The 112,454-nt window shown below is 72.3% G+C and carries 98 protein-coding genes, 1 other RNA gene and 3 pseudogenes (1 of these 102 running past the window's edge); 62 read left to right on the top strand and 40 right to left on the bottom strand.

Translation table 11 applies throughout. The features are described from left to right. Positions 1–484: the 3' portion of a LuxR C-terminal-related transcriptional regulator gene (locus IEY91_RS16140; protein ID WP_164325684.1), read on the top strand. It extends 167 nt beyond the left edge of the window; only the last 484 of its 651 coding nucleotides appear in the window; the start codon falls outside the window, past its left edge; it ends in the stop codon at positions 482–484. 75 nt (positions 485–559) lie between these two features. Then, a complete protein-coding gene (locus tag IEY91_RS16135; RefSeq protein WP_189174437.1) occupies positions 560–2,107 on the top strand; it encodes a DUF1996 domain-containing protein in 1,548 nt (515 codons plus the stop codon). Between the two features lie 88 nt (positions 2,108–2,195). Here IEY91_RS16135 and IEY91_RS16130 read toward each other — a convergent pair. Continuing rightward, positions 2,196–2,670 (bottom strand): annotated as a pseudogene (locus IEY91_RS16130) (hypothetical protein); the annotation flags it as partial. 113 nt (positions 2,671–2,783) lie between these two features. Here IEY91_RS16130 and IEY91_RS16125 point away from each other — a divergent pair. From IEY91_RS16125 to IEY91_RS16090, 8 genes and pseudogenes are all read left to right on the top strand, one after another. Then, entirely contained in the window at positions 2,784–5,921 is a 3,138-nt protein-coding gene (locus IEY91_RS16125; protein WP_189174435.1) for an alpha-N-acetylglucosaminidase, read from the top strand. 149 nt (positions 5,922–6,070) lie between these two features. After that, the gene (locus IEY91_RS16120; protein WP_164325680.1) at positions 6,071–6,442 is read left to right on the top strand and encodes a MerR family transcriptional regulator; all 372 of its coding nucleotides are present in this window, start codon (positions 6,071–6,073) and stop codon (positions 6,440–6,442) included. A 39-nt stretch (positions 6,443–6,481) separates the two neighbouring features. Continuing rightward, positions 6,482–7,021 carry a tetratricopeptide repeat protein gene (locus IEY91_RS16115; RefSeq protein WP_189174434.1) on the top strand — a complete coding sequence of 180 codons (540 nt, stop codon included), beginning with the start codon at positions 6,482–6,484 and terminating at the stop codon, positions 7,019–7,021. Between the two features lie 73 nt (positions 7,022–7,094). Next, a pseudogene (locus IEY91_RS16110) lies at positions 7,095–7,307 on the top strand (tetratricopeptide repeat protein); the annotation flags it as partial. Between the two features lie 30 nt (positions 7,308–7,337). After that, positions 7,338–9,305: a hypothetical protein gene (locus IEY91_RS16105; protein ID WP_189174433.1), complete on the top strand. Its 1,968-nt coding sequence runs from the start codon at positions 7,338–7,340 to the stop codon at positions 9,303–9,305. A gap of 290 nt (positions 9,306–9,595) precedes the next feature. Beyond that, a complete protein-coding gene (locus IEY91_RS16100; protein ID WP_189174432.1) occupies positions 9,596–10,516 on the top strand; it encodes a metal-dependent hydrolase in 921 nt (306 codons plus the stop codon). A gap of 1 nt (position 10,517) precedes the next feature. Then, positions 10,518–11,612: a PDR/VanB family oxidoreductase gene (locus IEY91_RS16095; protein WP_189174431.1), complete on the top strand. Its 1,095-nt coding sequence runs from the start codon at positions 10,518–10,520 to the stop codon at positions 11,610–11,612. 82 nt (positions 11,613–11,694) lie between these two features. After that, positions 11,695–12,399 carry a TetR/AcrR family transcriptional regulator gene (locus IEY91_RS16090; protein WP_189174430.1) on the top strand — a complete coding sequence of 235 codons (705 nt, stop codon included), beginning with the start codon at positions 11,695–11,697 and terminating at the stop codon, positions 12,397–12,399. Positions 12,400–12,403: 4 nt separating this feature from the next. Here the strand turns inward: IEY91_RS16090 and IEY91_RS16085 are convergent, their stop codons facing one another. Further along, entirely contained in the window at positions 12,404–12,763 is a 360-nt protein-coding gene (locus IEY91_RS16085) for a 5-carboxymethyl-2-hydroxymuconate Delta-isomerase (RefSeq protein WP_189174429.1), read from the bottom strand. A 119-nt stretch (positions 12,764–12,882) separates the two neighbouring features. Then, on the bottom strand, positions 12,883–14,541 hold the full coding sequence (locus IEY91_RS16080) for a fused response regulator/phosphatase (protein WP_229696988.1): 1,659 nt from the start codon (positions 14,539–14,541) through the stop codon (positions 12,883–12,885). Positions 14,542–14,946: 405 nt separating this feature from the next. Here IEY91_RS16080 and IEY91_RS16075 point away from each other — a divergent pair, with 405 nt between their 5' ends. The 3 genes from IEY91_RS16075 (at position 14,947) to IEY91_RS16065 (ending at position 18,772) form a co-directional block, all read left to right on the top strand. Further along, a complete protein-coding gene (locus IEY91_RS16075) occupies positions 14,947–16,686 on the top strand; it encodes a glycoside hydrolase family 13 protein (protein WP_189174427.1) in 1,740 nt (579 codons plus the stop codon). A 25-nt stretch (positions 16,687–16,711) separates the two neighbouring features. Continuing rightward, the gene (locus IEY91_RS16070) at positions 16,712–17,758 is read left to right on the top strand and encodes a LacI family DNA-binding transcriptional regulator (protein WP_268240878.1); all 1,047 of its coding nucleotides are present in this window, start codon (positions 16,712–16,714) and stop codon (positions 17,756–17,758) included. A 126-nt stretch (positions 17,759–17,884) separates the two neighbouring features. Beyond that, positions 17,885–18,772 carry a phosphatase PAP2 family protein gene (locus IEY91_RS16065; protein WP_189174426.1) on the top strand — a complete coding sequence of 296 codons (888 nt, stop codon included), beginning with the start codon at positions 17,885–17,887 and terminating at the stop codon, positions 18,770–18,772. Here the strand turns inward: IEY91_RS16065 and IEY91_RS16060 are convergent. Further along, positions 18,723–21,716, bottom strand: a complete 2,994-nt coding sequence (locus IEY91_RS16060; RefSeq protein ID WP_189174425.1) for a bifunctional [glutamine synthetase] adenylyltransferase/[glutamine synthetase]-adenylyl-L-tyrosine phosphorylase — start codon at positions 21,714–21,716, stop codon at positions 18,723–18,725. The two genes, IEY91_RS16065 and IEY91_RS16060, sit on opposite strands and share 50 nt — an antisense overlap. A 120-nt stretch (positions 21,717–21,836) precedes the next feature. Between IEY91_RS16060 and IEY91_RS16055 the strand changes: the two genes are divergently transcribed. Together IEY91_RS16055 and IEY91_RS16050 are read left to right on the top strand one after the other, a co-directional pair. Further along, positions 21,837–22,370, top strand: coding sequence for a pyridoxamine 5'-phosphate oxidase family protein (locus IEY91_RS16055; RefSeq protein ID WP_189174424.1), 534 nt, complete (start codon positions 21,837–21,839; stop codon positions 22,368–22,370). 87 nt (positions 22,371–22,457) lie between these two features. Further along, positions 22,458–22,895: a VOC family protein gene (locus tag IEY91_RS16050; RefSeq protein WP_189174423.1), complete on the top strand. Its 438-nt coding sequence runs from the start codon at positions 22,458–22,460 to the stop codon at positions 22,893–22,895. A gap of 52 nt (positions 22,896–22,947) precedes the next feature. Here the strand turns inward: IEY91_RS16050 and glnA2 are convergent, their stop codons facing one another. Further along, entirely contained in the window at positions 22,948–24,309 is a 1,362-nt protein-coding gene (gene glnA2, locus IEY91_RS16045) for a gamma-glutamylpolyamine synthetase GlnA2 (RefSeq protein ID WP_189174513.1), read from the bottom strand. A 241-nt stretch (positions 24,310–24,550) separates the two neighbouring features. Here glnA2 and IEY91_RS16040 point away from each other — a divergent pair, with 241 nt between their 5' ends. Then, positions 24,551–25,870 carry a globin domain-containing protein gene (locus IEY91_RS16040; RefSeq protein ID WP_189174422.1) on the top strand — a complete coding sequence of 440 codons (1,320 nt, stop codon included), beginning with the start codon at positions 24,551–24,553 and terminating at the stop codon, positions 25,868–25,870. Here the strand turns inward: IEY91_RS16040 and IEY91_RS16035 are convergent. Further along, entirely contained in the window at positions 25,765–26,235 is a 471-nt protein-coding gene (locus IEY91_RS16035) for an RrF2 family transcriptional regulator (RefSeq protein WP_164325666.1), read from the bottom strand. The two genes, IEY91_RS16040 and IEY91_RS16035, sit on opposite strands and share 106 nt — an antisense overlap. Positions 26,236–26,462: 227 nt before the next feature. Here IEY91_RS16035 and IEY91_RS16030 point away from each other — a divergent pair, with 227 nt between their 5' ends. Continuing rightward, positions 26,463–27,137, top strand: coding sequence for a thioredoxin-like domain-containing protein (locus IEY91_RS16030; RefSeq protein WP_164325665.1), 675 nt, complete (start codon positions 26,463–26,465; stop codon positions 27,135–27,137). 2 nt (positions 27,138–27,139) lie between these two features. Next, positions 27,140–27,778 carry a DUF305 domain-containing protein gene (locus IEY91_RS16025; RefSeq protein WP_189174421.1) on the top strand — a complete coding sequence of 213 codons (639 nt, stop codon included), beginning with the start codon at positions 27,140–27,142 and terminating at the stop codon, positions 27,776–27,778. 241 nt (positions 27,779–28,019) lie between these two features. On the opposite strand, the gene IEY91_RS16020 is transcribed toward IEY91_RS16025, so the two are convergent. Both IEY91_RS16020 and IEY91_RS16015 read right to left on the bottom strand, forming a co-directional pair. Next, a complete protein-coding gene (locus tag IEY91_RS16020; protein ID WP_229696987.1) occupies positions 28,020–28,448 on the bottom strand; it encodes a DUF5990 family protein in 429 nt (142 codons plus the stop codon). Between the two features lie 38 nt (positions 28,449–28,486). After that, the gene (locus IEY91_RS16015) at positions 28,487–29,458 is read right to left on the bottom strand and encodes a hydroxyacid dehydrogenase (protein WP_189174511.1); all 972 of its coding nucleotides are present in this window, start codon (positions 29,456–29,458) and stop codon (positions 28,487–28,489) included. Between the two features lie 434 nt (positions 29,459–29,892). Here IEY91_RS16015 and IEY91_RS16010 point away from each other — a divergent pair, with 434 nt between their 5' ends. The 4 genes from IEY91_RS16010 (at position 29,893) to IEY91_RS15995 (ending at position 34,564) form a co-directional block, all read left to right on the top strand. After that, the gene (locus IEY91_RS16010; RefSeq protein WP_164328595.1) at positions 29,893–30,747 is read left to right on the top strand and encodes an ABC transporter permease; all 855 of its coding nucleotides are present in this window, start codon (positions 29,893–29,895) and stop codon (positions 30,745–30,747) included. 92 nt (positions 30,748–30,839) lie between these two features. Then, positions 30,840–31,703 carry a carbohydrate ABC transporter permease gene (locus IEY91_RS16005; protein ID WP_164325663.1) on the top strand — a complete coding sequence of 288 codons (864 nt, stop codon included), beginning with the start codon at positions 30,840–30,842 and terminating at the stop codon, positions 31,701–31,703. Positions 31,704–31,784: 81 nt separating this feature from the next. After that, positions 31,785–33,428 (top strand): type 2 periplasmic-binding domain-containing protein, encoded by a 1,644-nt coding sequence (locus tag IEY91_RS16000; protein ID WP_189174420.1) that lies wholly within the window; start codon positions 31,785–31,787, stop codon positions 33,426–33,428. An 83-nt stretch (positions 33,429–33,511) separates the two neighbouring features. Further along, on the top strand, positions 33,512–34,564 hold the full coding sequence (locus IEY91_RS15995) for a LacI family DNA-binding transcriptional regulator (RefSeq protein WP_164325661.1): 1,053 nt from the start codon (positions 33,512–33,514) through the stop codon (positions 34,562–34,564). Between the two features lie 262 nt (positions 34,565–34,826). Here the strand turns inward: IEY91_RS15995 and IEY91_RS15990 are convergent, their stop codons facing one another. Together IEY91_RS15990 and IEY91_RS15985 are read right to left on the bottom strand one after the other, a co-directional pair. Then, positions 34,827–35,660 carry an alpha/beta fold hydrolase gene (locus IEY91_RS15990; protein ID WP_189174510.1) on the bottom strand — a complete coding sequence of 278 codons (834 nt, stop codon included), beginning with the start codon at positions 35,658–35,660 and terminating at the stop codon, positions 34,827–34,829. Next, a complete protein-coding gene (locus IEY91_RS15985) occupies positions 35,660–36,379 on the bottom strand; it encodes a DUF998 domain-containing protein (protein WP_229696985.1) in 720 nt (239 codons plus the stop codon). Before IEY91_RS15985 ends, IEY91_RS15990 begins: the two co-directional genes overlap by 1 nt. Positions 36,380–36,615: 236 nt before the next feature. Between IEY91_RS15985 and IEY91_RS15980 the strand changes: the two genes are divergently transcribed. The 3 genes from IEY91_RS15980 (at position 36,616) to IEY91_RS15970 (ending at position 41,003) form a co-directional block, all read left to right on the top strand. Beyond that, the gene (locus IEY91_RS15980; protein WP_229696984.1) at positions 36,616–37,167 is read left to right on the top strand and encodes a hypothetical protein; all 552 of its coding nucleotides are present in this window, start codon (positions 36,616–36,618) and stop codon (positions 37,165–37,167) included. Between the two features lie 120 nt (positions 37,168–37,287). After that, the gene (locus IEY91_RS15975) at positions 37,288–38,955 is read left to right on the top strand and encodes a multicopper oxidase family protein (protein ID WP_189174419.1); all 1,668 of its coding nucleotides are present in this window, start codon (positions 37,288–37,290) and stop codon (positions 38,953–38,955) included. A gap of 296 nt (positions 38,956–39,251) precedes the next feature. Continuing rightward, the gene (locus IEY91_RS15970; RefSeq protein WP_189174418.1) at positions 39,252–41,003 is read left to right on the top strand and encodes an NAD+ synthase; all 1,752 of its coding nucleotides are present in this window, start codon (positions 39,252–39,254) and stop codon (positions 41,001–41,003) included. 66 nt (positions 41,004–41,069) lie between these two features. On the opposite strand, the gene IEY91_RS15965 is transcribed toward IEY91_RS15970, so the two are convergent. From IEY91_RS15965 to IEY91_RS15950, 4 genes are all read right to left on the bottom strand, one after another. After that, entirely contained in the window at positions 41,070–42,290 is a 1,221-nt protein-coding gene (locus IEY91_RS15965; RefSeq protein WP_189174417.1) for an MFS transporter, read from the bottom strand. A gap of 138 nt (positions 42,291–42,428) precedes the next feature. Continuing rightward, positions 42,429–43,451, bottom strand: coding sequence for an endonuclease/exonuclease/phosphatase family protein (locus IEY91_RS15960; RefSeq protein WP_164325657.1), 1,023 nt, complete (start codon positions 43,449–43,451; stop codon positions 42,429–42,431). A 249-nt stretch (positions 43,452–43,700) separates the two neighbouring features. Beyond that, on the bottom strand, positions 43,701–44,252 hold the full coding sequence (locus tag IEY91_RS15955; RefSeq protein ID WP_373287957.1) for a TetR/AcrR family transcriptional regulator: 552 nt from the start codon (positions 44,250–44,252) through the stop codon (positions 43,701–43,703). Positions 44,253–44,419: 167 nt separating this feature from the next. Continuing rightward, the gene (locus IEY91_RS15950; RefSeq protein ID WP_189174416.1) at positions 44,420–46,018 is read right to left on the bottom strand and encodes an MFS transporter; all 1,599 of its coding nucleotides are present in this window, start codon (positions 46,016–46,018) and stop codon (positions 44,420–44,422) included. Positions 46,019–46,258: 240 nt separating this feature from the next. Between IEY91_RS15950 and panB the strand changes: the two genes are divergently transcribed. The 3 genes from panB (at position 46,259) to IEY91_RS15935 (ending at position 49,341) form a co-directional block, all read left to right on the top strand. Continuing rightward, complete coding sequence (gene panB, locus IEY91_RS15945; RefSeq protein WP_164325654.1) at positions 46,259–47,140, top strand: 3-methyl-2-oxobutanoate hydroxymethyltransferase; 882 nt, start codon at positions 46,259–46,261, stop codon at positions 47,138–47,140. A 312-nt stretch (positions 47,141–47,452) separates the two neighbouring features. Further along, a complete protein-coding gene (locus tag IEY91_RS15940) occupies positions 47,453–48,487 on the top strand; it encodes an ATP-binding cassette domain-containing protein (protein ID WP_164325652.1) in 1,035 nt (344 codons plus the stop codon). Then, positions 48,484–49,341 (top strand): ABC transporter permease, encoded by an 858-nt coding sequence (locus IEY91_RS15935; RefSeq protein ID WP_164325650.1) that lies wholly within the window; start codon positions 48,484–48,486, stop codon positions 49,339–49,341. Before IEY91_RS15940 ends, IEY91_RS15935 begins: the two co-directional genes overlap by 4 nt. 71 nt (positions 49,342–49,412) lie before the next feature. Here IEY91_RS15935 and IEY91_RS15930 read toward each other — a convergent pair whose 3' ends face one another. Next, on the bottom strand, positions 49,413–52,922 hold the full coding sequence (locus IEY91_RS15930) for an AfsR/SARP family transcriptional regulator (protein WP_189174415.1): 3,510 nt from the start codon (positions 52,920–52,922) through the stop codon (positions 49,413–49,415). A 258-nt stretch (positions 52,923–53,180) separates the two neighbouring features. Between IEY91_RS15930 and IEY91_RS15925 the strand changes: the two genes are divergently transcribed. Further along, entirely contained in the window at positions 53,181–53,978 is a 798-nt protein-coding gene (locus IEY91_RS15925; protein ID WP_189174414.1) for a site-2 protease family protein, read from the top strand. Positions 53,979–53,993: 15 nt separating this feature from the next. Here IEY91_RS15925 and IEY91_RS15920 read toward each other — a convergent pair whose 3' ends face one another. The 3 genes from IEY91_RS15920 to IEY91_RS15910 form a co-directional block, all read right to left on the bottom strand. Continuing rightward, positions 53,994–54,191 (bottom strand): hypothetical protein, encoded by a 198-nt coding sequence (locus tag IEY91_RS15920; protein WP_164325643.1) that lies wholly within the window; start codon positions 54,189–54,191, stop codon positions 53,994–53,996. Between the two features lie 119 nt (positions 54,192–54,310). After that, a complete protein-coding gene (npdG, locus tag IEY91_RS15915) occupies positions 54,311–55,024 on the bottom strand; it encodes an NADPH-dependent F420 reductase (protein WP_189174413.1) in 714 nt (237 codons plus the stop codon). A 70-nt stretch (positions 55,025–55,094) separates the two neighbouring features. Then, complete coding sequence (locus IEY91_RS15910; protein ID WP_189174412.1) at positions 55,095–56,207, bottom strand: sialidase family protein; 1,113 nt, start codon at positions 56,205–56,207, stop codon at positions 55,095–55,097. Positions 56,208–56,286: 79 nt separating this feature from the next. Here IEY91_RS15910 and IEY91_RS15905 point away from each other — a divergent pair, with 79 nt between their 5' ends. After that, positions 56,287–56,889: a hypothetical protein gene (locus IEY91_RS15905; protein ID WP_189174411.1), complete on the top strand. Its 603-nt coding sequence runs from the start codon at positions 56,287–56,289 to the stop codon at positions 56,887–56,889. 51 nt (positions 56,890–56,940) lie between these two features. After that, complete coding sequence (locus IEY91_RS15900; protein WP_189174410.1) at positions 56,941–58,215, top strand: MFS transporter; 1,275 nt, start codon at positions 56,941–56,943, stop codon at positions 58,213–58,215. A 96-nt stretch (positions 58,216–58,311) separates the two neighbouring features. On the opposite strand, the gene IEY91_RS15895 is transcribed toward IEY91_RS15900, so the two are convergent. Continuing rightward, entirely contained in the window at positions 58,312–58,539 is a 228-nt protein-coding gene (locus tag IEY91_RS15895) for a hypothetical protein (protein ID WP_189174409.1), read from the bottom strand. Between the two features lie 81 nt (positions 58,540–58,620). Here IEY91_RS15895 and map point away from each other — a divergent pair, with 81 nt between their 5' ends. Together map and IEY91_RS15885 are read left to right on the top strand one after the other, a co-directional pair. Next, positions 58,621–59,478, top strand: a complete 858-nt coding sequence (map, locus tag IEY91_RS15890) for a type I methionyl aminopeptidase (protein ID WP_164325630.1) — start codon at positions 58,621–58,623, stop codon at positions 59,476–59,478. A 232-nt stretch (positions 59,479–59,710) separates the two neighbouring features. Then, positions 59,711–60,388 carry a biliverdin-producing heme oxygenase gene (locus tag IEY91_RS15885; protein WP_189174408.1) on the top strand — a complete coding sequence of 226 codons (678 nt, stop codon included), beginning with the start codon at positions 59,711–59,713 and terminating at the stop codon, positions 60,386–60,388. Between the two features lie 94 nt (positions 60,389–60,482). Here IEY91_RS15885 and IEY91_RS15880 read toward each other — a convergent pair whose 3' ends face one another. From IEY91_RS15880 to IEY91_RS15870, 3 genes are all read right to left on the bottom strand, one after another. After that, a complete protein-coding gene (locus IEY91_RS15880; RefSeq protein ID WP_189174407.1) occupies positions 60,483–61,187 on the bottom strand; it encodes a PhzF family phenazine biosynthesis protein in 705 nt (234 codons plus the stop codon). Positions 61,188–61,317: 130 nt separating this feature from the next. Beyond that, positions 61,318–62,886: an HtaA domain-containing protein gene (locus tag IEY91_RS15875; RefSeq protein WP_189174406.1), complete on the bottom strand. Its 1,569-nt coding sequence runs from the start codon at positions 62,884–62,886 to the stop codon at positions 61,318–61,320. Positions 62,887–62,971: 85 nt separating this feature from the next. Beyond that, positions 62,972–64,546, bottom strand: coding sequence for an HtaA domain-containing protein (locus tag IEY91_RS15870; protein ID WP_189174405.1), 1,575 nt, complete (start codon positions 64,544–64,546; stop codon positions 62,972–62,974). Between the two features lie 51 nt (positions 64,547–64,597). Here IEY91_RS15870 and IEY91_RS15865 point away from each other — a divergent pair, with 51 nt between their 5' ends. The 5 genes from IEY91_RS15865 (at position 64,598) to IEY91_RS15845 (ending at position 69,601) form a co-directional block, all read left to right on the top strand. Further along, a complete protein-coding gene (locus IEY91_RS15865) occupies positions 64,598–65,677 on the top strand; it encodes a heme/hemin ABC transporter substrate-binding protein (RefSeq protein WP_229696983.1) in 1,080 nt (359 codons plus the stop codon). A 2-nt stretch (positions 65,678–65,679) separates the two neighbouring features. Continuing rightward, positions 65,680–66,768, top strand: coding sequence for a FecCD family ABC transporter permease (locus IEY91_RS15860; RefSeq protein WP_189174404.1), 1,089 nt, complete (start codon positions 65,680–65,682; stop codon positions 66,766–66,768). Then, positions 66,765–67,610 (top strand): heme ABC transporter ATP-binding protein, encoded by an 846-nt coding sequence (locus IEY91_RS15855; RefSeq protein ID WP_189174403.1) that lies wholly within the window; start codon positions 66,765–66,767, stop codon positions 67,608–67,610. Before IEY91_RS15860 ends, IEY91_RS15855 begins: the two co-directional genes overlap by 4 nt. A 137-nt stretch (positions 67,611–67,747) precedes the next feature. Continuing rightward, entirely contained in the window at positions 67,748–68,590 is an 843-nt protein-coding gene (locus IEY91_RS15850) for an FTR1 family iron permease (protein WP_189174402.1), read from the top strand. A gap of 36 nt (positions 68,591–68,626) precedes the next feature. Continuing rightward, complete coding sequence (locus IEY91_RS15845) at positions 68,627–69,601, top strand: SCO2278 family lipoprotein (RefSeq protein WP_189174401.1); 975 nt, start codon at positions 68,627–68,629, stop codon at positions 69,599–69,601. Positions 69,602–69,653: 52 nt separating this feature from the next. Here the strand turns inward: IEY91_RS15845 and IEY91_RS15840 are convergent, their stop codons facing one another. After that, the gene (locus IEY91_RS15840; protein ID WP_189174400.1) at positions 69,654–70,439 is read right to left on the bottom strand and encodes a bifunctional DNA primase/polymerase; all 786 of its coding nucleotides are present in this window, start codon (positions 70,437–70,439) and stop codon (positions 69,654–69,656) included. A gap of 170 nt (positions 70,440–70,609) precedes the next feature. Here IEY91_RS15840 and IEY91_RS15835 point away from each other — a divergent pair, with 170 nt between their 5' ends. Continuing rightward, positions 70,610–71,461 carry a glycerophosphodiester phosphodiesterase gene (locus IEY91_RS15835; protein WP_189174399.1) on the top strand — a complete coding sequence of 284 codons (852 nt, stop codon included), beginning with the start codon at positions 70,610–70,612 and terminating at the stop codon, positions 71,459–71,461. Here IEY91_RS15835 and IEY91_RS15830 read toward each other — a convergent pair. After that, positions 71,440–72,072 carry a TetR/AcrR family transcriptional regulator gene (locus IEY91_RS15830; RefSeq protein ID WP_189174398.1) on the bottom strand — a complete coding sequence of 211 codons (633 nt, stop codon included), beginning with the start codon at positions 72,070–72,072 and terminating at the stop codon, positions 71,440–71,442. The genes IEY91_RS15835 and IEY91_RS15830 overlap by 22 nt on opposite strands. A 166-nt stretch (positions 72,073–72,238) precedes the next feature. On the opposite strand from IEY91_RS15830, the gene IEY91_RS15825 reads away from it, so the two are divergent. Together IEY91_RS15825 and ddaH are read left to right on the top strand one after the other, a co-directional pair. Then, entirely contained in the window at positions 72,239–72,490 is a 252-nt protein-coding gene (locus tag IEY91_RS15825; protein ID WP_229696982.1) for a DUF6243 family protein, read from the top strand. 153 nt (positions 72,491–72,643) lie between these two features. After that, the gene (gene ddaH / locus IEY91_RS15820) at positions 72,644–73,471 is read left to right on the top strand and encodes a dimethylargininase (RefSeq protein ID WP_373287951.1); all 828 of its coding nucleotides are present in this window, start codon (positions 72,644–72,646) and stop codon (positions 73,469–73,471) included. Between the two features lie 87 nt (positions 73,472–73,558). Here ddaH and IEY91_RS15815 read toward each other — a convergent pair whose 3' ends face one another. After that, the gene (locus IEY91_RS15815) at positions 73,559–75,517 is read right to left on the bottom strand and encodes a glycoside hydrolase (RefSeq protein ID WP_189174397.1); all 1,959 of its coding nucleotides are present in this window, start codon (positions 75,515–75,517) and stop codon (positions 73,559–73,561) included. Between the two features lie 357 nt (positions 75,518–75,874). Here IEY91_RS15815 and IEY91_RS15810 point away from each other — a divergent pair, with 357 nt between their 5' ends. Genes IEY91_RS15810 through IEY91_RS15800 form a run of 3 tightly spaced genes read left to right on the top strand, consistent with a single transcriptional unit; the run spans position 75,875 to position 79,581 of the window. After that, positions 75,875–77,239, top strand: coding sequence for a multidrug effflux MFS transporter (locus IEY91_RS15810; RefSeq protein ID WP_229696981.1), 1,365 nt, complete (start codon positions 75,875–75,877; stop codon positions 77,237–77,239). An 11-nt stretch (positions 77,240–77,250) separates the two neighbouring features. Continuing rightward, a complete protein-coding gene (locus IEY91_RS15805) occupies positions 77,251–78,504 on the top strand; it encodes a serine hydrolase domain-containing protein (RefSeq protein WP_229696980.1) in 1,254 nt (417 codons plus the stop codon). A gap of 45 nt (positions 78,505–78,549) precedes the next feature. Then, complete coding sequence (locus IEY91_RS15800) at positions 78,550–79,581, top strand: small ribosomal subunit Rsm22 family protein (protein ID WP_189174396.1); 1,032 nt, start codon at positions 78,550–78,552, stop codon at positions 79,579–79,581. Positions 79,582–79,815: 234 nt separating this feature from the next. Here the strand turns inward: IEY91_RS15800 and IEY91_RS15795 are convergent, their stop codons facing one another. Beyond that, positions 79,816–81,444 carry an alkaline phosphatase D family protein gene (locus IEY91_RS15795; RefSeq protein ID WP_189174395.1) on the bottom strand — a complete coding sequence of 543 codons (1,629 nt, stop codon included), beginning with the start codon at positions 81,442–81,444 and terminating at the stop codon, positions 79,816–79,818. Between the two features lie 133 nt (positions 81,445–81,577). Between IEY91_RS15795 and IEY91_RS15790 the strand changes: the two genes are divergently transcribed. The 3 genes from IEY91_RS15790 (at position 81,578) to IEY91_RS15780 (ending at position 84,059) form a co-directional block, all read left to right on the top strand. Then, on the top strand, positions 81,578–82,438 hold the full coding sequence (locus IEY91_RS15790) for an SDR family oxidoreductase (protein WP_189174394.1): 861 nt from the start codon (positions 81,578–81,580) through the stop codon (positions 82,436–82,438). A gap of 190 nt (positions 82,439–82,628) precedes the next feature. Further along, positions 82,629–83,093, top strand: a complete 465-nt coding sequence (locus IEY91_RS15785; protein ID WP_164325600.1) for a lamin tail domain-containing protein — start codon at positions 82,629–82,631, stop codon at positions 83,091–83,093. Between the two features lie 66 nt (positions 83,094–83,159). Beyond that, entirely contained in the window at positions 83,160–84,059 is a 900-nt protein-coding gene (locus tag IEY91_RS15780; RefSeq protein ID WP_189174393.1) for a PhzF family phenazine biosynthesis protein, read from the top strand. 85 nt (positions 84,060–84,144) lie between these two features. Here the strand turns inward: IEY91_RS15780 and IEY91_RS15775 are convergent, their stop codons facing one another. Then, entirely contained in the window at positions 84,145–84,468 is a 324-nt protein-coding gene (locus tag IEY91_RS15775; RefSeq protein WP_189174392.1) for a nuclear transport factor 2 family protein, read from the bottom strand. Between the two features lie 59 nt (positions 84,469–84,527). Here IEY91_RS15775 and IEY91_RS15770 point away from each other — a divergent pair, with 59 nt between their 5' ends. The 3 genes from IEY91_RS15770 to IEY91_RS15760 are packed head-to-tail and all read left to right on the top strand — an operon-like array spanning position 84,528 to position 86,221. Beyond that, positions 84,528–84,947, top strand: a complete 420-nt coding sequence (locus tag IEY91_RS15770) for a MazG-like family protein (protein ID WP_189174391.1) — start codon at positions 84,528–84,530, stop codon at positions 84,945–84,947. Positions 84,948–84,989: 42 nt separating this feature from the next. After that, on the top strand, positions 84,990–85,856 hold the full coding sequence (locus tag IEY91_RS15765; protein WP_189174390.1) for an SAM-dependent methyltransferase: 867 nt from the start codon (positions 84,990–84,992) through the stop codon (positions 85,854–85,856). Between the two features lie 2 nt (positions 85,857–85,858). Beyond that, entirely contained in the window at positions 85,859–86,221 is a 363-nt protein-coding gene (locus tag IEY91_RS15760) for a DUF4180 domain-containing protein (RefSeq protein WP_189174389.1), read from the top strand. Positions 86,222–86,257: 36 nt separating this feature from the next. Here IEY91_RS15760 and IEY91_RS15755 read toward each other — a convergent pair whose 3' ends face one another. After that, positions 86,258–87,181, bottom strand: coding sequence for a phosphotransferase family protein (locus tag IEY91_RS15755; protein ID WP_189174388.1), 924 nt, complete (start codon positions 87,179–87,181; stop codon positions 86,258–86,260). A gap of 280 nt (positions 87,182–87,461) precedes the next feature. Then, the gene (locus IEY91_RS15750) at positions 87,462–87,929 is read right to left on the bottom strand and encodes a hypothetical protein (RefSeq protein ID WP_164325589.1); all 468 of its coding nucleotides are present in this window, start codon (positions 87,927–87,929) and stop codon (positions 87,462–87,464) included. A gap of 362 nt (positions 87,930–88,291) precedes the next feature. Here IEY91_RS15750 and IEY91_RS15745 point away from each other — a divergent pair, with 362 nt between their 5' ends. The 7 genes from IEY91_RS15745 to IEY91_RS15715 all read left to right on the top strand — a co-directional run bounded on the left by IEY91_RS15745 (position 88,292) and on the right by IEY91_RS15715 (position 95,570). Beyond that, positions 88,292–89,176 carry a glycosyltransferase family 2 protein gene (locus tag IEY91_RS15745; RefSeq protein WP_164325587.1) on the top strand — a complete coding sequence of 295 codons (885 nt, stop codon included), beginning with the start codon at positions 88,292–88,294 and terminating at the stop codon, positions 89,174–89,176. A gap of 200 nt (positions 89,177–89,376) precedes the next feature. Beyond that, positions 89,377–89,703 (top strand): hypothetical protein, encoded by a 327-nt coding sequence (locus IEY91_RS15740; protein WP_189174387.1) that lies wholly within the window; start codon positions 89,377–89,379, stop codon positions 89,701–89,703. 216 nt (positions 89,704–89,919) lie between these two features. Further along, on the top strand, positions 89,920–91,014 hold the full coding sequence (locus IEY91_RS15735; protein WP_189174386.1) for a polyprenyl synthetase family protein: 1,095 nt from the start codon (positions 89,920–89,922) through the stop codon (positions 91,012–91,014). A gap of 42 nt (positions 91,015–91,056) precedes the next feature. Next, complete coding sequence (locus IEY91_RS15730; RefSeq protein WP_189174385.1) at positions 91,057–91,728, top strand: ABC transporter ATP-binding protein; 672 nt, start codon at positions 91,057–91,059, stop codon at positions 91,726–91,728. After that, positions 91,725–92,525, top strand: a complete 801-nt coding sequence (locus tag IEY91_RS15725) for an ABC transporter permease (RefSeq protein ID WP_164325578.1) — start codon at positions 91,725–91,727, stop codon at positions 92,523–92,525. The genes IEY91_RS15730 and IEY91_RS15725 overlap by 4 nt, the downstream gene beginning before the upstream one ends. 307 nt (positions 92,526–92,832) lie before the next feature. Beyond that, positions 92,833–95,307, top strand: coding sequence for a DNRLRE domain-containing protein (locus IEY91_RS15720; protein WP_229696979.1), 2,475 nt, complete (start codon positions 92,833–92,835; stop codon positions 95,305–95,307). Continuing rightward, complete coding sequence (locus IEY91_RS15715; RefSeq protein ID WP_189174383.1) at positions 95,304–95,570, top strand: hypothetical protein; 267 nt, start codon at positions 95,304–95,306, stop codon at positions 95,568–95,570. Before IEY91_RS15720 ends, IEY91_RS15715 begins: the two co-directional genes overlap by 4 nt. Positions 95,571–95,641: 71 nt before the next feature. Here the strand turns inward: IEY91_RS15715 and rnpB are convergent. The 3 genes and pseudogenes from rnpB to IEY91_RS15695 form a co-directional block, all read right to left on the bottom strand. Continuing rightward, positions 95,642–96,045: RNase P RNA component class A (gene rnpB, locus IEY91_RS15710), an RNA gene on the bottom strand. Positions 96,046–96,163: 118 nt separating this feature from the next. Continuing rightward, positions 96,164–96,946, bottom strand: a pseudogene (locus IEY91_RS42630) (DMT family transporter); the annotation flags it as partial. 27 nt (positions 96,947–96,973) lie between these two features. Beyond that, positions 96,974–97,945 carry an AraC family transcriptional regulator gene (locus tag IEY91_RS15695; protein WP_189174381.1) on the bottom strand — a complete coding sequence of 324 codons (972 nt, stop codon included), beginning with the start codon at positions 97,943–97,945 and terminating at the stop codon, positions 96,974–96,976. Between the two features lie 294 nt (positions 97,946–98,239). Here IEY91_RS15695 and IEY91_RS15690 point away from each other — a divergent pair, with 294 nt between their 5' ends. Both IEY91_RS15690 and IEY91_RS15685 read left to right on the top strand, forming a co-directional pair. Further along, on the top strand, positions 98,240–99,034 hold the full coding sequence (locus IEY91_RS15690; RefSeq protein WP_189174380.1) for a MerR family transcriptional regulator: 795 nt from the start codon (positions 98,240–98,242) through the stop codon (positions 99,032–99,034). Continuing rightward, complete coding sequence (locus IEY91_RS15685) at positions 99,022–99,663, top strand: hypothetical protein (protein WP_306309900.1); 642 nt, start codon at positions 99,022–99,024, stop codon at positions 99,661–99,663. Before IEY91_RS15690 ends, IEY91_RS15685 begins: the two co-directional genes overlap by 13 nt. Here the strand turns inward: IEY91_RS15685 and IEY91_RS15680 are convergent. Next, the gene (locus IEY91_RS15680; protein WP_189174379.1) at positions 99,614–101,086 is read right to left on the bottom strand and encodes an RNB domain-containing ribonuclease; all 1,473 of its coding nucleotides are present in this window, start codon (positions 101,084–101,086) and stop codon (positions 99,614–99,616) included. The two genes, IEY91_RS15685 and IEY91_RS15680, sit on opposite strands and share 50 nt — an antisense overlap. Positions 101,087–101,222: 136 nt before the next feature. On the opposite strand from IEY91_RS15680, the gene yaaA reads away from it, so the two are divergent. Together yaaA and eda are read left to right on the top strand one after the other, a co-directional pair. Further along, positions 101,223–102,023 (top strand): peroxide stress protein YaaA, encoded by an 801-nt coding sequence (gene yaaA / locus IEY91_RS15675; protein ID WP_164325564.1) that lies wholly within the window; start codon positions 101,223–101,225, stop codon positions 102,021–102,023. A gap of 347 nt (positions 102,024–102,370) precedes the next feature. Then, positions 102,371–103,006, top strand: coding sequence for a bifunctional 4-hydroxy-2-oxoglutarate aldolase/2-dehydro-3-deoxy-phosphogluconate aldolase (eda, locus tag IEY91_RS15670; RefSeq protein WP_189174378.1), 636 nt, complete (start codon positions 102,371–102,373; stop codon positions 103,004–103,006). 29 nt (positions 103,007–103,035) lie between these two features. On the opposite strand, the gene IEY91_RS15665 is transcribed toward eda, so the two are convergent. The 4 genes from IEY91_RS15665 to IEY91_RS15650 all read right to left on the bottom strand — a co-directional run bounded on the left by IEY91_RS15665 (position 103,036) and on the right by IEY91_RS15650 (position 107,145). Further along, positions 103,036–104,400: a bifunctional RNase H/acid phosphatase gene (locus IEY91_RS15665; RefSeq protein WP_189174377.1), complete on the bottom strand. Its 1,365-nt coding sequence runs from the start codon at positions 104,398–104,400 to the stop codon at positions 103,036–103,038. Between the two features lie 12 nt (positions 104,401–104,412). Further along, complete coding sequence (locus tag IEY91_RS15660) at positions 104,413–105,156, bottom strand: zinc ribbon domain-containing protein (protein ID WP_189174502.1); 744 nt, start codon at positions 105,154–105,156, stop codon at positions 104,413–104,415. Beyond that, positions 105,153–106,007: a Nif3-like dinuclear metal center hexameric protein gene (locus IEY91_RS15655; RefSeq protein WP_189174376.1), complete on the bottom strand. Its 855-nt coding sequence runs from the start codon at positions 106,005–106,007 to the stop codon at positions 105,153–105,155. Before IEY91_RS15655 ends, IEY91_RS15660 begins: the two co-directional genes overlap by 4 nt. Positions 106,008–106,110: 103 nt before the next feature. Then, on the bottom strand, positions 106,111–107,145 hold the full coding sequence (locus IEY91_RS15650) for an ABC transporter substrate-binding protein (RefSeq protein WP_189174375.1): 1,035 nt from the start codon (positions 107,143–107,145) through the stop codon (positions 106,111–106,113). A 215-nt stretch (positions 107,146–107,360) separates the two neighbouring features. Here IEY91_RS15650 and IEY91_RS15645 point away from each other — a divergent pair, with 215 nt between their 5' ends. Beyond that, entirely contained in the window at positions 107,361–108,668 is a 1,308-nt protein-coding gene (locus tag IEY91_RS15645) for a hypothetical protein (RefSeq protein ID WP_229696977.1), read from the top strand. A gap of 505 nt (positions 108,669–109,173) precedes the next feature. Here the strand turns inward: IEY91_RS15645 and IEY91_RS15640 are convergent. From IEY91_RS15640 to IEY91_RS15630, 3 genes are all read right to left on the bottom strand, one after another. Next, complete coding sequence (locus IEY91_RS15640; protein ID WP_164325552.1) at positions 109,174–110,115, bottom strand: 3-oxoacyl-ACP reductase; 942 nt, start codon at positions 110,113–110,115, stop codon at positions 109,174–109,176. Positions 110,116–110,189: 74 nt separating this feature from the next. After that, positions 110,190–111,272: a Zn-dependent alcohol dehydrogenase gene (locus tag IEY91_RS15635; protein ID WP_164325550.1), complete on the bottom strand. Its 1,083-nt coding sequence runs from the start codon at positions 111,270–111,272 to the stop codon at positions 110,190–110,192. A gap of 69 nt (positions 111,273–111,341) precedes the next feature. Then, a complete protein-coding gene (locus tag IEY91_RS15630; RefSeq protein WP_189174374.1) occupies positions 111,342–112,214 on the bottom strand; it encodes a MaoC/PaaZ C-terminal domain-containing protein in 873 nt (290 codons plus the stop codon). Positions 112,215–112,454: the final 240 nt, after the last annotated feature.

Here is a 112,454-nt window from a genome sequence, read left to right as displayed (position 1 = left end):
GCCGTCCCACACGGACGAGGGACTCCAGTGCGCGCTCGCCGCCCGGCGGGCCCGGCCCGGACTGCCGGTGCTCGTGCTCTCGCAGCACGTCGAGCAGTTGTACGCGCGCGAGCTGCTCGCCGACGGCAACGGCGGCGTCGGCTATCTCCTCAAGGACCGGGTCTTCGACGCGGAGCAGTTCATCGACGCGGTGCGCCGGGTCGCCGCGGGCGGCACCGCGATGGACCCGACGGTCATCCAGCAGCTCCTGTCGCGCCGGGCCGCCGACCAGCCGCTGGGCGCGCTCACCCCGCGCGAGCGCGAGGTCCTGGAGCTGATGGCGCAGGGGCGGTCCAACGCCGCGATCGCGGGGCAGCTCGTGGTGACGGAGCGGGCCATCGCCAAACACACCTCAAATATTTTCGCGAAGCTGGATCTGCCGGTGTCGGACGACGACAACCGCCGTGTCCTCGCGGTTCTCGCCTATCTCGATCAAGGGCGTTGATACGTACGGGAGTTCGCGGCGAGAATTTCCCGGGCGCCGTTGAACGACGCGAACGGCTGTTGCGTACGTAGTCCCATGGGACGCACCTCACGACGCACGTCACGAAAACGATCAAAGCTGGCCGGCCGGGCGATCGCCGCTTCGGCGGCACTCATCCTGGGCGGCGGCGGACTTGTCGCGGTGAATGTCTACGCGAACGCCGACGAAAGCAACGGTCCGCCGCCGAGCAGCCAGGAACAGATCCAGAATCAGAACGGCGGGCAGCAGGTCAGCACCATCAGCTGTCCCGACGTCGGCAATCAGCTCCCGGACGTTCCGGACGGGGCGCGCGCCGAGGTCGACCGCGAACTCGCCGCCCTCGACAGCCAGATCACCGACGCCTACGCGCGGTTCGCCGAGGCCGAGGACAAGAATTCCGTACTCGGCCCGCTGGAGGAGCAGCGGCGGCCGACCATCGAGAACATCCGGTCCGCGATCGACCAGGGCGGCCGGCCGCCCGAGAACCTGGACGGCATGGCGCCGTGCACCCTGCGCGCCGACGACGACGGCGGCGCCCAGCAGGGCGGTGACCAGGGGCAGAACGGCCAGGGCGGCCAGGACCAGGGCGGCGGTGAAGGCGACCAGGGACAGGACGGCGGCCAGGACCAAGGCCAGGATCAGGGCCAGGGTCAGGGTGACGGCGACCAGGGCCAGGGCGACGACCAAGGTCAAGGACAGGGCCAGGGCCAGGCGGGCAACGGGCCCGAGGCCGGTGACTTCGTCGACATCACGACCGTCCAGCCCAACGTCCAGAAACCGCGCAAACAACGCGGCGCCTCCCGCGGCACCTTCACCACGAATTGCGGAACGAACGAGAACGGAAAGTTCAATCCGGACAATGTCATCGTCGCGCCCGGTGTGAGCAATGGCGCCCACCATATGCACGATTACGTCGGAAATCAGGAGACGGATGCCTTCTCCAGTGACAACGACCTTGCGAACGGTGACACGAGCTGCCGCAATCAGGGCGACAAGTCCACGTATTACTGGCCCGTCCTGAGGCTGCAGAACGGAAACAACGAGAACGACGCGGACGCGGACGGCGGCGGCCGGGACAAGAACGTCGGCGAGATCCAGACGCCGGACCAGGTCACGCTGAAGTTCGTCGGAAGTCCGGTGAGCAAGGTGACCGCGATGCCGCGTTTCCTGCGCATCATCACCGGTGACGCCAAGGCGTTCACCAATGGTGACGCCAATGCCAACGCGCTCTGGAGCTGCACCGGTTTCGAGAACCGGCAGCTGAAGGACAAATACCCGATCTGCCCCGAAGGCAGCAAGGTCGTGCGCACCTTCAACTTCCAGAGCTGCTGGGACGGGCAGAACACCGACAGCGCCAACCACCGCACCCACGTCGCGTTCGCCGACCAGCGAAGCGGCCGCTGCCCGCAGGGCTTCCGCGCCATCCCGCAGCTCGTGCAGCGCATCGTGTACGACGTGCCGCCGGGCCCCGGCTTCGCCGTGGACTCCTTCCCCGAGCAACTGCACAAGCCCATCACCGACCACGGTGACTTCATCAACGTGTTCGACCAGAGGCTGATGAACCGCGTCGCCAAGTGCGTCAACGACGGGCGTCGCTGCACCTGACCTCTCCCCCCGCCCCGGCCCGCCCCGGCCGGGGCCCCCTCCCCCCACAGACTGCTGCGCGGTCGGCCCGCGCGGTGACGGTGGAGAAGTGCCCTACGTGCCCAGGGCCCGGACCTCGCTCCCCCCCACCACGCCACTCGTCAGGAGTGGTGCGAGGCCCGCTCCACCGTCCCGCCGAGCCGGCCGCGCAGCGCGCCCACCACGGCCGGATCGCCGACGGCGACCCACTTCCTGCCGACCAGATACGTGCCGCCGTAGTCCTTCGCCGAGTTCAGCCAGTCGCGTTCGCCGCGGTCGGTGGCGAAGGTCGCGAGCACGAAACGGCCGTCCTCGTTCTGGCAGTTGGCCTGCCGCAGCTCGTCGGCGTCCGTCTGGATGTCGGGCGCGCACTCGGCCTTCGCGGCGATCTGCTCCAGGGTGCCGGTGGCCGCCTTCGGCGCCCCTTTCGCCGTACGATCCGCGCCGCCGCCTTCAGAGTCGGAGCCGGCCGCGAGTCCCGCCGCGATCACCAACCCCAGCGTCGTGGCCGAAAGCGCTCCCGCGGCCCACACCATCTTCCTCATCGCTTCCTCCTGTCCCGTCCGGCGATGTGAACTCGCCTTCTCCGTACGCACCGTTGAGCGCTGAAGGCCGCCCGGATACCGTGCGCCGCAGTCATCGACGCAGGGGGGTACACATGTCCGGACCGTCGCGACGTTCCGTGCTCGGCACCGCCGGTGCCATCGGCCTCGCGGGGGTCGGGGGCCTGGGTGCCGTTGCCGGCACCCCGCTCCCGGCCCGCGCGGCCGAGGGGCCCGCCGAGGGCCCCGCCCTCGATACGGATTCCGCGCGCTCCGTGCTCAATCGGCAACTCCCGCACCACGCGGATCAGTTCAGACTGAGACTCGTCCCGGTGCAGGGAGGCCGGGACCGCTTCCGCGTGACCGGCACCTCGGGACGCATCGAGGTGTCGGGCACCACTCCCGCCGTGCTGCTCACGGGGGTCCACTGGTACCTGAAGTACGTGTGCGGCGCGCACATCGCGTGGAACGGCAGCCAGCTCGACCTGCCGCGCCGCCTGCCCGCGCCTTCGCGCCCGCTGGAGCGCTCGACCGCGCTCCCCCACCGGTTCGCCCTCAACGACACCAACGACGGCTACACCGCCCCGTACGCCGACTGGCCGTACTGGGAACGCATGATCGACGTCCTGGCGCTGCACGGCTGCAACGAGGTCCTGGTCATCGCGGGCACGGAGGCCGTCTACCACCGCGTCCTCAAGGACTTCCAGTACACCGACGCGGAGTCCCGCGCCTGGCTGCCCGCGCCCTCGCACCAGCCGTGGTGGCTCCTTCAGAACCTGTCCGGGTACGGCGGCCCGCTCTCGCCCGAGATCATCGCGCGGCGCGTGGAGCTGGGGCAGAAGATCACGGAGCGGCTGCGCGAGCTCGGCATCGCACCGGTCTTCCCCGGCTACTACGGCCACGTCCCTGACGGCTTCGTGGCGCGCAACGGCGGTGACGCGCGCGTCGTGCCGCAGGGCGTCTGGCACGGCTTCAAGCGCCCCGACTGGCTGGACCCGCGCACCGACGCCTTCGCGCAGGTCGCCGCGTCCTTCTACCGCCACCAGCGCGAACTCTTCGGCGTGGCACGGCACTTCAAGATGGACCTCCTGCACGAGGGCGGCACCGCGGGCGACGTGCCCGTGCCGGACGCCGCGCGCGGCGTGGAGAGCGCGCTGCGGAAGGCGCACGCGGGGGCGACCTGGGTGATCCTCGGCTGGCAGGAGAACCCGCTGCCCGCCCTCCTCGACGCCATCGACAAGAAGAAGATGCTGATCGTCGACGGCGTCTCCGACCGCTTCCAGAGCGTCACCGACCGCGAGAAGGACTGGGGCGGCACGCCCTACGCCTTCGGCACGATCCCCAACTTCGGCGGCCGCTCCACCATCGGCGCCCGCACCCACCTCTGGCAGGAGAAGTTCTTCGCCTGGCGCGACAAGGACGACAGCGCGCTCGCGGGCACGGCCTACCTGCCCGAGGCCACCGACCGCGACCCCGCCGCCTTCGAGCTGTTCTCCGAACTGGCCTGGCGGGACGACGAGGTGGACCGGGCCGACTGGTTCTCCACGTACGCCGACTTCCGCTACGGCGGCCGCGACCGGGACGCCCGCGCCGCCTGGCGGGCCCTGCACGACACCGCGTACCAGCACAAGGCCGTGGAGCGCAGCGACCCGCACGACTCCCTCTTCGCCGCGCGCCCCGACCTGGCCGCGAACCGCGCCGCCGAGTACGCGCCGCGCGCCCTCACCTACGACCCGGGCCGCTTCGACGCCGCCCTGACCGGCCTGCTCGGCGTCGCGGGTGGACTGCGGCGCAGCGCGGCCTACCGGCACGACCTCGTCGACGTCGCCCGCCAGGCCCTGGCCCACCGCAGCCGCCAGCTCCTGCCGCAGCTCAAGACGGCGTACGAACGCAAGGACCAGGACACCTTCCGCACCCTCTCCAACCTGTGGCTGCGCCTGATGCGGCTCTCCGACGACGTCACCGGCACACACCCGGCGTTCCTGCTCGGGCCGTGGATCGAGGACGCGCGGCGCCTCGCCACCAGTGACACCGAGCGCGCCGAGTTCGAGCGCACGTCGAAGGTCCTCATCACGGTGTGGGGCGACCGGCCCACGTCGGACCCCGGCAACCTGCACGACTACGGCAACCGCGAGTGGCACGGCCTGACCGCGGACTTCTATCTGCCGCGCTGGCAGAAGTGGCTCGACGAACTCGCCGACGCGCTCGCCGCCGGGCGCGCGCCCGCGCCCGTGGACTGGTTCGGGACGGTCGAGGAGCCGTGGACGCGCGAGCGCAAGGACTATCCGCTGCGGCCCGTCGGCGACGCCTACCGCACGGCGTCGCGCGTACGTGACGTGCTCGCCCGCGCCCCCTACCAGGGCTCACTGGAGGTCACCGCCGAGCCGCCCGCGTTCCCTCCCGGCGGGCACGCGCGCGTGGAGGCGCTGTTCCGCAACGTCAACGGGCTGCGCGCCACCGGCCGCGTCGACTTCACGCTCACCGGCGTCGACGCCGAACCCGAGGGCCCGACGTCGCTGCCCCGCGTCCCCGCGGCGGGCACCGGCACGGTGGCCTGGCGTGCGAACGCCCCCGACACACCGCTCGACCGGCCGCTGCGCCCGCTGCCGTACACGCTCGCCGTGCAGTACGGCCCGCAGGGCGAGAAGCGGGTGCGGGCCGTGCACGAGGGCACCCTGTTCGTGGCGGGTCCGGTCTCGGCGGCGTGGAAGTCGTACACCAATAACGCCGCCGTCTTCGGGGAGTGGGACGGGCGGTACGCCATCGACGGCGCGGGCGCGGACCTGTGGCGGGGCACGACGGAGTTCGGGACCCTCTACCGGCCGGGGGCGCTGCGGGACGGGGTGTCCGTCACGCTGCGCGTCGACACCCAGGCGAGCACCGGGCCCTGGGCCCGCGCGGGCATCATCGCCCGCAACTCCCTCGCCACACCCGGCTCCCCCGGCTTCCTCAACCTCGCCGTCACGCCCGCCAACGGCGTCGTCCTCTCGTACGACACGACCGGCGACGGCACGCTGGACACGTACAAACGGATCACCGGCGTGAAGGCGCCGGTGCTGCTGCGGCTCTCCCGGGCGGGCGGCACGTTCACCGGTGAGCTGTCCACCGACGGCGGGGGTACGTGGCGAACGGTGGCCGCGGTGCCCGTGCCGGGGGCGGCAGACGTCCAGGACGTCGGGCTGTTCATGACGGCGACGAACGGGGGTGGCGGGGCGCGGGGGACGGTGGAGTTCAGCGGGTGGGCTCTGGGCTGAGGGGGACCCTCTGCCGAGGCGGCCCCTCTGAGGGGATGACCCGGACCGGGCTTCGCGCGTTACGCTGAAACCCTGACGTGGACGTCAGAGGCAGGAAGCCCGGTCCGGGGGCGCCTTCGGGGCCCCCGGACCACCTCGGGGAGGACATCATGCGCATCGGCGAACTCGCCACCAAGACAGGCGTCAGCGTGCGGGCGCTGCGGTACTACGAGGAGCAGCACCTGCTCGCCTCCGAGCGCAGCGCCAGCGGCCAGCGGCACTACTCGGACAGGGCGGTCGACCGCGTCCAGTTGATCCAGCAGTTGTACGCCGCCGGGCTGCCGAGCCGGTCGATCCTGGAACTGATGCCGTGCGTCGTGACCGGCGAGGCGACGCCGGAGCTGCTCGCCAAGCTCGCGTCCGAGCGGGACCGCATCGACGGCCAGATCACCGACCTGGTGAGCACCCGCGACCGGCTCGACTCCGTCATCGCCTCCGCCACCGCGACCTACCTGACGGGCGAGCCCTGCCGGCCCCAATAATCAGCGCGGCCCCCTCAACCCTCGTGCGAGAGTACGCGGATGAACGGAACCGACGGAACCTTCGAACCCACCGACTGGGACCAGCGCATGGCCGCCGCGTGGGACACCTTCGACAGCTACGGCGACGAACGGGCCGACGAGTTCCGGGAACTCATCGGGAAGCTGGCCGACGAACTCCCCGACGGCAGCCCCGTCGCACCGTTCGAGCGCGCATGCGCCTACGACTCCACCGGCCACTCGGACAAGGCCGTCCCCCTGTACCGGGAGGCTCTCGACCGCGGCCTCGACGGCTACCGCAGACGCCGCACCGTCATCCAACTCGCCAGCTCCCTGCGGAACACGGGCCGCGTCGAGGAGGGCATCGCTCTGCTCACCCCCGAACTGGACGCGGAACACGACGAGTTGGACGACGCGGTGCGCGCCACGCTGGCCCTCTGCCTGGCAGACGCGGGCCGCGCCCGCGAAGGCGTGGGCCTCGCGGTCGGCGCCCTGGCCCGCCATCTCCCCCGCTACCAGCGCTCGATGACGAACTACGCCCGCCTGCTCGCCGAGCCCGAACCCGAACCCGAACCCGAGTGACCGGGACACGCGCCACGCCGCCCCTACCCCTGCGCCCGCCGACACCGGCCGCACCCGCGCCACGCCCGCGAAGGCAGTAGGCCCCGCCGTCGACGCCCTCGCCCACCATCTCCCGCGCCACCAACGCTCGATGACGAACTACGCACACCTCCTCGCCAAGCCCGAACCCGAGCCCGGCCGACCGGCCGGGGCGCGCGCCCGCCGGGCCCGAAGCGCCGCCGGGGCGCGCCCCGTTCGCGCCCGCCCGGTCCCGCCGGGAGCCCCCGCGCCCACCAGCGTGAAGTGACCGCCGGGGCATTCGCTCGTTCTGCTGAACGTGTCGTCATCGCAGTCCACGAAAGCCGCCGCGAAAGCCGCCGCGCCCCACGGCTCCGCCGCCACCGTCGTCGACGTCGAGCAGGCCGAGGCCGCCCTCGTCGAGCACTACCCCCGCCTGGTCCGCCTCGCCTACCTGGTGCTGCCGCCGGGCCTCGGCCGCAACCGCCGGGTCCTGAGCGCGCACGCCCTGGTCCAGCGGGCCCTGCCGCGCGGCCGCGCCACCGCCCCGGCCGTCCCCGACCAGCGCAGGCCCGCGGGCCGCGGCACCGACCCGGGCTACGCCTACGTACGCTGCCAAGTGCTGCGCGCCGCGCTCGACGCCGGGTTGCCGCTGCGCCGGGCCGCCTGGCCCAAGCGGGCCCAACTCCCGCCGGTCCTGCCGCAGGTGTGGGGCCTGCGCCTGTTCCCGCGCTCGGGCGGCGCCGACGAACTCGCCCTGGACCAGCGGCTCGCCGCGCTGTCCGGGCCCGCCCGCGCCGCGTTCGTGCTGCGCGGGCTCGAACGGCTCACGGACGACGAGGTGCGGCGCGTCCTCGACGCCGTCGGCGTCGACATCGAGGGCGAGGAGGCCGACGGCATCGACGCCGCGCTCGACGCCTTCGGCACCGGCGCCGCCGAGGCGGCGGCCGACGGCAGGACCGCGGCCGTCCTGCTCGAATCGCCCGAGTTCGACCCGTGTTCCCTCCAGGCCCGGCCCACCGACCTGATGCGGCGCCGCCAGCACCTGAAGGCCGCGGGCGTCGCCGCCGTCGCCGCGCTCGTGTGCGGGGCGCTGCTCGGCATGCCCGGCGACGGCTGGAGCCCGGACGGCGCCGCCGCGCCCCCTTACGCGAAGAACCCCGCCGCGGAGGCCGCCCTCGACCCCGGCAAGCTGACGAAGGCCGCGCCCGTCGCCTGGAAGCAGTCCGCGCGCACCGACTTCTCCGTGTGGCCCGCCCGCGGTGAACTCCTCGACGACCAGGCGCTGTTGCGGCGCGCGCTCGCCGTGTGGGCGCGGCCCGGCAAGTCCGTGCGGGTCTCCGCGACGCCGGGCACTCCCTCGGGGGCACCGCCCGGACCCGCGCAGCTCCTCTTCGCCGGGCCCGTCGACGGGGCGCGCGTGGTGGTTCTGTACGACGGCCTGCGCGTCGTGCGGTACGCCGAGCCGCGGGAAGGCACCGGCGGCGCCGCGCTCGACTTCGCGCGCGTCGACGGTGCGGACGCCGCCGACTCCGGGGCCGTCGTGGTCGGCCGCGCCGACGGGAACGTGCGCTATCTGACCGCCCCCTGGGTGCGGAACGCCTCCGTACGGGACCTGTTGAAGAGCGGCGACGCGACCGCGCTGCGGCGCACCGCCGACGGGGTCACCGACCCCTTCTCCAGCCCCGCCCTCGCCCAGGAGTGCCGCTCCTGGAACGCCCTCCAGCTGCGCGACCACGACGGCGCCGCGCGGCTCACCACCGACCTCGGCGAGCTCACGCCCGCACGTCTCACCGCCGGGCGGCCCGACGCTCCCCGCGACGCCGCGCCCAAGGACTGGTCGCGGACCGCGTGTTCGCTCGCGGCGGCCCGGTCGCACGGGGTGCGGGTCGTGAACTCCTGGGCGTACGCCCGTCAGGCCCTCCCCGACGGGAGCGGGAGCGCCGAGTGGGTGTGCACGCGGGCCGAGACGTGGCGTGGCGGTGGGGGGCGGGTGCTCGCCCAGTTCGTCGCGCCCGGGGCTCGGGCGGGGGCTGTTGCCGCCAAGGCGGAGGGGGGTGCGGTGTGTGGGGTGCGGGAGGCTCGCGTGCTTGCGGGGGTGTTGTGGAAGGCCCGTGCCGGGGGCTGGTATCTGCTTGCCGCGGGCAGCAAGGACGTCTCCTCGATCTCCGTGTCCGGCGGTGAGCGGGCCTCGGGGAACACCCTTGCGGTACGCAGTGAGCAGGGCTCTCGCCCGGAGGTGACGGGTCGCCTCGCCGACGGCACCAAGCTCCGGACGCTGCGCTGAGCCTTCTCCCCCACCCCGCCCCTTCCCGAAACCGGGGGCTCCGCCCCCGGACCCCCGTATCGGCCTGAACGGCCTCGTCCTCAAACGCCGGACGGGCTGAAACCCCCACGGTTTTAGCCCGTCCGGCGTTTGAGGACGAGCCGCGAAGCGGCGATAGCGGGGTCCAGGGACGGCAGCCCCTGCCCGCGGCGGAGCCGCTGATCGATGCAGCGGGAAGGGGCGGGGCTGGGGAGCAAAAACCCACCGCACACACCTGTACCACCCCACTTACCCGCCAGTACATTGACGCCATGTCTAATACGAAGGCCCGGCCCCCGCAGCCCGTTGCCGCCGAGCACACCGCTCTCAAGGCCCGCAACGTCTCCTTCTCCTGGGAGAGCACCCCGCTCCACTGGCTCCCGGGGGACCCCTTCACCACGCACACCATCAACGTCCTGCACCTCCTCCTCCCGGCAGGCGAACGCTGGTTCGTGCACGTGTACAAGCAGGTGCTGCCGCACATACACGACGACCGACTGCGCGAGGACGTCATCGGGTTCATCGGCCAGGAGGCCATACACTCCCAGGCCCACGACGAAGTCCTCCCGCACCTGCGCGAGCAGGGCCTGGACCCCACCCCGTACACCGCCCAGGTCGACTGGCTCTTCGAGAAGCTGCTCGGCGACCGCACCCTGCCGCCGGGCAAGCCCCGCCACTGGTGGCTGATGGAACGCGTCGCGATGATCGCGGCGATCGAGCACTACACCGCCTTCCTGGGCGACTGGGTGCTCAACGCGGAGGAGTTGGACCGCCGGGGCGCCGACCCGACGATGCTGGACCTGCTGCGCTGGCACGGCGCCGAGGAGGTCGAGCACCGCTCGGTCGCCTTCGACCTGTTCATGCACGTCGACGGGGGTTACCGCCGCCGCGTGCGGACCTGGGCCACCGCCTTCACCGCGCTGGTCTTCCTCTGGCAGCGCGGCGCCCGCTTCTTCATGGAGAACGACCCGACGCTCGTCGACGGCAAGGCGACGTTCCGGGACTTCCATCGCAGCACGCGCGCGGGCACCCTGCCGACGACGGGCGACATGATCCGCTCCATCCCGCGCTACCTCAGCCGCGCCTACCACCCCTCCCACGAGTGCAGTACCGCGCAGGCCGTCGCCTACCTCGCCTCCTCCCCCGCGGCCACCGCCGCCGACGCCCGCACGAATCCGAACGGGGCCGCCTGACATGCCACTGCCCCGCCTGCGCACCGCCGGCACCGCCCTTCTCGTCACCGGCGCCGCCCTCCTAACCCGCCGCGCCCTGCGCCGCCGCATCGACGCGTCGCCGCTGTGGCCGCTGCCCGCCCTGGAGCAGCCCGTCTCGGGGCAGCCGCGCTCACGCGCGCTCAAGCTGCGCGTCGCCCGGCACGAGCACGTCGCCGACGGTGTCGTACAACTGCGCCTGGAAGGTGGCCACTTGGCCGCCCTGCCCGGCTGGGAGCCCGGCGCGCATCTGGATCTCGTGCTGCCTTCGGGGCTCGTACGGCAGTACTCGCTGTGCGGGGACCCCGAGGACACGTCGTCGTACACCGTCGCGACCCGGCTCATCGGCCCGGACGAGGGCGGTCGCGGCGGGTCCCTCGAAGTGCACGAGGCGCTGCGCGAGGGCATGGAGGTGGAGGTGCGCGGGCCGCGCAACCGGTTCCCGCTGGTCGACGACGCCACCTCGTACGTCTTCATCGCGGGCGGCATCGGGATCACGCCGATCCTCGCCATGGTGCGGGCCGTGGACGCGGCGGGCGCCGACTGGCGGCTGCTGTACTGCGGGCGGTCCCGCGCCTCCATGCCCTTCCTGGAGGAACTGGAGAAGCCAGGAGGGCGGGTGACCTTCGTCGCCGAGGATGTGGACGGGCGGCCGGATGTCCGTGCCTTCCTCGGAGAGGGACAAGGGGCTGCCGCCGGAACCGCCGTGTACGTGTGCGGGCCCGAAGGGCTCATGGACGCCGTCGCCTCGGCGCTGCCCGAGGGGTGTACGCCGCATCTGGAACGGTTCGCGCCCGCCGCCTCCGCCGGGGGCGAGTCCCCCTTCGAGGTCGAACTGCGGCGCAGCGGCCGTACGGTGGCCGTCGGCGCGGACACCACGGTGCTCGCCGCCGTCCGGGCTGAGGTGCCCAACGTGGCGTACTCCTGTGAGCAGGGTTTCTGCGGGACCTGCCAACACCACGTCCTGGAGGGCGAGATCGACCATCGCGACGAGTTGCTGACCGACGGCGAGCGCGGCGATTCGATGCTGATCTGTGTGTCGCGGGCGCGGGGCACGCGGCTCGTCCTCGACCTGTAGAGGGGTGGGTACGGGAGGGTCGTGCGAACAGGCGGAGTGGGGGCGTCCGTTCACGGCCTGATCGCATCGGTAGAGTGTTCGCATGACTACCGGGATGCGCCGCAGGATGGGCGTCGAGGAGCGGCGGCAGCAGCTCATCGGGGTCGCGCTCGAGCTGTTCAGCCATCGCTCCCCCGACGACGTCTCGATCGACGAGATAGCGTCGGCCGCGGGCATCTCGCGCCCGCTCGTGTACCACTACTTCCCCGGCAAACTCAGCCTGTACGAGGCCGCGCTCAAACGGGCCGCCGACGAGCTGGCCGAGCGGTTCATGGAGCCGCACGAAGGGCCGCTCGGCGCCCGCCTGCTGCGCGTGACCGGGCGTTTCCTCGGCTTCGTCGACGAGCACGGGCCCGGTTTCTACGCGTTGATGCGCGGGGGTCCGGCGGTAGGTTCGTCGACGACCAACGCGCTCATCGACTCGGTGCGGCAGGCCGCGTACGTACAGATCCTCGCGCACCTGGGAGTCACGGACCCGCCCGCCCGGCTCGAACTCGTGGTGCGTTCCTGGATCTCGCTCGCCGAGTCCACGGCGCTCATCTGGCTGGACGGCCGCCGCATCCCGCGCGCCGAGCTGGAGCTCCAACTCGTCCACGACTTCGCCGCGTTGGCGGCAGTGAGCGCCGCCTACGACGAGGAGATGGCGCTCCTGCTCGGCGGCATCCTCGCGGACGAACCGTCCGACGGGCCGTTCGCGGACCTGCTCGGCCGCCTGTCCGCGCTGGCCCCGGCGGCCGTGCTGCCGTAGCGCGTCAGCCTTGCACGGCCTTGCGGTAGGAGGCGTCCAGGTCGCGCACCTCCGCCGAGAGGTGCACGGCGAGCCCTTCGGTGGGCTTCACATGGCGGTGTACGAGGTCGAGCACCGCGGCCGTCACCCGCGCCTTGGTGTCGTCCGGGCGGCCGGGCAGCAGACCGATCAGCACATGCACCACCGCGTGCCCGTCCTGGTCGCCGCCCACGACGGTCGCCTCCGTGCGGACGAAGCGGGTCTTGCAGGACTCCAGGGTCGCCGCCGCCTCCTCCACGAGCAGCGGGTGCAACGCGAGCGCGAAGCCGCGACGGTCGAAGGAGTCGGCGAGCGGCTCGGAGTAGTCGACGGTGATCTGCGGCATGGGGCGTCCTCTCCCGCGTACGGCCGGTTGGTCTTGATCACCTTGTCCCGGGGGCGGCGGGCCACGCAAGACGGCCACCGGTTCCCTGACAGTCCCTGACGTTGCTTGTCCGGGGCTCCCTACTGTTCCGTTTCCGCCTCCGCGGCCGTCAGGCGCAGCGCCAACAGTGCGATGTCGTCCTCCCGTTCGCGGCCGAAGCACTCCAGAAGCGTGTCGCACAGGGCCGTCAGGCCGGGCGGGGCGGCCGCCGCGGCGACGCGCAGGTGCTCCATCGACACCGCGAGGTCCGTGCCGCGCGTCTCGATCAGTCCGTCGGTGACCATCAGGAGGCGGTCCGTGCGGGCGAGGCGGGCCTCCACGGGCGGCGGCCGGTCCAGGCCGAGGCCGAGCAGCGGACCGCTCGCCCGGACATACTCGGCCGTGCCCGCGTCGCCGACGACGATCGGCGGGATGTGGCCCGCGTTGGCGACGCGGGCGCGGCCCGACGGCGGGTCGACGAGGGCCAGGCACATCGTGGCCGTGACGTCGGGGTGGTGGTGCTGGAGCATGCGGTCGAGGCGGGCGGCGAGGCGGCCGGGGTCGGGGTCCTCGATGCAGTACGCGCGCAGGGCGTGGCGCAGCTCCACCATCACCGTGGCCGCTTCGAGGGAGTGGCCCACGACGTCGCCGATGCCGGTGAGCACGCCCGCGGACGTGGACAGCGCCGCGTAGAAGTCGCCGCCGATCTCGGCCTGCCGGGACGCCGGTTCGTAGCGGACGACGATCTCCGCGCCCGACAGGTGCGGCAGGGCGCTCGGCCGCGGCAGGAAGCTGTGCTGGAGCGTCAGCGCGATGTGCCGCTCCTTCTCGTACATCAGGAGCCGCTCGGCGACGCGGGCGGTGGCGTGCGCCAGGCGGCCGAGGTCGGCGGCGCAGTCCTCCGCGTAGGCGGCGGTGGCCAGGCACACCGGCGCGAGGTCCTCGCGGGTGCGGGCCAGGGCGAGCAGGGCCCCCTCCCCCGGTCCGGGCAGCACGGCGGCCGCGTCCGCCGCGTCCGCCACGTCCGCCACGTCCGCCACGTCGGTCACGTCGACCACGTGCCGCGCCGTCCCCACGAACCCCGTGGGCCACAGCGGTCCCGGCACGGTCGTGGTGTGCACGCCGGACCTGCCCGACATCAGGCGCCACATGAGGCGGGCCACGCTCTCCAGCGCGTCCGGTCCCGGCAGCACCGCGGGCAGCCTGCGGTGGGAGCGGCCGCAGTGGATCTCGCCCTCCTCGCCGAGGACGAACGCCGCGGCGGGCGCGCCGCTGAGGCCCGCCGCGTCGGCCGCCGCGGCGTCGACCAGTTCGCGTACGCAGCCCGCCGACTGCACGTCGAGGACGGCCTCCGCGAGGCGGCTGAGGCGGCCCGCCCGGGTCTGCACGTCGCTGCGGTGCCGGGCGCCGCGCGCGGCGGCGCGGACCACAGCCGCGATCTCCTCGGGCTCGGCGGGCACGGTCAGATACGCCTCGCCGCCCGCGTCGAGGCCGCGGCAGCGGTCCACGGAGCCGTGCGCGGCGGCGGAGAAGTGGACGACGGGCAGGGCGGCGGTCGTCGGGGACTGCTTGAGGCGGCGGCACAGGTCGTAGCCGCTCATGTCGGGCAGGCCGACGTCGACGAGGGCCACGTCGGGCAGTTCGCCGGCGCGCAGCCGCACGTCCAGCTCGATCAGCGCCTCGCCCGCGCTCGCGGCGAGCACGACGCGGTGGCCGGCCCGGCGCAGCACGGCGCCCAGCGCGTACCTGTTCGCGGGCACGTCGTCGACGACCAGGACCGTGGTGGCACCCGGTCCGGCCTCTTCTGCCGAGTTCGCTGCGTTCGCTGCGTCTTCTGCGTCTTCTGCGTACGGCCTGCCGCTGACGCCCACGTGGACTGCCCCCAGGACCTGCGGACGGAAGCGAGCCCCCGCGGGCCCGCCCGTCCACGCTAGCGTCCTAACACACCACCTGGGAGTACGTGGCGGGGGTACGACCTGGAACGGTGGAGATCATCCAACCGCCCCCGGCCGCCGCGGTGTTGCCGCTAGGATCCGCTCCTCCCCCGCGGGCCCGGCCGGTCGTTCGTGACCTTCGTCGCGCACCGGACGTTCACTCCAGTGCCCGGCTCCCCCGGCGCGACACTGTGGGGACAGCAGGAAATCCCCGTACCGGCAAGGGACTTCATGACGCAGCACACCACCGACGTCACCACCACCGACCACGAGAACGACACAGCGGACACGGCCGACTCAGACGCCACCGCCGAGGCCGCCGCCGCGCGCGCCGACTGGTGGCGCGACGCGGTCATCTACCAGGTCTATCCGCGCAGCTTCGCCGACTCCGACGGCGACGGCATGGGCGATCTGCCGGGCATCACGGCCCGGCTGCCGTATCTGCGGCGCCTCGGCGTGGACGCCGTCTGGCTCTCGCCGTTCTACGCCTCGCCGCAGGCCGACGCCGGGTACGACGTGGCCGACTACCGCGTGGTCGACCCGGTCTTCGGCACCCTCGCCGACGCCGACGCCCTGGTGCGCCGGGCGCACGGTCTCGGCCTGCGGGTGATCGTCGACATCGTGCCGAACCACTGCTCGGACCAGCACGCCTGGTTCCGGCAGGCCCTGGCCGAGGGTCCGGGCTCGGCGATGCGGGAGCGCTTCCACTTCCACCCCGGCCGGGGCCCGCGCGGCGAACTGCCGCCCAACGACTGGGAGTCCGTCTTCGGCGGCCCGGCCTGGACCCGCACCACGGACCCGGACGGCACGCCCGGCGACTGGTACCTGCACCTGTTCGCGCGCGAGCAGCCCGACTTCGACTGGGAACACCCGGCGGTGCACGAGGAGTTCCGGTCCGTCCTGCGGTTCTGGCTCGACCTCGGCGTCGACGGCTTCCGCATCGACGTGGCGCACGGCCTGATCAAGGCGGCGGGGCTGCCGGACGTCGGCCACCCCGAGCAGGTCAAGCTGCTCGGCGCCGCGCCCGTGCCGTACTTCGACCAGGACGGCGTGCACGAGATCTACCGCGAGTGGCGCGTGCTGCTCGACTCCTACGAAGGCGAGCGCATCGCCGTCGCCGAGGCCTGGACCCCGACGGTGGAGCGCAGCGCGCTGTATCTGCGCCCGGACGAACTGCACCAGGCCTTCAACTTCACCTACCTGATGACGGGCTGGGACGCGGCGGCGCTGCGTGCCGTCATCGACCGCTCCCTGGACGCGATGAACACCGTGTCCGCGCCCGCGACCTGGGTCCTCTCCAACCACGACGTCGTACGTCACGCCACGCGCCTCGCCGCCGGGGACGCCGCCCTCGGCCTGCGCCGGGCGCGCGCGGCGACGCTCCTGATGCTGGCGCTGCCCGGCTCGGCCTACCTCTACCAGGGTGAGGAGCTGGGCCTGCCCGAGGTGACGGACCTGCCCGACGAGGTGCGCCAGGACCCGGCGTTCTTCCGGGGCTCGGACCAGGAAGGATCGGGTCAGGAGGGCACGCGGGACGGGTGCCGGGTGCCGCTGCCGTGGTCCGGCACGCGGCCGCCGTTCGGGTTCGGGCCCGCCGAGGACGGGCCGAGCTGGCTGCCGCAGCCGGATGCGTGGCGGGACCTCACGGTCGCGGCGCAGGAGGGCGATCCGGCCTCGACGCTGGAGCTGTACCGGGCCGCGCTCGAACTGCGCCGCGCGCATCCGGCGCTTGGCGCGGGCCGGGAGGTCGAGTGGCTTCCGGCACCGGAGGGGGTCCTCGTGTTCCGCAGGACAGCGGAAGGCCGCGCGCTCGTCGTCACCGTGAACCTCACCGGCCGTCCCGTCACCGTCCCCGCCCCCGGCACCCCGCTCCTGTGCAGCGTCAACTCGGGCGCTCCGGCCGCCGACTTGGGCGGTCCTGGCTCCGACGCCGTGCTGCCGCCGGATTCAACTGTCTGGTGGGCAGGGTGAGACACGACCGGTACAGTCCAATCCTGTGACCGCGCGACTGGCCGACATCGCAGCCCAGGCGGGGGTCAGCGAGGCGACCGTGAGCCGGGTCCTGAACGGCAAGCCCGGCGTCGCTGCGGCCACCCGTCAGTCCGTGCTCGCCGCACTCGACGTCCTCGGCTACGAACGGCCCGTACGGCTGCGCCGCCGCAGCGCGGGCCTGGTCGGCCTGATCACGCCGGAGCTGGAGAACCCGATATTCCCCGCCCTGGCGCAGGTGATCGGGCAAGCCCTGACCCGGCAGGGGTATACGCCGGTGCTCGCGACGCAGACGCCCGGCGGCTCCACGGAGGACGAGCTGACGGAGATGCTGGTGGACCGCGGCGTCGCGGGCATCATCTTCGTCTCGGGCCTGCACGCGGACACCACCGCCGACACCCGGCGCTATGAGAAGTTGCGCGCGCAGGGCGTCCCGTTCGTCCTCGTGGACGGCTTCTCGCCGAAGGTGCGGGCGCCCTTCATCTCGCCGGACGACCGCGCGGCGATGCGGCTCGCGGTCACGCATCTGACCTCCCTCGGGCACACCCGGATCGGTCTCGCGCTCGGGCCGCGGCGCTTCGTCCCCGTACAAAGGAAGATCGAGGGCTTCACGCGCACGATGCGCGAGCGCCTGGAACTGGGGCCCGAGGAGGTCGAGGCGGAGCTCGTCCAGCACTCTCTGTACACGCTCGAAGGCGGACAGGCAGCGGCGGCCGCGCTCATGGAGCGCGGCTGCACGGCGGTGGTGTGCGCCAGCGACATGATGGCGCTCGGCGCGATCCGGGCGGCGCGGGAGCGGGGCCTCGAAGTGCCGGACGACATCTCGGTCGTCGGCTTCGACGACTCGGTCCTCGTCGCCTTCACCGATCCCCCGCTGACGACGATCCGCAAGCCGGTCCCGGCGATGGGCCAGGCCGCGGTGCGCACGCTCCTGGAGGAGATCGGCGGGACCCCCGCCCCGCACAGCGAATTCGTCTTCATGCCGGAGCTGGTCGTCAGGGGCTCCACGGCCGCCCTGGGAGAACCCTTCAGAGCGCCTCGCACGGAGCCCTGAGAGAGCCCTGAGAGGCCCCTGAGGTGTCCGCTTCGAGTACCTCGTCCCTGAGGTGTAGGGAATGCGGCCGGAACCCAACCGGGGGATGATCTGAAGAGCGGTGGGCATCTGGCAGACTCTGTCCCTATGGGTGAGATGACTGTGACGACACTGGAAGGCCGCCAAGGGCCCACCACCACATCACCCATCGCGGGCGAGGCAGATGACCGCAATGGGCGGAATTTCCTGCGTCGGCTGCGCACCCCTCGGCGCCCCAGGCTGTGGTTCGAGATCCTGCTGATCGCGGTGAGTTACTGGACGTACTCACTGATCCGCAACGCCGTGCCGGAGCAGAAGGCCGAGGCGCTGCGCAACGCCGACTGGATCTGGGACGTCGAGCAGAGTCTCGGCCTCGCCTTCGAGCGCTCGGTCAACCACGCGGTCGACTCGGTGACATGGCTCATCGTCGGCATGAACTACTACTACGCGACGCTGCACTTCATCGTGACGCTCGGTGTCCTGGTGTGGCTCTACCGCTGCCATCCCGGCCGGTACGCGGCCACGCGTCTGGTGCTCTTCGCGACGACCGCCGTCGCCCTCCTCGGTTACTACCTGTATCCGCTGGCGCCGCCCCGTCTGGTGCCCGGCGGTGACTTCATCGACACGGTCGTCGTCCACAACACCTGGGGCTCGATGGCCTCCGGCGACCTGAAGAACATGTCGAACCAGTACGCGGCCATGCCGTCGATGCACATCGGCTGGTCCCTGTGGTGCGGCCTGACGATCTTCGCGCTCGCGTCGGTGCCCTGGGTGAAGGTCCTCGGCCTGCTCTACCCGACGCTCACGCTTGTCGTGATCGTGGCCACCGCCAACCACTTCTGGCTGGACGCGGTGGGCGGCATGATCTGCCTGGCGTTCGGCTTCACGGTGGCGCGGCTCTGGTACGGCAGGCTGCCGCACCAACTGCCGCAGCTGGTCGACGACCCTAAGCCCCGTAAAATCTCTCTTCGACGATCGCGCGAGCCCGCCGCGTGATCCGCCGGTAGTCGTCCAGCATCACGCCCACCGTCCCCGCGTCGTACCCCAGGTAACGCCCCACCGCGGCCAGCTCCCGGCCGTCCGACGGGAACGTGTCGCCCGCGCGGCCGCGCACCAGCATCACCGCGTTGCGCACCCGGGTGGCGAGGACCCAGGCGTCGTCGAGGATCGCCGCGTCCTCCCCCGAGATCAGCTCCGCCGCGCACGCCGCGTGCAGGGCCTCGCGGGTGCGGGTGGTGCGCAGGCCGGGCTCGGCCCAGCCGTGCTGGAGCTGGAGGAGCTGGACGGTCCACTCGACGTCGGAGAGGCCGCCGCGGCCGAGCTTCGTGTGCAGGGTGGGGTCGGCGCCGCGCGGAAGGCGCTCGGACTCCATGCGGGCCTTCAGCCGGCGGATCTCGCGGACCGCGTCCTCGCCGAGGCCCTCGGCGGGATAGCGCAGCGGGTCCACCAGCTCGATGAAGGCCCGGCCGAGGTCCATGTCGCCCGCGACCGGATCGGCCCGCAGCAGGGCCTGCGACTCCCAGACCAGGGACCAGCGGCGGTAGTACGCCTCGTAGGACTTCAGGGTGCGCACCAGCGGCCCCGACTTGCCCTCCGGGCGCAGATCCGCGTCGATCAGCAGGGGCGGATCGGCGCTCGGCAGCTGCAGCAGCCGCCGCATCTCTGCGACGACCTGGTTCGCGGCCTTCGCCGCCTCCTGGTCGTCGACGCCCTCGCGCGGCTCGTGCACGAACAGGACGTCCGCGTCCGAGCCGTAGCCCAGCTCCCGGCCGCCGAACCGGCCCATGCCGATCACCGCGAACCGGGTGGGCAGCTCGTCGCCCCAGCCCTCGCGGACGACGGCGCGCAGCGTGCCCGCGATGGCCGCGGCCGTCAGGTCGGACACGGCGAGGCCCACGCGGTCCACCAGCGCGCCCACGTCGGCCTCGACGGGGCTCTCCTCCGTGCCGTACGAGGAGATGATGTCGGCGGCCGAGGTGCGGAACAGCTCGCGCCGCCGCACCCCGCGGGCCGCGGCGACCGCCTGTTCGCCGCCGTCGGCGCGGCCGACCGCGGCGAGCACCTCCTGTTCCAGGTGGGCGCGGGCGCGCGGTTCCAGGCCGCGTTCGTCGCCGAGCAGCGCGACCGCCTCGGGGGCGCGCAGGAGCAGGTCGGGGGCGAGGCGGCCGGCCGAGAGGACGCGGGCCAGGTTCTCCGCGGCGGCGCCCTCGTCGCGAAGCAGGCGCAGGTACCAGGGTGTCTTGCCGAGCGCGTCGGACACCTTGCGGAAGCCGAGGAGGCCCGCGTCCGGGTCGGCGGAGTCGGCGAACCAGCCGAGCAGGACGGGCAGCAGGGTGCGCTGGATGGCGGCCTTGCGGGTCACGCCGGAGGCCAGCGCCTCCAGGTGGCGCAGGGCGGCGGCGGGGTCGGCGTACCCGAGGGCGACGAGGCGCTCGCGCGCCGCCTCCGTGCTCAACCGGCTCTCGCCCGGGGCGAGTTGGGCGACGGCGTCGAGCAGCGGGCGGTAGAAGAGCTTCTCGTGCAGGCGGCGGACGACGGACGTGTGCCGTTTCCAGGCGCGGGCGAGGTCGGTGAGCGGTTCGGTGCGCATGCCGAGCGAGCGGCCGATGCGGCGCAGGTCGGGGTCGTCGTCGGGCAGCAGGTGGGTGCGGCGCAGGCGGTAGAGCTGGATGCGGTGTTCCAGGGAGCGCAGGAAGCGGTAGGCGTCGTCGAGCTGGGCGGCGTCCACGCGGCCCACGTAACCGCCCGCGGCGAGGGCGGCCAGGGCGTCGAGCGTGGTGCCGCTGCGCAGCGAGGCGTCCGCACGACCGTGCACCAACTGCAGGAGCTGGACGGCGAATTCGACGTCGCGCAGGCCGCCGGGGCCGAGCTTCAGTTCGCGGTCGACCTCGCCCGCGGGGATGTTCTCGATGACGCGGCGGCGCATCTTCTGTACGTCGTCGATGAAGTTCTCGCGCTCGGCGGCGTGCCACACCAGCGGCGCGACGGCGGCGACGTACTCCTCGCCCAGCTCGGCGTCGCCGGCGACGGGCCGGGCCTTGAGCAGCGCCTGGAACTCCCAGGTCTTCGCCCATCGTTGGTAGTACGCGAGGTGGCTGGACAGCGTGCGCACCAGCGGGCCGTTCCTGCCCTCGGGCCGCAGGTTGGCGTCGACGGGCCAGATGGTGCCCTCGACGGTCGTCTCGGAGCAGATCCGCATGAGGTGCGAGGCGAGGCGGGTCGCGGCCCGTAGCGCCTTGTCCTCGTCGGCGCCCTCGACCGCCTCGCCCACGAAGATCACGTCGACGTCGGAGACGTAGTTCAGCTCGTGGCCGCCGCACTTGCCCATCGCGATCACCGCGAGGCGGCACTGCGCGGCGTCGGCGGGCTCGGCCCTGCGGGCCATGGCGAGCGCGGCGCGCAGCGTGGCCGTGGCCAGGTCGGCGAGTTCGGCGGCGGTCTCGGCGACGTCGGTGGTGCCGCACACGTCGCGGGCGGCGATGGACAGCAGGCAGCGGCGGTAGGCGACGCGCAGCGACACGGGGTCGGTGGCCTCGGCGAGGCCGCGCTCGAACTCCTCGACGCCCGGGTGCAGATCGGCGGCTTCGTACGTGACGAGGGCCCGCCAGTCGCCGGGGTGCCGGGCGAGGTGGTCGGCGAGGGCCTCGGAGGCGCCGAGGACGCCGAGCAGCCGGTCGCGCAGGGGCTTGGCGCTGATCAGGGTGTCGAGCAGCTCGCGGCGCGCGGTGTCGCCCGGCTGCGCCTCGACAAGGCGGACCAGGCCGAGCAGCGCCAGGTCCGGGTCGGCGGTGGCGCCGAGGGCGTCGAGGAGCACCGGGTCGGTGCGGACGGCGGCCAGCTCGGACGCGGCCAGGAGCCGTTCGGCGGCGGACGGGTCCGTGAACCCGTACCGCAGCAGCCGCGTGAACGTACTGCTCCTGCGCCCCTGCGGCACCGTCATTCCCCGCGCCCTTCGCTCGCCCGTTCCTGGCCACGAGCCTACCCAGGGCCCGGCCGATGAGTTCTGCCCGCGTGCGGGGTCACCACTGGGACAGGACCATGGAGAGCAGGAGGCGACGTCATGCCGAGCCAGGAACCCTCGGGAGCGCGCGAGCCCCGCACCACCGATGTCGATGCCCGCTACAGCAGCGAGGGGGCCGCCGCGACCCCCTGGTCACAGGCCCGGGAGGCGCTCGCGGCGGCCAGGCTGAGCTGGATCTCGACGGTACGTCCCGACGGGCGCCCGCACGTCACCCCGTTGTCCGCCCTGTGGCAGGGCGATGCCCTGTACTTCTCCACCGGCCCGGACGAGCGCAAGGCCCGCAACCTGGAGGCCAACCCCGAGGTGGTCCTGACGACGGGCACCAACCTCTGGGACAAGGGCCTCGACGTGGTCGTCGAGGGCACGGCGGTCCGGGTCACGGACGACGCCCGGCTGCGGGAGCTCGCGGCGGCCTGGGAGGAGAAGTACGGCGGCTTCTTCCACTACGAGGTGCGGGACGGCTGCTTCCAGCACGAGTCGGGGCAGGCGTACGTGTTCGCGGTGACGCCCCGCACGGCGTTCGGCTTCGGCAAGGGCGAGCCGTTCAGCCAGACGCGCTACCGCTTCGCGTGAGGCACCACCGCTCCGGCTGAGGCGCCCGCGCCGGGGCGCCCGCCCGTTCACCGGGACAGGGCACCCGATCGCTGCTGTACTCGTCGCATGGAATACACACTCGAAGTGATCGGCATCCCCGTCAGCGACCTCGACCGGTCCAAGGAGTTCTACGAGTCCAAGTGCGGCTTCCACGTCGACCTCGACGGGGACGTCATGCCGGGCGTACGCCTGATCCAGCTCACACCACCCGGATCGGGCTGTTCGATCATGCTCAGCACCGTCCTCTGGGAGACCACTCCGGGCCCCACCCCCCAGCCCGGCTCCTACCAGGGCCTCCAGCTCTGCGTCCCCGACATCAAGCAGGCCCACGCCGAACTGACCGCCCGCGGCCTGGAGGTCTCCGAGCCGGTCCAGTACGCGGAGCAGGACGGCGCCACATTCATGTACTTCACCGACCCGGACGGCAACGGCTGGGCGGTGCAGGAGTATCGGATCCGGGCGAAGACGCCGCTGCGCGAGGCGATCGTGCCCGCCGACGAGTAGGCCCCGTCCCGCCGCGGGCGGCGGCACTCACCGTCGCCGCCCGCCAACACGCCTACAGCACAGGCAAGTTCTTCCGGAGTTCGAAGGCCGTCACCTCTGACCTGTACTCCTCCCACTCCTGCTTCTTGTTGCGCAGGAAGAAGTCGTAGACGTGCTCGCCGAGCGTCTCGGCGACCAGCTCCGACCGTTCCATGAGGGCAATCGCCTCGCCGAGGTTCTGCGGCAGGGGCTCGATGCCCATCGCGCGGCGTTCGGCGTCGGAGAGGGCCCAGACGTCGTCGTCGGCACCCGGCGGGAGTTCGTAACCCTCCTCGATGCCCTTGAGGCCGGCGGCGACGAGGACCGCGTACGTCAGGTAGGGGTTGGCGCCGGAGTCGATGGAGCGGACCTCGACGCGGGCCGAGCCGGTCTTGCCTGGCTTGTACATGGGCACGCGGATGAGGGCCGAGCGGTTGTTGTGGCCCCAGCAGATGTACGAGGGGGCCTCGCCGCCCGCGCCCGCGGTGCGCTCGGAGCCGCCCCAGATGCGCTTGTAGGAGTTCACCCACTGGTTGGTGACCGCGGAGATCTCGGCGGCGTGCCGCAGCAGGCCCGCGATGAAGGAGCGGCCGACCTTGGAGAGCTGGTACTCCGAGCCGGACTCGTAGAAGGCGTTCCTGTCGCCCTCGAACAGCGACAGGTGCGTGTGCATGCCGGAGCCGGGGTGCTCGGAGAACGGCTTCGGCATGAACGTCGCCTGCACGCCCTGCTCCAACGCCACCTGCTTCATGACCAGGCGGAACGTCATGATGTTGTCGGCCGTGGAGAGCGCGTCCGCGTACCGCAGGTCGATCTCCTGCTGCCCCGGGGCGCCCTCGTGGTGGCTGAACTCCACGGAAATTCCCATGGATTCGAGCATCGTGATGGCCTGGCGGCGGAAGTCCATGCCGACGTTCTGCGGGGTGTGGTCGAAGTAGCCGGAGTTGTCGGCCGGGCTCGGCCGGGAGCCGTCGAGGGGCTTGTCCTTCAGCAGGAAGAACTCGATCTCGGGGTGGGTGTAGAAGGTGAACCCGAGGTCGGAGGTCTTGGCGAGCGCCCTCTTCAGTACGTAGCGCGGGTCCGCGAAGGACGGGGAGCCGTCGGGCATCAGGATGTCGCAGAACATCCGGGCCGTGCCGGGGGCCTCGGCGCGCCACGGCAGGACCTGGAAGGTGCCCGGGTCCGGCTTGGCGATCATGTCGGACTCGTAGACCCGGGCGAAGCCCTCGATCGCGGAGCCGTCGAAGCCGATGCCCTCGTCGAAGGCCTGCTCCAGCTCGGCGGGGGCGACCGCGACCGACTTCAGGAAGCCGAGTACGTCCGTGAACCACAGGCGCACGAACCGGATGTCGCGCTCCTCCAGAGTGCGGAGCACGAACTCCTGCTGCTTGTCCATCTCGACTTCCACCCATCCTTGCTGGTCGGAACCGGCTGCTCCCGAGCCACGGGACGTCGCCCCGGCACATGAGCATCCCACCACACGGTTTCGTGCGCGTTGCGGCCGCTCCTTGCCCATAGTGCACGCTCGCCCGACCTCGGTGACACCGGCGCCGACCCGCTGTTTTAAAGTGGTATCTCAGATGCAAGTTTTAAGCTTCGGGGCCGGCCCGGTCGCCGGCCCTCCGGGAGGAGCCACTTTGCTGTCCGAGCAGTCCGCCGCCACCGTCCGCGCGACCCTGCCCGCCGTCTGCAGGGCCATCGACACCATCGCCGAGCGCTTCTACGACCGCCTCTTCGCCGCCCACCCGGAGCTGCTCCGGGACCTCTTCAACCGCGGCAACCAGGCCGCGGGCACCCAGCGGCAGGCCCTCGCCGGGTCCGTCGCCGCCTTCGCCGCGTATCTCGTGGAGCACCCCGACGAGCGGCCCGACGCGATGCTGGCCCGCATCGCCCACAAGCACGCCTCGCTCGGGGTGGCCCCCGGCCAGTACGAGACGGTCCGCGAGCACCTCTTCGCGGCCATCGCGGAGGTTCTCGGCGACGCCGTCACACCCGAGGTCGCCGCCGCCTGGGACGAGGTGTACTGGCTCATGGCGAACGCCCTCATCGCGATCGAGGCCCGCCTTTACGCCGAGCGGGGCATCGCGGCGGGCGCGGCCGCCTGGCGGGAGTGGGAGGTGGTGGACCGCGTCGAGGAGACACCGGACGTCGCCACGTTCCGGCTCCGCCCGGCCGACGGCGACCGGGAGCCCGTACCGGCGTTCCGGCCGGGTCAGTACGTGTCCGTACAGGTCGGCCTTGAGGACGGGGCCCGGCAGATACGGCAGTACAGCTTGTCGGGGGCGCCGGGGGTGGGGGTTCGGCAGATCAGCGTGAAGCGGGTGCGGGGGGCTCGGGCCGCTGGGGCCGAGGCCGCATCGGCCGCGTACGCCCCCGACGGCGAAGTGTCGACATATCTGCACGCCCACATCCGCGAAGGCGACCGCCTGCGCCTCTCCGCGCCGTACGGCGACCTCGTCCTGGACGACCGGACGGGCGGCGCGGCGGACACCACGCCCCTGCTGCTCGCCTCCGCAGGCATCGGCGTCACGCCCATGATCGCGATGCTCGAACACCTCGCGGGCACCGGCCACCCCGCCCCCGTCACCGTCGTCCACGCCGACCGCTCCCCCGCCGACCATCCCCTGCGCGCCGACCACGTCACGTACACCGGCAAACTCCCGGACGCCGCCGCGCACTTCTGGTACGAGCGCCCGGAGCCGGGACATCCGGCCGACCGGACCGGGCGCGTCGACCTGACGGGGGTCGCGGTGGCGCCGGGCACGCGCGCGTACCTGTGCGGTCCGGTGCCGTTCATGAAGGCGGTACGTGGCCAGCTCATCGCCAAGGGCGTGGCGCCGGCCGACATCCACTACGAGGTGTTCGGCCCCGACCTGTGGCGGGCGAGCCCGATGAGCAGCGGTCCGGTCGGCGAGGCGACGATGTCCTCGACGGTCACGGGGTCGAGCGAGGCGTAGAACGCCTCCTGGGCGTGGCGCAGCGCGCCGCGCAGCCGGCACCCGGAATTGAGGGGGCAGGGCGTCGCGCCCTCGCACTCCACGACGTCCCCGTCGCCCTCGAAGTGCCGTACGAGCGCCCCGACGGAGGCGGTGCGTCCGGCCCCGGTCAGCGAGAGCCCGCCGCCCCTGCCGCGGCGGGCCTCCACGAGCCCGAGCCGCCGCAGCGTGGCCACGACCTTCGCGGCGTGCGTGTACTGCACGGCCATGTCGGCGGCGACCTCGCGGGTCGTGGGCGCGGCACCGCTCTCCCCGGCGGCCGCGTCCGCGACGGCGAGGCGCATGAGGACGCGCAGCGCGAGGTCGGTGGAGTGCAGGAGCCGCATGCCTGGGAGGTTAGGTAATGCGCATCCGAGGTTCAACTTATGCGAGCCCTCCGGGGCGGCCGCCGTGGCCGAGATCGGCCGATTGGCGACGGCCCCCGCCCTCCCGCACATGCTGTATTTGACAGAGGGGCCTCTCCGTCCCCAGGCGCGGAGGCTACGATCAACGCACCCGCACCGCCCCCATGTTCAACCCTCCACGTCCGTCCCTTTCCGCAGAAGGACACATCATGGGTTCCGCCAAGAAGACGAGCAGCGCCGAGCGCAAGGCCCGGATACAGGAGATGCAGCGCGCCGAGGCCGCGCGCGAGCGCCGCAATCGCGTGCTCACCATCACCCTGAGCACGGTCATCGTCGCTGCAGTCGGCGTCGGCGGCTTCTTCCTCATTTCCTCGGCCGACGACGACTCGGACTCCGGCGGCAAGGCGGGCGACGCGAAGGCGGTGGCCAAGTTCACGACGACCGGTGACGGCGAGCGGGTCTGGGACGCCAAGAAGCTGGGCCGCACCCACGTCGGCGGCAAGGTGAACTACCCGGTGACCCCGCCGGTGGGCGGCAACCACAACCAGGTGTGGATGAACTGCAACGGCGACGTCTACACCAAGGAACTCCCGAACGAGAACGCCGTGCACTCCCTCGAGCACGGCGCGGTCTGGGTGACGTACAACGACCAGGCGAAGCCCGCCGACTTGAAGAAGCTGGAAGCGAAGGTCAAGAAGACCCCGTATTCGCTGATGAGCCCGGTGAAGAAGCAGAAGGACCCGATCCTGCTCTCGGCGTGGGGCCACCAGCGGGTGGTGAAGGGCGCGGACGACGCGAAGGTCAACGCCTTCTTCTCCTCGTACGTCCAGGGCAAGCAGACCCCTGAGCCCGGTGCGGCGTGCACCAACGGCATGGGGCAGTAGTGATGAGGCGCAAGGACTGGCTGATCGGGGCGGCGCTGGGTGCGGTGCTCGCCGCGGGCGGGATCACGGCGGCCGTGGCGTCGGACGACTCCTCGGGCTCGTCCGGGTCGTCGGACTCCACGAAGGTCCCGTCGAGTTCGTCGGCCGACGCGGGCTTCGCCCGTGACATGGCCGTGCACCACCAGCAGGCCGTCGAGATGTCCTACATCGTGCGTGACCGCACCAAGAACACGGAGATCCGCCGTCTCGCGTACGACATCGCACAGACCCAGGCCAACCAGCGCGGCATGATGCTCGGCTGGCTGGACCTGTGGGAGCTGCCGAAGGTGCCGCCCGGCGAGCCCATGGAGTGGATGGACATGAGCGGCATGCCGTCCGCGGGCGACGGCTCCCTCATGCCCGGCATGGCGACCAACGCCCAGATGAAGCGCCTCGGCGAGCTGAACGGCAAGCAGGCGGAGGTCTTCTACCTGAAGCTGATGACCGCCCACCACAAGGGCGGGATCCACATGGCGCAGGGGTGCGTCGAGCGCTGCGAGGTCCCGGTGGAACGGCGCCTCGCCCAGGGGATGGTGGAGTCCCAGGAGTCCGAGGTCAAGCTGATGGCGGACTTGCTGAGCGCGCGGGGCGCGAAGCCGTAGGGGCGGGCCGGGCCCTGCCGGGGGCTCCGCCCCCGGACCCCCGTATCGGCCTGAACGGCCTCGTCCTCAAACGCCGGACGGGCTATTTCCCACCCACCCGCCCAAACCAGCACGACGGCACGCAGCCGGCACCACCAGCCCGTCCGGCGCTTGAGGACGAGCCGCGAAGCGGCGATACGGGGTCTGGGGCGGAGCCCCAGTTTCGGGAAGGGGCGGGATTGGGGAAAGCCCCGCAGGGCCCTCACCCCACCCCCCACGCAACCCCCGGCGGCCGCACCCCCGCGCACAACGGCATCCCCTTCTCATCCGTGAGCCCCACCTCACCCACCCCGACCCCCGCCGTCAGCACCGCCTCCGGCACATCCGCGAACCACAACTTCGCCCGCCGGAACATCGCGAACTCCCCGCCGGGCGGCAGCTCCCCCCACGTGAGGTAGAAGAACCGCTCCCCCCGCTTGCCCTGCACATAGGGCCCCTTGAAATCCGGCGTGCCATCCGCCGCGGCGACCACGGACACCTCGAACTCGAAGACCACCTCGGCCGCGTCGGCACGGACGGGCCGATCAGGCTCGGCCCCCCGCTGCACAGCCACATGCACGTCCCGATACCCCCCGCACTCCGCCCCCGGCAAATCCCGCCCCACGATCCGCAAAGTCAGTGTCTGAGTCATGCCCTCCAGTCCACCACGAGGCACTGACACTCACCCCCTCACGCCAACCGCCCCAGTTCCTCCCGCCGCAACTCCCCGAGCAGCGCCTCCCCCCGCACATACCGCTCCACCTCCGCCACCGCGTACTCCCCGAGCCTGCGCACCTCACTGCCCTGCGCCCCCGCGATGTGCGGGGTGACGAGGACGTTCGGGAGGGACAGCAGGGCGTGGCCGGGCGGCAGCGGCTCCGGGTCGGTGACGTCGAGGAAGGCGTCGAGGCGGCCCGCCGCGCACTCGCGGGCCAGCGCCTCCGTGTCGATGAGGGACCCGCGCGCGGTGTTGACGACGACCCCGCCGTCGGGGATCAGTTTCAGCATTTCCGCGCTCAACAGGCCCCGGGTCTCGGGCAGTTGGGGCGCGTGCACGGTGACGATGCTGCTGTCGCGGCAGAGGTCGGGCAGGTCCACGAGGTCGGCGCCGAGGGCAGCGGCCTCCGCGGGGGTGACGTAGGGGTCGGTGAGCAGGACGCGGTGTCCGGCGTCCGAGGCGTTGAGGGCGGCGATGACGCGGCGGCCGATGCGGGAGGCCCCGATGACGCCGATGGTGCGCGCGTCCGCGCCGGTGCGTTCGGTGAACGGCGGCCAGCGCTCGGCGTAGTGAGCGGCGGCGGACAGCGCGCCCTTCGCGGCGAAGGTGAGGGCGGCGAGGGTGTAGGCGACGACCGGGGCGGCGTTGGCGTCGGCCGCCGAGGAGACGAGGACGCCGCGTTCCCACAGGGCGTTCGTGACCACCGGCTTCACCGATCCCGCCGCGTGCACGACGACGCGCAGCCGGGGTGCGTGGGCGAGCACGCCGGCCGTGAGGCGCGGGCAGTCCCAGCCGGTGACGAGGACCTCGGCCCCGGCGAGCACCGCGCGGGCCTCGGCCCCGGTCAGCTCCCCCGTCAGCTCGCCGGGGGCCAACTCGACGCTGCGGGCGAGCCGTTGGCGCAGGTCCGGCGCGAGGACGCGGCCGACGACATCGGCCCCCATGGCCAACACGGCCACCGGCTTCCGCCGCGGCTCCCCCGACTGCCCCTGCTGATCCAGCACGCGTCGCCACCCCTCGTAGAAACCGGTTACTCCCAAGCGAGCAGGAGGCTAGGCCGTACCGAGGACAGCGGTCAAGAGAGTGCGGGTGCAGAACGGCAAACAGACCAGTCATGGGCCGGGAACCCTCAAAGCGCCGCGTTGCGAAGGGGGTTGACCGGCGACAGTAACCGCTTTAGATTCCCGGCACTTGTCCCGAACTTGTCCCGACAGCAGTGCTCAAGACTGGGGGTTCCGTGTCAGCGGTGACGAAGGAACGGACCGAATCCGAGGCGGTGACGCCACCCACAGAGAGCATCAATGGGGCAATCAACCGCAAAGCGCAGCGCGACAGCCTCTGGAAACGGTTTCAGCGCACCCGGCTCCTGGTGCTGCTCATGGTGCCGGGCCTCGCGTACTTCCTGGTCTTCCACTACGGCGCGTTCATCGCGAACGCCGTGGCCTTCAAGGAGTACGTCCCCTTCGACGGCCTGTGGGCGAGCCCCTGGGTCGGGACCGAGAACTTCAGCCGGATGTTCGGCGACCCTGAGTTCTGGCACGCGACGTGGAACACGCTGTTCATCGCGCTGCTCCAGCTCGTGTTCTTCTTCCCCGCGCCGCTCGCCCTCGCCCTTCTCCTGCACAGCCTCAGCTCGGACCTGCTGCGCCGCTTCACACAGTCCGTGATCTATCTGCCGCACTTCCTGTCGTGGGTCGTGGTGGTCGCGCTGTTCCAGCAAGTCCTCGGCGACACCGGCCTGTTGAACGCGACGCTGAGCGACGCGGGCCTGCACACCGTCGACATCATCGGCAACCCGGACGCGTACAAACCGCTGGTCGTCCTCGAAGTGATCTGGAAGGACGCGGGCTGGGGGACGATCATCTTCCTCGCCGCGCTGATGCAGGTGAACGAGCAGCTCTACGAGGCCGCCGCGATCGACGGGGCCGGGCCCTGGCGGCGCTTCTGGCACGTCACGCTGCCCAGCATCCGGCCCATCGTCATCCTGCTGCTGATCATGCGGCTCGGCGACATCCTCTCCGTCGGCTTCGAACAGATGCTGCTGCAGCGGCAGTCGGTGGGCCCGGAGGCCGGCGAGGTCCTGGACACCTTCGTCTTCTGGCAGGGCATCGTCGGCGGCGACACCGGCTACGCGGCCGCCGCCGGCCTTTTCAAGGGCGTCGTCGGCGCGGCGCTCGTCTTCACGGCCAACCGGGTCGCGCACCGGCTCGGCGAGCAGGGGGTCTACAAGTGAGCAGCACCATCAGCCACAAGGCGGCGGCCCTACGGAAGCCGCACACGCCCCGGCGGAGGCGGCGCACGCCCCAAGTCGTGCGCCCCACCTGGATGGAGCGGCCCCGGCCGCTCACCAAGGCCGCCAAGGGCGTCGCCGTCACCGTCGTCCTCGCGCTCGTCCTGATCCCCTTCCTGGTGATCGTCTCGACGTCGCTCGCCTCGAACCGGGAGGTCGTCGACAACGGCGGCTGGGTGCTCTGGCCGACCGACCCGACGCTGCGCGCGTACCGCACCATCCTCAGCGGCGGCATCGTCACCAAGGCCCTCGGCGTGAGCGTCGGCCTGACGCTCGCGGGCACGCTCTTCTCGCTCGCGTGCACCACCTTCCTCGCCTACGCCCTCGCCCGCCCCGGCGTCTTCGGCGGCAAGCCGGTGCTGCTCCTGATCCTGTTCACGTTCCTCTTCCCGCCCGGCATGATCCCGGCGTTCCTGCTGGTCAAGGGCATGGGAATGATGGATACGTACACGGCTCTGATCGCGCCCGTACTCATCAACGTCTTCAATCTGATCGTGCTCCGGGGCTTCTTCCAGGGGATCCCCGAGGAGCTGTACGAGGCGGCGCGTCTCGACGGCGCGAGCGACTGGCAGATCCTGTGGCGGGTCGTCCTGCCGCTGTCGAAGGCGGCGCTCGCGGTGGTCTCGCTGTTCTACGCGGTGAGCTACTGGAACGCCTGGTTCCATGCCTCGATCTACATGGAGTCGGGCCACTGGCCGCTGTCGCAGGTGCTTCGTACGTACGTCATCGGCGGCTCCCAGATCGCCGACACCGGCCTGAGCGAGGCGGGCCAGGTCTCCGCGCCGCAGACCACGCAGATGGCCGTCCTCGTGATCGCCACCGTGCCGATCCTGCTCGTCTACCCCTTCCTGCAGAAGTACTTCACCAAGGGCGTGCTCACCGGCGCCATCAAGAGCTGAGCATCCCCAGCCCTGCCAAGTCTCCGTACACGCCGAAAGGTTGACCCCGTGTCAGGTACCCAGGGTTCCTCCCGTTCCCCGATGGGGCGCCGCACCCTGCTGCGTTCGATCGCCGCCGGTGGCGCCGCCCTCGCCGCCCCGTCCGTCCTCACCGCCTGCTCGACCGGCTCGGGCAGCGGCGGCGACGTGTCCAACGCCGGGAAGAAATCGGCCCCTTGGCCGACGTACACGCCCACCGAGGGCCCGGCGCCCGATCTCGCGCCGAGCACCGCGGGCGTACAGGCGGGCTACACGACGTATCCGCAAAAGCTGGTCACGGCGACGGACGGCAAGCCGGGCACCGGCAAGGAGAAGATCCGCGTCCTGTCCATCACGTACGGAACTCCGCCGAAGCCCGCCGGGTCCAACAAGTACTGGCAGGCGATGAACGACGCCCTCGGCGTCGAGGTCGAGTTCACTGTCGTGCCGGACGCGGACTTCCGCGCGAAGATGGCCACGCTCATGGCGGGCGACAGCGACGATCTGCCGGACATCATCAGCATCGGCGGCGGATACGTCCTGCCGCGCGAGGCGCAGTTCGTGAAGACGCGCTGCGCCGACCTGTCGGAGCATCTGTCGGGCGACGCGGTGAAGGACTACCCGAACCTCGCGGGCATCCCCACCTACGCGTGGGAGGGCATGGGCCGCATCGGGGGCCGCGTCTACGGAGTGCCCGTCGAGCGGGCCAAGGTGCAGGGCGCGATGTTCATCAACCGCGAGGCCTTCGACAAGGCGGGCTACCGGCCGGGGATGACGGCGGACGCCTTCCGCGCCATGGCCAAGGAGGCGTCCGGCGACAAGAAGCACGCGCTCGGCGCCTCGACGGTCGGCTTCTACGGCTACCACTACCACGCGATGTGGCACGGCGCGCCCAACGAGTGGCGTATCAAGGGCGGCCGGGTCACGCCCATGTACGGCACCGACGAGTTCAAGGCCGCCCTGGAGTTCATGGCGAGGCTGCGGGCCGACGGCTCGTACAACTCCGACGCCACCTCGATCTCCCAGGTCGACCTGAAGACGCAGTTCTACAATGGCACCGTGCGCTCCATGACCGACGGCTGGGGCGCGGCGCTCTCCAACGCGCAGGGCATCAAGGACGCGTACACCCTGGACGTCGCCGAGCCGTACGCGGTCTCCGGGGCGACGCCCGTCTACCAGCAGAACCGCGGCTGTTTCGGCTACACCGTCATCAAGAAGGCGTCCAAGAACCGCGTGCAGCTGATGCTGCGGGTCCTGGACTGGCTGGCCTCGCCGTTCGGCTCCAAGGAGTACGAGCTGATGCACTACGGAGTGGAGGGCACGCACTTCGCGTACGACAAGGCAGGCGACCCCATCCCTACAGAGCGCGGCCTCGTGGAGTCGCGCACGAACCTGCCGTTCGCGTATCTGATGGACGCGCCGCAGCCGCTGTACTTCCCCGGCCACCCCGACCTCACGAAGCGGCTGCACGCCTGGGAGAAGAAGGTCGTGCCGCTGCTCGTGCCCAACGACCGCTGGGGGCTGCAGTCGGCGACCTTCAACCGGGTCGGCGCGTCCCTCCAGCAGATCGTCGAGGACGGCGTGACCGCCGTGGTGTCCGGCCGCAAGAGCCCGTCCTCCTGGGACGGCGTCGTCAAGAAGTGGCGGGCGCAGGGCGGCGACAAGTGCGTCGAGGAATTCGAGGAGGAGTACGAGGCCGCGCGCTGAGGCGGGGCGGCGGGCGGGGATGATGGTCGCGTCCGCCGCTGTTCAAGGGCGCTCGGAACCGGGTGAGTTGAGGAGAGACAACAGTGGGGGAACGGATCACCATCCGTGACGTGGCCGCACGGGCGGGGGTCTCCGTGGCGACCGTCTCGCGCGTCCTCGCGGGCAACTACCCGACGTCGGCGGCGTCGCGGGCGAAGGTGCAGCGGGCCGTGAAGGACCTCGACTACGTCGTCAACGCGCACGCGCGCGCGTTGGCGGGCGCAGGCCGCAAGACGATCGCCGTCCTCACCTACGACGTACTGAGCCCGTTCTACGCGCACGTCGCGCAGGGCGTGGAGATGGAGGCCGCGCAGCACGGCAGGCTCACCCTTGTCGCCTCCACCGGGAGCGATCCCGCCCGTGAGCTGGCGCTGGTGCAGATGATGCGGGAGCAGGCCGCGGAGGCGGTCGTCCTGGTCGGCGGGGTCATCGAGGACGACGAGTACCGCGAGCGGATGGCCCGGTACGCCGAGGCGCTCGCGGCGGCGGGCTCCCGGCTCGTGCTGTGCGGGCGGCCCGCGCCCGCGCCCGATGTGCCCGCGCTGGTCGTCGAGTACGACAACGAAGCGGGCGCGTACGCCGTGACGAGCCACCTCCTCGGCGCCGGGCACCGCCGCATCGCCCTCATCGGCTACCAGCCCGGCAACACCACCGGCGAGGCCCGGGTGCACGGCTATCTGCGCGCCCTCGACGACCACGGGGTGCCGCGGTCCGACGCGCTCGTCCACGGGGTCGGGTTCGGGCCGCACCACGGGGACGAGGCCATCCGCGATCTGCTCCGCGAGGCCGGCGGGAAGCCGGAGTTCACGGCCGTCTTCGCCGGGGACGACCGGGTGGCCGCGGCGACGATCGTCGCACTGCGGGAGTACGGGCTCGACGTCCCCGGGGACGTCTCGGTCGTCGGCTACAACGACGACCCCGTCGCCGCGGACATCACTCCCGGGCTCACCACGGTACGGATCCCCGCGGAGGAAATGGGCCGCACGGCGGTACGCCTCGCCCTGGCGGGGGCACCGCCGCGGTCGGGGCCCGAGCGGCATGTGCTGGGTACGCACATCGTGGTGCGGGAGAGTGTGGCCGCGGGCCCCGGTCGCTGAATTCCGGGCTTCCCCGCTGCGTCCATTGGCGCCCCTTCCCGAAACCGGGGCTCCGCCCCGGACCCCGTATCGCCGCTTCGCGGCTCGTCCTCAATCGCCGGACGGGCTTTCCCCACCCGCCCTTTTCAGCCCGTCCGGCGTTTGAGGACGAGGCCGTTCAGGCCGATTGCGGGGGTCCAGGGGGCGGCAGCCCCCTGGTTACGGGAAGGGGCGGGCCTGGGGCGCCCCGCGAGGGCCCCTACGGCACGGCCGGAGGGACGGCTCACCCCGTCGCGAGGATCGCCTCGGCCACCTCGTGGGGGCGGTCCCGCATCAGGAGGTGGCCCGCGGGGGCCAGGAGGCGGAACTCTGCGCCCAGGGTGTCCGCCAGAGACCGTTGGCGGGCGGTCCAGCGGTCCGCCGGGGACGGGGACGAGGACGGCGCCGCCGCCAGGACCCGTACCGGCGCCCCCGCGGGCAACCCCCGCTCACCCCGCAGCACCGCCAACTCACGCGCCACATCCCCGTACGTCGCGTACTCCACCAGCGCCGCCCGCCACACCCGCGCGGAGCCGTAGAGAGCCCGAAACTCCCGCGGCAGGGGAGCACGTCGCCCCACCAGCCTCCGCGCCGACGGACCCAACGCCCGCGGGATCCCGAGCGCCCCCAGCACCGCCCCACCAACCCGCGCGGCGCGCACCCGCAGCCCCCGCCCGCACGCCGTCCGCGCACGCGCCCCCTCCTCCGCACTGGAGTCGACCAGGACAAGCCCAGCCGTCCGCCCAGGGGAAAGCCGCGCGAACGCCTCCGCGTGGAACCCGGCCAGCGAATGCCCCACCACGGTCACGGCCTCCCCGCCGAGCCCCAGCGCGTCGAGCACGCCGCCGATCCGCCCCGCCTCCCCCGCCAGCGTCGGCGCACCCCGCGCAGGCGCGCTCAGCCCCAACCCTGGCCGGTCGAAGCGCACGACGGTACGGAACGGCGCGAGCAGCGCGACCACCGGATCCCACTCGCACCAGGCGAGCCCGAGCCCCGCGCTGAGCACGCACACCGGCCCGTCCCCCGTCACGTCCACGTGATGCGGCACCCCACCCACGCGTACGAACGAAGCCCTCATCAGCCCGGCGCCGCCCGGCGCGTTCGCACCAGCCACGCCATCACCACCAACCACACCGCGATCGCAAGCAACTGCAGCCGCTGCGCGACCCCGAGCCCCCACGTCCCGTGCCCGGCACCGAACGCGGCGACAGCGGCCAGCGTCCACACGGTGGCGGCCAGTTCGACGCCGACGAGCCCGAGCAGGACACCACCCGCCCGGCCCGCGGGCCACGCCCACCACTTCCGCACCACCACCGTCAGCAACACCATCCCCACCAGCGCCCCCGCCACCGCCGCACTACTGCTGAACGTGTGCGCCGCATGCGCCGTCGGCACAAGCCCCGCCCGCTCCCGCGCGGCACACGCGGCGTCCGCGGTGGGCGCGCAGCTCAACGGCAACCGCGAGTCGGCGGCGGTCGCCGCGCCAAAGAGGGCGATGCCCGCCCAACCGAGGGCGGAGAGGGCGCGCGCCCCCGCCGTCGGCCACCTCCGCAGCCACACCAACGCCCCCGCCGCCCCCGCACACACCAGCACCCCCGCCGCGAAGTCCAGCGCCCGGAAGAACGTCCCGTACGGCTGGTCCTCGGCGGCGAGTTCGCTCACGTACGTACTCAGCGGCGAAAGCCCGGTCGGCAGGAAGGCTTCGAGGGCCCAGGTGCTGTAGGCGAGCGCCCCGAGCGTGAGGAGGGCGGCGACGGCCGTGCGGGCGGTCCCGGCCGCCGGCGGCTCCATCGGCATACGCGGACGACGACTAGCCTGCGGCGTTCGCGCACTGGTGGTCAGGGTGAACCCCCTCCGCTCTGCACCACGTGAGGAAGAAGAGAGAAGAGAGGGAGGAGGGGGAGAAGACGAGGGAGGTGGCGGGTGGAATCCCGGTACGCCCCAATATGTCCGTAATGGCCATGAGCTCATGATCGACGGAGGGGCCGGGGCCCGCATGTCGCCCCATACCCAGGAGGGGTAGGCTCCGGCCCGTGACCACGAAGAGGAAGAGGCTGCCGGGCGCGGGACATTTCCTGCTGCTCGCCGCGCTTCTCCTCGGCATCGTGACGATGCATACGCTGGGTCATCCCCGGGAGCACGGGCCGAGCGCCGAACGGGCGACAGCCGCAGCGCACGCGCGCGTGGGGCCCGACGGCGGCCACGCGCGCGCAACAGCCGACAGCGGCCACGCAGGCGCGGCGACCGTCGGCGGGCACGCGCCCAAGGCGACCGTCGGCGGGCACGCCCAGGCGCGGGCGGATCAGAGGCAGCCGCACGGGACCGGCGGCGGCGAGCACACGACGAACCCCCCGAGCACCCCCACGGACAAAACACCGCACGACCCCGCCATGGACCCCCTCTCCCTCTGCCTGGCGGTCCTCGGCGCGGCCCTCACCCTCGCCCTCCTGTACGCGGCGGTCCACCGCGGCCCCTGGGGCACCCCCGTCCACGTACAGAGGCTCGCCCGCGTCCTCGACACCCTGCGGCCGAACCCTCCCCCACCCCGGACCCTCCTCGCCCACCTCTCCGTGCTGCGCGTATAGGCCGCCGTACCGGCTGCTTCGTACCGCGCGCGAACGGGAACCCCCGGACGCCGGGCGGTGTACCAGAAGCAGCAGACGCGCCCTTCTGCACGCACCACTCAGACGAGGTGTCGATCAACCATGCGCACGCGCACCACACCCACACCATCCACCACCCCCCTCGCGCGGACGTCACGCAGGGCCCTCCTCGCCACCGCGATCGCCGCGGCGGGCACGGGACTTGTGACGGCCTGTTCCGGCGACGGCGGCTCCCACTCCGGCCACTCGGGCGGCGGCAAGGGCGGGCCGTCCAAGGCGCCGGAGGGCTATGTGACGCCCACCGGCCGGGAGGTCACCGCCGCGGAGCGCGAACGCCGCGGAGGCGGCGCGGTCCGCACAGTGCGGCTCACAGCAGCCCCGGCCACGATCGACCTGGGCGGCGGCCCCCAGGTGAAGACATGGGCGTACGGAGAGGCCCTGCCCGGCAAGGAGATCCGCGTCACCGCGGGCGACACCCTGGCCCTCACACTCGCCAACCACCTCCCCCAGCCCACCACCCTGCACTGGCACGGCCTGGCCCTGCGCAACGACATGGACGGCGTGCCCGCCCTCACCCAGCGCGACATCAGGCCCGGCGCGGACTTCACGTACCGCTTCAAGGTCCCCCACCCGGGGACGTACTGGTTCCACCCGCACTCGGGCACCCAGCAGGACCGCGGCCTGTACGCCCCCTTGATCGTCGACGACCCCAAGGAGCCGTTGGCGTACGACAAGGAGTGGGTGGTCGTCCTGGACGACTGGGTGGACGGGGTGGACGGCTCGACCCCCGACGCGGTCCTGAAGGAGCTGCGGGCGGGCATGGACGGAGAAATGGACCACGGAGGCAACGAAGGAGACGGCGGCCACGACATGTCCAACATGTCGGCGCCCAAGGCCTCCGCACCCTCCCCAACCCCCTCCTCCCCCACCGGCCCCTCCCGCATGATGATGGGCGCGAAGAGCGACATCCTGGGGCCGGACGCGGGGGACGTGGCGTACCCCCACTACTTGATCAACGGCCGTACGCCCCAGTCCCCCACGACCTTCCGCGCCCGCCCCGGGGACCGCATCCGCCTGCGCCTGATCAACGCGGGCGGCGACACGGCGTTCCGAGTGGCCCTCGGGGACCACGAGCTGACGGTGACGCATACGGACGGCTTTCCGGTGCGGCACAAGAAGGCGGACGCGCTGCTGATCGGGATGGGTGAGCGGTACGACGTGGTGGTCACGGCCAAGGACGGGGTGTTCCCGCTGACGGCGGTGGCCGAGGGCAAGAAGGCGGCGGCCCAGGCGCTGCTCCGCACGGGCGGCGGGGCGGCACCATCGCCCTCCGCGCGCCCCAAGGAGCTGAGGGGCCGTGTCCTTCTGGCCGACGAACTCACGGCTGACGAGTCCGTGGCGCTGCCTCCCCGCGACCCGGACCGCACCATCAAGATCCGGCTGACCGGCGGCATGCGGAAGTACGACTGGGCGTTCGACGGCAAGCCCTACACGGCCGACCAGCGGCACCCGGTCCGCGCCGGGGAACGCGTCCGCCTGGAGTTCACCAACGGCACGACGATGTGGCACCCGCTCCACCTGCACGGCCACACGTTCGCCCTGGCGGGCGCCGCCGGCCGTCCCCGCAAGGACACGGCGGTGATCCTGCCGAACGGCACCCTGACGGCGGACTTCGACGCGGACAACCCCGGCCTGTGGATGATCCACTGCCACAACGTCTACCACGCGGAGGCGGGCATGATGACGACGCTGGGCTACCGAACCCGCTAACCGTCAGGGCACCCAGGTGCCGGTACAGACACCCCTGTACCGGCACACTGGCGGCCCAGCTGCCCACAGCAGGTGAGGCAGAACGGGCAGGCTGGGCCACCCCCACCGGACCGCCGGCCGAACGCGCAACCCCCACCGGAGGGAAAGCCGCCCCCGGACCGGGGGCGCACACCCGCCCCCGCGCACACCCCGCAGCACCCCGGCGCACAGAGCACCCCACCTCAGACGCCCCACGTGGGCCGCCCCACACCCGCCCGCCGGGGCATCGCGTCGCATTGACGATTACACTGGGCCGCGTGCCTCAACTACGCCTCGCCCTGAATCAGATCGACTCGACCGTCGGCGATCTCGCCAAGAACGCCGAGGCGATCGTCCACTGGACCCGGCACTCCGCCGAGCAGGGAGCGCACCTGGTCGCGTTCCCGGAGATGGCGCTGACGGGCTACCCCGTGGAGGACCTCGCCCTGCGGGCGTCCTTCGTCGAGGCCTCCCGCCGTACGCTGCGCGACCTCGCGGCGCGCCTCGGCGACGAGGGCTTCGGCGAACTCCCCGTGGTGGTCGGCTACTTGGACCGCACGGAGGAGGCGAAGCCGCGCTACGGCCAGCCCGCCGGAGCCCCCCGCAACGCGGCCGCGGTGCTGCACCGCGGCGAGGTGGCGCTGACGTTCTCCAAGCACCACCTCCCCAACTACGGCGTCTTCGACGAGTTCCGCTACTTCGTGCCGGGCGAGACGCTCCCGGTGGTGCGGGTGCACGGCGTGGACGTGGCGCTGGCGATCTGCGAGGACCTCTGGCAGGACGGCGGCCGCGTCCCGGCGACCCGCACGGCGGGGGCCGGGCTGCTCCTGTCCATCAACGCGTCGCCGTACGAGCAGAACAAGGACGACCAGCGCCTGGAGCTGGTGCGCAAGCGCGCGCAGGAGGCGGGCTGCACGACGGCGTACCTGGCGATGATGGGCGGCCAGGACGAGCTGGTCTTCGACGGGGACTCGATCGTCGTGGACAAGGACGGCGAGGTCGTCGCGCGGGCGCCGCAGTTCGCGGAGGGCTGTGTGGTCCTGGACCTGGAGCTGCCGGCGGCGGGCCCGGTGCCGGAGGGCGTGGTGGACGACGGCCTGCGGATCGAGCACGTGACACTGTCCGAGGAGTCGCTGCCGGCGTACGAGGCGGAGTTCCGCGGGGCGTACGCGGACCGCCTGGACGACGCCGAGGAGGTGTACTCGGCGCTGGTGGTGGGCCTGCGGGCGTACGCCGCGAAGAACGGCTTCCGCTCGGTCCTGATCGGCCTCTCCGGAGGCATCGACTCCGCGCTGACCGCGGCGATCGCGTGCGACGCGGTGGGGGCGGAGAACGTGTACGGGGTCGCGATGCCGTCGCGGTACTCGTCCGAGCACTCGGTGGGCGACGCGGAGGAGCTCGCGCGGCGTACGGGGCTGAACTTCCGCACCGTACCGATCGCGCCGATGTTCGACGCGTACATGGAATCCCTCGGGCTCACCGGGCTCGCGGAGGAGAACCTGCAGTCGCGGCTGCGCGGGACGATGCTGATGGCGATCTCCAACCAGGAGGGGCACATCGTGCTTGCGCCGGGCAACAAGTCCGAGCTGGCGGTGGGGTATTCGACGCTGTACGGCGACTCGGTGGGGGCGTACGGACCCATCAAGGACGTGTACAAGACGTCGATCTTCCGCCTTGCGCAATGGCGCAACGACGCGGCTGCCGAACGCGGGGAGACGCCGCCGATCCCGGAGAACTCCATCAGCAAGCCGCCGAGCGCGGAGCTGCGGCCGGACCAGGTGGACACGGACTCGCTGCCGGACTATCCCGTCCTGGACGGGATCCTGGAGCTGTACGTGGACCGGGACCAGGGGGCGGACGCGATCGTGGCCGCCGGGTACGACGCGGAGCTGGTCACGAAGACGCTCCGCATGGTGGACACCGCGGAGTACAAGCGGCGCCAGTACCCGCCGGGCACGAAGATCTCAGCCAAGGGCTTCGGCAAGGACCGCCGCCTCCCCATCACCAACCGCTGGCGCGAAACGGTCTGACGTCCCGGGGGCGTCCCGGGGGCTGCCGCCCCCGGACCCCCGCCATCGGCCTGAACGGCCTCGTCCTCAAACGCCGGACGGGCTTTCCACCCGCGCCTCCCGGTGCTCGGCCACCACCCGGCCCGAGCCACCAACATCCCCGCGCCCACGATCGACGGCGTACGCCACCGCCGCCACGCCCACGCCGAGGACGGCGAGCCCCGCTCCCGCCACCGCGGGTGACGTCACGCCGAAGCCCGCCGCGAGGGCGAGCCCGCCGATCCAGGCGCCGCCCGCGTTGGCGAGGTTGAAGGCGGCCTGGTTGGCGGAGGAGGCGAGGGACGGGGCGGCGGCGGCCTTCTCCATGACCATGAGCTGGAGGGGCGAGCCGGTCGTGAAGGCGGCCATGCCGAGCAGCGTCACGCCGACCGCCGCGCTCCATTCCGTGCGCATGAAGAGCGGGAAGAGGGCGAGCACGACGACGAGCGAGCCGAGGCCGCCGAAGAGGGTGCCCCTCAGGGAGTGGTCGGCGAGGCGCCCGCCGAGGAGGTTGCCGGCGGTGGCACCGACGCCGAAGAGGGCGAGCAGCAGCGTCACGCTGGCCTCGGCGAACCCGGCGGAGTCGGTGAGCATCGGCGTGACATAGCTGTACGCGGCGAAGAGCGCGCCGAAGCCCGCGACGGTCGTCCCCAGGGCGAGCCACACGGGCAGCGACCCGAGCGCGCGGAGCTCGCCGCGCAGCCCGGCGCCCTCGCCGTGGCCGTGGTCGGCGGGGACGAGGAGGGCGAGCGCGGCGATGGCGGCGAGCCCGATCGCGCTGACGGCTAGGAAGGTCGCCCGCCACCCGAGCTGCTGCCCCATGAGCGTGGCGACGGGCACGCCGACGACGTTGGCGACGGTGAGCCCCAGGAACATCAGGGAGACGGAGCGGGCCTTGCGCTCGGGCCCGACGAGCCCGGTGGCGACGACGGCGCCGACGCCGAAGAACGCGCCGTGCGGGAGGCCGCTGAGGAAGCGGGCCCCCATGAGCCAGTGGTAGTCGGGCGCGGCGGCCGACACGGCGTTGCCGACGACGAAGAGGGCCATCAGGCCGATGAGCACCCGCCGCCGGGGCAGCTTCGCGGTGACGGCGGCGAGCAGCGGGGCACCGATGACGACGCCGAGCGCGTACGCGGAGACGAGGTGTCCGGCGGTGGGGATGGATATGTGGAGGTCGTCCGCGACGTTGGGCAGCAGGCCCATCATCACGAACTCGGTGGTGCCGATGCCGAAGGCGCCCACGGCGAGGGCGAGCAGGGCCAGGGGCATGAAGACGTACCTTCCGAAGGGCGGGGAGGGGCGGGGCGGCGCGAGGGCGCGCGCGGGCACCACCCGGGTTCCATAAGTTTACGTACGGAACAAAGGCTCCCAGCCCGAGTATTCCGCGAGGTTAAGGACGGGTGACCGTCAGAGATCCATGCTCGCGGCCACCGGCAGGTGGTCGCTGCCCGTCTCCGGCAGCGTCCAGGAGGACACCGGCTCGACGCCCTTGACCATGATCTGGTCGATGCGGGCCATCGGGAACGAGGCGGGCCAGCTGAAGCCGAAGCCGTCGCCCGCGGCGCCCTGGGTGGAGCGCAGCTGGGAGGTGACGGCGTTGAGGGCGCGGTCGTTCATGGTGCCGTTCAGGTCGCCGAGCAGGACGACCTTGCCGAGCCGCTCGTCGGAGATGGCCTCGCCGAGCGCGTCGGCGCTGTCGTCGCGCTGCCCGGCGGTGAAGCCCGCGTCGAGCTTGACCCGCACCGACGGCAGGTGGGCGACGTACACCGCGACCTGCCCCTTGGGGGTGTCGACGGTGGTGCGCATCGCGCGCGTCCAGCCGAGCTTGATGTCGACGGGCTTGGTGCCCGTCATCGGGTACTTGCTCCACACACCGACGGTGCCCTGCACCGAGTGGTACTTGTACGTGTCCGCGAGGGCCTTCTCGTACGTCGGTACGGCCGAGGACGTGAGCTCCTCCAGGGCGACGACGTCCGCGCCGGAGGCGGCGACGTCGCGGGCGGTGCCTTCGGGGTCGGGGTTGTCGGCGTTGACGTTGTGGGTGGCGACGGTGAGGTCGCCGCCGCTGCCCGACTTGTCGGTGATGAGGCCGCCGAAGGCGTTCAGCCAGACGATCACCGGCAGCAGGAGGGCGATCAGGGCGGTCGCGGACTTGCGGACCACGGCGATGACGAGCAGGACCGGGACGAACACACCGAGCCAGGGCAGAAACGTCTCGGTGAGGCTGCCGAGGTTGCCCACGCCGTTGGGGATCTGGGCGTGGACCAGCATCACGAGACCGATGAGGACGGCGATCGCCGCCGTGACCAGCCCGCGTCGCCAGATGCCGGGGTCGCCCCGCCATCCGCCGACCAGGCGTCGCAGTCGCGAACCCTGGCGCTCGTGCTCCGAGCTGCCGCTGTCCGTCTCCGCCTTGTACGCCTGCGCCATATCTCTCGTCGCCTCACTGACTGCCGTGCACAACGTCTACCCGCCCCTGCACCCTAGGCGATGATCGCGTGTCGTCCCTGCCGTCCGGGGACGGCCGTACGGGCACGAGGACGAGCGGGGGCGGTCGCGAGGTTCCGGATGTGTGTGCGTGGCGGGATGTCTGTGACGAAACGCGCACATCGCCCGGGGGCAGCGCGTGGTGAACGCCACGCGCGCCGGGGGCGGTTCACCTCTGGGGCCGCGGACCCTTCACTCCTGGGGGCGCAGCCCCTGGAGGACGGTGTCGACGATGCGTTCCGCCAGGTCCTCGTCCAGGGGAGCGTCCGGGCGCAGGACGGTGCGTACGAGCATGGGGCCGACGAAGAGTTCGTTGGCGAGGACGATGTCGACGTCTTTGCGGAGTTCACCGTTCTCCGCGCCGCGGCGCAGGACGTCGTAGACGACGCGGCGCTGCGGGTCGATGACGGTGGTGTGGTACGCCTCCCACAGCTTGGGCAGGCTCTTCATCTGCGCGAAGACGTTGTGCAGGATCGCGGAGGAGCGCATGTTGAGGCCGCGGCGGCGGATGTGTTCGACGAGGACGACGAGGTCGTCGCGCATGGAGGTGCCGGGGAGTTCGGCGCGGGGCTCCTCCAGGCTGCGCAGGACGTCGACGAAGATCTCGTCCTTGCCGCTCCAGCGGCGGTAGATCGTGGCCTTGCCCACGCCGGCGGTGCGGGCGATGCGCTCGATGGAGAGCTCGGCGAGGGGGACTCCGTCCTCGACCAGCTTGATGACGCCCTCGATGATCGCCCGCTCCACCGCCTCGCTGCGGGGTCGTCCCCTGGCACCCGCGCCCTTGCCGCCCCGACCCTGCTCCACGATCCCGACTCCTCTGCGGTTGCGTTCCCCCGCATTCTCCCTGGTCCCCGGCCGGGGGCGGGGCGCCGCAGGCATGACGGCGGCGGCCCCGCGCCCGTGCGGCACCGTCAGTGTTCGGCGCCCACCCGGTCCGGCTCCGGGGCAGCGGTGTCCACCGGAGGCTTCGGCTGCTTGCCGGGCAGGTACAGGGACACGATGAGCACGCCCACGAGGGCGACCCCCGCGCCGCACAGGGCGGTGATGTGCATGGCGTGCAGGAACGAGTCGTTGGCGGAGGCGACCAGGGCCTCGCCCCGGGGACCGAGCCGCCCCGCCGCTCCGAGCGTCGCCTCGATGGACTCCCCCGCGGTGTGCCGCGCCCCCGCGGGCAGCACCTTGAGCTCGTCCTCGACACCCCCGCGATAGGCGGTGGAGAGCACGGACCCGAGCACGGCGATGCCGAGCGCCCCGCCGACCTGCCGGAAGGTGTTGCTGAGCGCCGAGGCGGAGCCGGCCTTCTCGCGCGGCAGCGCCTGCATGATGACGACGCTGGTCGGCGTCATGATGTGCGCCATCCCCGCGCCCATGAGGAAGAAGATGACCTCCATGATCCAGATGGGCGTGTCCGCGTCGAGGATCGTGAACGAGGCCAGCGTCAGGGCACACAGCGCGAGCCCGCCCGCGCAGGTGGCCTTGACCCCGATGCGCTCGACGACGAGCCGCGCCCGGGGCGCGAAGATCAGCTGCGCGGCCGCGAGCGGCAGCATGAGAAGACCGGTCTCCAGCGGCGAGTACCCGCGCACACTCTGCGTATAGAAGACCGCGAAGAACGTGACGCCCATCAGCGCGAAGAAGACGAGCGCGATGGCGGTGATCGCGGCGGAGAAGACGCGGTTCTTGAAGTACGAGATGTCGATGGACGGGTGGTCGCTGCGCTTCTCGTACCAGACGAAGCCGACGAGCACGGCGACGCCCGAGAGGATCGTCGCGAGGGCCGCGGGGTCGGTGAAGTCGGCGAGCTGGCCGCCCTTGATGATGCCGTAGACGAGCAGGACGAGGCCGATGACGGACAGCACGACGCCGACCAGGTCGATGCGGCCGGGCTTCGGGTCCCGCGAGTCGGGGACGAGCGCGATCATCAGGCCGATGGCGACGACGACGATCGGTACGTTGACGAGGAAGACCGAGCCCCACCAGAAGTGGTCGAGGAGCACGCCGCCCGTGATCGGACCGATCGCGACGGCGAGGCCGACGCCGCCGGCCCAGATGCCGATGGCCTTGGGCTGCTCCTCGCGCTCGAAGACGTTCATGAGGATGGCGAGCGTCGCGGGCATCACGAAGGCGGCGCCGAGCCCCATCACACCGCGGAACGCGATGAGTTCGACGGGCGAGCCGGACTGCGCGGCGAGCGCGGAGCCGATGCCGAAGACGGCGAGCCCGGCGAGCAGCACCTTCTTGCGGCCGAGCCGGTCGCCGAGCAGGCCCGCGGTGAACAGCAGGCCCGCGAAGACGAGCGTGTAGGAGTTGATGGCCCACTCGAGCTCGCTCTGGGTGGCGCCCAGGCCGGTGGGTTCGGGGGTCGAGATGGTCTTGATGGCGACGTTCAGGATCGAGTTGTCCAGGACGACGATGAGCAGGCTCAGCATCAGCACGCCGAGGATCGCCCAGCGGCGCCGGTGGACCGCCTCCGGTATGCGAGGCGCGTCGGGGACGGCAGGTGTGGTCATGCCTTCACGCTAGCCTTATTTCGATACGAGACCGTCTCGTATTGGAAAGGCTTTACCCCGGCTTTCCCCGTCCATCACGCGGAATCCCCGCCTCCATCTCACGCCGGCCGCCGCGTCCACCCCGCGGTCGGAATTGGCCGAAAAAACACCCTCTAGCCTCCGGGCGGCACGCGATGCCACCATGGAAGTGATCCGGGGACGCCGTCAGGGCGCCTCGAGACGACAGAAGGAGCCGTTGCGATGACGCAGCTTTCGGCTGCCCAGAGCCCCGCCCCCACGGAGCGGAAGTCCGACAGCAGCAAGACGCTGTACGGCGGCAAGGGCACACGCCGCATCACGGTCCGCGACATCAGCGCCGCCAAGGAGCGCGGCGAGAAGTGGCCCATGCTCACCGCGTACGACGCGATGACCGCGTCCGTCTTCGACGAGGCCGGGATCCCGGTCATGCTCGTCGGCGACTCGGCGGGCAACTGCCACCTGGGGTACGAGACCACCGTGCCCGTCACCCTCGACGAGATGGCGATCCTGTCCGCGGCCGTCGTGCGCGGCACGAGCCGCGCCCTGATCGTCGCCGACCTGCCCTTCGGTTCGTACCAGGAGGGTCCGGTCCAGGCGCTCAGGTCCGCGACGCGCCTGATCAAGGAGGCGGGCGTGGGCGCGGTCAAGCTGGAGGGCGGCGAGCGCTCGCTGGCCCAGACCGAGCTGCTCGTGCAGTCCGGCATCCCCGTCATGTCCCACCTGGGCCTGACCCCGCAGTCGGTGAACACCATGGGGTACCGCGTCCAGGGCCGCGGCGAGGAGGCCGCCCACCAGCTGCTGCGGGACGCCAAGTCGGCCGAGGCCGCGGGCGCCTTCGCGGTGGTGCTCGAACTCGTGCCGGCCGAGCTGGCCGCCGAGGTCACCAGGTCGCTGCACATCCCGACCGTCGGCATCGGCGCGGGCTCCGAGTGCGACGCCCAGGTCCTGGTGTGGACCGACATGCTCGGCCTGACCGGCGGCAAGATGCCGCGCTTCGTGAAGCAGTACGCGGACCTGCGGGGCGTCATGGGCGACGCCGCCAAGGCGTTCGCGCAGGACGTGGTGGGCGGGGCGTTCCCGGCCGCGGAGCACGCCGTCCATTAGGTCGCCGAGCCGCCCGACCATCCGGCTCACCACGGTCCGACACAAGATGCCCGACCCCAGGTAGATCACATTTCAGCCACTGCGGCACTAAGCGGCAGCCCGCCGACCGTCCCCCGTCGGCGGGCTGCCGCTCCCGTCGCGGGCGCCGGTTATGTTCCCCTTCACGGCGTATGCCCGGCCCACCCGCCCATGATGTCCCTCTTTGACCGCCCCCGGCCGTCCTCCTGCCCGTCGCCCGCTGTCGGCGGGACGTCGTACGCCTGTAGGAAATCTGTCGGTGGATTGTCGGTGGCACCTGCTCTCATGTACGGCATGACAGAAATCGACAACAGGCCCCAACGGGGAGCGGACGGCGCAGCGAGCGCCGTTTCGGTACGGGGGCTGGTCAAGCACTACGGCGAGACCAAGGCGCTGGACGGCGTCGATGTGGACGTCCGCGAGGGCACGGTCCTCGGCGTCCTCGGCCCCAACGGCGCCGGCAAGACCACGCTCGTACGCTGCCTCTCCACGCTCATCACCCCGGACTCCGGCACCGCCTTCGTCGCGGGGTACGACGTGCTGCGACAGCCGCGCCAACTCCGGCGCGTGATAGGCCTCACGGGTCAGTACGCCTCGGTGGACGAGAAGCTGACCGGCTGGGACAACCTCTACATGATCGGGCGCCTGCTCGACCTGCCCCGCAAGGAGGCCCGTTCGCGCGCGGACGGCCTCCTTGAGCGCTTCTCGCTCACGGAGGCGGCGCGGCGCCCCGCGAAGACGTACTCCGGAGGCATGCGCCGCCGTCTCGACCTCGCGGCGTCGATGATCGGCAGCCCGGCCGTGCTGTTCCTGGACGAGCCCACCACCGGCCTCGACCCCCGCACCCGCAACGAGGTCTGGGACGAGGTCAAGCGCATGGTCGGTGACGGCGTCACCGTCCTGCTCACCACGCAGTACATGGAAGAGGCCGAGCAGCTCGCGAGCGAGCTCACGGTCATCGACCGCGGCAAGGTCATCGCCAACGGCGGCATCGAGGAGCTGAAGGCCAAGGTCGGCGGCCGCACCCTGCGCATCCGCCCGGCGGACCGCGCGCAGCTGCACCCCACGGCCGCCGCGCTCGACGACTCGGGCCTCACGGGCCTCGCCACCACCACGGTGGACACCGAGACCGGCACGGTCCTGGTGCCGATCCTCAGCGACGAGCAGCTCACCGCGGTCGTGGGCACGCTCACCTCGCGCGGCATCACGCTGTCCGACATCGCCACCGAACTGCCCAGCCTGGACGAGGTGTTCCTGTCCCTCACCGGTCACAAGACCAGCGAGACGCAGGACTCCGTCAGCACCGAATTCAAGGAGGTCGCCGCATGAGCGCCGGCACGGTCACGGCGCCTTCGGCGCCACCCACCCAGCAACAGCCCGTCGACAAGTCGGCGGCCGACACCCGCATCGGCCTGCGCGCCCACGTCCGGCACACCGGCGCGCTCGTCCGCCGCAATCTGCTGTGGATCAAGCAGGACATGGAGTCGATGTTCGACGCCGTCCTGATGCCGATCGTCTTCACCCTGCTGTTCGTGTACGTCTTCGGCGGCTCCGTCGGCCAGGCTCTTGGCGGCGGCCGCGAGGAGTACGTGCAGTATGTGATCCCCGGCCTGATGGCCATGATGGGGATGAACATGGCCATGGGTGTGGGCACGGGCTTCAACCAGGACTTCCAGACCGGCGTGATGGACCGTTTCCGGTCGCTGCCGATCGGCCGCTCCTCGGTGATGATCGCCAAGATCGTGGTCGAGCTGCTCCGCATGCTCGTCGCCACGGCGATCCTGCTGATCGTCGCCCTGATCATCGGCTTCTCCGTGGAGAGCATCCCGGGTCTGATCGCGTCCATAGGCCTCGCCATGGCCTTCGGCGTGGGCCTGATGTGGATCTTCCTCACCATGGGTGTCGTGATGAAGAGCGCCCAGGCCATCCAGGGCATGGGCTTCCTGGTCCTGATGCCGCTGCAGTTCGGCTCGTCCATCTTCGCGCCGACGGCGTCCATGCCCGGCTGGCTCCAGGCGTTCACGGACTACAACCCGCTGTCGTCGCTCGCCGACGCCGCCCGCGGCCTGATGAACGGCGGCCTGCCCGTCGCGCACGACGTGTGGGTGACGCTGGCCTGGTCGGTGATCCTCACGGGCGTGATGGCGCCGATCGCGATCCACAAGTTCCGTACGAAGACGTGACGGGCGTCCGGGTCCGGTGAGCGTGAGCGCGCGTCACCGGACACGACACCAGTGCCCCGCCGCGGCGGGTGTCACAACCCCGCCGCGGCGACGGCCTCCTGCCACGTGAGGCCGCCGCCCGCGGCGTAGGCGGCGGCATAGTCCGCGTCGCCGAGCGCCTCGCGGGCCGCCCGCTCCGCGGAGGCGCGCAGCTCCCGCTCCAGGGCCACCGGGACATGGCCGGGCGGCAGCGAGCCGTCGGCCACGGCGAGCAGCCGCGCCGCGTGCGCCGCGCGCCCCGTGTCGTACGAGGCGAGGGCGCAGGCCATGGTCGCGAGGTGGCCGGCGAGCAGTTGCGGCGCGATCATCTGCGACAGCGGCTCGGCGGCCTTGTCCACGGCTTCGCGGGCGGCGGCGAGCGCCCGCTCGTGGTGGCCGTCGACGGTGTCGAGCCAGGCCTGCGAGCCGATCATGATGCCCTCGAAGACGGCGAAGCCGAGGACCTTGAACTCCGCGCGCAGCAGCTCCAGTTGCTCGCGGGCCTCGCCGGTGCGGCCGGTGCGGCCGAGCAGACTGATGAGGAAGAGGCGGGCCGCGGGCAGCGCCCCGCCGGCGCGGCTGCCGTTGTCGTCGGCCACCCGCCACAGCAGTTCCTCGCCGCGCTCGGTCTGGCCGGCCTCGACGAGCGCCGTGCCGAGCCGGGCCGTCAACAGGGCCACCTGCGCCTTCGCGCCGAGGTCCGTCGCGTACGGTATGGCGGCCTGGAAGTCGTCGGCCGCGCGCAGGTAGTCGCCGCGCCGCTCGTGCGCCTCACCGCGTGAGGACAGCGCTTCGGCCACGCCCCAGGCGTCGCCGAGCCCTGTGTAGATCTCCAGGGCCTCGTCCGCGTCCCGGCAGGCGTCGCCCGCCCATTCGCTGCGGTTGGCGAAGATGTTGGCGCGCTGGTGCAGGGCGCCCGCCAGCTCCCAGGTGAGGCCGAGGTCCCGGCAGGCGGTGACGGTCTCCTCGACGACGTGCCGCAACTGCTCGACGTCCCCCGTCATCAGGACGGCGAAGAACCAGAAGCTGCCCGGGGTCCAGCAGGTCTGCGGCAGGCCCGGACGGTAGGTGTCCCTGATCGTGGCCAGCTTCTGCCCGGCCTCCGGGGTCTGCCAGGCGGACGGGTCCAGGTCCATGCAGGACAGCTGGATGAGGTGCACTCCGCGCCGGGCCTCCCGGAGGAGTTCGCCCGACAGCGGGGGCGGGGTGTCCGTGCAGCGCGCGGTCAGCGGGGCGGCGGGGGTGACGGGCGGGGCGAACGGGTCCGGGCCGAGCGCCATCACGTCCCGCGACCAGTTCCGCGCCTCCACCCGCAGGTCCCGGATCAGCCAGAACCACCCCAGGGACAGCACGAGGAACAGCCCCTCCTGCTCGTCACGGGCGGCGACGGCGTGACGCAGCGCGGTACGCAGGTTCTCGTACTCCGTCTCGAACGCCGCGATGGCCGCGCGCTGCCCGTGGCCGCGCAGCTCCGGGTCGGTGACCCGCGCGAACTCCCGGAAGTACGTGAGGTGCGCCCGCTCGACCGCGTCCCGCTCCCCCGCCTCGTCGAGGCGCTCGGCGGCGTACTCGGAGACGGTCTCCAGGAGCCGGTAGCGCATCACGTCGCCGTGCGCGGCGGGCGCGGCGACGGCGAGCGACTTGTCGACGAGGGAGCCGAGGAGTTCGGGGACGTCGCGGGGGTCCACGTGAACGGTGTCCGGCCGGGGGCCTTGGGGGTGGTGGGTGCCGCCGTCCTCGACGCCCGCCTCGGCTTCGGGTCGCCCGCCGCAGACGGCCTCCGCGGCCGCGAGGTCGCAGCCGCCCGCGAAGACCGACAGGCGGCGCAGGACGGCGCGTTCGGCGGTGTCGAGGAGGTCCCAGGACCAGTCCACTACGGCGCGCAGGGTCTGCTGGCGCGGAAGGACGGTGCGGGCGCCGCTGGTCAGCAGCCGGAAGCGGTCGTCGAGCCGGTCGGCGATCTGGCGCGGGGTGAGCATCCGCAGCCGGGCCGCGGCCAGTTCGATGGCGAGCGGAAGGCCGTCCAGGCGGTGGCAGATCTCGGCGGCGGCGCGCGGATCGTCGTCCGTACGGAAGCCGGGGCGCGCGGCGGCGCCGCGGTCGGCGAGGAGGCGCAGCGCGAAGGGTTCCGGCAGGGGTTCGACGGGGCGCACCAACTCGCCCGGTACGCCGAGGGGTTCGCGGCTGGTGGCCAGCACGGTGAGCCCCGGGCAGTCGGCGAGCAGACGGTCCGCGAGGCGGGCCGCGGCGTCGATGACGTGCTCGCAGTTGTCCAGGACGAGCAGCATGCGGCGCGGGCCGCAGTGTTCGGCGAGCCGGACCATGGGATCGCCGGCGTTCCGCTCCGCGGCGACCCGCAGTTCCTCGGCGCCCGCGCCGCGCAGCACGGTCTCGCGGGCGCCGAGCGCGGTGAGGACGGCCTCCGGTACGTCGTCGGGGTCGTCCACCGGCGCGAGTTCGGCCAGCCACACCCCGTCCGCCAAGGCGTCGGCCACGGCCTCCCCGGCCTCCTGCGACAGCCGCGTCTTGCCCGCGCCGCCGGGCCCGGTCAGCGTGACGAGGCGCGCGCGGCGCAGGTCGTCGCGGATCGCGTCGATGTCGGTGCTGCGTCCGACGAAGGAGGTGAGGCGGGCGCGGAGGTTGCCGGGGGTGGGGGGTTTGGGGGCGGAGGCGGTGGCGGGCGGGGCTGCCGGGGCCCGGGTGCTCGCCCTCTCTTGCGCGGGGGCCGACGCGCCCGTCCGTGGGGCGGGGCGCGGCGTGTCCGGCACGTCCGTACCGGCGGGTGAGGTGTCTCCGGCCTTCGACGCCGTGTCCGTGCCCGCGGCACCCGGCCCCGCGCCCGCCGACGGGCCCAGCAACTCCTCGTACAGGGCGCGCAGTTCGGGACCCGGATCGGCGCCCAGGTCGTTCGCGAGGGTGTGGCGGACGCCGTCGTACGCGGCCAGGGCCTCCGCGGCTCGGCCGGCGTCCCGCAGGGCGCGTAGGCGGAGGACCTGGAGGGGCTCGTCCAACGGGTGGCTGTCGCACAGGGCGGTCAGTTCGGGGAGGACCGTCTCGGCCTGGCCGAGGGAAAGGGCCGCGGTGAAGCGTGCGCGCAGGGCCTCGGCGCGGCGGGCGGACCAGCGGGCCGCCTCCGCGGTGTGGTCCGGCAGGTCGGTGAACGCCTCGCCCTGCCAGAGGGCGAGGGCGTCGTCGAGGAGGACCGCGGCCTTCGCCGGGTCGCCGTCCGCCAGCGCCCGCGTGCCCTCGCCCACCAGGCGCTCGAAGCGGTGGGCGTCCACGTCGTCGCGGGTGGCCCGCAGGTGGTAGCCGCCTTCGGCGGAGGCCACGGCTTCGGCGCCGAGGGCGCGGCGCAGCCGTCCGACCAGGGCCTGCAGCGCGCCCGTCGCGTCGGCCGGTGGCTCTCCGCCCCACACCTGGTCCACCAGGACCCCGGCCGGGACCGTGCGGCCCGGTCGTAGCGCGAGGGCGGCCAGGAGCGCGCGGAGGCGGGCGCCGCCGACGGAAACGGGGGTGCCGTCGGGGCGCGAGGCCCGGGTGACGCCTAGAACGCGATAACGCACGCCCCCATTGTCACCGGTCCCCGGAAGCCGGGGCACCGGGCATCCGGCCGGGGGCGAGGCCTGGGGCCCTGCCGGGGGCTCCCCGCTGCGTCCAATAGCGCGCTCCGCGCGCGGGCACCCCTTCCCGAAACTGGGGGCTCTGCCCCCAGACCCCCGCTCCTCAAACGCCGGAGGGGCTACACCCAGCCAGATCCAGCCCGCACCCCGCGAGGGCCAACCCACCCCCACTCCACAGCCCACGCAGGTAGCCTCCCCCACATGACCACCGCCCCCACCCGCAGCGACCGCCGGATCAGCCCCGTCTTCCTCGGGATCGCCGCGGTCACCGCGGCCTCGGGCTGGGCGGCGTGGACGGGGTTCGCGGACAACCCGGGCTTCGCCGTCTTCCTCTTCGTCACGGCGGCGTGGATCGTCTCGCTGTGCCTGCACGAGTACGCGCACGCCCGCACGGCGCTGCACAGCGGTGACCTGTCCATCGGGGAGAAGGGCTATCTGACCCTCAACCCGCTGAAGTACACGCACGCGCTGCTCAGCATCATCCTTCCGGTGCTCTTCGTGATCATGGGCGGCATCGGCCTGCCCGGCGGCGCGGTGTTCATCGAGCGCGGCCGCATCCGGGGGCGTTGGCGGCACAGCCTGATCTCGGCCGCGGGCCCGCTGACGAACGTACTCTTCGCCGTCGTCTGCACCGCGCCGTTCTGGCTGGACGCCCTCGACGGCGTCCCGGACAACTTCCGCTACGCGCTCGCGTTCCTCGCCCTGCTCCAGGTGACGGCGGCGATCCTGAACTTCCTGCCCATCCCGGGCCTGGACGGCTACGGCGTGATCGAGCCGTGGCTGTCGCACAACATCCGCCGCCAGGTGGAGCCGTTCGCGCCGTTCGGTCTGCTCGCCGTCTTCGGCATCCTGTGGATCCCGGAGGTCAACGACGCGTTCTTCGACGCGGTGGACGCGCTCCTGCGCGGCCTCGGCGTCGAGGACTGGGACACATACTGGGGCCAGCGCCTCTACCGCTTCTGGCAGGGCACCCCGGACATCCCCGCGCTCAACGGCTAGCGGAGGCCGCCGCGGTCAGTGACCGGCGGACGCCGCCTCGTCGCGCTGCCGCAGCACCTTCGCGCGGCGCGCGTAGTACCAGGTCATGTTGGACGAGAGCCCCGCGAGCAGCACCCACACGATGCCGAGCCACATCCCCTGGGCGAAGGAGACCACGGCCGCGGCGACGGAGAGGACGCAGACGACGAGGGCGTAGAGGGCGAGGCGGGGCATGGGGTGCGCTCCTGCGATGCGGCATTCCTGACGGACGTACCGCACCAGTGTCCCCCATGCCCCGCGCGCGACGGCACCGCGGTGACGCGTGGTCCCGGGCGTCGCGATGCCCCGCGGGCTCAGACGTCCGTGACGCGCAGCCCCGCGTGCGCCTTGTACCGCCGGTTCACCGAGATCAGGTTGGCGACCAGGGACTCCACCTGGTGGGCGTTGCGCAGGCGTCCCGCGAAGACGCCGCGCATGCCGGGGATGCGGCCGGCGAGGGCCTGCACGACGTCCGTGTCGGCGCGGCTCTCGCCGAGGACCATCACGTCGGTGTCGATCTCCTCGATGGACTCGTCCTGGAGCAGCACCGCCGAGAGGTGGTGGAAGGCGGCGGTGACCCGCGAGTCGGGAAGGAGCGCGGCGGCCTGCTCGGCGGCGCTGCCCTCCTCGGGCTTCAGGGCGTACGCGCCCTTCTTGTCGAAGCCGAGCGGGTTGACGCAGTCGACGACGAGCTTGCCCGCGAGTTCCTCGCGCAGCGCTTCGAGGGTCTTGGCGTGCCCGTCCCACGGCACGGCGACGATGACGATGTCGCTGCGCCGCGCGCACTCGGCGTTGTCGGCGCCTTCAATGCCCTCGACGCTGCGGCCCAGTTCGGCAGCGGCCGACGCGGCGCGCTCCGCGGCGCGCGAGCCGATGATCACCTTCTGGCCCGCGCGGGCGAGGCGGTAGGCCAGCCCGCGGCCCTGGTCACCGGTGCCGCCGAGCACGCCCACGACGAGCCCGGACACGTCGGGCAGGTCCCAGGGATCCTTGGCGGGCGCCTTCTGCACACTTTCCGTGGAAGTCATGGTCAGACCTTACGTCCGCGCCGGACGCCCGCCCGGCCCGCCCGGCGCTCGGTCCAGCCGGTCCCGTCCCTCAGTCGAGCCAGTCCAGCGGGACCCGCCGGAGCGTGATCGTCTCGTACGCGCCGAAGTCCCCGGTCTCGTAGAGGAGTCCGACGGTGTCCTCGTCGAGGCGTACGAGATCGGAGTACGCGGCGGGCAGCCCGTCGACGGTGTGGACGACGCGCCAGGTGGTGCCGCCGTCATGGCTCTTGCGGATGCTCATCTGCGCGCGGAAGCCGGGGTCGGCGGGCCCGGAGTAGAGCAGCAGGTCGGGGTCGCGCAGTTGCAGCACGCTGGCCTCGACGACGGGTCCTGTGAGGCAGGACTGGGGCCGGAAGGGCTTGGCGAGGGTCTGGCCGCCGTCGTGGGAGTGGGCGTCGGCGCGGGTGCCGGGGGACGGCGAGTCGTTGCGGGTGTTGAAGTAGACGCGGCCGTCGGGGAGTTCGGCGGCGGTGGTCTCGTTGGCGTTGATGTAGCCGTTGGTGTTGTCGTCGACGTAGCCGATGCGCCAGGTCTGGCCGCGGTCGTCGCTCAGCAGGCAGTGCCCGCCGTTGTACTTGCCCTCGGTGCCGTTGTCGGTGCCGGTGGGCGGCAGGGAGTGATTGGCGGGAACAATGATCCGGCCGCTGCGGCCGCCGCTGCCGTCGGTGGCTCCCTCCAGCTGGATCGCGTGGCCGGGTGTGGTCGCGTACCACCGCCAGGCGGTCTTCTTCACCTGCTTGGTGATCTCGCGGGGCGACGACCAGGTGACGCCGTCGTCGTCACTGTGCTGCGTCCAGACGCGGCGGCCGTTCGCGGCGGACACCGTGCCGCGCCGGATGGCGTCCTCGGTGGCCGCGGCGGCGTTGCGGACCTGCACGAGCAGGATCCGGCCGGTGTCGAGGACGACGGGGGCGGGGTTCCCCGCGAGGTCGGTGCCGTTGCCGCCGACGACCCGGAGCGGGCCCCAGGTGCGGCCGCCGTCGTCGGACCGCTTGAGCACGACGTCGATGTTCCCGAAGTCCTCCTGGGAGCCGACCCGCCCCTCGCAGAAGGCGAGGACGGTACCGGCGTGGGTGACGACCACCGCCGGGATCCGGAAGCTTGCGTACCCCTCGCGACCCGCGCGGAAGGGAACAGACGTCTCAACTGTCTCCGTAGGCATCCGGGCCCCTTCCCCATCATGGGGGAATTCGCGGTGAACTCCCGCTGACGAATCTGTCGTTGAGGCAGTATGCGCCCCCATGGACGCCGTAAGGGTCGCGCTGCTGCGCGAAGTTCTCGCCGGGACCCAGTGGCCCGGCGCCACCCGCCGCTTCGCGGGGGCGCTGCGCTCCAGTGTGGTGCCGCACGGCGGCGGGCTACTGCTCGTGGGCACGCGGGAGTACGAGCCGTGGCATCTGGCCGCGCATCTGGTGGACGAGGCGGCGTGGTCGGGCACACCGGAGTTGACGCCCACCCTCGTACGCCACCGGCCGCGCCCCGACTCGCCCGCGCAGCTCTCGGTGGGCCTCGGCAGGATCGAGGCGGCGCGGCACGGCGAGACGCTGCTCGTGGTAGCACCCACGGCGCCCGAGGCGGGGCTGCTCTCGCGCGTGAACGACGCGCGGCGTGCGGGCGCGACGGTCTTCGCTCTCGGCGAGCGCGACGGCGACCTGGGCGCCCTCGCCCACGAGGCGCTCGTGCTCCCCGACGACGCGGGGCTCGACCTCGACACGGTGCAGCACCTGGTGAGCGCGGCGGCGGGCGAGAACAGCCTGCCCGCGCCGCGCGGCCCGCGCCGCGTCCGCGACCGCCTCTCCCGGCTCGCGGACCAGCTGACGGCGCCGCCGCCGGCGCGCTGGTGAGCCAACAAATCGTTTGCGCCCCGTCGTGCCCTCCGCTGAGCATGACCCCTTGTGAAACGCTTCGCCGCGCTGCTGCCCGACCTGTCCCCCTGGCGCTCCACCCGCGACTTCCGGTTGCTGTGGGTGCAGGGGCTCGTCACGTACTTCGGCAGCTTCATGGCGATGATCGCCCTGCCGCTGCAGATCAAGCACCTCACCGACTCGCCGCTCGCGGTCGGCGCGATGGGTGCCGTCGAGCTGGTGCCGCTGGTCGTCTGCGGTCTGTACGGCGGGGCGCTGGCCGACGCGGTGGACCGCCGCAAGGTGATCCTCCTTACCGAGGCGGCGCTGGGTCTGCTGGCCGTCGTCCTGTTCGTGAACGCGCTGCTTCCGCAGCCGATGCTGTGGCCGCTGTACGTCGTCGCGGCGGGCGTCTCGGGTCTCGCCGGTATCCAGCGGCCCGCGCTCGACTCGCTGATGGCCCGCATCGTGCCGCACGACCAGCTCACGGCCGCCGCGGCGCTCAACTCGCTGCGCTGGAACGTCGGGGCGATCGCCGGTCCCGCGCTCGCGGGTGTCGTCGTCGCCTACGCGGGGCACGCGTGGGCGTACGCGGTGACAGTCGTCGGCTTCGCCGTGTCAGTCGCGCTCTGCACCCGGCTCTCGCCCGCGCCCGCCGCGCACGACGCGGAGAAGCCGTCGCTGCGGGGGCTCGCGGAGGGGGCGCGGTACGCGTGGTCGCGGCCGGTCCTTCTCGGTACGTACGCGATCGACGGCGTGGCGATGCTGTTCGCCTTCCCGAACACGATCTTCCCGTTCCTGGCGGACGATCTGGACGCGGAGTGGGCGCTGGGCCTCATGTACGCGGCCGGGGCCGTGGGATCCCTGGCCCTCAGCCTCACCAGCGGGTGGACGTCGCGGGTGCGGCGGCACGGGGTGCTCGTGGTGTGCGGGGCGGCGGGCTGGGGTCTGGCCATCACGCTGGCCGGCGTCCTCTCCCACGTCTGGCTGGTCCTGGTCTGCCTGGCCCTGGCCGGGGCGGGCGACATGCTGAGCGGCCTGGCCCGCTCCACCATCTGGAACCAGACCATCCCCGAAGGCCTGCGCGGCCGCCTCGCCGGAATAGAGGTCCTCTCCTACAGCGTCGGCCCCCAACTGGGCCAGGTCCGCGCAGGCGCCGCGGCCGGCTGGTCCGGCACCCGCCCGGCGATCTGGTCCGGCGGCCTGGTCTGCGTAGGCGCCGTGGCCGCACTGGCGACGGCGATGCCGTCCCTCTTGCGGTACGACGCATCGACGGACCCCGACGCAAAACTCCGCCGCGAAGCAGCAACCGCAACGGCGACGTAGCCCGCCCACGTGTGCCCAGGCCACCTGAAACGCCCCGTCGGCCTGGGCCTACGCCCGGCAGCCCCCACCGGGCCGCAGGCGAGGTACAGCGCCAGGTCAATCGTCGTCGCCACGCGCAGACGCGTCGTGCCACCGCGGATCGGTCTCCCACTCAAGGTTCCGCTCCGCGGCGGTCTCCATCGCGTGGGTGGCTTCTTCGCGGGAGGCGTAGGGACCGAAGCGGTCCTTGCCCGGGCAGTCCGGCCCTTCCTCGACCTTCTTGTGCTCCAGGCAGTAGTACCACTCACCCGGCTTGCCGACGGTCCGCTTCTTGAACAGGGCCATGTCCGGCTCCTCTCTCTCCCGTAATGCTGCCCCACGGGCACTCGCCATGCTGCCCCACTGGCGCTCGTTAGACTCGCTGACATGTCTGGCCAGTCACTGCTCGTACCAGGGGAGCTCTCTCCCGCCCGCCCCGTGCCCGGAAACATCAGGCGCCCGGAGTACGTCGGCAAGCCCGCGCCGACGCCGTACACCGGACCGGAGGTGCAGACCCCGGAGACCATCGAGCTGATGCGGACCGCGGGCCGCATCGCCGCGCGCGCGATGGAGGAGGCCGCGAAGGCCATCGCGCCGGGGGTGACCACCGACGAGCTGGACCGCATCGCGCACGCGTACATGTGCGACCACGGCGCGTACCCCTCGACGCTCGGCTACCGCGGCTTCCCGAAGTCGCTGTGCAGCTCGGTCAACGAGGTCATCTGCCACGGCATCCCCGACTCCACCGTCCTGAAGGACGGCGACATCGTGAACCTGGACGTCACGGCGTACATCGGCGGCGTGCACGGCGACAACAACGCGACGTACCTCGTCGGAGACGTCGACGAGGAGTCCAGGCTCCTGGTGGAGCGCACCCGAGAGTCGCTCGACCGCGCCATCAAGGCGGTCAGGCCCGGCCGCCAGATCAACATCATCGGCCGTGTCATCGAGTCGTACGCCAAGCGCTTCGGCTACGGAGTGGTCCGGGACTTCACCGGCCACGGCATCAACACGTCCTTCCACTCCGGCCTGATCGTCCCGCACTACGACAGCCCGCACGCGACGACGGTCATCCAGCCGGGCATGACCTTCACGATCGAGCCGATGCTGACGCTCGGTACGCACGAGTACGACATGTGGGACGACGGGTGGACCGTCGTGACGAAGGACCGGCTGCGGACGGCGCAGTTCGAGCACACGCTGGTGGTCACGGACTCCGGCGCGGAGATCCTCACGCTGCCGTGAGCCGTGCCCCCGGACGGGGGCCGCACGCAAGGGAAGGGCCGGGTCCGGACGGACCCGGCCCTTTTGTTCGCTCAGGCAGCAGCTCGTACGACCACTTACGCATCCCTCATCGCATCCGGGGTACGTTTTTACCGACAGGATGTCGGGAACCAGTTGACTTAGGTAAGCCTAACCTTGGATGATCGGTCCTGGCCACCTTGGTTCCCGCCCTTCTTCGGCTTCGGAGGTCCCCATGGACTCGGCGCTCACCCAGCCCACCTCGTTCTCGACGCTCATCCGCACCGCGTCCCACGAACAGCACACCGAGGCGGAGACGTCCACGTTCATGGGCGACCTGCTCGGCGGCCGCCTCGGCGTGGACGCGTTCGCGAGGTACACGGAACAGCTGTGGTTCGTGTACCGCGCGCTGGAGGACGGCGCGCAGTCCCTGCGCGACGACCCGGTGGCGGGACCGTTCATACGGCCGGAGTTGCTGCGGGTCGCCGAGATCGAGCGGGACCTGGCGCACATGCGGGGCGAGGGCTGGCGCGCGGGCCTCACCGCCCTGCCGGCCACGGCGGCGTACGCGGCGCGGGTCGAGGAGTGCGCGCGGACGTGGCCCGGCGGGTATGTGGCCCACCACTACACGCGCTATCTCGGGGACCTGTCCGGCGGGCAGATCATCCGCGGCAAGGCCGAGAAGACGTGGGGCTTCGCGCGCAAGGGGGACGGCGTCCGGTTCTACGTCTTCGAGGGCATCGCCAACCCCGCCGAGTTCAAGCGGAGTTACCGGGAGCTGCTCGACGGCCTGGACCTGGTGGTCCCGGACGAGCTGGAGAAGCAGCGCATCGTGGACGAGTGCAAGCGCGCGTTCGCCCTGAACACGGCGCTCTTCCGGGAGCTCGGGGCCGAGTTCCCGCTATCCGCCTGAGCCGCCCCGCCTGTGGCCCCCAACCGGGGGTGCCGTAGGGGCATCGCGCTTCGCGCTCGTCCTCAATCGCCGGACGGGCTCCATTTCCCCGGCATCAGGTCCAGGCGAGACTGGGCGGGCGGGGAAACGTCACCCGGCCGCCCAGTTCGATGAGGTCGTCCGGGCCCGGTGCCGTGAGGAGTTGGGAGCCTCGGCCCTGGGTGATGTTCAGAGCCCGGCCCAGCTCATGGGTGAGCGCGAGCGCCGCCGCCCCCGTCGCCTCGTCCTCGACGATCCCGTCCCCGCGCCCGGGGAACCCCCGTGCCCGCACCCGCCCCGCGGCCTCGTCCTCCCACGCCCATGCGTAGACCCACTCCCCCGCCGGCGGCACGGCCAGGGCCTCCACCTCCGCCGCCGACGCGTACCGCCGCAGCGTCCGCCCCGACGCCCAGTCGGCCCGCGCCGCGATCCAGCTGAACTCCCCGTCCTGCCGGGCTTCGACGACCCCGGCGTCGGTCACCAGCTCGGGCACGTCAAGGAGCCACGCCGTACCGACGCACGGGTACCCGGCGAACGGCAGCCGTGCCGTGGGCGTGTAGATGTCGATGGCCCCGCGCTCGGGGTCGTCGACGAACACCGTCTCGCTGAAGCCGAGTTTCGCGGCGAGCGCCTGCCGGTCCGCCCGCGCGGCCACGCGCGACCCGTCCCGCACCACCCCGAGCTCGTTGCCGTACCGCCCATCCGGGGCGCAGAAGACCCGTACGACGTCGACACCGTGGTGCACGTCAGCCACACCGGTTTCGAATTCCTCTTCGTTCACCCGCGCATTCAAGCATCGTTGAAGCCTCATCCGCCCGGCGCGTCCCGAACGCCGGGCGGCGGGCGTCCGACACCTCAAGTGCCGTACGCCCGCCGCCCGTTCAAGCAGTCGTCAGGGGTTCAGGGGTTCCTCAGGCGTGCCCGCCCCGCACGACCGGCTGCCGCCGCCGCGCCGCGTACACCGCACCGGCACCGGCCACGACCACCGCGCCCGCGACCCCGAGCAGCGCCCCCGACGGCGTACTGGACCCCGTCTGGGCGAGCGACCCGGTGTCGCCGACCGAGCCACCGCCGCCCACACTGCCGCCGCCGACCGAACCGCTCCCGGCTCCCGCGCCGCCGCCCGCCGCGCCGGAGTCGGCGGAGTCGCCGGATCCGCCGCCCGAGGACGAGGGGACCTTGGCACCGGCGGAGAGGGTGAGCGCGACCGTCATCGGGTCGAGCTTCTCGCCCTTCTGGTACGGCGATCCGGCCGCCTCACTCTCGAACTGCTTGGCGCCCGCCGCCGTGAGCCGCGTGGGCACCTTGCTGAGCAGGACGACGTCGCCCTTCGCCTTGTAGGAGGCGCGGGCGAGGTCGAGGGTCGCGAACTTCACGTCGTTGCTGGTGCGGCCCTGGGCGTTCACGTCCACGGTCAGCGTGCCGGTCTTGCCGCGCGCCTTGACCTTGAAGTCGCTGAACTTCATGTCGATGCCGTGGCCCTTGTACAGGAACCGCACGCTGCCGCCGAAGGACGCGTCGATCTTCTTGGCCCCGGCGTTCCAGGCCGCCTTGGCGTGCGGGAAGTCGTACCCGGCCGAGGTCTTCTTCGCCCCGCCGGTCGCCTGCACGCTGCCGCCCGTGGAGATGTAGCGGCGGAAGGACTCCTTCAGGCCCCAGGACAGCTTGCCGCCGACGACCTTGTCGCCCACCGTCCCGCCGGCGGGGGACGACGGCTTCGAAGTCGGCTTCGTGGGCGTGGGCTTGGGCTTCGAGGTCGGCTTCGTCGGCTTGGGCGTCGGCTTCGTCGGCTTGTCCGTGGGGGTCGGCTGCGGGGCCGGGCCGCCGGTCTTCACCGTCAGCGTGGCCGGGTCGAGGACCTGGCCCTCCTGGTACATGCCGTTGAACGCCTTCGCGCCCTTCGCGGTGAGCGTCGTCGGGATGTCCTTGAACGTCATCGCGCCGCCCTGGCCCTGGCCGGGCCGGACGTCGGTGAGGTCCAGCTTCGCGAGGTCGATGTCGTTCTGCTTGGCGCCGTTGAGGCTGACGTCGGCCTGGATCGCGCCGGTCCTGCCCTTGGTGTGCACCTTGACGTCGGCGATCTTGATGTCGAACTTGTGCACCGTCGAGGTGAAGCGCACATCGCCCTTGAAGGCGGCCTTCAGGACGTGCCCGGTGAGTTCGTACGTTCCCTTGCCGCCGGAGAACGTGAACACCCCGTTGTCCGGCGCCTGCTTGGCACCGCCACCGGCCGTGATCTTGCCGTGCGCCATGCCCGTGACGTACTTCCGGAAGGACTCCTTCAGACCCCACTCCAGGGTGCCGTCCGTGATGGTGAAGGCCGAGGGCGCCTGCTGTGCGGCGGCCGTGCCGGGCGCTTCGGCCGGGGCGTCGACCGGGGTTTCGGCCGCGACGGCGGGCAGGGCGAGCGCGGCGGCGCCGAGAGCGACGGCCGTCGCGACGGCGGCCGCGCGGGCTATGGGGCGGCGGGTGGCTGCCATGGTCAGTACTCCTCGTAGGGGAAGAAGGGGGAAGGGGGAGATGGGGAGGGTGGGGAGGGAGAGCGTGGGGACGGGGAAGCGGAAGTTACTCGCCGGGGCCGGGGCGCTCGGCGGAACCGGAGGACGACGACCCGGCCGAACCGGAAGAGGACTCGGCGGAAGCACCCGCCCCCGCACGGGCGAGCCGCCGCCTCCGCTCCCACCGGAACGCCACCGCCGCCGCGACAAGCAGGGCCGCGACCGCCGCGAGCGTGATCGGCAGGGCCTTCGACGAGCCGTCGGAGTCATCCGAGGACGAGGCCGATGCCGATGCCGAGTCTCCGGCCGCCCGCTCCGACTTCGCCCCTGCCGCGGGCTTCTTCGCGCCGGGCGCCGCGGCGGAGCCGAGGTCCGGCAGGGCGGGCAGGCGGGCCTCGTCGTCGACGGCGACGGCCAGCGAGACCGGGTCCATCTCGGTGCCCGGCTTGTACATGGAGCCGAACGCCTTGGAGCCGTCGGCGGTGAGCTTCGCGGGGGCCTCGGTGACGGAGATCAGGCCGTCGCGCGGCTTGAGGTCCTTCAACTCACCGGCCGTGAAGGTGACGAGGGCGGCCTTCTTCTTGCGGAGGCCGGGGCCGGCCCCGCTGTTCACATCGGCGTACAGCGTGCCCTTGCCGTCCTTCACGCCGACGGCGACCTCGCTGAGCCCGACGTCGAGCCCGTGCTTGCCGGTGAAGCGGACGGCGCCGGTGAAGTCCGCGGCCAGCGTGCGCTTCTTCTCGTCGTACGTGCCCTCGCCGCGCGGGAAGCGGAACAGCGCGCCGCCGTCCTGGGCGCCCGACGACAGCGTCCACTTGCCCTTGGCGATGGACCCGGAGACGTACTCACGGAAGGTGCGGCGCACACCCCAGTCGACGGCGGCGTCCTCGATGCGCCCGGCGGCCTTGCCCTTCTTGTTCTTCTCGTCCGCCTTGTCGCCGGACTTCTTGCCCGGCTTCTTGTCGGGCTTGTCCGCGGGCTGCTGCGGCGACTTGGCGTCCACCAAGTCCGTCGACAGGCTCACCGGGTCGAGCTTCGTGCCCGCCGTGTAGTACCCGGCGAACGCCTTCGCGCCCTGCGCGGTGAGCGTCGCGGGCAGGTTGGTGAGGGCGATCGGGCCGGTGCCGCCCTTCATGTTGATGCCGGACACGTTCAGGGAGGCGAGCGGCACCTGGGCGGTCGAGGTGACCTTGCCGGTGCCCTTCTCCTTGCTGACCATGTCGGCGTAGAGGGTGCCGGAGCCGCCGGAGACCTTGACGGTGGGACGGCTGATCGTCAGGTCGAGGGCGTACGAACCGCCCTTCTTGTGCCCGGTGAAGTGCACGCCGCCGGAGAACGCGGCCGTGAAGGCGCCACTGCCCGCGTCGTACGAACCCTTCGCCGAGTGGAAGCGGAACTGGCTGCCGCCGACCGTCGCCGCGCCGCCCTGGAGGTTCCAACTGCCCTTGGCGATGGGACCGGTGACATAGCTCTGGAACGAGGACTTGATGCCCCAGTCGAGCCTGCCGCCCTGGACGGTGCGCGGTTTCGCGTGCGCGGCGGTCGTCGGCAGCAGCGCTCCGGCGAGTCCGGCCACCACGACCACGACTCCCGCGCGGATGCGGGCACGACGACGCACCGCCGACTGTCTCGACGACGACATGGAACCCCTCCGGGTCTAGCCTCTAAGGTAAGGCTAACCTAATCTACGATCATGACTACGGGGAACCCCACGACAGGACGGTGGACTTCGGTGCGCAAGCCCCGCTCACTGGCACGCAGACCGCGCTCACTCCGGACGGGCGGCACGATCGGCGCTCTGGCGGCCGTACTCGTCCTCACCCTCACCGGATGCGGATCGTCGGACGACGGCGGTTCCCCGAAGGGCGGGCCGCAGGCCAAGGCCGCGCCCGCCGACCGCGTCGAGCCGCTGGCGGGCACGCCCGAGGCGAAACTGCCCGTGACCGTGAAGTCCGCCGACGGCAAACGGGTCACGGTCAAGGACACCGACCGGATCGTGCCCCTCACCGGCAGCCTCAACGAGATCGTGTTCACCCTCGGCCTCGGCAAGAACGTGGTGGCCCGTGACATCACGGCCACCTTCCAGCAGGCGAAGAAGCTGCCGGTGGTGACGCGCGCGCACGACGTCTCGGCGGAGAGCGTGCTGTCCCTGAAGCCGACGGTCGTCCTCGCGGACACCACGACGGGACCCGCCGAGGCCATCGACCAGATCCGCGCGGCGGGCATCCCCCTCGTCGTCCTCGAACCGGCCAAGAGCCTCGCCGACGTCGGCCCGCGCATCGGGGCGGTGGCGAAGGCGCTGGGCGTCGAGAAGGCGGGCCAGCAGCTCAAGTCCCGTACGGAGCAGCGGATTTCGAAGGTGCGGGACTCCGTGCCCGCGCAGGCGAAGAAGCCGCGGGTGGCGTTCCTGTATCTGCGCGGGTCGGCCTCCGTATATCTCCTCGGCGGGCGCGAGTCCGGCGCGGGCTCGCTGCTCGAAGCGGCGGGCGCGGTCGACGCGGGCAAGGAGTCCGGGCTTGAGAAGGACTTCACGGCGATCACGAGTGAGGCCCTCGCGAAGGCCGCGCCGGACGCGATCCTGGTGATGACGAAGGGGCTCGACTCCGTGGGCGGCATCGACGGCCTGGTGAAGATCCCCGGCGTGGCCGAGACGCCCGCGGGCCTCGACCGCCGCGTCGTGTCCGTCGAGGACGGCGTCCTGCTCAACTACGGCCCGCGCACCGACCAGGTCCTCAAGTCCCTGGTGGAGCAGCTCTACAAGGACGCCAAGTGAGCGTGGCCACCAGACCGGTCGAGGAGACGGACAAGGCCGCGGGCGAGGAGGCGCGTACGGCACGCCGGAGCGCGCCGTACCTCCTCACCACCGGCCTCGTCGCCGCCCTCGTCGTCCTGAGCCTGCTGTCCGTCGGGATCGGCGCGTACGACATCCCGCTCGGCGACGTCCTCGCCTCCGTCCAGCACCGGATCGGCCTCGGCGGGCACGCGCTCGACCGGGTCGGCGAGAGCGTCCTGTGGAACGTGCGGCTTCCGCGGGTGACTCTCGCGCTGCTCGTGGGCGGGTCGCTGGGCTGCGCGGGCGCGCTGATGCAGGGCGTGTTCGGCAATCCGCTCGCGGAGCCCGGTGTCATCGGGATCTCGGCGGGCGCGGCGGTCGGCGCGGTCGCCGCCATCGCGCTCGGGCTCAGCTTCTTCGGGAACTGGACGGTGACGGTGTGCGCGTTCGTCGCCGGGCTCGCCACCGTGCTGCTCGTGTACGTCCTGTCACGGGACGGCGGCCGTACGGAAGTCGTGACGCTGATCCTCACCGGCATCGCCGTGAACGCCTTCGCGGGCGCGCTCATCGGCCTCTTCCTCTTCTTCGCGGACAACGCGCAGGTCACGCAGATCACGTTCTGGCAGCTCGGTTCGCTGTCGCAGGCGACCTGGCCGAAGGTGCTCGCGGTGCTGCCGTGCGCGGGTGCCGGGCTGCTCGTCGCGCCGTTGTACGCACGGAAGTTGGACCTGCTCGCCCTCGGGGAACGGCCCGCGCGGCACCTCGGCGTGGACGTGGAGAAGCTGCGGATGGTGCTCGTCCTGGTCGTCGCGCTGCTCACGGCGGCGGCCGTGGCGGTGGCGGGGATCATCACGTTCGTGGGGCTGCTCGTGCCGCATCTGCTGCGGATGGCGGCGGGTCCCGGGCACCGGTTCCTGGTGCCGGGCAGCGCGCTCGGCGGGGCGGTCGTCCTCGTCGGCGCGGACCTCGCGGCGCGCACCGTGGCCGCTCCCGCCGAGCTGCCGCTGGGCGTGCTGACCGCGCTCTTCGGCAGCCCGTTCTTCTTCTGGCTGCTGCGCAGGACCCGCCGCAAGCAAGGGGGTTGGGCATGATCGGGACGGTAGGCCGACGGATCTTCGGGGTACGCGACCGGGTACTGCCCGGCCCCGTCGCCCCCGGCGACGTGCTCGCCGAGACGAAAGGTCTGCGGGTGCGGCTGGGCGGCGCCGAGGTCCTGAAGGGCGTGGACGTGCGGGCCCACGCGGGCGAGGTGCTCGCCCTCGTCGGACCCAACGGGGCGGGCAAGTCGACCCTGCTCGCCGCGCTCGCCGCCGACCTGCCCGCCCACGGCGGCACGGTCTCCGTCTGCGGCCGCGTGGCGACGGACTGGCCCCCGCGCGAACTCGCCCTGCGCCGCGCGGTGTTGCCCCAGTCGGCCACGCTCTCCTTCCCGTTCCCGGTCGAGGACGTCGTACGGATGGGCCGCGCGCCCTGGGCGGGCACCCGGCTCGCGGACGACGACGACCGGATCGTGCGCGAGGCGATGGCTGCCACGGAGGTGGGCGCGTTCGCGGCGCGGCCGTTCTCCGCGCTCAGCGGCGGCGAACGCGCCCGGGTCGCCCTGGCCCGGGTCCTCGCCCAGCGCGCCCCGCTCCTTCTGCTCGACGAGCCGACCGCCGCCCTCGACCTGCGCCACCAGGAACTGGTCCTGCGGGTCTGCCGCGAACGGGCCGCCGCGGGCGACGCCGTGGTGGTCGTCCTGCACGACCTGGGCCTCGCGGCGGCGTACGCGGACCGCGCGGTGGTCCTGGACGGCGGGGTCGTCGCGGCCGACGGCGCCCCCGGCGACGTATTCGAGGACGGGCTCCTGTCGGACGTGTACCGCCAGCCCATCGAGGTGTTCCCGCACCCGCGGACGGGGGCGCCACTGGTGGCTCCGCTGCGGGACGCCTGACGCGGCGGACGCGGGGCACGTGAGGCGGCGGACACGGGCACCTGAACCGGCCGGCGCGGAGCACCTGAGGCGGCCGACGCGGCCTCGAACCCGTGTCGCATGCTGTCCCTGTTCACCAAAGGGACGCGGGGGCGGGGATGTTCGACACCTTTCTGATCGGTTTGCGCGGGGGCCTGGCGGCGGCGGTGCTCGTCGGGGTCCTCGCCTCGCATCTGGTGCGGGCGGGGCGGCGCGGGGCGCTGCGCGCGGTGGGCGGCGGTGCCGGTGCCGCGGTGGCGATGGCGCTCGGCTTCGGCTGCGCGCTGACCTTCGGCTCGCAGGAGCTGACGTTCAAGGCCCGGGAGGCGTACGGGGGTTGGCTGTCGCTCGCGGCCGTGGTGCTTGTGACGTGGGTGGCGGCCGGGATGGTTCGGGAGGCACAGGCCCAGCCGCCCGGCGAGAGTGCCCCGGCGGCCCGGCAGCACGCCTCAGTGCCGGCCGCGGCGGCGTTCTTCGTCGTCGGTTCCTGCGGTGTGGAGACGGCGCTGTTCTTCTGGGGGACCGTGCGGGCGTCCGGTGACGGGACGCACGCTCCGCTGGCCGGTGCTGTGCTCGGCCTGCTCATGGCGGTGGCCCTGGGATGGCTCTGCGCCCGCGGCCTCGTGCGCGCCGGGCAGGCGGCGTTCCCCCGGTGGGCGGGCGCGACCACGGCGGTGGTGACCGCGGGCGTGCTCGCGAACGGCGTACGCCATCTCCAGGAGGCCGAGCTTCTCGGCGGCCTGCAGGCCAAGGCGTACGACATCGCGGCGACGTTCCCGCCGGACAGTTGGTACGTCGTGCTGCTCGACGCCGCGTTCGGCTTCCGGCTGAGCCCGACGGTGACGCAGATCGTGGTGTGGGCGCTGTATCTGATGGCGGTGCTCGCGTTGTTGTTCGTGCCGTCGCGGGGCCGCCCGCGCCTTGCCGGAGCCCGGCGTCGGGCGCCTTTCGGGCCCCGATAGGGTTCGGGCCCGGGAAGGGGTAGGTGAGGACATCCGATGAGCAGGGTTCGCAGACTCGGCCGGCCGGTCTCGTACGCGGCGGCGGTGGCGGTGCTCTCGCTGACCGCGAGCGGGTGCGTGACGGTGCACGGCGAGCGTGAGGTCGTACGCACCGCGACCAGGCCCGAGGCCGCCCGCGCGCTGAAGGACTTCCTCACCGCCTACAACAAGGCGGACAAGGCGTACGACCCAACCCTGAACGCGTCCCGCGTCACCGGCCCCCTCGGCGCCATCAACCAGGCGGGCCTGAAGGCACGGCACACGCAGAACCCGGACGGCAACGCCCGGCACGTGCCGCTGAAGCTGACGGACGTGACGTACTCCATCCCCAAGAAGGCCGGCTGGCCGCGGTGGTTCGTCGTGGACGCGCTGGCCAACCGCAAGCCGCACGGCTACCGCTGGCTGATCGTCTTCACCCGCGCCGACGCGGACGGGCTGTGGCAGGCGACGTATCTCAACCTGATCCAGCAGGACCGGCTCCCGGACCTGAAGAAGGACGAGGACGGGCATGTGGAGCCGGTCGCGGTGGCCGCGTCCGGTCTCGCGGTGGCGCCGCGGCGGCTCGGCGGCGAGTACACGGCGTTCCTGAAGTCGGGCGGCGACACCTTCACGCCCGGCCCGCACACCACCCAGTGGAAGGCGGCCCGCGACCGCAACAAGAGGCGGCTCGGCCTCGCCGTCCAGTACATCGACGAGCCGCGGAACGGCGGCGCGTTCGCCCCCGTCGGCCTGCGCACGAAGGACGGCGGCGCGCTGGTGTTCTTCACCACGCACCACTACGAGAAGCAGACCGCGTCCAAGGGCACCGACGTCACCGTGGAGCCGGACGTGAAGGCCCTGATGAAGGGCGAGGCCAAGCAGTCCGTGACCCTGGAGCGGGTCTCGAACCAGGTGGCCGTCGACCCCGAGGGCTCGGGGAAGGTGACGGTCCTGAGCCGGATGCAGGGGCTCGTGGGGGCGAAGGGCGAGTAGGCGCGCGACCGCCTTGCCGTGAGCGCCCGCCCCGGCCACCTGCCCGAGCGGGCTAGCCCCGCAGCGGCCAGGCCCCGATGTCCGCCCCGTCGTCCGCGTCGTCCTTGGTCTCCCCCGCGTACCGCGCGCACTCGTCGGTGAGGATCTCCAGGAGCGTCAGCGGGTCAGGCAGCGTGAACTCGGGGCCCCTGACCCAGCCGACCGCCAGTTCGCCCGGCAGGCGCGCGGGCGGCACGAGGACGTACGAACCGCGGCAGTGCCAGCGCAGGCCGGGGTGCTCGTCCATCGTCTCGGGGTGGCAGTCCAGCTCGCACGGCCACCACTCGTCCTCGTCCTCGGGGGTGCCGCGGGTCGCGGTGAAGAACAGCATCCGCCCCTGCTCGCCGACCCCTTCGGACTCGGCGACGGGGCCGACCTCCACCTCGGCGGCGAGCAGCCGGGCCAGGGCGGCGCGGCCCGCGTCCAGGGGCACGTCGAGGACGTCGTGCACCATGCCGGTCGCGGTGATGAAGTTGGCCTGCGGCTGGTGCCGGGCCCAGCGCTCGATCTGGGCGCGGTCGGTGGTGGACTGCGTCTGCCAGGCGAAGGACACGGGGTGCCGGGCGGGGGTGGGGCAGCCGATGCGGTCGCAGGAACATCGGTACCCGGCCGGGTGGGCGGCGGGGGCGAGCGGCAGTCCCGCGGCGGCGACGGCGAGCAGCAGGTCCTCGCGGCGGGCGCTCCTCTGAGAAGCCGCGCCCGCTCCCCCGCTGTCGGCGCCCGTGCGCCCGCGGCGGCGAAGCCACTGGGAGATCCTGCTCTGCGCGCCGGACGACCGGCCGCCGTGCTCTGCGCCCATCTATCCCCTCACCTCGCCGTTGTGCGGATCAGCATGACCTATGGTCCCACCATCCTGCGCCCCGGGTGGCCGTAGTCCACATCCGGGGTACCTGGGGCGATGCCAGCCGCCGGGTGACATAGCGCGTCATTTCACACTGCGCGGTGAATCGCCCACCTACGGTGTTCGCCATGGTCACTAGGACTGTGCTGACAGGCCTCACCGCTCTGGCCCTCGTCGGGCCGGCCGGCTTCATGACCCCCCTGGAGTGGGGCGGCGGCCCCCTCACCGTCGACGCGCTCCCCGAGGTCGTCTACACCGCGCACCGCGGCGGCGCCCTGGAGGTCCCGGAGAACAGCATGTCCGGCCTGGTGGCCGCGTACGAGCGGGGCACCGCGCAGGTCCTCGACGTCGACACCCGGATACTGCGCGACGGCACGCTCGTGGTGATGCACGACGCGACCCTGGACCGCACCACGTACACGACCGGACCGGTGCGGGGCCTCAACGGCCGGGAGTGGCGGCAGGTGCGGCTGCGGCCGCCGGCGGGCGTGCCGGGCCGCTGGCGGGCCGAGCGGCCGCCGACGGTGGCGGAGGTGCTCGACCGCTTCGGCGGCCGGATCGTGCTGATGCTGGAGGCCAAGGACGAGGAGGGCCTGCTCCGGCTCGGCGCGATGATCCACGCGCGCGGCCTGGCCCGCTCGGTGTTCGTGAACTCCAACAAGCCCGAGGTCGCCCGCCGCGCCCACGACCTGGGCCTGCTCGCACAGCTGTGGCGCACGAGGACCCAGCTCCGCACCGACCGCCCGGCCCGCTGGGCGTCCTTCCTCGACGTCCTGGACGTGGACTACAAGGCACGTGACGTGGATCTCCTGCGCGCGGTCAACTCCGGCGTCCCGCGGGTGTGGGCGCACACCGTGACCACGCCCCGCCAGCGCGACCGGGTGCTGCGGCTCGGCTGCGACGGCGTGATCACGGACGCGCCGGGGCGGCTTTCGCGTACGCCGGTGCGGCGCGGGGCTCAGCGGGGCGCGATGCCGTAGAGGGCGTACTCGACGAGGGTGTCGGCGTAGGCGTGGGTGAGCGGCCCGGTGCGCTGCATCCAGCGCTGGGCGAGCGGTCCCGTCCACAGTTCGAGTGCGATGCGCGGGTCGATGCCGGGGGCCACCTCGCCCCGCTCCTGTCCGGCGCGCAGCCGGTCGACGTAGAGCTGGAGCTGCGGTTCGAGCAGTTTCTCGACGAATTCCACGCCGAGCTGCTCGTTGACGACGCCCTCGGCGGCCAGGGCACGGGCCGGCCCGTCGAACTTGGGGTCGGTCATCTCGTCGACAGTGGCGCGCAGCACGTACTTGAGGTCGGCTTCCAGGTCGCCGGTGTCCGGGATGGCGGTGGCGACCTCGTCGAGCCCCGCCTTCTCGCTGAGCTCGGCGGAGGCCTGCTCGGACAGGTCGAAGAAGGCGTCGAGCAGGACGGCGCTCTTGGAGGGCCACCAGCGGTAGATGGTCTGCTTGCCGACACCGGCGCGGGCGGCGATCGCCTCGATGGTCATCTTCGGGTAGCCGACCTCGCCGACCAGGGCGAGAGCGGCCTCGTAGATCGCGCGGCGCGAGCGCTCGCTGCGGCGCGTGGAGTCAGGGGCGGTTTTCTGGGCCATGACATCGAATGTAGCAGCGAGGCGAGACGCCGCGTCTCACCAACCTCCCGCGAGTAGCCCCGGCCACCCGTAAATCACTCGACAAGACGGACCGTCTCGCTTAAAGTCATGGATGAAGCGAGACGATACGTCTCGCCAGAAGGTCAATCATCTACGGAGGTACGAAATGTCGCGAGGCGGATCCGGAATGCTCGGCGTGGGCGGCACGCGCAGCAAGCTCTCCCGCAAGGCCCTGCGCGGCGGCCGCGACGGGAGCCGCGTCGGCGGCGGGCTCAGCCCGCAGGAGCAGAAGCGCGAACTGCTCCGCAAGCTCCAGGAGGGGCGATCGCAGAACGCCCGGGAGGAAGGGCCGGAGAGCGCCCGGGAGGAAGGATCGGAGAACACCCGGGAAGACGGGTCGCAGAACGAAGGCTCATGACCCCGAAATGTCCGGTTCGCGACCCCGGAACGCCCGGTTCATGAGCAAATACCGACCCGCACATCAGAAGGTACGGCTCAGATCACTGCGCGAAGGCTCCTCAGACCGCACCATGGGCAGCAACAGCACCCTGCGGTCCGTGAGGAGCCTTCGTTGCATCGAGTCGCCCGGCGCGCCACACCCCGGCGCTACCTGATGTGCCCACCGGCACACTTCAAGGTCACGTACTCCATCAATCCGTGGATGGATCCCGCCAAACCCGTCGACGTCCCGCTCGCCGTCGCCCAGTGGGAGGACCTGCGGGACCGATACCGCTCGCTCGGCCACACGGTCGAGGAGCTGAAGCCGCACCCGGGCCTGCCGGACATGGTCTTCGCGGCCAACGGCGCGACCGTCGTCGACGGCAGGGTCCTCGGCGCGAGCTTCGTGCACCCCGAGCGCCGGCCGGAGGCCGCGGCACACCTGGAGTGGTTCCGCGCCAACGGCTTCGCCGAGGTCCACGAGCCGACCCACATCAACGAGGGCGAGGGCGACTTCGCCGTCACCTCCTCGTACATCCTCGCGGGCCGCGGCTTCCGCGCCAGCCCGCTGTCGCACGGCGAGGCCCAGGAGGTCTTCGGCCGCCCGGTGATCGGCCTGGACCTCGTGAACCCGCGCTACTACCACCTGGACACGGCGCTCACGGTCCTCGACGACCGGACCGACGACGTCATGTACTACCCCGACGCGTTCTCGCCCGGCAGCCAGGCGGTCCTTCGCCGCCTGTTCCCCGACGCGCTGATCGCCGAGGAGCCGGACGCCGTCGCGCTCGGCCTGAACGCGGTCTCCGACGGCCTGCACGTCCTGCTCCCGCAGGCCGCCGTCGGTCTCTTCGAGCCGCTGCGCGAGCGGGGCTACGAGCCGATCGCGATGGACTTGAGCGAGCTGCTCAAGGGCGGCGGCAGCGTGAAGTGCTGTACGCAGGAGCTGCGCGGCGAGTAGCGCGTGGCGCGCGCAGCGCAAGGGGGTGCGGACGGTCGAGGACGACCACCCGCACCCTTCTTTTTTGCGCTTACGTCTACGTCATCGTCATCCCAGGTCGGCCGGGCAGAGGCGGCGCGGGTGGTCGTCCGTGCGGAGGCGGGCGTCGACGCAGCCGCCGGGCAGGCCGGCGTGGGTCTTCTTGCCGAAGTTGGCGGTGACGGTGAGGGTGCCGTCGCCGAAGACGGTGCGCTGGACCTCGCGGTCGGCGGTGAGGTGCCGGAAGGACGTGAGCCGCTCGGTGCCGGCGGCCCGGTGCAGCGGCGCGAAGTACCCCTGCAGGGCGGCGAGTTCCGCACCGTGCCGGGTGATCGCCGGGCCGTCGAGGACGTAGTTGAGCGGCCGGTTGTAGAGCATGGCGAGCAGCGCGCGGCGGGTCTTCTCGGCGGGCAGCTTCTCGTACGACAGCTCCCAGCGCTCGACGCTCACGGTGGAGCCGTGCAGGACTGTCCCGTACAACGGGACGCGGTAGCGGGGGTCGTACATCGCCTTGGAAAGAGAGGCGGGAAGCCGAACCGGCTTGAAGAAAATACCCGGAGCGCTCTCCGGGTAATAACCGCCCCACTTCTCTCGGTCCTTCTGCAGCGCCCACATGCCGTCGGCGACGGGGGTGGCGCTGCCTTGGTCGAAGGCGACGGCCTTGTTGGCCCAGGCCTGGGCGGACTCCGAGCCGAGGACGAGGCCGGAGTCGGCGATGCGCCGCATCCGGGCGAGCCGGTGGGCGCGGTCGCCCGCCTTGGTCATGGGGTGCGCGGCGGAGTGGTCGCGGAAGAGTTCACCGGTGGCGTCGACGTCGAGGAAGTAGCTGTCGGCGCCGTTGCGGACCATGGACTTGGTGCGGTCGGCGAGCAAGTGGCGGGCGGGCTCGGCGCGTTCGAAGGCGGCGGAGCTCAAGTAGCAGCCGCGGCCGCCGAATCCGGTGTGCGGCTTGCCGTCGGCGTCGCGCACGCAGAAGTCCGGGTAGACCGTGCCGGGCCACACGGAGGTGGGGCTGTCGGCGGTCTTCGGGTCCTGCCCGTTGGCGAACGTGTCGTACGGACCGACGAGGTACCCCGCCTTCTTGGCGGCGGCGACCGCCTTCTTGCCCAGGGGGTCGGGCCCGGCGTCGTACCCGAGCCACATCCGGTCCACCCCGAGCCCGCGCAGCCGGCGGATCCCGGCGGGGGTGCGGGCCTCGCCCCACACGTAGGCGTGGAAGGCGCCGAGCAGCCGCTTCGCCGCCGGGTTCCGCCGGATCTTCCCCTCCAGACTCCCGAGGCGGCCGCGTTCGGCGAGGTAGGAGCGGTAGTCGGCGGCGGGGGCGGTGGGGCTGCCGTCGGTGAGGGCGAAGGTGACCTTGTACGTGCGGGTGGCGCCGCCGTTGTCGAAGGTGTGGGCGGCGGCGGTGCGAAGGTGGCCGGCGGGGGTGGTGTCGAACGTGAGCGAGGTCCCGATATCGGTAGGTATGAGATAACTGACGCCCTGCTGGCGGCGGCCTGATGAGTAGCCCCACAGGGGCAGGGTCAGATCGGCACCCATGTCGAGGGTGGTGCCCGCGAGCTTCTCCTTGCCGGTGGTCCAGAACGGGTCGGCCGTAGGAATGTCGAGCCCCTCCCCTCGGGGAAGTTGGAGACTCCCGGATGAGCCTTGGGCCTCCGTGACCGGCCAGCGGAGCTTGGTGTTCTGGTGGGCGGTCAGGGTGAGCGAGAGCCGCCCGCGATCGGCCCGGGCACTGGCCTCAAGGCCTCGGGTGGGGTAACTCCAGTGCGCCGCCTTGCCGTTGTCGGCGCGGTGCACTCGGCCGGGGCGGCCGAGGTGGGTGGCCGCGGGGGCGGAGAGGCGGTGGGGGTGGCCGCCGGTGCTTGGGCGGGCGGTCACGGCGAGGGTGGCGGGGTCGATGACGGCTGTGCCGCCGTCCATGGGCAACTCCACGTGGTGGTCGCGTGGTTGAGCGGTGGCGGCCGGGGTGGCTCCCGCGGCGGTCAGGGAGACGGCCAGGGCCAGGGCGAATGTGCGCTTGACGGGCATGGGGTTGTGGATAGTGGGTGGGCTTAAGAGGGTTCTAAGAGGTGCGGGGGTGGGTGGGCCCTCGCGGGTGGCGCCCCAGTCCCGCCCCTTCCCGAAACTGGGGGCTCTGCCCCCAGACCCCCGCTCCTCAAACGCCGGAGAGGCTGGATTTTTCAGCCTGTCGAGGGGGTCCCCCCTGCTCCTTAAGAGCTTGGGGGAGTTTGAGGACGAGGCCGTCCAGGCCGACAGCGGGGGTCCAGGGGGCGGCAGCCCCCTGGTTACGGGAAGGGGCGGGACTGGGGCGCACCCGCGAGGGCCACAACCACCCCCCGCGCCCTGAGACGATAGGGGTCACCACCAACTACCGGGAGGGGCGCGATGGCGGAGGCGAGACAGGCCGAGGGGCGGATACTCGGGGCGGCGGGGCCGGGCGGCCCCGCCGCCCGCCGTGTGGCGACCGGCACCCTCGTCACCCTCATCCTCGGCGGCCTGACCGCCATGCCCCCGCTGTCGATGGACATGTACCTCCCGGCCCTGCCGGAGGTCACGAACGCCCTGCACGCCCCGGCGGCCACCATCCAGCTCACCCTCACGGCCTGCCTCATGGGCATGGCCCTCGGCCAGCTCGTCGTGGGCCCGATGAGCGACAAGTGGGGCAGACGCCGCCCGCTCCTCGTCGGCCTCCTCGTCTACGTCCTCGCGACAGCGATCTGCGCCCTCGCCCCCACCGCGGAACTCCTCATCGCCTTCCGCCTGCTCCAGGGCCTCGCGGGCGCGGCGGCCATCGTGATCGCGCGGGCGGTGGTCCGTGATCTGTACGACGGCGTGGAGATGGCCAAGTTCTTCTCCACGCTCATGCTGATCTCCGGGGTCGCCCCGATCGTCGCGCCGCTCATCGGCGGCCAGGTCCTTCGCCTGACGGACTGGCGCGGCATCTTCGTCGTCCTGACGGTCATCGGCGTGGCGCTGACGCTGCTCGTGTGGCGCCGCCTGCCGGAGACCCTCGCGCCGGCGGACCGGCACGACGGCGGCACCGTCGAGGCCCTGCGCACGATGCGCGGCCTCCTCGCGGACCGTGTGTTCACCGGCTACATGGTCGCGGGCGGCTTCGCCTTCGCCGCGCTGTTCGCCTACATCTCGGCCTCGCCGTTCGTGATCCAGGAGATCTACGGGGCGTCGCCGCAGACGTTCAGCCTGCTCTTCGGCGTGAACTCGGTCGGCCTGATCATCGTCGGCCAGATCAACGGCAAGCTGCTCGTGGGCCGGGTCAGCCTCGACAAGGCGCTCGGCTTCGGGCTCGCCGTCATCACGCTCGCGGCGGCCGCGCTGCTGCTGATGACGAGCGGCGTCTTCGGCGACGACATCGGGCTCGTGCCGATCGCCGTCGGCCTGTTCGTGCTGATGTCGGCGATGGGCCTCGCCATGCCCAACACCAACGCCCTCGCCCTGATGCGCACCCGGCACGCCGCGGGCTCCGCCTCCGCGCTGCTCGGTACGTCCTCCTTCCTCATCGGCGCCATCGCCTCGCCCCTCGTCGGCATCGCGGGCGAACACACGGCCGTCCCGATGGCCGTCGTCCAGCTGGTGTGCGCGCTGGCGGCCGTCGGCTGCTTCATGGGACTGTGCCGCCCGTGGCAGCAGAACCAGAACGCGGGGGCGCCGGAGTCCCCGGCCGCGACGTCCCCCCTGCCCGACCAGGGCACCACGCCACCCCTGCCCGAGCAGCGGAAGACGGACCGCTGACCGCGCCCCGGGTGCTGCGCCCGGGCCCCGCGGACCGCGCCGGACTCGACGCCGACGGGCTGCGCCGACTCGTACGCGACGTACGCGCGGCGACCCGCGGTCCCCGCCCCTGGTGCGCGGGCGCCGTCGTCCTCGCGGGCCGGGGTCCGGTGATCGCGGTGGAGGAGGCGGTGGGGTGGGCGGTTCGGTACGGGGCGGGGGCGCCGGGGGGCGCCGAGACCGCAGAGGCCACCGAGACCGCAGAGGGCACGGAGGGCACGGAGGCCGCAGAGGGCACGGAAACCTCAGAAGCCGCAGCAGGCGTGGCGGCCGCAGCGGCCCTGGACGGCGACGCGACCGCCGAACTGCCTCCCGACCAACGCGTACCCATGACCACCGCCACCCCCTTCGACCTGACCTCCCTCACCAAACTCTTCACGACCGTCGCCGTTGTACAGCAGGTCGAGCGCGGCGCCCTCGCCCTCGACCGGCCGGTCGCCCGCTACGCCCCCGAGTGCACGGCCGCCGCGCGGCACGGCCTCACGGTGCGGCACCTGCTCACGCACACCTCGGGGCTGCGGCCCGAGCTGCCGCTGTACGAGCTGCCGGACGTGCCGTCGCGGCTGCGGGCGCTGCGTACCGAGGCGCCGTCCGGCGAGATCGGCGCGTACGTCTACTCGGATCTGAACATGCTGCTGCTCCAGCAGGTCCTGGAGCGCGTCACCGGCCGCCCCCTGGACCGGCTGATCCGCGACGGCATCACCCGGCCCCTCGGCATGACCGCCACCCGCTTCGGACCGTGCCCGGACGCGGCCGCCACGGAGGACCAGCGCAGGCCGTGGGCGAAGGCGGACCGGGGGATGCTGCGCGGCGAGGTCCACGACGAGAACGCCTGGGCGCTCGGGGGCGTGGCCGGTCACGCCGGGCTCTTCTCCACCGCCCGCGACCTGGCCGTCCTGTGCCGGACGCTGCTGTGCGGCGGCACGTACGGCACGGCCCGGATCCTCGGCCCCCGGCACGTCGACCTGATGCTCGCCCCGCCCGGCCTGGGCTTCGGCGTGAACCAGGCGTGGTTCATGGGCGAGCTGGCGGGCACCGGGGCGGCGGGCCACACCGGCTTCACCGGCACATCCCTCGTCCTCGACCCCGCCACGGACACCTTCCTGATCCTCCTCGCCAACACGGTCCACCCCCGGCGGCAGCCCCCGGACAACGGGCCCCGGGTCCGTGCGGCGACGACGCTGGCGCGGGCGGTGGTGGCAGGCCCGGCGGGGGCGCTGTCGTAGTCCCGCGTGCGGTACCCCACCCCGGCGGGCCACTAAACTCACGGGGTGCGCGACCAAGCTTCCCCCGCAGGGGTCCACCCGGCAGCCCCCGCGGAGACCCTCCGTACCGCCCTCGCCGGTCTCCTGGCAGACCTGCCTCCCAAGGCGGCGGCCCAGGCCGTGGACCGGCTGATCGCGAACTACCGGGGCACCACCCCCACCGGCGCCCCCGTCCTGCGCGACCGCGCCGACGTCACCGCCTACGCCGCGTACCGCATGCCCGCGACCTTCGAAGCCGCCCGCTCCGCGCTCGACGGCCTGGCCGCCGCCGCTCCCGCCGACTGGCGTCCCGCCGGGCACACCGACATCGGCGGTGGCACCGGCGCCGCGACCTGGGCCGTCAACGCCACCTGGGCCGGTGCCCGGCCCGTCACCGTGCTCGACTGGGCCGAGCCCGCCCTCGCCCTCGGCCGGGAAATCGCCGCCGCCAACCCGGAGTTGGCCGCTGCGCGGTGGCAGCGGGCCCGTATCAGCGCCGCCCTCGAACTGGATCCGGTGGCCCTCGTCACCGTCTCCTACGTCCTCGGCGAGCTGACCGACGCCGACCGTACGGCCGTCGTCGACGCCGCCGGGCGCGCCGCCACCGACGCCGTCGTCGTCATCGAGCCCGGTACCCCCGACGGTTACACCCGCGTCCTGGAGGCCCGCGACCGGCTCGTCGCCGCCGGGTTCCGGGTCGCCGCGCCCTGTCCGCACAGTGCCGCCTGCCCCATCGTGCCCGGTGAGGACTGGTGCCACTTCTCCGTCCGCGTCGCCCGCTCCTCCCTGCACCGGCAGGTCAAGGGGGGCTCGTTGGCGTACGAGGACGAGAAGTTCTCGTACGTCGCGGCGGTACGGCCCGACGCCCTCCCGGCCGCCCCCGCCTCCCTCCGCGTCGTCCGCAAGCCCCAGATCCGCAAGGGGCAGGTGCTCCTTGACCTGTGCGACGCGGACGGGACGCTGCATCGGGAGACGGTGACGAAGCGGCATGGCTCGCTGTATCGCGCGGCGCGGGACACTGCGTGGGGCGACGAGTGGCCACCGCCTGCGGGCCGGTAGCCCTGCGGGGCCTTCCCCAACCCCGCCCCTTCCCGAAACTGGGGCTCCGCCCCAGACCCCGTATCGGCCTGAACGGCCTCGTCCTCAAACGCCGGACGGGCTGACAACTCACCGGCACAATCTCAGCCCGTCCGGCGTTTGAGGACGAGCCGCGGAGCGGCGATCAGCGGGGGTCCAGGGGGCGGCAGCCCTCTGGTTACGGGAAGGGGTGGGACTGGGGAGCCCCCAGCCGGGCTAAACCGGCCGCAACCCCGGATCCCCCGCCTCCGTCACGAACGACGCCGCCGTCGTGATCGGCGCGCCGGGCGTCGTGACGGCGGACACCGTCTTGAAGTCGGCGCGGGCGAGGTCCCGGCCGAGGGCGACGGTCACGTAGCCGCGGCGGCCGTTGTAGAACTTCAGGTGGGGGTTGGCCTTCATATAGGTCTCCCAGTTGGCGGGCCGCTCCGCCCCGTCCTTCCCGCTGGCGATGGACGTGGCGACGATCTCGGTCCCGACGACCTTGGACGACGGGACGCCGAAGTCGGCCTTGATGTCGAAGGCGTACCCGACGTGGACGTCCCCGGTGAGGACCATGAGGTTGTCGACCCCGGCGGACCGGGCCCCGGCGAGCACGCGGTCGCGGGAGGCGGAGTACCCGTCCCACGCGTCCATGCTGACCTTGGCGACGGCGTTCAGGTCGAGCTTGCGCTCGGAGAAGATGACCTGCTGCGGGACGACGTTCCAGAGGGCGCGCGAGCGGCGCCACCCGTCGATGAGCCACCGCTCCTGCGAGGCCCCGGTGATGCTCCGCCTGGGGTCCTGCGACTCGGGCCCCGGCACGTGCGCCCCGTCCCCGTACGCCTGGTCGGAGCGGTACTGCCGGGTGTCGAGGATGTCGAACTGGGCGGTCCTGCCCCAGTGGAGGCGGCGGTAGAGCTGCATGTCGGAGCCGGTGGGCCGCTGCGGGCGGCGCAGCGGCAGGTTCTCCCAGTACGCGCGGTACGCGGAGGCCCGGCGGAGGAGGAACTCCTCGGGCGGGTTGCCGTTCTCGTCGACGTCGTCGGCGTAGTTGTTCTCGACCTCGTGGTCGTCCCAGGTGACGACGAAGGGGTGCGCGGCGTGCGCGGCGCGCAGATCGGGGTCGGACTTGTAGAGGGCGTAGCGGCGCCGGTAGTCGTCGAGGGTCTGCGTCTCGCGGTTGAAGATGTCGGGCAGCACGCGGTCGGTGTACTTGCGGGCGCCGCCGACGGAGTTCACGGCGTACTCGTAGAGGTAGTCGCCGAGGTGGAAGACCACGTCGACATCGTCATCGGCGAGGTGTTTGTACGCGGTGAAGTAGCCGTCGTGGTACGCCTGGCAGGACACCGCGGCGAGGGTGAGCGCGGCGCGGCTCGACGCGGGCGGCGCGGTGCGGGTGCGGCCGGTCTCGCTGATCCAGGTGCCGGTCCGGAAGCGGAAGTAGTACGTCCGGTCGGCGTCGAGGTGGTCGGCCTGGACGTGCACGGAGTGGTTGAACTCCGGGTGCGCGGTGACCGTGCCGCGTCTGACGAGGCGTTTGAAGCGCGGGTCGCGGGCCAGCTCCCAGCGGACGGTGACGCGCTCGGCGGGCAGGCCGCCGCCCTCCTCGAAGGGCTTGGGCGCGAGGCGGGTCCACAGCAGCACGGAGTTCGACTGCGGGTCGCCGGAGGCCACGCCGAGCGTGAAGGGGTCGGTGGACACGCGGGCGGCGTCCATCTCGGCCGCGCCCGCGACGCCGGCCGTGGGCAGGTTGGTGGCGAAGGCCAGGGCGGCGGCCGCGCCGGTGCCGGTGAGGAACCGGCGGCGTCCCAAGTGGCGTGCGGCGGCGCGGAGTTCGGGTGAGTGCTGTCCTGCGGGTGTCATGTGCCCCTCCCCTGAAGATGGTTGCAAGATGCATTGGAGTGTCTGGGGACGACACCCGTCTGTCACGTACACAACAGCCAAATGGCGGGCAGATGAGGTCCGAGTGGCGGACCCTCCCGTACGCTGCGGGGCCATGAACGCTGAGCGAACGGCCCCCTCGAAGACCGCCGCGACGACCGCCGCGAAGACGGCCGTGGTGACCGGAGCGGGCTCCGGGATCGGCCGCGCCGTCGCCCTGGAACTGCTGCGCGCGGGCTGGTCGGTGGCGCTTGCGGGGCGGCGCGAGGAGACACTGCGGGAGACCGCCGCCCTGGCCGCGGCGCCGCCGTCCGACGGGGCGTCACCTTCTCCGGGCGACTCAGGCGACCCAGGCCCCGCGGGCACCCCCGCCGACCGCACCCTCTGCGCCCGCACCGACGTCGCCGTCCCCGAAGACGTCGCCGCCCTCTTCGCCGCCACCCACGACCGCTTCGGCCGCCTCGACCTGCTCTTCAACAACGCGGGCACCTTCGGCCCCGGCGGCGTGCCCGTCGACGAGCTGCCCTACGACGCCTGGCGCCACGTCGTCGACACCAACCTCAACGGCGCGTTCCTCTGCGCCCAGGCCGCGTTCCGGCAGATGAAGGAGCAGGACCCGCAGGGCGGCCGGATCATCAACAACGGCTCCATCTCCGCGCACGTCCCGCGCCCGCTCTCGGTCGCGTACACCGCCACGAAGCACGCCCTGTCCGGCCTGACCAAGTCCCTGTCCCTGGACGGCCGCCCGTACCGCATCGCCGTCGGACAGATCGACATCGGCAACGCCGCCACCGACATGACCGAGCGCATGCGCTCAGGGATCCTCCAGGCGAACGGGGAGCTGGCCGTCGAGCCGGTCATGGACGTGGCGGACGTGGCCCGCACCGTGCGGCACATGGCGGAGCTGCCGCTGGAGGCCAATGTCCAGTTCGCGACGGTGCTCGCCACGGCGATGCCGTACGTGGGGCGCGGCTGACCTTCGTACGCGGGGCGCGGCCGACAGCGCCGCCCGCGCCGATTCCGGCCGTGCGTAGGCCCGATGGGGCCGATTGCAGTACGGCACGGAGGGCCGACTTCCAGTCATATGCCCGGAGCCGGGCCATGGGCCGTACAGCGCCGCACTAAGCTCGCTGCCCTCCACAGGAACATCACACTCGGAGCACACTTTGCGCATACGTTCGACGGTCACGGCCGTACTCGCCGCCACCGCTGTCGCGGCCCCGCTCCTCGTCGCCTCACCCGCGACGGCCGCCGCCCATCAGGGCGGCCTGCACCTCGGTTTCATCCAGTACGACAGCCCGGGCCGGGACACCGGCTCCAACTCCTCGCTCAACGGGGAGTGGGTGAACGTCCACAACAACACCCGCGGCGCCATCCAGCTCAAGGGCTACAAACTCAAGGACAACACCGGCTACACCTACACCTTCGGCAGCTACAAGATCGGTGCCGGCAAGACGGTGAAGGTCCGCACCGGCAAGGGTTCCAACGGCGCCGGGTACGTGTTCTGGGGCCGTGCCGCGTACGTGTGGAACAACACCAGCGACAAGGCCCGGCTCATCAAGCCGAGCGGCTCGCAGCTCGACTCCTGCTCGTGGACGACCCGTGACAACGGGACCAGGAACTGCCACTGAGCACGCACGGATGTCCACCGCCGCGTGGCCGGGAATGATCTCGGGCACGCGGCGGTTGTCGTGCGCATGAGCCCCAGTGACGACCACCCCACGCCCCGCCCCGAAGTGCTGCGCTACACCGCCTTCGCCACCGACCCGGCCGGCGGCAACCCCGCCGGTGTCGTGCTGGACGCGGCCGGCCTCGGCGACGCGGACATGCTCGCCGTCGCCGCGGAGCTCGGCTACAGCGAGTCGGCGTTCCTGACCCCTGGCCCGGCCGACCTCGCCGCCGAGGGCCGCGCCTTCACCGTGCGGTACTTCAGCCCGCAGGCCGAGGTCCCCTTCTGCGGGCACGCCACGGTCGCCACGGCCGTCGCGCTCGCCGAACGCGACGGGCCCGGCGACTTCGTGTTCGCCACCCGCGCCGGGACCGTGCCGGTCAGCGTCGCCAAGTCCGGCGGGACGCTGCGGGCGACGCTGACGAGTGTCGAGCCGCACGTCGAGGAGGCCGCCGCGGCCGACCTCGACGAGGCGCTCGCCGCGCTCGGCTGGCGCGCGGACGAACTCGACCCGGGCCTGCCGCCCCGGATCGCCTTCGCGGGCGCCCGGCACCTGGTCCTCGCGGCGGCCACCCGCGCCCGCCTCGCCGACCTCTCGTACGACTTCGACCGCCTGAAGGCGCTCATGCTGCGGCTCGACCTTGTGACCGTCCAGCTGGTGTGGCGGGATCCGGAGTCGACGTCCGGCACGGTCTTCCACGCGCGCGACCCGTTCCCGGTCGGCGGCGTCGTCGAGGACCCGGCGACGGGCGCGGCCGCGGCGGCGTTCGGCGCGTACGCACGGGAACTCGGCCTGGTACCGGCCGCGGCGGAGCTGACCATCCACCAGGGCGTGGACATGGGGCGCCCCGGGGTGCTCACGGTGACGCTGCGGGAGGGGGACGCGCGGGTGCGGGTGACGGGGGCCGGGGTGCGGATCCCGGAGTAGCCGCCCCAACCGGCCGGAGGGACGGACGGCGGGTCAGGCCCGGCCCGTACCGCAACGGGCCGGGCCTGACCCGTACCGCAACGGTTCAGGCCTGGCCGGTCTCGAACCGGGACACCTTGTCGCCGTCCACCGTGAACCGCCACTTCGTACGCATCTCGCCCCAGGTGTCGTTGCGGTAGCTGACCAGGAGCGTGCGCCCGCCGTCCGACTCCGACTCGACGTCCATGTGGCCGTTGGAGGAGAAGACCTCGCGGTCGGTCCAGTCGGCGATGTCCCGGTCGGAGCCGTCGTCGGACATGGTCGCGTCCGGTGTGAGTACGGCCTGGAAGGCGGCCCGGTCGTTGGAGTTCACCGCGCTGACGAAGGCCCGGACCGTGGGGTCGCTGAGCCGGTTTGTCTGAATGCTCATGCGCCCACGCTCGCACCGGGCCCGCCACCCCGCCACCCGGCCGTGGCAGGCTGCACCCCATGCCAGACCCGATCCCCGCGCCACGCGCGACCGACCCCGCCCCGGCCGACGCCCCCACCGACCTCTGGGCGACCGTCGACCGCCTGCACGGCTGGCTGGAGTCGCACAGCCGGAACCCGCCCCGCGAGACCCTCCTGCTGCGCATGCTGAAGCTGGCGGAGGAGACCGGCGAGGTCGCCCAGGCCGTCATCGGCGCCACCGGCCAGAACCCCCGCAAGGGCACCACCCACACCTGGGACGACGTCGAGTCGGAGCTCTGCGACGTCGTCATCACGGCCCTGGTCGCCCTGCGCACCCTCACTCCCGCCCCGGAACAGGCCCTCGCGAGCCGCCTGCGCGCCGTCGAGCAGCGGTCGGTGCCCGGCCGGAATCCAGAGTCGGCGCCGGGCCGGAGTCCAGAGCCGGTGCCCCGGCCGTAATCCAGAAGCGTCTACGCAGTTCACGGACTAGCGTCGCCCCTCATGACCACCACACAGCCCGCCCCCGCCGCCTCGCCCTCCCCTGAGGCCCCTAAGGCCACCGAGGCCGCCGACGGCCCGCCGCGCCTCACCCGCCTCACCTTCCACGGCCCGCTCTCCGAGGCCCGCGCCACGCGCATCGTGGGACGGGTCGCCGAGACCCTGCACCGCGCCCCCGGCGGAAAGGGGACGGTGCTCGATCTCGGCTGCGGCTGGGGCGAGTTGCTGCTCCGCGTCCTGGAGGCGGCCCCGGCGGCGACCGGCATCGGCGTCGACCTCAACGCCGAGGACCTGGCACGCGGCCGCGCCGCCGCCCAGGCACGCGGGCTCGGCGAGCGCGTCCAGTTCATCGAGGAGTCGGCGACGGACACCGCGCGCGGCCCCGCCGACGTCGTCCTGTGCCTCAGCTCCACCCACACCCTGCTCCCGGCCGACGCCAGTCCCCCGCACACCGCCGACGCCCTGCACGCCCTGCGCCGCCTGGTCGCCCCGGGCGGGCGCGTCGTGCTCGGCGAGGGCTTCTGGCAGCACACGCCCACGCCCGCCGAACTGGCCGCGATGTGGCCGGACGCCGAGACCGGCGAACACCTCTGCCTGGGCGACCTCGCGGACGCGGCGGTCGCCGCCGGGTTCCGCCCGCTGTGGGTGGAGACGGCCGACGAGGAGGAGTGGGAGGAGTTCGAGTCCGGCTATCTGGCCGACACCGAGGAGTGGCTGGCCACGTACCCCGGCCATCCGAAGGCGGCCGAGGCGCGCGACCGCGCCGACCGGCACCGCGCCATGTTCCTGCGCGGCTACCGCCGGGTGCTCGGCACCGCGTACCTGACCCTGGTGCCGGTGTCCGGAAACCAAGGAAACTACCCTCGATGACCATGACCACCTTGCGGAAGATCCACGACGTGCCCGTCCTGCTGTGCCCGCCCGAAGGCGAACCCATCGCCGGCGAGCGCGACGTCCTGGATCTCATCGGGAACGCGTCCTACCAGGGCGCCGAGTGGGTCGTGGTCCCCGCGGGCCGGTTCGACGAGTCGTTCTTCCGGCTGCGTACGCGCGTCGCGGGAGACATAGTGCAGAAGTTCGCCAACTACCGCATGGGACTTGTGGTGCTCGGCGACATCTCCCCGCACACGGTGGAGAGTTCGGCGCTGCGGGACTTCGTCCGTGAGTGCAACCGCGGCCGCCAGACGTGGTTCGTCACCGACGACGAGGAACTGACGGAGCGCTTCAAGGGCTGAGCCCCTTCGCTGAGCCCCTTCGATGAAGGCCCCGCATCAGTGCCCGAACCACGCCTCGGCCAGCGCGTCGAGCGTGGCTTCGGGCGGCGCGGGCAGCTCCCGCAGATACCAGGGCAGATTGCTGTACACGTGCAGCAGCGTGTACGCGAGGAGCAGCCGCGGCTCGAAGGCGCGTCCGTACGCCGCCATGAACCGGGCGAGCAGCTTCGGCTCCGCGCGCGTGACGAACAGGCCGACGCCCACGAAGTCGTAGGCCGGGTCCCCGATCATCGCGGGCTCGAAGTCGAAGAGCCCGGTGAGGCGGTGGCCGTCGCCGGGGTCCACCAGCAGGTGCTGACGCATGAACTCCGTGTGGAGCAGGGCGGGTTGGGCCATCGCGGGCAGCGGGACGGCGTCCAGGAAATCGGGGATCTGCTCCAGCCAGCCCTCCGCGAGGCCGCGCTCACGCTGCCGCGCGACGGCTCCCGCGCGCTGCCGGTCGGTGAACTCCCGCCAGTCGCCGGGCCCGAGGACGTCCGCGAGCGGCGCGTGCCCGAGCGCGTGCAGCGCGGCGAGCGCCTCACCCGCCCGCTCGACGATCCGGTCCCGCTCGCCCGCCGGGATCCGCGGCCACGCGAGATGCAGGCCCTCGCCGGGCAGCCGGGACATGAGGATGTACGTCCAGCCGTTCACGTACGGACCGAAGTCGTGCAACTGCGGCGTGGGGACGGGGAGTTGTCCGTGTACGTGGCCGAGCACCCGCGCCTCGGCGGCGCCGTCGTCCGCCGCGGCGCCGGGGAACAGCTTCAGCACGTGCCGCTCCCCCACCGCATAGACGGGCTGCGAGCCCTCCGCGTACCGCGTGAGCGGCGCCCCCGCGAGCCCGAGCCGGGCGCACAGGTCCTCGGCGGCGGGCCGCACGACAGCCTCGTCGGGGACGACGGCGTCCCATTCCTCGTCGGTGTCCACGGCGGGCAGCATGATCGGCACGGTAGAAGGCGGGGGTCGGGGCGGCAACGCAATTTCCCGGGCGGGGCGCGAGACGACTCCGTACGCGTACGCGAGACAGCCGCCGTACGCGAGTTGGCCCCGTACGCGAAAGGGCGTCGCGATCCGCCGTCCGGACCGCGACGCCCTCGCCGTCGTCGTACCACCCCGGCCCGCGCGCCGCACGGCCACGGAGCATGAGCCATACGACTTCATAACGCGGGCCGGCCTCAGTACTCGAACCGCACCACCTCAACGCCCGAGGTACACCCGCTCAGAACTTGAACGGTCCCGGCGACTGCGCCGACGTCGCGTTGCAGTTCGCCGTGATCCCGAAGACGACGACCTTCAGGGACTTGCCCTCCAGGCTGTCGCCCGCGGCGACGGTGCCGTTGAGGGGACCGGTGGAGACGGGGCTGCCGGCGGGTATCGCCGGGTTGGAGTTGCCGGTGAACGTCGTGGTGCCGGAGCCGTTCTTGGTGAGCGTGAGCTCGGAGCTCACCGCGCCCGCGCCGACGTCGATCGGCGCGGTGATCGCCGACGTCGACACCTCGATGGTGGCCGCGGTGCCGTTCTGCGTGGCCTTGAGCGTCGCGCTGCCCGAGCCGAACGAGCCGCAGTCGAAGCCGATGGTCGCCTCCTGCGGCTCCACCGCGCCCGCGGCGGGAGCGAGGACGAGGGCGCTGACGGCGAGCGCGCCTGCGCCCAGTGCCGAGCCGAGGGCGAGTCTGCCATGCCTCATGGGGGGGCCTGCCTTCAATGGGGGGAGTGTGGGGTGCCTGCCTCGCCGACCGCCGCCGCGGTGGCCCGACGAGCCGCCACGCCTGACGGTCAGTCAGCGATTTGGGTTGGGGTCATTGAGGCACAGGCCCCTTGGGAGAACAAGACACATCCTCATGATTTTTGACATGTCACAGCCAAATTTGGCCACGGCGACGAACGGGGGCAACGGGGTGAACCCGCCCCCCGTGCCGCACGTGAACGACCCCCGTCACGAATGAAACGCAACAGTGAACGGCTACCATCGCGAAAGTCCGACGATATGACCGCCGATCTCGTGATGACCGAGTCCGAACTGGACCGAGACCGCCCTGGAGGCCCACCTTGTCCGAACCGCGCCTGGGTGTGGCCATCGTGACCATGGGCAACCGGCCGAAGGACGTCGACGCGCTGCTCGCGGCCGTGGCCAAGCAGGACGTCGCGCCGACGCGCCTGGTCGTCGTCGGCAACGGCACGCCGCTGCCTGAGTTCCCCACGTACCCCGGCGAGGTCACGGCGATCGAACTCGACGAGAACCTCGGCTGCCCCGGCGGACGCAACGTCGCCCTGAGCCGCCTGCGCGAGTTCGGCGACGTCGACGTGGCCATCGAGCTCGACGACGACGGCCTGCTCGTCGACCCCGACGCCTTCCGCACGGTCCAGCGCCTGTTCACCGAGGACGCGCGGCTCGGCATCGTCGGCTTCCGCATCGCGGACGAGCACGGCGAGACGCAGCGCCGCCATGTGCCGCGGCTGCGCGCCAAGGACCCGATGCGCGGCGGCCCGGTCACGTCCTTCCTCGGCGGGGCGCACGCCTTCTCGATGGACATGCTGGCGCAGACCGGCGACTGGCCCGCGGACTTCTTCTTCACGCACGAGGAGACGGACCTCGCGTGGCGCGCGCTCGACGCGGGCTGGAAGGTGCTCTACGAGCCCTCACTGCTGCTCCAGCACCCCAAGACGTCCCCCGCCCGGCACGCCGTCTACCACCGCATGACCGCCCGCAACCGCGTCTGGCTCGCCCGCCGCCGCCTCCCGCTCCCCCTGATCCCCCTCTACCTCACCGTCTGGACCCTCCTCACCCTCGCCCGCACGCGGTCCCTCGGCGGCCTGCGCGCCTGGGCGGGCGGCTTCGTCGAGGGCTTCCGTACGTCGGGGGGCGAGCGCAGGCCGATGCGGTGGGCAACGGTGTGGCGGATGACGCGCCTCGGGCGGCCGCCGCTGATCTGAGGGGCACGGGCGCCGACCGCTGACGCCGGCGCACACTCCACACCGTGTTCCGCTCGGCATTCCGCCAGAGACTTAAGCGGAATCCATCCGACCACTTCAACCTCCGTACCGTTTGCGCCACTTGACGCAATTGAATGGCACATACATCCGATGTACTGTCGCTCGCGCATGGATGCCACACCCACCCGGAGGAGATTTACGTGAAGAAGAGATGGGCCGCTGCCGCGTCCGGCGCCCTCGCAAGCCTTGCCCTCATTGCTGCCGCCCCCGCTGCCAGCGCTTCCGCGCCCGTCAAATTCCGTGCGGACGGGGTTCACATCCGCGCGAAGGCCACGACCAATTCCAGCTCCCTGGGACTCGGCTACAAGCGCCATTCCGTGACCGGAATCTGCTCCATCAAGGGGCAGGTCGTCAGCGGCGACATGTGGTGGATGAAGGTGAAGGACAACTCCACGGGTGTCACCGGCTATGTGAATCAGTCGCTCATCCTGGGCACCGGCGGCGGCGGCGAAATACCGAAGTGCTGAGTCACTTACGGCACGAATAAACAGCTCGACCGATATCAAGTGGGTCACTTCCGCGCCAGGCGAAGTGGCCCATTTCGGCGTCGGGCGCGGCGGCCGCTTGACGCTACGTCGGGTCGGACCCCGGGCAGCCACAACCGGTGATCGTCGGAGTCGTTATGCGGGCGGAGGGGGCTGGGGCGACCACCGCGGACGACGACAGGGCAGGCCGAGGAATCGATGACAGAAACGCTGCCGTACGGCGTCGGCCTCCGCAGCGAGGACGGCGGGGCTCCCGAACTCGGGGCGGATCACGAGGAGTTCCTGAATCTGCTGCGGTCGGGGACCGCGCTCGTCGAGCCCGTCCTGCACGCGGCCGTGGACCGGCTGCACCCGTCCGTGGCCACGGTGTGCCGCTACCACCTGGGCTGGGACGACGACGCCGACGAGCCCACGCCGTCGGCGGCGCGGGCGGGCAAGCGGGTCCGGGCCGCGCTTGCGCTCCTCTCGGCGCGCTCGGCCGGAGCCCCGGAGGGGCACGCCGCCGTCGCCGGTGCCTCCGTCGAGCTCGTGCACCAGCTCTCCCTGCTCCACGACGACATCATGGACGGCGACGCCGAGCGCCGCGGCAGGCCCGCCGCCTGGGCCCGCTTCGGCACCGGACCCGCCGTACTCGCCGGGGACGCCCTCGTCGTCCAGGCCGTCGCCACGATCTTCCACGCGCAGGCCCCCGGTGCCCGTGCCGCCACGGAGGACCTCATCGCCGCCGTCGAGCAGATGGTGGCGGGGCAGGCGGAGGACCTCGCGCTGGAGGGGCGGTCCGCCCGCGAGGTCTCCGTACGCGGGTACGTGCACATGGCGCGCGGCAAGACCGGGGCGCTGTTCGGCTGCGCGGCGGTGCTCGGCGCCGTGCTCGCGCAGGCACCGCAGCCCGTCGTACGGGCTCTGCGGGGCGCGGGCAGCGACCTCGGGGTGGCGTTCCAGATCCTCGACGACGTGCTCGGCCTGTGGGGCGACGCGACGGTCACCGGCAAGCCGGTCGGCGCGGATCTGGTGCGCGGCAAGAAGACGCTCCCGCTGCTGCTCGCCGCGGGCGCGGACACGGCCGACGGCCGGCGGCTCGCGGCCCTGCTCGGCCCCGCCCCGCTGCCGCAGGACCTCGTTCCCGAGGTCATGGGCCTGCTGGAGACGACCCACAGCCGGGACCGCGCCGAGGCGGTGGCGGCCCGCCATGTGACGTCGGCGGTGACGGCGCTGGACGGGGCGGGGCTCCCCAGGGACGTACGGAGGCAGTGGCAGGCGCTCATCAACTGCCTGTCGCAGCGCAGACGCTGAGGCCGCATCCGCCAGGTTCCCCGCGCTCGAAGGAGAGAAGCCGTGACGCCGCCGCCCGGACCGTACGCCCTGCGCGTGCGCGACGTACACAAGGCCTACAGGTCGCACAAGGTGCTCAGAGGCGTCTCGTTCACCGTCGAGCCGGGCGCGCTGGTGGGCATCGTCGGCGAGAACGGCTCGGGCAAGAGCACCCTGTTGCGCGTCCTCAGCGGGCAGATCGCCGCCGACGCGGGCGAGGTGGAGCGCCGGGGCACGCTCGGGCACTGCCCGCAGGCGACGGTGCTCAACGACGCGCTGACGGTCGATCAGCACCTGCGCTGGTTCCGTACGGCCTACCGCCTGGACGACACCGACCGCGCCGACGAACTGCTCGACGAGCTGCACTTCGCCGAGTACCGGAACACCCGGGTGGAGGTGCTCAGCGGCGGCACCCGGCAGAAGCTGAACCTGACCCTGGCGCTCATGCACGACCCCGACGTGCTGCTGCTCGACGAGCCGTACCAGGGCTTCGACTGGGAGACGTACCTGCAGTTCTGGGACGTCGCGGCGCGGCTGCGGGACCGGGGCAGGTGCGTGCTCGTCGTGTCGCATCTGGCCTGGGACGCGGGGCGGTTGGACGTGGTCCACCGGCTGCGGGAGGGCGTGGCGACGCCGTGGGACGCGGAGGCGCTGGACGCGCGCCCGACCGCTGCCGCCCAGCGGGCAATGCGATGACCCGGGCGCCCCGCCTCTGGGAGACGTTCCGCACCGGCGCGGGCTTCGCGCTCCTGGAACACGCCCGCAACCGCCTGGCCCTGGTCCTGGTCGTCGGCTACATCCCGCTCTGGCTGACGCTGGAGCACTGGTTCGTCACACCCGCGCCGTCCCGCTTCCTGCTGCGCGCGACGGGCCGCACGGTAACGGTGAACGGCAATCACCTGACCATGGTGTCCGGCGCCATCAACACGGTGACGCTCATCGTCGGCTTCATGATGTTCATGACGACGTTCAAGGCCCTCGCCTTCGACCGCAGGCTCGCGCTGGCCGGGTATCCCCGGACCTGTCTGCTGGTGAGCAAGGTCGTCGCGATGACGGTCGCGTCGGCGCTGATCGCCGCGTACGCCACGGCCGTTGTCTGCTGGTACTGGGACCCGGTCCGGCCGGGGCTCCTCGCCGTCGGCCTGTTCACCGCCGCCGTGAGCTACGGCGGCATCGGCATCCTGCTGGGCGCGTTCCTCTCCAGCGACCTGGCGGGCCTGTTCGTCATCATCATGGCCAGCCTCCTGGACACGATGCTGCAGAACCCGATGAGCAACACGGAGGCGGACAAGGACGGCCTCCAACTCCTCCCCGGCTACGGCCCCACCCAGATCTCCGTGGCCGCCGGCTTCACCGACTCCGCCACTTCGTACGTCCATCTCCTGCTGGGCCCCGCGTGGTTCCTGGCGATGTGGACGCTGGGGATGGCGGCGTTCTTCGTACGTACGCGGAACCACCTCGGGGCACGAGGAGCGCCGCGTCCCGCGGTGTGAGCCCCGCCCATACCTCAAACCCTCATCAACCATCAAATCAGGACAAGGGACTTTAGACCCTTCTTGTCCCCGTGCCCACACGGTTGGATCATGACGAAATCTTTACGCGGATCTTGCCTGTTCATGGCTGATCCATAGCTCGAGGATGTATATGCGCACGTCGCGCCGCAGTTATTCCAGGTCCTTCGCTGCGGGGAGTGTGTCCGTGCTGACGGCGGCAGCTCTGCTGGGTTCGGCTCTGCCCGCAATCGCTGACGACCCCGCGGACGAAGAGGCGATACGGGCCTCACGGTTGACGGGGCCTCCGGTGACCGAGGCCGTGACCGCGGAGTCCGCGTTGCTCGCGGCGCGGGTCGGGGACCGCAGGGTCGAGGTGCTCGATCGTCGTACGGAGACGTCGACGACGTGGGCGAACCCCGGCGGCACTCTGACGGTCGAGCAGGCTGCGGGGCCGGTCCGGATGATCCGGGACGGGAAGTGGGTGGACGTCGACGCCGACTTCACGCGTCGGGCGGACGGCAGTGTGCGTTCCAAGGCGCACCCCGAGGGACTTGAGCTCGCCGGTGCGGGCGGTACGAGGGCGCGTTCGGCGTCCGCCGCGGCCGACGCTCCCGCGTCCCGTGCGCGGGACCTGGTCACGCTGGGCTCGGGCGAGCAGTCGCTGAGCGTGCAGTGGAAGGGCGGCCTGCCCGAGCCGGACCTCGACGGGCCGCGCGCGACGTATCCGGACGCGGTGCCCGGCGCGGACCTGGTGGTCGACGCGACCCGCACCGGGTTCGAGCAGTACCTGCTCCTCAAGGAGCGCCCCGCGGGCGACGCGGCGCCCATGACGCTGCCGCTCAAGGTGCCGGGGATGAAGGCCGCTCAGCAGGCCGACGGCTCGGTGTCCTTCACCGACAAGGCGTCCGGGGAGCGGGTCGCCACCATGCCCGCGCCGGTGATGTGGGACGCGAAGGTCGACAAGCGCTCCGGCGAGCACACCAACACCGCGCGCGTCCCGATGACGGTCGCGCAGCACGGCGACACCGTCGAGCTGCGCCTGACCCCGGACAAGAAGTTCCTCGCGGACCCGGCCACCACGTACCCGGTGACGGTCGACCCGGCCACCGACGTGCTTTCGGTGCTCTTCGACACGTACGTCCAGGGCGGCACGACCACGGACCAGTCCGCGGCGACCGACCTCAAGCTGGGCTGGCCCGGCGACCACGAGGGTGCCACCAAGCGCACCGCCCGCTCCTTCATGACCTGGGAGACGGGCCAGTTCGCCGACGCCCTGGTCACGGACGCACAGTTGTCGCTGTACAACTACCACTCGTGGTCCTGCGAGAAGCGCGGCTGGGAGGTGTGGGCGGCGGACGCGGCCGACACGAACACGCGCTGGACGAAGCAGCCCGCCATGAAGTCCAAGGTCGCCACGTCGACGGAGACCCGCTCCGGCTCGTGCAAGAACGCGGGCTGGGTCAAGGCCGACGTCACGGAGCTGGCGAAGACCTGGGCGAGCGCCAAGGCCGCCACGGGTTCGGTGGCGCTGAAGGCGGCGGACGAGAACGACACGTACGCCTGGAAGCGCTTCTACTCCTCCGAGTCGACCGAGGAGACGATTCCCCGGCTCTCGGTGACCTTCAACTACCGCCCCAAGAGCGGCACCAACCTCCAGGCGGGCGCGCCGTTCTCCACCGAGACCGGCATCTACAAGGTCAACAGCCTCACGCCGACGCTGCGGTTCACGACCGAGGACACCAACGAGGACGACCAGGTCCGCGGCACGTTCGAGATCCAGGACAAGGCGACGGGCCAGGTGGTCCACCAGTTCAACTCCGGCTTCGTGCCGTCCGGGGCCACCGCCTCCGCGAAGGTGCCCGCGGGGAAGCTGGTGAACGGCAAGGCGTACAACTTCCGCACCACCACGTTCGACGGTGAGCACTGGGCGAACGGCTGGTCCGCGCCGGTCACCTTCACCGTCGACACCAACTGGAAGCCCAGCCCGGCCATCCAGGCCCTGGGCGCGGCCAACTCCGTGCTCGACGCGGCCGACATCACCCCGGCGACGTCCAGCGACAGCCGGTACGCGGCGATCGCCGAGACCGAGACCGGCACGGTGACCGTGCCGTGGGACCCCGTCGGCACCGTCCAGGTGAAGCCCGAGGACATCCCCGCGGTCGGCATCGGCGTCGGCGCGGCCAAGGCGCGCGGCGTCAACGTCAACGGCAGTGTGATCCACGCCGACGCGAGCGCCCCGGTCGACACCGTCGTCCAGCCCACGCTCGACGGCGGCAGCCGCACCCTCCAGGTCATCAAGAACGCCGCCGCCCCGCGTGAGTACCGTGCGAGCGTCGACATCCCGTCGGGCTCCACGCTCCGCAAGGAGCCCGACGGTTCCGTCGTGATCGCCGGCTCCGACCCGAACGAGCCGGTCGCCGCGATCGCCGCGCCATGGGCGAAGGACGCCAACGGCAAGCCCGTGCCCACGAGTTACCGCCTGGACGGCAAGAACCTGATCCAGACGGTGCAGTTCGACGCGAACACGGCGTTCCCCGTGGTCGCCGACCCGTGGTGGAACCCCTTCAGCTGGAAGTGGAAGAAGATCGGCAAGAAGGTCAAGAGCGCCGCGAAGAAGTGCGGCGTCGGCGCCCTCGCCGCGTACGTCCCGGTCCAGTCCCACCACGTCTCGGTCAACATCCAGCGGGCCCGCAAGGGCATGCGCATGGTCAAGTTCGCGGGCGGCCCCTGGGGCTACGTCTCGGTCGCGGCCGCGGGCTGCCTCGTCAACCAGCTCTCATGACACGGCCCGACGACACACGAGGCCTCCGCGGGCTGCTCGGCCTCACGGGCGACCCCCAGCCGGGCGGCCGCGCGGCCGCGGTCGCCAACGTCACGGCTGCCGTGGTGTCAGTACTCGCCGCAGCCGTGGTGGTCAGGCTCCTGCCCGTGCCGGGGTGGCTGGGCCCCGCGCTGGGCGGAGGTGTGGCGGTCCTCGCGCTGCAGGGGCGCTGGGGGAGCCGGCTGTGGTCCGGGCTCGGACGACGGCGGGACTCGGCACCGTAGCGGGATCATGAACGAGGGAGCCCCTGACCAGGCATAACGCCTGGTCAGGGGCTCCCCCTCAAGTCGGCCGACAGACGAGCCGTGGCTGTACGCCGGGTTCTGTCCCCCGGGACCTCGCGGTCGTCGGGGTGACGGCCATCCATCTAGGGCCGGCATTGCTGCCGGCCTCGTGCGGTCTACCCGCGGACTCGGGCGGGCAGCCCTCGAACGTCCGCGCAGAGCGCGTTTCACGGCGCTCCTTTTGACCTTGCTCCAAGTGGGGTTTACCTAGCCGCCTGAGTCACCTCAGGCGCTGGTGGTCTCTTACACCACCGTTTCACCCTTACCGAGGGCCGAAGCTCCCGGCGGTCTGTTTTCTGTGGCACTGTCCCGCGGGTCACCCCGGGTGGCCGTTAGCCACCACCTTGCCCTGTGGAGCCCGGACGTTCCTCGGGAAGGTCCACAAGGACCTCCACGCGGCCGTCCGCCCGGCTCGTCTGCCGTGCCGACCATGGTACCCGCCGGGGTGCGGGCCGCGGTCCCGAGGCCGCCGTGGCCAGGAACGAACCGGCGAGGATCAGCGTGAAGGCGGCCGCGAAGGACGGGGTGAGGGACTCAGAGAGGAACGTGAAGCCCGCGGCCGCCGCGACCGCGGGGTTGATGTACGTGAAGACCACCGCGCGGGTCGGCCCGGCCTCCCGGATCAGTTCGAGGAAGACGATGAAGGCGAGCGCCGTGCAGATGACGCCGAGGCCCGCAAGGGCCGCCAGGGTCGGGCCGTCGGGGACCTCGTCCGGCCAGGTCGCCGCCGCCGCGGGGGCGTAGACGACGGCCGCGAGGGTCAGGCACGGCGCTATCAGCTGCAGCGTCGGTACGTCCTTGAGGTGACGGGCCACGATCAGCGGGGCGATCGCGTAGCCGAGCGCCGTGATCAGGACCTCCGTCAGCGACCACGCGTCGCCGCCGGTGAGGTGCGGCACGGTGAGGACCGCGACACCCGAGAAGCCCAGGGCCAGGCCCGTCACCCGGCGCGGACCGAGGCGTTCCGTGTCGCCGAAGAAGCGGGCCAGGAGCGCGCCGATGATGGGGACGGCGGCGATCAGCAGGCCCGCCGTCGAGCTCGACAGGTGGCGTTCCGCGTCCGTCAGGGTCCACCACGGGCCCAGGATCTCCACGCACGCGAACGCCAGCATCGGGCGCCAGTGCGTGCGCAGCACCGCCGGCATGCCGCCCTGGCGCAGGGCGAACGGCAGCAGCAGCGCGGCGCCGAGCGCGCAGCGCGTGAACACCACCATCGACGGCGTCAGATCGCTGTCCACCGCCACCTTGATCATGAGGTACGGGATGCCCCACAGGACGCCCATGACGGAGAAGAGAAGCCAGGCTCGTGCAGTCATGGGGCGAGTTTCGGACAGGGCGGGTCGTCACGTCTTGAACGTGGTTGCGCGGGAGGGGTGGGGTGCGGGGGCGTTGCTTCGGTACGCGGCGGTGTTGTTTCGGTACGTCGATGGCGCGTCCGCGCGCACGCTGTTTCGGTACGCCGCCGGGGTCACCCCCACCACCCGGCGGAACCAGCGCGTCAGATGTGCCTGGTCGGCGAAGCCCACCAGGCCGGCCACGGCCGCCGGGCGCAGTCCGCTCTCCAGGAGGCCGCGGGCCCGCGTGACGCGGTGCTGCGCCAGCCACGCGTACGGCGGCATCCCCGTCGTCGTACGGAAGGCGCGCAGGAGCTGGTAGCGGGACAGGCCCAGTTCGGTGGCCAGTTCCGTGAGGGTGGGGGGTGACAGGACGTTGTCGGCGAGGCGGTCGCGGACGGTCCGGGTGAGGGCGGCGGCGCCCGGGACAAGGGTCTGCGCGGGGCGGGTGGTGCTGTGGCGTCCCGCGAGGGTGGTGAAGAGTTCGGTGAGGTGGGTTTCGGCGGCTAGGGCGGTGAGGGGGTCGCCAGCCAGGGGGTCCGCCTCGGGGGCCGGGTGCTGCTCCCCCGTGCTCGTGCTCAGGCTCGTGTGTGCCGCCCGCAGGGCCGCCGCGAGCTGGGGGTCGTCGAGGACCGCCTCGCGGAAGTGGGGCAGGGTGCGGGTGCCGTCGGCGAACAGGTGCGTCGAGGGGTACATCGCGCGGTACGCGTAGCCGCCGCCTGAGCCGGGGCGGCCGGTGTGGGTCTCGCCTGGGGCCAGGACGACTACCGCGCCGGGGCCTATGTCCAGGCGGCCGCCTCGGTAGTCGATGATCTCGGTGCCGCCTATGCAGACGCCTACCGTGAATTCCTCGTGGTAGTGGGGGGCGTAGTGGTGGCGGTCGAAGCGGGCGGTGAGGAGGTCGAGGGTGGTGTTGTTGCCCAGGGGGGCTCGGGTCCAGGTTGCTCGGTCGGGGGTGGGGGGTTGCTTTGTGTGGTTCATGTGCCCTCGTTCTCTCCGCGGCCGGCCTGCTCACGGGGTGAACGTTTCCGTGGCCGGATTTCATGCCGGTGGTGGGTTTGCTGCGGGTGGGTTGGGCCTGCCGGGGGCTCCCCAACCCCGCCCCTTCCCGAAACCGGGGGCTGCCGCCCCCGGACCCCCGCCATCGGCCTGAACGGCCTCGTCCTCAAACGCCGGACAGGCTGAGTGGTTGCCGTCCGGCTGGAGGGCTGACGGAGCGGCCGCGCCCCGAAGCCTGCTTGACCTTGACGTAGCGGCAACGTTTCTACTGAAGGCATGCGGATTGGAGAGATCGCGGCTGCCGTGGGGCTTACCACGCGCGCCATCAGGCACTATCACCATCTGGGGCTGCTGCCGGAGCCCGCTCGGCGGCCCAATGGGTACCGGGAGTACGGGCTGCGCGAGGCCATCATGCTGGCGCGCGTCAAGCGGCTCACCGAGCTGGGGCTCGGGCTCGAAGAGGTGCGGGACGTGCTCGCCGACGACGAGGGGCGTGAACTCGCCGAGGTTCTCGGCGAGTTGGACGACGATCTGGCGCAGCAGGAAGCCGACATCCGGGCACGGCGGGCGCGGCTCGCCGAGCTGCTGCGGATGTCACGGGAGGGGCTGCTGCCGGGCGACGGGCCCGTCTCGCCGGGGCTCGCGGAGCTGTTCGGGCGGTTCCGTCCGGCCGGGTCCGCGGCCGCCGCCAAGGATCTGGAGCACCTGGCGCTGTTCGACGCCACCGCCGATCCGGTCCAGCGCGATCGCATCTATCTGGCTCTGCGTCGGCTCGCCGATGATCCCGAACTCGCCACAAAGATGGGTGAGTTGTACGCGCGCATGGATGACCTCGCCCACGCCTCGGTGGACGATCCCCGGGTCGAGGCCCTCGGCACGGACCTCGCGGCCGTCGTGCCGGACGATCTCCTCGCGGTTCTTGCGCACGAGGGACGCGGGGACAGCGCTCCGTCCAAGACTGCCTTCGGTGACGCCTTCCTCGACGACTTCGCGCCCGCCCAGGCCGCGGCGGTCCGGCAGATGCTGAAGGTGCTCTCCGCGCGGACGGGGTGGGCGGGGTGGACGCCGTGAAGCGGGCGGTACGGGTGCTGCGGCGGCTGATCAGCCACGAGCTGCGCGGGTTCCACAGTCTCGCGCTGTGGGTGGCCCGGCGGCGGCACGGCGTCGGCGCGGGCGCGCACCCGGTGGCGTACACCGGACCGCAGACCGCGCTGCTCTTCGGCTTCGCGTTCGTGGCGGTCGTCGAGACCGTCGTCCTCGCGCTCGTCCTGCCGTGGCCGCTCGTGCACACCGCGTTCCTGTTCGTGGACGTCTACACGGTCGTGCAGATCCTCGCGCTGCACGCGGGGTGTGTGACGCGGCCTCATGTGGTGGGCGCGGACGGGTCGTTGAGGGTGCGGTACGGGCAGTTCCTGGACGTGTACGTTCCGGCCGCCGACATTGCGCGGGTGCGGGTGGACCGGCGCTACCCGGAAGGGCGCAACGTCCAGGTCCACGACGACGGCACCCTCGACGTCTCCGTCGGCAGTCAGACGACGGTCACCGTCGAACTCGCCCGGCCCGTCGACTTCGTACGCCCCATGGGGCTGCGCGCGCGGGCGCGGGTGGTGCGGCTGCACGCGGACGACCCGCGGGCGCTGGTCGCCGCGCTCACGCCGGAGCGAACAGCACCTTCGCCAGCCCCGGATCCGCTTGGGTGAGCCGGACCCGCAGCCGCTCCCCCAACGGCAGCCCACCCGCACCGCTCGACGCAGCGGCCTCGATGCGGGCGACCACCGCCGGATCCGTCAACTGCACCGTCCCGACGGTCGGTTCGTGTTCCTTCACGTCGACCACGACCCCGTCGAAGACCTCCCCGACCCGGTCCTTCAGGAGGGCCGCCTCGACGATGTCCACGCAACTGCGCTCCACGGAGTTGGCCCGCCGCGTGCCCTCGGCCATCTCCTGGGGCAGGACGGGCAGCGCGGCGAGCGCCCACTGGGGCGGCTCCACGCCCGCGCACGCGGCGAGGCACAGCTCGGCGGCGTAGCGGTCGACGAGGCGGCGCAGGGGCGCGGTGCAGTGCGCGTACGGCGCGGCCACCGCGGCGTGCGTCGTCAGCTCCGGGACCCCTTCCCCGGTAGCTGCCCCGCCGCCTCCGAACGCCGTGTACCCCGCGCCGCGCAGCAGCGTCGTGCACTCCTGCAGGAACGCCGCGTGGCGCGGTTCGCGCGGGTCCAGGGACCGCACGAGCCGCGCGTACGGGACGTGGTGCGGCCACTCGATGCCGAGGGCCTTCGCGGTGTGGTGCAGGCGGCCGACCGCGCCGTCGGGGGCGATCGGCAGCGTACGCAGGATGCCGGTGCCGGAGGCGATCATGAGCTCGGCGGCGGCCATGCCGGTCAGCAGGGAGATCTGGGCGTTCCAGCCGTCGGCGGGCAGCGGGGCGCGGAAGCCGAGTTCGTACCGCCCGTCGTTCTCGGTCACCTCCTGCTCGGGCACGTTCAGCGAGATGCCGCCGCGCTCGACCTCCAGTTGTTCGCGGAGGCGTCCGATGTCCGCGAGCAGGGCGAGCGGCTCCTCGGCGGTGCCCGCGTCGATGGCGCGCTGCACGCCGTCGTAGTCGAGCTTGGCGCGGCTGCGGACCAGGGCGCGGCGCACGTCGGTGCGCTCCGCGCGGCCGTCCGCGTCCAGGTCGATCGTCCACAGGACGGCCGGGCAGGTCTGGTCGGGCAGCAGGCTGGCCGCGCCCTCGCTGAGCGCGGCGGGGTGCAGGGGGATCTTCCCGTCGGGGAAGTAGAGGGTGGTGACGCGGCGGTGCGCCTCGGTGTCGAGCGGGCCCGAGGGAGTGACGTACGCCGCCACGTCCGCGATCGCGTACCGCACCCGGAAGCCGCCGCCCGTCCGCCGCGACAGGTGCATCGCCTGGTCGAGGTCGACGGACGTGGGCGGGTCGACGGTGAAGAAGGGGACGGCTGTGGCGTCCTCGTCCGGGAGGCGCGGGGCCGCCGCGGCGCGTTCGGCGTCCGCGAGCACGGCGGCCGGGAAGGTCTCCGGCACGTCGAGCCTGGTGCGCAGGTCGTGCAGCGCGGGCCGCAGCGGAGCCTCGGCTGCGCCGGTCACGTGGAGCTGACGGCGGGGCATGCACCGAGCGTAGGACGGGGTTCCTGGGTCGGCACCCCGTACCCTTTCGCGAGGGGCCGCACCCCCTCATTTCGTACGCGACTCATTCCGTGCCGCGAGTGAATTCCGTACCCCGAACGAAATCGGAGAAGCGATCGTGCTCGTCCTGTTGCCGCCGTCCGAAGGCAAGGCCGCGTCCGGGCGTGGGGCGCCCCTGAAGCCGGAGTCGCTGTCCCTGCCGGGGCTCGCCGACGCGCGCGCCGCCGTCCTGGACGAACTGGTCGAGCTGTGCGCGGCGGACGAGGACAAGGCGCGCGAGGTGCTCGGGCTCAGCGAAGGGCTGCGGGGGGAGGTCGCGAAGAACGTCGAGCTGCGGACCGCGGGCGCGCGGCCCGCCGGGGAGATCTACACCGGTGTCCTGTACGACGCCCTCGACCTCGGTTCGCTCGACGCTGCCGCCAAGCGGCGTGCGGCGCGTTCGTTGCTCGTCTTCTCCGGGTTGTGGGGCGCCGTCGGGGTGACCGACCGGATTCCCTCCTACCGGTGCTCGATGGGGGTGAAGCTGCCGGGGCTCGGCGCGCTCGGGGCCCACTGGCGCGGGCCCATGGCCGCCGTGCTGCCCGAGGCCGCGGGGGGTGGGCTCGTCCTCGACCTGCGGTCGTCGGCGTATGCCGCCGCTTGGCGGGCCAAGGGGGAGGTTGCCGGGCGGACTGCCACCGTGCGGGTGCTGCACGCGCAGGTCGTGGACGGGGTGGAGCGGCGGTCCGTCGTCTCCCACTTCAACAAGGCGACGAAGGGGCGGATGGTGCGGGCCCTTCTTTCGGCCGGGGTCGACCCCGCCGGGCCGGCTGAGCTGGTCACCGCTTTGCGGGATCTGGGGTACGTGGTGGAAGCGGAGACGCCCGGCCGGGCCGGGCGGGCCTGGGCTCTGGATGTGGTGGTGCGGGACATCCACTGAGGCTGCGTGGGCCCTCGCGGGGTGCGCCCCAGTCCCGCCCCTTCCCGTAACCAGGGGCTGCCGCCCCTGGACCCCGCTGATCGGCCTTGACGGCCTCGTCCTCAAACGCCGGACGGGCTGAAACACCCCAGCCCCGGACAGGCCATTTTCCCCCCCGCCCTAACTGGCACGACGGCAATCAGCCGGCACCACCAGCCCGTCCGGCGCTTGAGGACGAGGCGCGGAGCGCCGACAGGGGGAAAGGGGCGGAGCCCCAGACGGGGAGCGGCGGCACGGACGGGGCGACCCCGTTGCGGCCTGCGCAATGGGCTTTGCGCAGGGTGCAGGGGGCGGGGCACGATGAGCCCATGAACCCCGTTGCCGCCGTCAAGGGCTCCGTGTTGGATTTGGCCCCCGTCGTCCCCGTAGTCGTCGTCGAGGACATCGACCACGCCATCCCGCTCGCGCGGGCGCTCGTCGCAGGGGGGCTTCCGGCGATCGAGGTGACGCTGCGGACCCCCGTCGCCCTGGACGCGATCCGGGCGATCGCGGACGGCGTCCCGGACGCGGTCGTCGGCGCGGGGACGGTCATCTCGGCGCGGAACGTCGCGGACTCGGTCGACGCGGGCGCCCGCTTCCTCGTCAGCCCCGGCTGGACCCCGACCCTGCTCGACGCGATGAAGGCGTCAGGGGTGCCGTTCCTGCCGGGGGTGTCGACGACCTCGGAGGTCGTGGCGCTCCTGGAGGAGGGGGTGGAGGAGATGAAGTTCTTCCCGGCGGAGGCCGCGGGCGGGACCGCCTACCTGAAGTCCCTCGCAGGACCGCTGCCGCAGGCCCGCTTCTGCCCCACCGGCGGCATCTCCGCCGCCTCCGCCCCCGCCTACCTGGGCCTCACGAACGTCGGCTGCGTCGGCGGAAGCTGGATGCTCCCGGCCGACGCGGTCGCGGCGAAGGACTGGGCGCGCGTGGAGTCCCTGGCCCGGGAGGCGGCGGCCCTGCGCTGACACAAGAACCGGACGGCGCCACGTACCCCTCAGCGCAAGTGCGCCGTGTCGTTCAGCAGCCGCACGCTCGCGTTGCCGTCCCCGTAGTACGCCACCGCCGACAGCGACGCCGCCGAAAGCTCCATGCGGAACAGCGACTCCGGGGGCGCGCCGAGCGCGAGCCGGACCAGGGTCTTGATGGGCGTGACGTGCGTGACGAGCAGCACGGTACGGCCCGCGTACGCGGCAAGGAGCTTCTCGCGCGCTGCCTCGACCCGCGTCGTGACCTCGGCGAAGGACTCCCCGCCGGGCGGCGCGACGTCCGCCGACGCCAGCCACGCGTTCAGCTCGTCGGGCTGCCGCTCGCGCACCTCCGCGAAGGTCAGCCCCTCCCAGTCCCCGAAGTCCGCCTCGCGCAGGCCCTCTTCGAGGTGTACGTCGAGTCCGAGCCGGGCGGCGACGGTGCGGGCGGTCTCCTGGCAGCGCAGGAGCGGGGAGGAGACAACGGCTTGTACGGTGCCGCGGGCGGCCAGCGCGGCGGCGACCCGGACCGCCTGCTCCCGGCCGATGTCGGAGAGGGACGGATTGCTGCCGCCGCTGCCGGAGAAGCGCTTCTGGGGCGTCAGCGGGGTCTCGCCGTGGCGCAGCAGCACGAAGGTCGCGGGGGCGCCGAGGTCGGCGGACGCGCCCCAGCCGACGGGCGGAGCCGCCGTGACGGCCTCACTCGCCCCGGCCCCGGCCGCGACGGACCGCGCCGCACGCACATCGGCCTCGGCCCCCGCCGCCGTACCGGAAACACCAGAAACGGCAGAGACGGCAGAAACACCGGAAGCGGGCGTCCCAGCAGCCCCCGCCCCCGCCCCCGCCATCGCCGCCCGCGCCTTCGCCGCACCAGCGGCCGCGTCCCCGGGCGGACCGGCCGGAGCACCGACGCCCGCGGTCGAGCGCCCCGCCCGCGCGGGCCGGTCCAGCTCCGCAGTGGACGCCGAGGGCGACCACTGCTCGCCCCGCTTGCCCGCGTCCATCGCCTCGTTGGCGAGCCGGTCCGCGTGCTTGTTCTTCTCGCGGGGGATCCACTCGTACGTCACCTGGGCGGCGGGCAGAACCCGCGCCGCCTCGGCCGCGAGGGGCTTCATGTCGGGGTGCTTGATCTTCCAGCGGCCCGACATCTGCTCGACGACCAGCTTGGAGTCCATGCGGACATGGACCTGCGCCGCCGGGTCCAGGGCGTGGGCCGCCTTGAGGCCCGCGACCAGGCCCTTGTACTCGGCGACGTTGTTCGTCGCGACGCCGATGTACTCGGCGGCCTCCGCCAGGGTCTCCCCGGACTCCGCGTCGATGACGACCGCGCCGTAGCCCGCGGGCCCCGGGTTGCCCCGGGAGCCGCCGTCGGCCTCGACGATGAACTCCCGCACCGCGCCCGCCCCTTACAGACCGGACTCGGAGGTGCGCACCAGGATGCGGCTGCAGTTCTCGCAGCGCACGACCTTGTCGGGCGACGCCGCCTTGATGTCGTTCACCTCGGTGATGTCCAGCTCCAGGCGGCAGCCCTCGCAGCGCCGCTGGTGGAGCTTGGCGGCGCCGACGCCGCCCTGCTTCGCGCGCACCTTGTCGTAGAGCGTGATCAGGTCGGCGGGGATGGAGGCGGCGATGAGCTCGCGGTCCTTGGTGACCGTGCCGGCCTCGCGGTCGAGCTCGCCGGTCGCGGCGTCACGGCGGCCCGTCGCGTCGTCGATCTTCGACTGGACGGAGGAGACGCGCTCGGTCAGCTCCCGCACGCGCTCCTGCGCGGACTCGCGGCGCTCCATGACCTCCAGGACGACGTCCTCGAGGTCGCCCTGGCGCTTGGCGAGGGAGGCGATCTCCTTCTGGAGGCTCTCCAGGTCCTTGGGCGAGGTGATGGCGCCGGAGTCCAGGCGCTTCTGGTCGCGGGCGGCGCGCTGGCGCACCTGGTCCACGTCCTGCTCCGCCTTGGTCTGCTCGCGGGCGCAGTCGCTCTCCTCGGTCGTCGCGGCGACGAGCAGGTCGCGGTGCTGCGTGAGGTCGGCCGTCAGCGAGTCGATCTCGGCGTGCTCGGGCAGCCCCTGGCGCTTGTGCGCGAGCTGCTTGAGGCGTACGTCCAGGTCCTGGAGGTCGAGGAGACGGATCTGGTCGGCGGGCGCGGCGTTCAGTTGGGGGCTCCAGGGGTGCTAGCGGGTGAGGACGCCGAGTGGGCGGTCCAGGGGTCGGTGACCGTCTTCGAGACGTGGACGCGAAGTCCCCATCCGTTCCGGTCGGAGATCTCGTCGAGCTGGGCCGCGGCCAGCTCGCACCAGGGCCACTCGGTGGCCCAGTGCGCGGCGTCGAGGAGCGCGAGCGGCGCCTGGGCGCGCGCCTCGGAGACCGGGTGGTGGCGCAGGTCGGCGGTGAGGAAGGCGTCCACGCCCGCGGCCCGGACGGCGTCGAAGAGGCTGTCGCCGGAGCCGCCGCTGACCGCGACCGTGCGGATCGGCTGCTCCGGGTCGCCCGCGACGCGGATGCCCTGCGCCGTGGCGGGCAGGCACTTGGCCGCGCGGTCGGCGAACTCGGCGAGCGTCAGCGGGTGTTCGAGCGCGCAGACACGGCCGAGGCCGCGCCGTCCGTGCTCGTCGGTGGCGTCCGGTACGAGGGGTCCCACGACGCGCAGGTCGAGGGCGCCCGCGAGGGCGTCGCTCACCCCGGGGTCGGCGGAGTCGGCGTTGGTGTGCGCGACGTGCAGGGCGATGTCGTTCTTGATCAGGTCGTGCACGACCCGGCCCTTGAACGTCGACGCCGCGACCGTCGTCGTACCCCGCAGATACAGCGGGTGGTGCGTGACGAGCAGGCCGGCGCCCAGGCGCACCGCCTCGTCGACGATCTCCTGGACGGGGTCGACGGCGAACAGGACCCGCGAGACCTCGGCCTCGGGATCGCCGCACACGGTGCCGACGGCGTCCCACTGCTCGGCCCGCTCCGCGGGCCACAGGGCGTCGAGAGCGGCGATGACTTCAGACAGACGGGGCACCCCGCAAGGCTACCTTCCCGGCGTGCCCCTCAGGCCATGGGTCACGTACGGCTGAAGTGCCGTGACAAGCGGCTACGTACGCGGCCGAGCGCGACCTGTCCGGCTACTTGACGAGGTGGTCGCGGAGGTCGCCGAGGACCTGGTCCGCCGCCGTCACGCCGAGGCCCAGGTACCAGGTCTCGTCCGGGACGTCCTTGGCGTGCCCGGCCTTCACTGCGCCGAGCTTCTTCCAGAGCGGGTTCTGCTCGGCGGCGGAGCGGCCGGTCTTCTTGGCGTCGCCGTAGACACCGGTGAAGATCCAGTCGGCGTCGGCCTCGTCGATCTTCTCCGGGCTGATCTCGGTGGCGAGCTCGAAGGGCTGCTGGTTCTTGGGGCGGGGCAGCCCGGCGTCGTTCAGGATGGTGCCGATGAAGGACGCCTTGGCGTAGAGGCGGATGCGGTCGGGCATGTAGCGCAGCATCGTGACGGTGGGCTTGTCGGCGCCGATGTCCTTGCCGAGGGCCTTCGCCTTCTTCTCGTACGCGCCCAGCTCGGCCTTGGCGTCGGCGGTGCGGTCGAGCGCGGCGGCGTTGAGGAGGTAGTTCTCCTTCCAGGTGAAGCCGGGGCGCACGGAGAAGACGGTGGGGGCGATCTTGGAGAGCTGCGGGTAGAGCTTGGCGGCGCGCAGCTCGCTGCCGAGGATCAGGTCGGGCTTGAGGTTCGCGATCGCCTCGAGGTTGAGCGCGTTGATGGTGCCCACGTTCTTGGGGCTGCCCGCGTTCTTCTTCAGGTACGAGGGGATGCCGTCGTCGCCCTCGGTGGGGGCGTAGCCGACGGGCTTCACGCCGAGGGACACGACGTTGTCGAGCTCGCCGACGTCCAGGACCACGACCCGCTTCGGCGCCGCCTTGAGCTCCGTCTTGCCCATGGCGTGCGCGATGGTGCGCGGGAACTGGCCGGGCCCCGCGCTCGTGCCCATCTTCGCCGTCTTCTCGGCGGCCTGGGCGAACTCGTCGCCGCCCTGGGCGACGGCCTTGCTGCCGTTCTCGGACTTGCCCGAGCCGTCGTCGCCGGAGCCGCAGGCCGCGAGGGCGAGCGCGCCGGCCACGGCGAGGGCGAGGGCGGCGGTACCGCGGTGCGGGCGACGGCGTGGGGACATCGGTACTCCAGGGAGCTGCGTGTGCTTCGCGACTTAGGGTCGCCTAACTCTAAGCGACTCCCGGCGCAGTCGTCCCCGCCCTCCCAGGCGCAGCACAGTCGCCACCGGCTTCTCAGGCGAATCGTCACTTCGCCACACGTACGCGTGAAGCGGGATGCCTCGCGTGCCACGCCAGGACGTACGAAAACTAGCGTCGCCGACGGAGGTGACCCCAGATGACAGCCCCTGTGGCCGAGCCCTCACCCGCGCCTTCGTCCCCGCCCGCCTCCCTGTCCGGCGGCGGGTCCGTGGCCGGGCGGTGGACCAGAATCGTTCCCGGGTCCGGGGCGGGGGAGCCGGAGGCCCCGGCGCTCTCGCCCACCCCTGTGCGCGAGGCGGACGCCCCCGCCTCCGCGTGCGAGGCGGATGCCCCCGCCGCTCCTCCCCAGCCGGGCGCACCGGCCCCGGCCCCCACTCTCACCGCCGACGGTGTGTACGCGGCGCGGCTCGCGCAGCGGGGCGGTTGCTGGTTCCCGGAGCGGTGGACACTCGACTCGGCGGAGCCGTACGCGGTGCCGCTGCCCGTGCACCAGCCCGAGGAGCCCGGGACCCGGGTGCTTCCGATGGCCGACGGGCGGGTGCTCGTGCACCGCCGCGCCGACGGGCGGCACCTCTTCTCCCTCCTCTATCCCACAGGCCCCGGCACCGGCGAGGTGCCGCTCGGCGGTGTGCAGTGCGAGGGCGCCGAGCTGAGCCTGCTGCCGCCCGCCCCGCGCGGCGCCTACGCCTACGCCCTCGCGGCCGGGGCGCGTTCCACGGCGGTGTGGCTGGTGGCGGGCGGCGCGTTCGGGCCCGAGCACCTCGCCGAGATCCCCGGCCGCTGCACGGGCGGCGTCTGGCTGGACCGCACCAACCGCATGCTGGCGCTCGACCGCGAGTTGGACGGCCGTACGAAGACGGTGGCGGTGGACCTGGAGCGCGGCGGCGAGGTGACCCCCCTCCTCCAGATCGCCGACGACAGCGACGACCGCCTGCTCCTCGCGGACGCCGACAGCGGGCTGCTCCTCATCCGCTCGGACGCGCCCGGCGAAACCCGGCTCGGCTGGGGGGTGTTGGGCAGTACCCGGCCCGTACGCTTCCCCGAATGCCTCCGCATGCCGGGCCACGCGGTGACGCCCTTCGCGATCCAGCCCGGCCAGGTCCTGATGCCGGAGAGCTGCGCGGTGGCCCTCCGGGTGGACGACGGCTCGGACGACTCGGCGCCCCGCCTGTGCGGTTGGCGCCCCGCCGACCGGCAGGTCCACCAACTTCCCACCCCCGCCGGGTGGTTGGCCGGTGCCGGCCGCTGCACGCGCGACGGCGTCCTTGAACTGCCGTACGTCACCGGCTCCGTGCCGTGCGGGATGGCGCGGGTCGAGGTGCCCGCTCCCGCCCCGGGCGCGAAGGCGTCCGCCGAGGTGAAGGAGGCCAGCGGCGGCGCGCGGGCGGCGCGGCCCGTGCCGTTGCAGCAGGCGCCTCTCGGCGGGCGCGGGGCGGTTGGTTAGACTCGCCCGGCTGTACGAACGATCTTTGCTACGGGGTGAGTTTGTTGACTACCGAGAATGTGGCGGCCGAGCCGCGGGTTGCCCCTCATGAGGGGCCGGCCCTCACGGGGGCGGGGCGACACCGGGGGCCGGTGGCCGAGCACGACGAGGAGGCGGCTCCCCGGGGGAAGCATCGCCGCGACCCGGAGGATTCCGGCTCCTGAAGCCGAGGGCCACACCCCCGGGGGCTCCGCCCCCGGCCCCGCTATATCCCCCACCCACCCGCCCCTACGCTCCCTGTCTGGGGCTTCGCCCCTTTCCCCCTGATCGGCGCTTCGCGCCTCGTCCTCAAGCGCCGGACGGGCTGATAGTGCCCGCTACGGGCAGTCGTGCAAGTTTGGGCGGGTGGGTGGGAAATAGCCCGTCCGGCGTTTGAGGACGAGGCCGTCCAGGCCGATGGCGGGGGTCCGGGGGCGGCAGCCCCCGGTTTCGGGAAGGGGCGGGATTGGGGAGCTCCCAGCCGGGCCTACCCCCTCCGCAACCCCAGAACCTCCGCCGCCCCGAACGTCTCCCCCTCCGGTCGGGAGGCGAAGTACGGGGACAGCGCCTCGTCCAGCTCCCCGTACCGGAACACCCCGCCCGCCGAGTCGAACTGCGCAGCCACCCGGGGCCGCTCCACCACCGCCACCATCCCGCCGTGCACAACGAGCACCTGCCCATTGACCCGCCCCGCCGCAGGCGAAGCCAAGTACCCCACCAGGGGCGCCACATGCTCGGGCGCGAGAGGGTCGACCTCCCCCTCCCCGGGCTCGGCGAACCCCGCGAAAACGTCGGACGTCATCCGCGTCCGCGCCCGCGGACAGATCGCGTTGGCCGTCACCCCGTACTTGGCGAGAGCCAACGCCGTGGAAGTGGTGAGCCCCACGACCCCGCCCTTGGCGGCGGCGTAGTTGGGCTGCCCGGCCGACCCGGCGAGGAACGCCTCCGAGGAGGTGTTCACGATCCGCCCGTACACGGGCCCACCCGCCTCCTTGGAGCGCTCACGCCAGTGCGCGGCCGCGAAGTGGACGGTGTTGAAGTGCCCCTTGAGGTGCACCCGGATCACGGAGTCCCACTCGTCCTCCGACATGGAGAAGATCATCCGGTCCCGCAGGATGCCCGCGTTGTTGACGAGGATGTCGAGCTTGCCGTACGTACCGATCGCCAACTCGACGAGATCGCGGGCCTGTTGGTGGTCGGCGACGTCGCCGGTGTGGGCGACGGCCTTCCCGCCCGCGTCGCGGATCTCGGCGGCGACCTCCTCGGCGGGTGCGGCCGACGCCGCGCCGGACCCGTCGCGGCCGGGCTGCCCGAAGTCGTTGACGACGACGCTCGCGCCGAGCCGGGCGAGTTCGAGTGCCTCGGCGCGCCCGAGCCCGCGCCCCGCGCCGGTGACGACGCCGGCGAGACCTTCAAGTGGCAGTGACATGAAAGGCCAAACCCCTCTCCAGGAAAACTCCGGCACGCCCCGCGGGCGCCTCGACTCCTGCCCCGCACAGCCCCTCAGATCTCAATGCACGTCCGCAACGCCACCCCCGACCGCATCTGCTCCAACGCCTCGTTGATCTCGGCCAGTTGCACCCGGTGCGTGATCATGCCCTCCAGGTCGACCCGTCCCGCGCGCCACAGGGCGATGGCCCGCTCGTACGACTGGAGGACGTCCCCGCCGCCGTACAGAGACGGCAGTATCCGCTTCTCGTCGAAGAACAGCTCGAACATGTTGAACTGCACCTGGTCGTCCATGGCGCCCGCGCCGACGACGCAGAGGGTGCCGCCGCGCCGGGTCGCCTCGTACGCCTTGCGGGCGGTCGCGGACTTGCCGACGACCTCGAAGACGTAGTCGAAGCCCTCGCCGGCGGTCAGGCGCTGGTTGATGTCGGGGAGTTCGTCGGGGCCGACGGCCTGGGTCGCGCCGAAGCGCAGCGCGGCCTCGCGCCGGGACGCGACCGGGTCGACGGCGACGATCTCCGCCGCGCCCTTGAGCCGCGCGCCCTGGATCGCCGAGACGCCGACGCCGCCGCAGCCTATGACGGCGACCGACGAACCGGCCGCGACGTCGGCGGTGTTGATGGCGGCGCCGAGCCCCGTGGTGACGCCGCAGCCGATCAGCGCGGCGATGTCGAAGGGCACGTCGTCCGGTATCGGCACGGCGCAGGCCGCGTCGACCACGACCTCCTCCGCGAAGGTGCCGGTGCCCGCGAAGCCGAAGACGTCGGAACTGTCGCCTGCCCGCTTGAAGTTGGGGATGCCCGCGTTCATGAACCCGGCGAGGCAGAGCTGCGTCTGGCCGCGCCGGCACGCCGGACACTGTCCGCACGCCGGGAGCCAGCACACCAGGACCCGGTCGCCCGCCTTGACGTTGGTGACGCCTTCGCCGACCTCGATGATCTCGCCCGCGCCCTCGTGCCCGGGGACGAACGGCGCGGGCTGCGGCAGCACGCCGTTCATCGCGGAGACGTCGGAGTGGCAGAGGCCGGTGGCCCGGACGCGGATCCTGGCCTTGCCGGGGCCGAAGCCCACCGCCTCGATGTCGTCGAGCACGTCGAGCTTGTCCTGGCCTGTCTCGTGCAGTACGGCTGCGCGCATGGCTGTGCGGCTCCTCTCATCCCGGCGGTACGTGACCGGCGGTACGTGACGTCAGTTCAGCTCCACGCATCAGTTCAGCTCCACGACCGTGTCCACGAGGACCGGCGCGTGTCCGCGTTCGACGGCCGTGACGGCGACCTGCACCCGTCCTTCCGATTCCCACATGCCGACGCGCAGCGTCTCGCCCGGGAAGACCACCCCGGCGAAGCGCGTGGCGTAGGCGCGCACGCGGCTCACGTCGCCGCCGAGGACGGTGTCCACGACGGCCTTGAGCGTCATCCCGTACGTACAGAGGCCGTGCAGGATGGGCCGGTCGAAGCCTGCGAGCTTGGCGAACTCGGGGTCGGCGTGCAGCGGGTTCCAGTCGCCGGACAGGCGGTAGAGCAGGGCCTGGTCGGCGCGCACGTGCCGCTCGACGGCCTTGTCGAAGGGGCGGTCCGGTGCTTCGAGGCGCGCGGACGGGCCGCGCTCGCCGCCGAAGCCGCCCTCGCCGCGCACGAAGATCTGCGCGTCGCTGGTCCACAACGGGCCCTCGTCGTCGGCTGCTTCGGAGCGCAGCACGATGACGGCGGCCTTGCCCTTGTCGTACACGGCCGCGACCTTCGCGGTGGTGGCGGCCCGGCCCTTGACGGGGATCGGGCGGTGCAGCTCGACGCGCTGGCCGCCGTGCAGCACGGCGGCGAGGTTCACGTCGATGCCGGGGGCCGCGAGGCCGCCCATCATGCCCATGCCCGCGCCCGCGACGGTGGCGAAGCTGGGCAGGACGTGCAGCCGGGACTCCAGTGTGTAGCGGAGTTCGTCGGGGTCGGTGGCGGGGCTCGGCAGGTCCGGGTTGGCGCCCGCGCCGAGGCCGAGGTGGTAGAGCTGGATGTCCTTGTGGTCCCAGGTGATCTCGGCGCTGCGGGGTTCGGCGGCGAGCGCCTTCGCGGCATCGATGGGCATGGGTGGGCTGCTCCTCGCGGGTCAAGACCTCGGTGCGACTGTCCGCACCGTCGGCCGCACCGAGGTCGTCTGCGACGGCCCAGACACCTGCTCCCGCACCCGTTCTAGAACGCGTTCTAGGCCGATGGCCCCATGTATAGCCCAGCGCCCCACGCTTGTGAAGAGTGCTGACGTCACGTCAGATACGCCCGCCGGGGCCGCCCCGGCCGCCCACCCGTGACATTTGTCCTGGCCAAGTCC

The organism is Streptomyces lasiicapitis (assembly GCF_014646335.1).
Classification (GTDB): domain Bacteria; phylum Actinomycetota; class Actinomycetes; order Streptomycetales; family Streptomycetaceae; genus Streptomyces; species Streptomyces lasiicapitis.
Note: the sequence above shows the minus strand (reverse complement) of the source record. Positions and strands in the feature narration are given on the sequence as shown.

Bases quoted from the DNA above. Each gene is read 5' to 3' on its own strand.
- IEY91_RS15630 (WP_189174374.1), bottom strand. From the start codon at position 112,214: ATGCCCATCGATGCCGCGAAGGCGCTCGCCGCCGAACCCCGCAGCGCC.
- IEY91_RS15725 (WP_164325578.1), top strand. From the start codon at position 91,725: ATGACCCGGGCGCCCCGCCTCTGGGAGACGTTCCGCACCGGCGCGGGC.
- IEY91_RS15715 (WP_189174383.1), top strand. From the start codon at position 95,304: ATGACACGGCCCGACGACACACGAGGCCTCCGCGGGCTGCTCGGCCTC.
- IEY91_RS15770 (WP_189174391.1), top strand. From the start codon at position 84,528: ATGCCAGACCCGATCCCCGCGCCACGCGCGACCGACCCCGCCCCGGCC.
- panB (WP_164325654.1), top strand. From the start codon at position 46,259: ATGACGCAGCTTTCGGCTGCCCAGAGCCCCGCCCCCACGGAGCGGAAG.
- IEY91_RS15960 (WP_164325657.1), bottom strand. From the start codon at position 43,451: ATGGCGCAGGCGTACAAGGCGGAGACGGACAGCGGCAGCTCGGAGCAC.
- IEY91_RS16090 (WP_189174430.1), top strand. From the start codon at position 11,695: ATGACTACCGGGATGCGCCGCAGGATGGGCGTCGAGGAGCGGCGGCAG.
- IEY91_RS16010 (WP_164328595.1), top strand. From the start codon at position 29,893: ATGGTGCCGGGCCTCGCGTACTTCCTGGTCTTCCACTACGGCGCGTTC.
- IEY91_RS15920 (WP_164325643.1), bottom strand. From the start codon at position 54,191: ATGCCCCGCCTCGCCCTCTACGCCCTCGTCGTCTGCGTCCTCTCCGTC.
- IEY91_RS16030 (WP_164325665.1), top strand. From the start codon at position 26,463: ATGGGTTCCGCCAAGAAGACGAGCAGCGCCGAGCGCAAGGCCCGGATA.
- IEY91_RS16075 (WP_189174427.1), top strand. From the start codon at position 14,947: ATGACGCAGCACACCACCGACGTCACCACCACCGACCACGAGAACGAC.
- IEY91_RS15750 (WP_164325589.1), bottom strand. From the start codon at position 87,929: ATGAGGCATGGCAGACTCGCCCTCGGCTCGGCACTGGGCGCAGGCGCG.
- IEY91_RS16065 (WP_189174426.1), top strand. From the start codon at position 17,885: ATGGGTGAGATGACTGTGACGACACTGGAAGGCCGCCAAGGGCCCACC.
- IEY91_RS15835 (WP_189174399.1), top strand. From the start codon at position 70,610: ATGGTCACTAGGACTGTGCTGACAGGCCTCACCGCTCTGGCCCTCGTC.
- IEY91_RS15795 (WP_189174395.1), bottom strand. From the start codon at position 81,444: ATGACACCCGCAGGACAGCACTCACCCGAACTCCGCGCCGCCGCACGC.
- IEY91_RS15840 (WP_189174400.1), bottom strand. From the start codon at position 70,439: ATGGGCGCAGAGCACGGCGGCCGGTCGTCCGGCGCGCAGAGCAGGATC.
- IEY91_RS15910 (WP_189174412.1), bottom strand. From the start codon at position 56,207: ATGCCTACGGAGACAGTTGAGACGTCTGTTCCCTTCCGCGCGGGTCGC.
- IEY91_RS15990 (WP_189174510.1), bottom strand. From the start codon at position 35,660: ATGAGGGCTTCGTTCGTACGCGTGGGTGGGGTGCCGCATCACGTGGAC.
- IEY91_RS16005 (WP_164325663.1), top strand. From the start codon at position 30,840: ATGGAGCGGCCCCGGCCGCTCACCAAGGCCGCCAAGGGCGTCGCCGTC.
- IEY91_RS15645 (WP_229696977.1), top strand. From the start codon at position 107,361: ATGACAGCCCCTGTGGCCGAGCCCTCACCCGCGCCTTCGTCCCCGCCC.
- IEY91_RS16135 (WP_189174437.1), top strand. From the start codon at position 560: ATGGGACGCACCTCACGACGCACGTCACGAAAACGATCAAAGCTGGCC.
- IEY91_RS15950 (WP_189174416.1), bottom strand. From the start codon at position 46,018: ATGACCACACCTGCCGTCCCCGACGCGCCTCGCATACCGGAGGCGGTC.
- IEY91_RS16015 (WP_189174511.1), bottom strand. From the start codon at position 29,458: ATGGGGGCCGATGTCGTCGGCCGCGTCCTCGCGCCGGACCTGCGCCAA.
- IEY91_RS15810 (WP_229696981.1), top strand. From the start codon at position 75,875: ATGGCGGAGGCGAGACAGGCCGAGGGGCGGATACTCGGGGCGGCGGGG.
- IEY91_RS15875 (WP_189174406.1), bottom strand. From the start codon at position 62,886: ATGGCAGCCACCCGCCGCCCCATAGCCCGCGCGGCCGCCGTCGCGACG.
- IEY91_RS16035 (WP_164325666.1), bottom strand. From the start codon at position 26,235: ATGCGGCTCCTGCACTCCACCGACCTCGCGCTGCGCGTCCTCATGCGC.
- IEY91_RS15735 (WP_189174386.1), top strand. From the start codon at position 89,920: ATGACAGAAACGCTGCCGTACGGCGTCGGCCTCCGCAGCGAGGACGGC.
- IEY91_RS16050 (WP_189174423.1), top strand. From the start codon at position 22,458: ATGGAATACACACTCGAAGTGATCGGCATCCCCGTCAGCGACCTCGAC.
- IEY91_RS15760 (WP_189174389.1), top strand. From the start codon at position 85,859: ATGACCACCTTGCGGAAGATCCACGACGTGCCCGTCCTGCTGTGCCCG.
- IEY91_RS16060 (WP_189174425.1), bottom strand. From the start codon at position 21,716: ATGACGGTGCCGCAGGGGCGCAGGAGCAGTACGTTCACGCGGCTGCTG.
- IEY91_RS15845 (WP_189174401.1), top strand. From the start codon at position 68,627: ATGAGCAGGGTTCGCAGACTCGGCCGGCCGGTCTCGTACGCGGCGGCG.
- IEY91_RS15680 (WP_189174379.1), bottom strand. From the start codon at position 101,086: ATGCCCCGCCGTCAGCTCCACGTGACCGGCGCAGCCGAGGCTCCGCTG.
- IEY91_RS15925 (WP_189174414.1), top strand. From the start codon at position 53,181: ATGACCACCGCCCCCACCCGCAGCGACCGCCGGATCAGCCCCGTCTTC.
- IEY91_RS15695 (WP_189174381.1), bottom strand. From the start codon at position 97,945: ATGAACCACACAAAGCAACCCCCCACCCCCGACCGAGCAACCTGGACC.
- npdG (WP_189174413.1), bottom strand. From the start codon at position 55,024: ATGACTTCCACGGAAAGTGTGCAGAAGGCGCCCGCCAAGGATCCCTGG.
- IEY91_RS15965 (WP_189174417.1), bottom strand. From the start codon at position 42,290: ATGCCCCTGGCCCTGCTCGCCCTCGCCGTGGGCGCCTTCGGCATCGGC.
- IEY91_RS15780 (WP_189174393.1), top strand. From the start codon at position 83,160: ATGAGCCCCAGTGACGACCACCCCACGCCCCGCCCCGAAGTGCTGCGC.
- IEY91_RS16020 (WP_229696987.1), bottom strand. From the start codon at position 28,448: ATGACTCAGACACTGACTTTGCGGATCGTGGGGCGGGATTTGCCGGGG.
- map (WP_164325630.1), top strand. From the start codon at position 58,621: ATGTCTGGCCAGTCACTGCTCGTACCAGGGGAGCTCTCTCCCGCCCGC.
- IEY91_RS15850 (WP_189174402.1), top strand. From the start codon at position 67,748: ATGTTCGACACCTTTCTGATCGGTTTGCGCGGGGGCCTGGCGGCGGCG.
- IEY91_RS15865 (WP_229696983.1), top strand. From the start codon at position 64,598: ATGACTACGGGGAACCCCACGACAGGACGGTGGACTTCGGTGCGCAAG.
- IEY91_RS15755 (WP_189174388.1), bottom strand. From the start codon at position 87,181: ATGCTGCCCGCCGTGGACACCGACGAGGAATGGGACGCCGTCGTCCCC.
- IEY91_RS15815 (WP_189174397.1), bottom strand. From the start codon at position 75,517: ATGCCCGTCAAGCGCACATTCGCCCTGGCCCTGGCCGTCTCCCTGACC.
- IEY91_RS15985 (WP_229696985.1), bottom strand. From the start codon at position 36,379: ATGCCGATGGAGCCGCCGGCGGCCGGGACCGCCCGCACGGCCGTCGCC.
- IEY91_RS15895 (WP_189174409.1), bottom strand. From the start codon at position 58,539: ATGGCCCTGTTCAAGAAGCGGACCGTCGGCAAGCCGGGTGAGTGGTAC.
- IEY91_RS15690 (WP_189174380.1), top strand. From the start codon at position 98,240: ATGCGGATTGGAGAGATCGCGGCTGCCGTGGGGCTTACCACGCGCGCC.
- IEY91_RS16000 (WP_189174420.1), top strand. From the start codon at position 31,785: ATGGGGCGCCGCACCCTGCTGCGTTCGATCGCCGCCGGTGGCGCCGCC.
- IEY91_RS15940 (WP_164325652.1), top strand. From the start codon at position 47,453: ATGACAGAAATCGACAACAGGCCCCAACGGGGAGCGGACGGCGCAGCG.
- IEY91_RS15870 (WP_189174405.1), bottom strand. From the start codon at position 64,546: ATGTCGTCGTCGAGACAGTCGGCGGTGCGTCGTCGTGCCCGCATCCGC.
- IEY91_RS15650 (WP_189174375.1), bottom strand. From the start codon at position 107,145: ATGTCCCCACGCCGTCGCCCGCACCGCGGTACCGCCGCCCTCGCCCTC.
- IEY91_RS16115 (WP_189174434.1), top strand. From the start codon at position 6,482: ATGAACGGAACCGACGGAACCTTCGAACCCACCGACTGGGACCAGCGC.
- IEY91_RS16095 (WP_189174431.1), top strand. From the start codon at position 10,518: ATGCCACTGCCCCGCCTGCGCACCGCCGGCACCGCCCTTCTCGTCACC.
- IEY91_RS15885 (WP_189174408.1), top strand. From the start codon at position 59,711: ATGGACTCGGCGCTCACCCAGCCCACCTCGTTCTCGACGCTCATCCGC.
- IEY91_RS15775 (WP_189174392.1), bottom strand. From the start codon at position 84,468: ATGAGCATTCAGACAAACCGGCTCAGCGACCCCACGGTCCGGGCCTTC.
- IEY91_RS16125 (WP_189174435.1), top strand. From the start codon at position 2,784: ATGTCCGGACCGTCGCGACGTTCCGTGCTCGGCACCGCCGGTGCCATC.
- IEY91_RS15635 (WP_164325550.1), bottom strand. From the start codon at position 111,272: ATGCGCGCAGCCGTACTGCACGAGACAGGCCAGGACAAGCTCGACGTG.
- glnA2 (WP_189174513.1), bottom strand. From the start codon at position 24,309: ATGGACAAGCAGCAGGAGTTCGTGCTCCGCACTCTGGAGGAGCGCGAC.
- IEY91_RS15935 (WP_164325650.1), top strand. From the start codon at position 48,484: ATGAGCGCCGGCACGGTCACGGCGCCTTCGGCGCCACCCACCCAGCAA.
- IEY91_RS16055 (WP_189174424.1), top strand. From the start codon at position 21,837: ATGCCGAGCCAGGAACCCTCGGGAGCGCGCGAGCCCCGCACCACCGAT.
- IEY91_RS15825 (WP_229696982.1), top strand. From the start codon at position 72,239: ATGTCGCGAGGCGGATCCGGAATGCTCGGCGTGGGCGGCACGCGCAGC.
- eda (WP_189174378.1), top strand. From the start codon at position 102,371: ATGAACCCCGTTGCCGCCGTCAAGGGCTCCGTGTTGGATTTGGCCCCC.
- IEY91_RS15765 (WP_189174390.1), top strand. From the start codon at position 84,990: ATGACCACCACACAGCCCGCCCCCGCCGCCTCGCCCTCCCCTGAGGCC.
- IEY91_RS16100 (WP_189174432.1), top strand. From the start codon at position 9,596: ATGTCTAATACGAAGGCCCGGCCCCCGCAGCCCGTTGCCGCCGAGCAC.
- IEY91_RS16120 (WP_164325680.1), top strand. From the start codon at position 6,071: ATGCGCATCGGCGAACTCGCCACCAAGACAGGCGTCAGCGTGCGGGCG.
- IEY91_RS15905 (WP_189174411.1), top strand. From the start codon at position 56,287: ATGGACGCCGTAAGGGTCGCGCTGCTGCGCGAAGTTCTCGCCGGGACC.
- IEY91_RS16085 (WP_189174429.1), bottom strand. From the start codon at position 12,763: ATGCCGCAGATCACCGTCGACTACTCCGAGCCGCTCGCCGACTCCTTC.
- IEY91_RS15790 (WP_189174394.1), top strand. From the start codon at position 81,578: ATGAACGCTGAGCGAACGGCCCCCTCGAAGACCGCCGCGACGACCGCC.
- IEY91_RS15975 (WP_189174419.1), top strand. From the start codon at position 37,288: ATGCGCACGCGCACCACACCCACACCATCCACCACCCCCCTCGCGCGG.
- IEY91_RS15640 (WP_164325552.1), bottom strand. From the start codon at position 110,115: ATGTCACTGCCACTTGAAGGTCTCGCCGGCGTCGTCACCGGCGCGGGG.
- IEY91_RS15830 (WP_189174398.1), bottom strand. From the start codon at position 72,072: ATGGCCCAGAAAACCGCCCCTGACTCCACGCGCCGCAGCGAGCGCTCG.
- IEY91_RS16025 (WP_189174421.1), top strand. From the start codon at position 27,140: ATGAGGCGCAAGGACTGGCTGATCGGGGCGGCGCTGGGTGCGGTGCTC.
- IEY91_RS15855 (WP_189174403.1), top strand. From the start codon at position 66,765: ATGATCGGGACGGTAGGCCGACGGATCTTCGGGGTACGCGACCGGGTA.